Origin of the sequence: Micromonospora sp. U56, from assembly GCF_018070095.1 — a bacterium.
Lineage (GTDB): Bacteria > Actinomycetota > Actinomycetes > Mycobacteriales > Micromonosporaceae > Micromonospora > Micromonospora purpureochromogenes.
This window is the reverse complement of record NZ_JAGPYL010000001.1, coordinates 1-112442: the sequence shown is the minus strand read 5'-3', so window position 1 is coordinate 112442 and position 112442 is coordinate 1. Positions and strand designations below refer to the sequence as shown.

At 73.8% G+C, this 112442-nt stretch carries 106 protein-coding genes and 3 pseudogenes; 53 read left to right on the top strand and 56 right to left on the bottom strand.

Annotated elements, in window-relative coordinates; all coding sequences use genetic code 11:
• Positions 1-260 precede the first annotated feature (260 nt).
• Both KBX37_RS00545 and KBX37_RS00540 read right to left on the bottom strand, forming a co-directional pair.
• The gene (locus KBX37_RS00545) at positions 261-1571 is read right to left on the bottom strand and encodes an MFS transporter (protein WP_210773636.1); all 1311 of its coding nucleotides are present in this window, start codon (positions 1569-1571) and stop codon (positions 261-263) included.
• A 322-nt stretch (positions 1572-1893) separates the two neighbouring features.
• A complete protein-coding gene (locus tag KBX37_RS00540) occupies positions 1894-3225 on the bottom strand; it encodes an MFS transporter (RefSeq protein WP_210773635.1) in 1332 nt (443 codons plus the stop codon).
• Between the two features lie 150 nt (positions 3226-3375).
• Between KBX37_RS00540 and KBX37_RS00535 the strand changes: the two genes are divergently transcribed.
• Positions 3376-4143 carry a phosphoglyceromutase gene (locus tag KBX37_RS00535; RefSeq protein WP_210773634.1) on the top strand — a complete coding sequence of 256 codons (768 nt, stop codon included), beginning with the start codon at positions 3376-3378 and terminating at the stop codon, positions 4141-4143.
• A gap of 57 nt (positions 4144-4200) precedes the next feature.
• Here the strand turns inward: KBX37_RS00535 and phoU are convergent, their stop codons facing one another.
• On the bottom strand, positions 4201-4854 hold the full coding sequence (gene phoU / locus KBX37_RS00530; protein ID WP_210773633.1) for a phosphate signaling complex protein PhoU: 654 nt from the start codon (positions 4852-4854) through the stop codon (positions 4201-4203).
• Positions 4855-5087: 233 nt separating this feature from the next.
• Between phoU and KBX37_RS00525 the strand changes: the two genes are divergently transcribed.
• Both KBX37_RS00525 and KBX37_RS00520 read left to right on the top strand, forming a co-directional pair.
• Complete coding sequence (locus KBX37_RS00525) at positions 5088-6359, top strand: cell wall metabolism sensor histidine kinase WalK (protein ID WP_210773752.1); 1272 nt, start codon at positions 5088-5090, stop codon at positions 6357-6359.
• A gap of 20 nt (positions 6360-6379) precedes the next feature.
• Complete coding sequence (locus KBX37_RS00520; RefSeq protein WP_210773632.1) at positions 6380-7063, top strand: response regulator transcription factor; 684 nt, start codon at positions 6380-6382, stop codon at positions 7061-7063.
• A gap of 4 nt (positions 7064-7067) precedes the next feature.
• Here KBX37_RS00520 and KBX37_RS00515 read toward each other — a convergent pair whose 3' ends face one another.
• The gene (locus KBX37_RS00515; protein ID WP_170285406.1) at positions 7068-7742 is read right to left on the bottom strand and encodes a response regulator; all 675 of its coding nucleotides are present in this window, start codon (positions 7740-7742) and stop codon (positions 7068-7070) included.
• On the bottom strand, positions 7739-9433 hold the full coding sequence (locus KBX37_RS00510) for an ATP-binding protein (RefSeq protein WP_210773631.1): 1695 nt from the start codon (positions 9431-9433) through the stop codon (positions 7739-7741). The genes KBX37_RS00515 and KBX37_RS00510 overlap by 4 nt, the downstream gene beginning before the upstream one ends.
• A gap of 99 nt (positions 9434-9532) precedes the next feature.
• Here KBX37_RS00510 and KBX37_RS00505 point away from each other — a divergent pair, with 99 nt between their 5' ends.
• Genes KBX37_RS00505 through rraA form a run of 6 tightly spaced genes read left to right on the top strand, consistent with a single transcriptional unit; the run spans position 9533 to position 14939 of the window.
• Positions 9533-10540: a tripartite tricarboxylate transporter substrate binding protein gene (locus KBX37_RS00505; RefSeq protein ID WP_210773630.1), complete on the top strand. Its 1008-nt coding sequence runs from the start codon at positions 9533-9535 to the stop codon at positions 10538-10540.
• Between the two features lie 5 nt (positions 10541-10545).
• Entirely contained in the window at positions 10546-11325 is a 780-nt protein-coding gene (locus tag KBX37_RS00500; protein ID WP_247656773.1) for a tripartite tricarboxylate transporter TctB family protein, read from the top strand.
• Positions 11325-12830 (top strand): tripartite tricarboxylate transporter permease, encoded by a 1506-nt coding sequence (locus KBX37_RS00495; protein ID WP_210773629.1) that lies wholly within the window; start codon positions 11325-11327, stop codon positions 12828-12830. The genes KBX37_RS00500 and KBX37_RS00495 overlap by 1 nt, the downstream gene beginning before the upstream one ends.
• Positions 12827-13219 carry a universal stress protein gene (locus KBX37_RS00490; RefSeq protein ID WP_210773628.1) on the top strand — a complete coding sequence of 131 codons (393 nt, stop codon included), beginning with the start codon at positions 12827-12829 and terminating at the stop codon, positions 13217-13219. Before KBX37_RS00495 ends, KBX37_RS00490 begins: the two co-directional genes overlap by 4 nt.
• Positions 13220-13269: 50 nt before the next feature.
• Entirely contained in the window at positions 13270-14463 is a 1194-nt protein-coding gene (locus KBX37_RS00485) for an MFS transporter (RefSeq protein WP_210773627.1), read from the top strand.
• Positions 14457-14939, top strand: a complete 483-nt coding sequence (gene rraA / locus KBX37_RS00480) for a ribonuclease E activity regulator RraA (RefSeq protein ID WP_210773626.1) — start codon at positions 14457-14459, stop codon at positions 14937-14939. The genes KBX37_RS00485 and rraA overlap by 7 nt, the downstream gene beginning before the upstream one ends.
• 9 nt (positions 14940-14948) lie before the next feature.
• Here rraA and KBX37_RS00475 read toward each other — a convergent pair whose 3' ends face one another.
• Positions 14949-15758 (bottom strand): hypothetical protein, encoded by an 810-nt coding sequence (locus KBX37_RS00475; protein ID WP_210773625.1) that lies wholly within the window; start codon positions 15756-15758, stop codon positions 14949-14951.
• A 74-nt stretch (positions 15759-15832) separates the two neighbouring features.
• On the opposite strand from KBX37_RS00475, the gene KBX37_RS00470 reads away from it, so the two are divergent.
• Together KBX37_RS00470 and KBX37_RS00465 are read left to right on the top strand one after the other, a co-directional pair.
• The gene (locus KBX37_RS00470) at positions 15833-16777 is read left to right on the top strand and encodes a Ppx/GppA phosphatase family protein (protein ID WP_210773624.1); all 945 of its coding nucleotides are present in this window, start codon (positions 15833-15835) and stop codon (positions 16775-16777) included.
• A 76-nt stretch (positions 16778-16853) separates the two neighbouring features.
• On the top strand, positions 16854-17660 hold the full coding sequence (locus KBX37_RS00465) for a sugar phosphate isomerase/epimerase (protein WP_210773623.1): 807 nt from the start codon (positions 16854-16856) through the stop codon (positions 17658-17660).
• 119 nt (positions 17661-17779) lie between these two features.
• On the opposite strand, the gene KBX37_RS00460 is transcribed toward KBX37_RS00465, so the two are convergent.
• The 3 genes from KBX37_RS00460 to KBX37_RS00450 are packed head-to-tail and all read right to left on the bottom strand — an operon-like array spanning position 17780 to position 19821.
• Positions 17780-18358: a CGNR zinc finger domain-containing protein gene (locus tag KBX37_RS00460; protein ID WP_210773622.1), complete on the bottom strand. Its 579-nt coding sequence runs from the start codon at positions 18356-18358 to the stop codon at positions 17780-17782.
• A gap of 19 nt (positions 18359-18377) precedes the next feature.
• Positions 18378-19544, bottom strand: coding sequence for a glutathionylspermidine synthase family protein (locus KBX37_RS00455; RefSeq protein ID WP_210773621.1), 1167 nt, complete (start codon positions 19542-19544; stop codon positions 18378-18380).
• Between the two features lies 1 nt (position 19545).
• Positions 19546-19821, bottom strand: coding sequence for a hypothetical protein (locus KBX37_RS00450; protein ID WP_280839426.1), 276 nt, complete (start codon positions 19819-19821; stop codon positions 19546-19548).
• 141 nt (positions 19822-19962) lie between these two features.
• On the opposite strand from KBX37_RS00450, the gene KBX37_RS00445 reads away from it, so the two are divergent.
• Complete coding sequence (locus KBX37_RS00445; protein ID WP_210773620.1) at positions 19963-20883, top strand: proline dehydrogenase family protein; 921 nt, start codon at positions 19963-19965, stop codon at positions 20881-20883.
• Between the two features lies 1 nt (position 20884).
• Here KBX37_RS00445 and KBX37_RS00440 read toward each other — a convergent pair whose 3' ends face one another.
• On the bottom strand, positions 20885-21280 hold the full coding sequence (locus tag KBX37_RS00440; RefSeq protein ID WP_210773749.1) for a VOC family protein: 396 nt from the start codon (positions 21278-21280) through the stop codon (positions 20885-20887).
• 90 nt (positions 21281-21370) lie between these two features.
• Here KBX37_RS00440 and KBX37_RS00435 point away from each other — a divergent pair, with 90 nt between their 5' ends.
• From KBX37_RS00435 to KBX37_RS00385, 11 genes and pseudogenes are all read left to right on the top strand, one after another.
• On the top strand, positions 21371-22237 hold the full coding sequence (locus KBX37_RS00435; RefSeq protein WP_247656772.1) for an alpha/beta hydrolase: 867 nt from the start codon (positions 21371-21373) through the stop codon (positions 22235-22237).
• Positions 22156-22722 (top strand): TetR/AcrR family transcriptional regulator, encoded by a 567-nt coding sequence (locus KBX37_RS00430; RefSeq protein WP_210773619.1) that lies wholly within the window; start codon positions 22156-22158, stop codon positions 22720-22722. Before KBX37_RS00435 ends, KBX37_RS00430 begins: the two co-directional genes overlap by 82 nt.
• Positions 22722-23057: a YrdB family protein gene (locus KBX37_RS00425; protein ID WP_210773618.1), complete on the top strand. Its 336-nt coding sequence runs from the start codon at positions 22722-22724 to the stop codon at positions 23055-23057. Before KBX37_RS00430 ends, KBX37_RS00425 begins: the two co-directional genes overlap by 1 nt.
• 585 nt (positions 23058-23642) lie before the next feature.
• Positions 23643-24983 (top strand): hypothetical protein, encoded by a 1341-nt coding sequence (locus KBX37_RS00420; protein WP_210773617.1) that lies wholly within the window; start codon positions 23643-23645, stop codon positions 24981-24983.
• 93 nt (positions 24984-25076) lie between these two features.
• Positions 25077-26456 (top strand): efflux RND transporter periplasmic adaptor subunit, encoded by a 1380-nt coding sequence (locus KBX37_RS00415; protein WP_210773616.1) that lies wholly within the window; start codon positions 25077-25079, stop codon positions 26454-26456.
• Positions 26457-26546: 90 nt separating this feature from the next.
• Positions 26547-27383 (top strand): annotated as a pseudogene (locus KBX37_RS00410) (ABC transporter ATP-binding protein); the annotation flags it as partial.
• A 203-nt stretch (positions 27384-27586) separates the two neighbouring features.
• On the top strand, positions 27587-28771 hold the full coding sequence (locus tag KBX37_RS00405) for an ABC transporter permease (protein WP_154941702.1): 1185 nt from the start codon (positions 27587-27589) through the stop codon (positions 28769-28771).
• A 257-nt stretch (positions 28772-29028) separates the two neighbouring features.
• Positions 29029-29238 (top strand): helix-turn-helix domain-containing protein, encoded by a 210-nt coding sequence (locus tag KBX37_RS00400; RefSeq protein ID WP_088960133.1) that lies wholly within the window; start codon positions 29029-29031, stop codon positions 29236-29238.
• Positions 29239-29457: 219 nt separating this feature from the next.
• Positions 29458-29559, top strand: a complete 102-nt coding sequence (locus KBX37_RS00395; protein WP_007465623.1) for a 30S ribosomal protein bS22 — start codon at positions 29458-29460, stop codon at positions 29557-29559.
• A 120-nt stretch (positions 29560-29679) separates the two neighbouring features.
• Positions 29680-30753 carry an NAD-dependent epimerase/dehydratase family protein gene (locus KBX37_RS00390; protein ID WP_179801989.1) on the top strand — a complete coding sequence of 358 codons (1074 nt, stop codon included), beginning with the start codon at positions 29680-29682 and terminating at the stop codon, positions 30751-30753.
• A gap of 305 nt (positions 30754-31058) precedes the next feature.
• Entirely contained in the window at positions 31059-31946 is an 888-nt protein-coding gene (locus tag KBX37_RS00385) for a lysophospholipid acyltransferase family protein (protein ID WP_210773748.1), read from the top strand.
• A 112-nt stretch (positions 31947-32058) separates the two neighbouring features.
• Here KBX37_RS00385 and KBX37_RS00380 read toward each other — a convergent pair whose 3' ends face one another.
• The 3 genes from KBX37_RS00380 to KBX37_RS00370 form a co-directional block, all read right to left on the bottom strand.
• Positions 32059-32934: an HAD family phosphatase gene (locus KBX37_RS00380; RefSeq protein ID WP_210773615.1), complete on the bottom strand. Its 876-nt coding sequence runs from the start codon at positions 32932-32934 to the stop codon at positions 32059-32061.
• 104 nt (positions 32935-33038) lie between these two features.
• Entirely contained in the window at positions 33039-33911 is an 873-nt protein-coding gene (locus KBX37_RS00375) for a DUF5667 domain-containing protein (RefSeq protein WP_210773614.1), read from the bottom strand.
• Between the two features lie 232 nt (positions 33912-34143).
• Complete coding sequence (locus tag KBX37_RS00370; protein ID WP_210773613.1) at positions 34144-35076, bottom strand: ECF subfamily RNA polymerase sigma factor, BldN family; 933 nt, start codon at positions 35074-35076, stop codon at positions 34144-34146.
• Positions 35077-35545: 469 nt separating this feature from the next.
• Between KBX37_RS00370 and KBX37_RS00365 the strand changes: the two genes are divergently transcribed.
• From KBX37_RS00365 to KBX37_RS00355, 3 genes are read left to right on the top strand one after another with little or no spacing between them, the layout of a single operon-like run.
• Positions 35546-37159: an AMP-binding protein gene (locus KBX37_RS00365; RefSeq protein WP_210773612.1), complete on the top strand. Its 1614-nt coding sequence runs from the start codon at positions 35546-35548 to the stop codon at positions 37157-37159.
• Positions 37149-37403, top strand: a complete 255-nt coding sequence (locus KBX37_RS00360; protein WP_154941713.1) for a glutaredoxin family protein — start codon at positions 37149-37151, stop codon at positions 37401-37403. Before KBX37_RS00365 ends, KBX37_RS00360 begins: the two co-directional genes overlap by 11 nt.
• Before the next feature lie 21 nt (positions 37404-37424).
• A complete protein-coding gene (locus KBX37_RS00355; protein ID WP_210773611.1) occupies positions 37425-38075 on the top strand; it encodes an HAD family hydrolase in 651 nt (216 codons plus the stop codon).
• 24 nt (positions 38076-38099) lie between these two features.
• Here KBX37_RS00355 and KBX37_RS00350 read toward each other — a convergent pair whose 3' ends face one another.
• Both KBX37_RS00350 and KBX37_RS00345 read right to left on the bottom strand, forming a co-directional pair.
• Positions 38100-38753, bottom strand: a complete 654-nt coding sequence (locus KBX37_RS00350) for a response regulator transcription factor (RefSeq protein WP_088960141.1) — start codon at positions 38751-38753, stop codon at positions 38100-38102.
• A gap of 34 nt (positions 38754-38787) precedes the next feature.
• Entirely contained in the window at positions 38788-40074 is a 1287-nt protein-coding gene (locus KBX37_RS00345; protein ID WP_210773610.1) for a sensor histidine kinase, read from the bottom strand.
• Positions 40075-40507: 433 nt separating this feature from the next.
• Between KBX37_RS00345 and KBX37_RS00340 the strand changes: the two genes are divergently transcribed.
• Genes KBX37_RS00340 through hemB form a run of 5 tightly spaced genes read left to right on the top strand, consistent with a single transcriptional unit; the run spans position 40508 to position 46183 of the window.
• Positions 40508-41278 (top strand): redox-sensing transcriptional repressor Rex, encoded by a 771-nt coding sequence (locus KBX37_RS00340; RefSeq protein ID WP_210773609.1) that lies wholly within the window; start codon positions 40508-40510, stop codon positions 41276-41278.
• Positions 41275-42645 carry a glutamyl-tRNA reductase gene (locus KBX37_RS00335; RefSeq protein ID WP_210773608.1) on the top strand — a complete coding sequence of 457 codons (1371 nt, stop codon included), beginning with the start codon at positions 41275-41277 and terminating at the stop codon, positions 42643-42645. The genes KBX37_RS00340 and KBX37_RS00335 overlap by 4 nt, the downstream gene beginning before the upstream one ends.
• Complete coding sequence (hemC, locus tag KBX37_RS00330; protein ID WP_210773607.1) at positions 42642-43610, top strand: hydroxymethylbilane synthase; 969 nt, start codon at positions 42642-42644, stop codon at positions 43608-43610. The genes KBX37_RS00335 and hemC overlap by 4 nt, the downstream gene beginning before the upstream one ends.
• Positions 43607-45187, top strand: coding sequence for a uroporphyrinogen-III synthase (locus tag KBX37_RS00325; protein WP_210773606.1), 1581 nt, complete (start codon positions 43607-43609; stop codon positions 45185-45187). The genes hemC and KBX37_RS00325 overlap by 4 nt, the downstream gene beginning before the upstream one ends.
• Before the next feature lie 12 nt (positions 45188-45199).
• Positions 45200-46183 carry a porphobilinogen synthase gene (hemB, locus tag KBX37_RS00320; protein WP_210773605.1) on the top strand — a complete coding sequence of 328 codons (984 nt, stop codon included), beginning with the start codon at positions 45200-45202 and terminating at the stop codon, positions 46181-46183.
• Here hemB and KBX37_RS00315 read toward each other — a convergent pair.
• The 5 genes from KBX37_RS00315 to KBX37_RS00295 all read right to left on the bottom strand — a co-directional run bounded on the left by KBX37_RS00315 (position 46177) and on the right by KBX37_RS00295 (position 53891).
• Positions 46177-47301 carry a hypothetical protein gene (locus tag KBX37_RS00315; protein ID WP_210773604.1) on the bottom strand — a complete coding sequence of 375 codons (1125 nt, stop codon included), beginning with the start codon at positions 47299-47301 and terminating at the stop codon, positions 46177-46179. The genes hemB and KBX37_RS00315 overlap by 7 nt on opposite strands.
• 2 nt (positions 47302-47303) lie before the next feature.
• Positions 47304-47843 (bottom strand): RNA polymerase sigma factor, encoded by a 540-nt coding sequence (locus KBX37_RS00310; RefSeq protein WP_210773603.1) that lies wholly within the window; start codon positions 47841-47843, stop codon positions 47304-47306.
• Between the two features lie 77 nt (positions 47844-47920).
• Positions 47921-51193, bottom strand: a complete 3273-nt coding sequence (locus tag KBX37_RS00305; protein WP_210773602.1) for a lamin tail domain-containing protein — start codon at positions 51191-51193, stop codon at positions 47921-47923.
• A 97-nt stretch (positions 51194-51290) separates the two neighbouring features.
• The gene (locus KBX37_RS00300; RefSeq protein ID WP_210773747.1) at positions 51291-52307 is read right to left on the bottom strand and encodes an N-acetyltransferase; all 1017 of its coding nucleotides are present in this window, start codon (positions 52305-52307) and stop codon (positions 51291-51293) included.
• A 72-nt stretch (positions 52308-52379) separates the two neighbouring features.
• Complete coding sequence (locus KBX37_RS00295; protein WP_307848897.1) at positions 52380-53891, bottom strand: lytic murein transglycosylase; 1512 nt, start codon at positions 53889-53891, stop codon at positions 52380-52382.
• Between the two features lie 56 nt (positions 53892-53947).
• Between KBX37_RS00295 and KBX37_RS00290 the strand changes: the two genes are divergently transcribed.
• Positions 53948-54169 carry a zinc ribbon domain-containing protein gene (locus tag KBX37_RS00290; protein ID WP_154941724.1) on the top strand — a complete coding sequence of 74 codons (222 nt, stop codon included), beginning with the start codon at positions 53948-53950 and terminating at the stop codon, positions 54167-54169.
• A 153-nt stretch (positions 54170-54322) separates the two neighbouring features.
• A complete protein-coding gene (locus tag KBX37_RS00285; RefSeq protein WP_210773600.1) occupies positions 54323-57154 on the top strand; it encodes an adenylate/guanylate cyclase domain-containing protein in 2832 nt (943 codons plus the stop codon).
• 52 nt (positions 57155-57206) lie between these two features.
• Here KBX37_RS00285 and KBX37_RS00280 read toward each other — a convergent pair whose 3' ends face one another.
• Positions 57207-57746: a phospholipase gene (locus tag KBX37_RS00280; protein ID WP_210773599.1), complete on the bottom strand. Its 540-nt coding sequence runs from the start codon at positions 57744-57746 to the stop codon at positions 57207-57209.
• 173 nt (positions 57747-57919) lie between these two features.
• Positions 57920-59584: a glycoside hydrolase family 10 protein gene (locus KBX37_RS00275; protein ID WP_210773598.1), complete on the bottom strand. Its 1665-nt coding sequence runs from the start codon at positions 59582-59584 to the stop codon at positions 57920-57922.
• A gap of 95 nt (positions 59585-59679) precedes the next feature.
• On the opposite strand from KBX37_RS00275, the pseudogene KBX37_RS35160 reads away from it, so the two are divergent.
• Positions 59680-59916: pseudogene (locus KBX37_RS35160) on the top strand (amino acid permease C-terminal domain-containing protein); the annotation flags it as partial.
• Between the two features lie 139 nt (positions 59917-60055).
• On the opposite strand, the gene KBX37_RS00265 reads toward KBX37_RS35160, so the two are convergent.
• Positions 60056-61534 (bottom strand): glutamate--cysteine ligase, encoded by a 1479-nt coding sequence (locus KBX37_RS00265; protein WP_210773597.1) that lies wholly within the window; start codon positions 61532-61534, stop codon positions 60056-60058.
• 244 nt (positions 61535-61778) lie between these two features.
• Positions 61779-62357, bottom strand: coding sequence for a YceI family protein (locus KBX37_RS00260; RefSeq protein WP_210773596.1), 579 nt, complete (start codon positions 62355-62357; stop codon positions 61779-61781).
• Between the two features lie 102 nt (positions 62358-62459).
• Here KBX37_RS00260 and KBX37_RS00255 point away from each other — a divergent pair, with 102 nt between their 5' ends.
• Positions 62460-62960, top strand: coding sequence for a MarR family winged helix-turn-helix transcriptional regulator (locus KBX37_RS00255; protein WP_210773595.1), 501 nt, complete (start codon positions 62460-62462; stop codon positions 62958-62960).
• A 282-nt stretch (positions 62961-63242) separates the two neighbouring features.
• Here KBX37_RS00255 and KBX37_RS00250 read toward each other — a convergent pair whose 3' ends face one another.
• Positions 63243-63473: an SgcJ/EcaC family oxidoreductase gene (locus tag KBX37_RS00250; RefSeq protein WP_210773594.1), complete on the bottom strand. Its 231-nt coding sequence runs from the start codon at positions 63471-63473 to the stop codon at positions 63243-63245.
• Here KBX37_RS00250 and KBX37_RS00245 point away from each other — a divergent pair.
• Positions 63472-63927, top strand: a complete 456-nt coding sequence (locus KBX37_RS00245; RefSeq protein ID WP_210773593.1) for a MarR family winged helix-turn-helix transcriptional regulator — start codon at positions 63472-63474, stop codon at positions 63925-63927. The genes KBX37_RS00250 and KBX37_RS00245 overlap by 2 nt on opposite strands.
• Positions 63928-64089: 162 nt before the next feature.
• Here KBX37_RS00245 and KBX37_RS00235 read toward each other — a convergent pair.
• The 8 genes and pseudogenes from KBX37_RS00235 to KBX37_RS00200 form a co-directional block, all read right to left on the bottom strand.
• Positions 64090-66798 (bottom strand): annotated as a pseudogene (locus tag KBX37_RS00235) (helix-turn-helix domain-containing protein); the annotation flags it as partial.
• A gap of 116 nt (positions 66799-66914) precedes the next feature.
• Positions 66915-68069 (bottom strand): acyl-CoA dehydrogenase family protein, encoded by a 1155-nt coding sequence (locus KBX37_RS00230; protein WP_210773592.1) that lies wholly within the window; start codon positions 68067-68069, stop codon positions 66915-66917.
• 79 nt (positions 68070-68148) lie between these two features.
• Positions 68149-69681, bottom strand: a complete 1533-nt coding sequence (locus tag KBX37_RS00225; RefSeq protein ID WP_210773591.1) for an acyl-CoA carboxylase subunit beta — start codon at positions 69679-69681, stop codon at positions 68149-68151.
• 251 nt (positions 69682-69932) lie between these two features.
• Positions 69933-70856: a hydroxymethylglutaryl-CoA lyase gene (locus tag KBX37_RS00220; protein WP_210773590.1), complete on the bottom strand. Its 924-nt coding sequence runs from the start codon at positions 70854-70856 to the stop codon at positions 69933-69935.
• Between the two features lie 155 nt (positions 70857-71011).
• Positions 71012-72349: an acetyl/propionyl/methylcrotonyl-CoA carboxylase subunit alpha gene (locus tag KBX37_RS00215; RefSeq protein WP_210773589.1), complete on the bottom strand. Its 1338-nt coding sequence runs from the start codon at positions 72347-72349 to the stop codon at positions 71012-71014.
• 203 nt (positions 72350-72552) lie between these two features.
• Positions 72553-73179, bottom strand: a complete 627-nt coding sequence (locus KBX37_RS00210; RefSeq protein ID WP_210773588.1) for a TetR/AcrR family transcriptional regulator — start codon at positions 73177-73179, stop codon at positions 72553-72555.
• A 203-nt stretch (positions 73180-73382) separates the two neighbouring features.
• Positions 73383-76220, bottom strand: coding sequence for a hypothetical protein (locus tag KBX37_RS00205; protein WP_210773587.1), 2838 nt, complete (start codon positions 76218-76220; stop codon positions 73383-73385).
• 7 nt (positions 76221-76227) lie between these two features.
• On the bottom strand, positions 76228-78015 hold the full coding sequence (locus tag KBX37_RS00200) for an HSP90 family protein (RefSeq protein ID WP_210773586.1): 1788 nt from the start codon (positions 78013-78015) through the stop codon (positions 76228-76230).
• A 113-nt stretch (positions 78016-78128) separates the two neighbouring features.
• On the opposite strand from KBX37_RS00200, the gene KBX37_RS00195 reads away from it, so the two are divergent.
• A complete protein-coding gene (locus KBX37_RS00195; protein WP_210773585.1) occupies positions 78129-79493 on the top strand; it encodes an MFS transporter in 1365 nt (454 codons plus the stop codon).
• 46 nt (positions 79494-79539) lie between these two features.
• Here the strand turns inward: KBX37_RS00195 and KBX37_RS00190 are convergent, their stop codons facing one another.
• Positions 79540-80694: an FAD-dependent oxidoreductase gene (locus KBX37_RS00190; protein WP_210773584.1), complete on the bottom strand. Its 1155-nt coding sequence runs from the start codon at positions 80692-80694 to the stop codon at positions 79540-79542.
• Positions 80695-80794: 100 nt separating this feature from the next.
• Between KBX37_RS00190 and KBX37_RS00185 the strand changes: the two genes are divergently transcribed.
• Positions 80795-81379, top strand: coding sequence for a TetR family transcriptional regulator (locus KBX37_RS00185; RefSeq protein WP_210773583.1), 585 nt, complete (start codon positions 80795-80797; stop codon positions 81377-81379).
• Positions 81380-81435: 56 nt separating this feature from the next.
• Here the strand turns inward: KBX37_RS00185 and KBX37_RS00180 are convergent, their stop codons facing one another.
• Positions 81436-82338, bottom strand: a complete 903-nt coding sequence (locus KBX37_RS00180; RefSeq protein WP_210773582.1) for a sulfurtransferase — start codon at positions 82336-82338, stop codon at positions 81436-81438.
• A 114-nt stretch (positions 82339-82452) separates the two neighbouring features.
• On the opposite strand from KBX37_RS00180, the gene KBX37_RS00175 reads away from it, so the two are divergent.
• Together KBX37_RS00175 and KBX37_RS00170 are read left to right on the top strand one after the other, a co-directional pair.
• Positions 82453-82980 carry an RNA polymerase sigma factor gene (locus KBX37_RS00175; RefSeq protein ID WP_210773581.1) on the top strand — a complete coding sequence of 176 codons (528 nt, stop codon included), beginning with the start codon at positions 82453-82455 and terminating at the stop codon, positions 82978-82980.
• Positions 82973-84175: a hypothetical protein gene (locus KBX37_RS00170; protein WP_210773580.1), complete on the top strand. Its 1203-nt coding sequence runs from the start codon at positions 82973-82975 to the stop codon at positions 84173-84175. Before KBX37_RS00175 ends, KBX37_RS00170 begins: the two co-directional genes overlap by 8 nt.
• Before the next feature lie 89 nt (positions 84176-84264).
• On the opposite strand, the gene KBX37_RS00165 is transcribed toward KBX37_RS00170, so the two are convergent.
• The 4 genes from KBX37_RS00165 to KBX37_RS00150 all read right to left on the bottom strand — a co-directional run bounded on the left by KBX37_RS00165 (position 84265) and on the right by KBX37_RS00150 (position 86466).
• On the bottom strand, positions 84265-84711 hold the full coding sequence (locus KBX37_RS00165) for a hypothetical protein (RefSeq protein WP_210773579.1): 447 nt from the start codon (positions 84709-84711) through the stop codon (positions 84265-84267).
• 2 nt (positions 84712-84713) lie between these two features.
• Positions 84714-85481 carry an SGNH/GDSL hydrolase family protein gene (locus KBX37_RS00160; RefSeq protein WP_210773578.1) on the bottom strand — a complete coding sequence of 256 codons (768 nt, stop codon included), beginning with the start codon at positions 85479-85481 and terminating at the stop codon, positions 84714-84716.
• 120 nt (positions 85482-85601) lie between these two features.
• Complete coding sequence (locus KBX37_RS00155; RefSeq protein WP_210773577.1) at positions 85602-86063, bottom strand: HIT family protein; 462 nt, start codon at positions 86061-86063, stop codon at positions 85602-85604.
• Positions 86064-86094: 31 nt separating this feature from the next.
• Positions 86095-86466 (bottom strand): hypothetical protein, encoded by a 372-nt coding sequence (locus KBX37_RS00150; protein ID WP_307848896.1) that lies wholly within the window; start codon positions 86464-86466, stop codon positions 86095-86097.
• A gap of 240 nt (positions 86467-86706) precedes the next feature.
• On the opposite strand from KBX37_RS00150, the gene KBX37_RS00145 reads away from it, so the two are divergent.
• Entirely contained in the window at positions 86707-87510 is an 804-nt protein-coding gene (locus tag KBX37_RS00145) for a helix-turn-helix transcriptional regulator (RefSeq protein ID WP_210773576.1), read from the top strand.
• Positions 87501-87683 (top strand): DUF397 domain-containing protein, encoded by a 183-nt coding sequence (locus tag KBX37_RS00140; RefSeq protein WP_210773575.1) that lies wholly within the window; start codon positions 87501-87503, stop codon positions 87681-87683. Before KBX37_RS00145 ends, KBX37_RS00140 begins: the two co-directional genes overlap by 10 nt.
• 18 nt (positions 87684-87701) lie before the next feature.
• Here KBX37_RS00140 and KBX37_RS00135 read toward each other — a convergent pair whose 3' ends face one another.
• Positions 87702-88061: a hypothetical protein gene (locus tag KBX37_RS00135; protein ID WP_210773574.1), complete on the bottom strand. Its 360-nt coding sequence runs from the start codon at positions 88059-88061 to the stop codon at positions 87702-87704.
• Between the two features lie 80 nt (positions 88062-88141).
• Here KBX37_RS00135 and KBX37_RS00130 point away from each other — a divergent pair, with 80 nt between their 5' ends.
• Positions 88142-88381: a hypothetical protein gene (locus KBX37_RS00130; RefSeq protein ID WP_210773573.1), complete on the top strand. Its 240-nt coding sequence runs from the start codon at positions 88142-88144 to the stop codon at positions 88379-88381.
• A gap of 85 nt (positions 88382-88466) precedes the next feature.
• Here the strand turns inward: KBX37_RS00130 and KBX37_RS00125 are convergent, their stop codons facing one another.
• A complete protein-coding gene (locus tag KBX37_RS00125) occupies positions 88467-89636 on the bottom strand; it encodes a hypothetical protein (protein ID WP_210773572.1) in 1170 nt (389 codons plus the stop codon).
• Positions 89633-90163: a SigE family RNA polymerase sigma factor gene (locus KBX37_RS00120; protein WP_210773571.1), complete on the bottom strand. Its 531-nt coding sequence runs from the start codon at positions 90161-90163 to the stop codon at positions 89633-89635. Before KBX37_RS00120 ends, KBX37_RS00125 begins: the two co-directional genes overlap by 4 nt.
• Positions 90164-90317: 154 nt before the next feature.
• Here KBX37_RS00120 and KBX37_RS00115 point away from each other — a divergent pair, with 154 nt between their 5' ends.
• The 4 genes from KBX37_RS00115 (at position 90318) to KBX37_RS00100 (ending at position 93788) form a co-directional block, all read left to right on the top strand.
• Positions 90318-92087 (top strand): proline--tRNA ligase, encoded by a 1770-nt coding sequence (locus KBX37_RS00115; RefSeq protein ID WP_210773570.1) that lies wholly within the window; start codon positions 90318-90320, stop codon positions 92085-92087.
• Positions 92088-92144: 57 nt separating this feature from the next.
• Positions 92145-92564, top strand: coding sequence for a CBS domain-containing protein (locus tag KBX37_RS00110; RefSeq protein WP_210773569.1), 420 nt, complete (start codon positions 92145-92147; stop codon positions 92562-92564).
• 145 nt (positions 92565-92709) lie between these two features.
• Positions 92710-93135 carry a SufE family protein gene (locus tag KBX37_RS00105; protein ID WP_210773568.1) on the top strand — a complete coding sequence of 142 codons (426 nt, stop codon included), beginning with the start codon at positions 92710-92712 and terminating at the stop codon, positions 93133-93135.
• Between the two features lie 20 nt (positions 93136-93155).
• The gene (locus KBX37_RS00100) at positions 93156-93788 is read left to right on the top strand and encodes a DsbA family protein (protein ID WP_210773745.1); all 633 of its coding nucleotides are present in this window, start codon (positions 93156-93158) and stop codon (positions 93786-93788) included.
• Between the two features lie 83 nt (positions 93789-93871).
• Here KBX37_RS00100 and KBX37_RS00095 read toward each other — a convergent pair whose 3' ends face one another.
• From KBX37_RS00095 to KBX37_RS00070, 6 genes are all read right to left on the bottom strand, one after another.
• Positions 93872-94420 (bottom strand): YbaK/EbsC family protein, encoded by a 549-nt coding sequence (locus KBX37_RS00095; protein ID WP_210773744.1) that lies wholly within the window; start codon positions 94418-94420, stop codon positions 93872-93874.
• Positions 94421-94571: 151 nt separating this feature from the next.
• Positions 94572-94766: a hypothetical protein gene (locus KBX37_RS00090; protein ID WP_210773567.1), complete on the bottom strand. Its 195-nt coding sequence runs from the start codon at positions 94764-94766 to the stop codon at positions 94572-94574.
• A gap of 37 nt (positions 94767-94803) precedes the next feature.
• A complete protein-coding gene (locus KBX37_RS00085; RefSeq protein WP_210773566.1) occupies positions 94804-95586 on the bottom strand; it encodes an SDR family oxidoreductase in 783 nt (260 codons plus the stop codon).
• Between the two features lie 53 nt (positions 95587-95639).
• Complete coding sequence (locus tag KBX37_RS00080) at positions 95640-96284, bottom strand: GAP family protein (RefSeq protein ID WP_210773565.1); 645 nt, start codon at positions 96282-96284, stop codon at positions 95640-95642.
• Positions 96285-96364: 80 nt separating this feature from the next.
• Positions 96365-97741, bottom strand: a complete 1377-nt coding sequence (locus tag KBX37_RS00075; protein ID WP_307848895.1) for an MFS transporter — start codon at positions 97739-97741, stop codon at positions 96365-96367.
• Positions 97742-97830: 89 nt separating this feature from the next.
• The gene (locus KBX37_RS00070) at positions 97831-98091 is read right to left on the bottom strand and encodes a hypothetical protein (protein WP_210773564.1); all 261 of its coding nucleotides are present in this window, start codon (positions 98089-98091) and stop codon (positions 97831-97833) included.
• Positions 98092-98312: 221 nt separating this feature from the next.
• Here KBX37_RS00070 and KBX37_RS00065 point away from each other — a divergent pair, with 221 nt between their 5' ends.
• Positions 98313-102866, top strand: a complete 4554-nt coding sequence (locus KBX37_RS00065; RefSeq protein ID WP_210773563.1) for a cation-translocating P-type ATPase — start codon at positions 98313-98315, stop codon at positions 102864-102866.
• A gap of 58 nt (positions 102867-102924) precedes the next feature.
• Complete coding sequence (locus tag KBX37_RS00060; RefSeq protein WP_307848894.1) at positions 102925-103722, top strand: MBL fold metallo-hydrolase; 798 nt, start codon at positions 102925-102927, stop codon at positions 103720-103722.
• A gap of 73 nt (positions 103723-103795) precedes the next feature.
• On the opposite strand, the gene KBX37_RS00055 is transcribed toward KBX37_RS00060, so the two are convergent.
• The 3 genes from KBX37_RS00055 to KBX37_RS00045 all read right to left on the bottom strand — a co-directional run bounded on the left by KBX37_RS00055 (position 103796) and on the right by KBX37_RS00045 (position 106096).
• Positions 103796-104215, bottom strand: a complete 420-nt coding sequence (locus KBX37_RS00055) for a CBS domain-containing protein (protein ID WP_210773561.1) — start codon at positions 104213-104215, stop codon at positions 103796-103798.
• Between the two features lie 71 nt (positions 104216-104286).
• A complete protein-coding gene (locus KBX37_RS00050) occupies positions 104287-105249 on the bottom strand; it encodes an L-threonylcarbamoyladenylate synthase (RefSeq protein WP_210773742.1) in 963 nt (320 codons plus the stop codon).
• 388 nt (positions 105250-105637) lie between these two features.
• Entirely contained in the window at positions 105638-106096 is a 459-nt protein-coding gene (locus KBX37_RS00045; protein ID WP_210773560.1) for an ArsI/CadI family heavy metal resistance metalloenzyme, read from the bottom strand.
• A 134-nt stretch (positions 106097-106230) separates the two neighbouring features.
• On the opposite strand from KBX37_RS00045, the gene KBX37_RS00040 reads away from it, so the two are divergent.
• Positions 106231-106605 (top strand): metalloregulator ArsR/SmtB family transcription factor, encoded by a 375-nt coding sequence (locus KBX37_RS00040; RefSeq protein ID WP_210773559.1) that lies wholly within the window; start codon positions 106231-106233, stop codon positions 106603-106605.
• Positions 106606-106689: 84 nt separating this feature from the next.
• Positions 106690-107397 (top strand): VOC family protein, encoded by a 708-nt coding sequence (locus tag KBX37_RS00035; protein WP_210773558.1) that lies wholly within the window; start codon positions 106690-106692, stop codon positions 107395-107397.
• Between the two features lie 113 nt (positions 107398-107510).
• Here the strand turns inward: KBX37_RS00035 and KBX37_RS00030 are convergent, their stop codons facing one another.
• The 4 genes from KBX37_RS00030 to KBX37_RS35790 are packed head-to-tail and all read right to left on the bottom strand — an operon-like array spanning position 107511 to position 109460.
• Complete coding sequence (locus KBX37_RS00030) at positions 107511-107819, bottom strand: hypothetical protein (RefSeq protein ID WP_210773557.1); 309 nt, start codon at positions 107817-107819, stop codon at positions 107511-107513.
• Positions 107820-107868: 49 nt separating this feature from the next.
• Positions 107869-108657, bottom strand: coding sequence for an inositol monophosphatase family protein (locus KBX37_RS00025; protein WP_210773556.1), 789 nt, complete (start codon positions 108655-108657; stop codon positions 107869-107871).
• 46 nt (positions 108658-108703) lie between these two features.
• Positions 108704-109342, bottom strand: coding sequence for a DUF1028 domain-containing protein (locus KBX37_RS00020; RefSeq protein ID WP_210773555.1), 639 nt, complete (start codon positions 109340-109342; stop codon positions 108704-108706).
• Positions 109230-109460, bottom strand: coding sequence for a DUF1028 domain-containing protein (locus KBX37_RS35790; protein WP_374103613.1), 231 nt, complete (start codon positions 109458-109460; stop codon positions 109230-109232). The genes KBX37_RS00020 and KBX37_RS35790 overlap by 113 nt, the downstream gene beginning before the upstream one ends.
• A gap of 259 nt (positions 109461-109719) precedes the next feature.
• On the opposite strand from KBX37_RS35790, the gene KBX37_RS00015 reads away from it, so the two are divergent.
• Together KBX37_RS00015 and KBX37_RS35785 are read left to right on the top strand one after the other, a co-directional pair.
• Complete coding sequence (locus KBX37_RS00015) at positions 109720-110742, top strand: zinc-dependent alcohol dehydrogenase family protein (protein ID WP_210773554.1); 1023 nt, start codon at positions 109720-109722, stop codon at positions 110740-110742.
• A 153-nt stretch (positions 110743-110895) separates the two neighbouring features.
• Positions 110896-111201: a helix-turn-helix domain-containing protein gene (locus KBX37_RS35785; RefSeq protein ID WP_210773553.1), complete on the top strand. Its 306-nt coding sequence runs from the start codon at positions 110896-110898 to the stop codon at positions 111199-111201.
• A 453-nt stretch (positions 111202-111654) separates the two neighbouring features.
• On the opposite strand, the gene KBX37_RS00005 is transcribed toward KBX37_RS35785, so the two are convergent.
• Positions 111655-112056: a hypothetical protein gene (locus KBX37_RS00005; protein ID WP_210773552.1), complete on the bottom strand. Its 402-nt coding sequence runs from the start codon at positions 112054-112056 to the stop codon at positions 111655-111657.
• Between the last annotated feature and the right edge of the window lie 386 nt (positions 112057-112442).

The window sequence follows — 112442 nt, the reverse complement described above, 5'->3', positions numbered from 1 at the left end:
GGTTGAATCCGGAATCCGGGCGAACTAACTTTATTGCACCGCGCCACGCTCGGAACCGTTCGGGGGAGCGGTGGATCGATCAGATCCGAGCACCGAGTGAGGCGCAAAGAAACGGGTGGAGCACATCGTTGGGGGACGGTGCCACCCGTGGAACCGGCGGCGCGAGCGGGCGACGCTTACGGGGGTGAGTGTCGCCCGCCGCCGCCGGGCAAGCGGTGCGGATGCCCATCACGACCACGGTCGTGGTGGGCGTTCTGCCGTCAGCCCACCGGCTGCGAGGCCCGCGCCGGTGCGGCCACCCGCCGCGCCGCCACCCGGCGCTCCCGGCTCGGCCCGGCCAGCAGGTGCCCGCCCGCGGCGAGCAGGCCCAGGGCCGCCACCACCAGCCAGTGCCGCTCCCCGAGATACTGCAGGCTCACCCCGCCCAGCGTCGGCGCGACGAAGGACGCGGCCGGGAAGGTCAGGTAGAACACCGACTGGTAGCGCGCCCGCAGCTCCGGCGGAGCCAGGTCGGCGTTGATCTGCGCGTTCGGCGGCGCGGCAAGCATCGAGCCGACCGTCCAGACCACCGCGGCGGCCAGGTAGACCCAGAGCTGGTCGGCGACCGCCAGCGCACCGAACCCCACCGCGAGCAGGCCGGTGGAGAGGGCCAGCACCCGGTGCGCCCGACGCCGGTCGATCAGCCCGGGTACGAAGAGCTGCCCCACCACGATCAGCGCGCCGCCCAGCGCCACCACCGTGCCGTACGCCGACGGGCTCAGGCCGTCCGCGCGCATCGCCAGCGGCATGATCGTCGAGGTCTGCATGGTGAGTACGGCCAGCACGAAGGTGAGCCCGACGAAGACCAGGAAGGTCCGGTCGGTCAGCGCGGTGTGCAGCCCCGGCGGCCGGGACCGCCCGGCGCCTCCGGCCACCGGCTCGCCGGCAGTCCGCCCGGCCCCGGCCTGGTCCGGGCGGCTCCTCGTCGATCCGGTGCGGCGGCCGGGCAGGGTCTCCGGGACCTTCCAGGCGATCAGCACGGCGGCGGCCAGGGTGGCGGCGGCGTCGACCAGGAAGAGCGCGAGGAAGCTCGCCTCGGCCAGCAGCCCGGCCAGCAGTGAGGCCACCGCCATGCCGAGGTTGAACGCCCAGAACTGGAGGTTGAACGCGCGGGAGCGGCGGTGTTCGGGGACCACGTCCACGATGGCCGCGACGAAGGCCGGGCTCGGCATCGAGTGCGCGATCCCGACCAGCGCGGCCAGCGCCGCGATCACGGCGAGGTGCCGGCTGAACGCCAGCCCCACCATCAGCCCCGCCGCCGCCAGGTGCGCGGCGACCAGGGTGGCCCGCCGGCCCCAGCGGTCCGCCAGCACCCCGCCGAGCAGCACCCCGACCGCCCCGCCCGCTCCGTACGCACCGACCACGGCGCCGGCCAGCGACTCACTGGCCCCGCGCGCCGCGGTGAGGTAGAGCGACAGGAAGAGCACCGCGAAGGCCCCGGCCCGGTTGACCAGCAGCCCCGCCCAGAGGTACCAGAAGGTGGCGGGTAGACCGCCGGCAGTTCCGTCCCACCAGCGCCGCAACCCGCGCACCCGTCCTCCAGAAACCTTGTTAACCGATCCGTCCTCGACCGTATGCAGCCCCGCCCGACCGCGCCACCGTGTCGGTGATCACCGGGGCGGACCCGTCGGCGGCGCAACGGGTTACGGCACGGCGGGTTCGGGCGGGCCGGAGGCGGACGGTGGTCGGAGGTCCTGTCGAGCTGATGTCGTCAACGATTCGGGCTCCGGGTCCGAGGGGCTTGATTCGTTCACGTCATCAGCTCGAAAGGGCCCGCGGGGCACCCTGCCTCGTCCGAGCCCGGCAGGCCCCCGGGCGGGCGGCATTCAGGAAGGGTGCCGGCGGTCGGCGTACTCAGGAAGGGGTGTGGGCCGCGACCGGCTCGGCCGGCGCGGTGGCAGCGGCCTCGGCCGCCTGGGGGGCCGGCTGCCGGACGGCGGTGACCGGCGTGACCGGCTGCGTCGCCGGCCGGAGCTGGGCGGCCCGCCGCTCCCGGGCCGGCCCGGAGACCAGGTGGGCCACCGCCATCAGCGCGCCGACGGCGGCGCAGCCGAGCCAGAGTTCGGTGTTGCCGGCGCGTTCCCGGACCAGGCCGCCGAGGATCGGCGCGACCGCCCCGGCGATCTGCCAGGACAGCGAGAAGACGCCCTGGTAGCGGCCGCGCAGCCGGTCGGGGGAGAGCTCGGCGATGAGGGTGGCGTTGGACGGCGAGTTGAGCATCTCGCCGAGGGTCCAGATCAGCACGGTGAGGCCGTAGAACCAGGCGGCGTCGGCGAACGCGGTCAGGCCGAAGCCGACGCCCATCACCAGCGAGGCCAGGGCGAGCACGTGCGACCGGCTGCGCCCCCTGATCAGCCGGGGCACGAAGAGCTGCCCGACGACGATCAGCACACCGTTGAGCGCGATCACCGAGCCGTAGGTGGCGGGGCTGAGGCCCGAGTCGCCCATCGCGATCGGCAGCATCGAGATGTGCTGGAGGAAGACCAGCGCGGCGAACAGGTTCAGCGCCACGAAGCCCAGGAAGACCCGGTCGGTGGCGATGGTGCGCAGCGCGCCGAGCGGGGCGGCGCCACCGGGGCGGGCCGGGGCGGCCGAGACCCGGCGGGTCTCCTTCACCCGGGTGAAGATGATCAGTGCGGTGACCACGGTGGTGGCCGCGTCGACCACGAAGAGCAGCAGGTAGCCTGCCTGGGCGGCGAACCCGGCGAGCACCGCGGCGCAGGCGAAGCCGAGGTTGATCGCCCAGTAGTTCAGCGAGAAGGCGCGCAACCGGTCCTTCTCCGGCACCACGTCGATCATCATGGCGCCGAACGCCGGTCGGGCCGCCTCGGCGAACATGCCGAGCAGCAGCGCGCCCGTGGCCACCGCCCAGAGCGGCCGGGCGAAGCCGAGCGCGAGCATCATGGTGGCCGCGCCGAGGTGCGCGGTGAGCAGCGTGGGCCGCCGTCCCCAGCGGTCGGTGAGCGTGCCACCGACGGTGGTGCCGACCGCGCCGCCGACGCCCCACAGGCCCAGCACCAGGCCGGCCTGGGTGGGGGAGAAGCCGCGTTCCTGGGTGAGGTAGATGGCGAGGAAGACCAGGACGAACGAACCGAGCCGGTTGATCAGGGTGCCGGTCCAGAGGTACCAGAAGGTCCTCGGCAGCCCTCCGGTGGTGTCCCGGAACCAACTTCGCACCGTCCGCACGCCCGCGCCCCCGCTCGGTAATGACCGCTAAGTTCTAAGCGCCTTACAACCTAGTGCCGGCCCGGAACGTGGGTCATCGGTTTTTACACGTGGTGGTCGTCACGGCCACCACCCGCGTGTCCACCGGCGGGGTACGGCAGGATGATCGGCATGACTGCGAGCGAGGGGCCCACCGTCGGGACGCTGGTCCTGCTGCGGCACGGCGAGAGTGACTGGAACGCCAAGAACCTCTTCACCGGCTGGGTGGACGTCGACCTGACCGAGAAGGGCGAGAACGAGGCGCGGCGCGGCGGCGAACTGCTGCGCGAGCACGCCCTGCTGCCCGACGTGGTGCACACCAGCGTGCTGCGCCGCGCGACCCGCACCGCCGAGCTGGCGCTCAACGCCGCCGACCGGCACTGGATCGCGGTGCGCCGGTCGTGGCGGCTCAACGAGCGGCACTACGGCGCCCTCCAGGGCAAGAACAAGAAGCAGACCCTGGAGGAGTACGGCGAGGAGCAGTTCATGCTCTGGCGCCGCTCGTACGACACGCCGCCGCCGCCGATCGCCGACGACGACGAGTTCTCGCAGGTCGGCGACCCGCGCTACGCGCTGCTGCCGACTGAGCTGATGCCGCGCACCGAGTGCCTCAAGGACGTCGTCGAGCGGATGCTGCCGTACTGGTACGACTCCATCGTGCCGGACATCCTGGCCGGCCGTACGGTGCTGGTGGCCGCGCACGGCAACTCGCTGCGCGCCCTGGTCAAGCACCTCGACCAGATCAGCGACGAGGCGATCGCCAAGCTGAACATCCCCACCGGCATCCCGCTGCGCTACGACCTCGACGCCCAGCTGCGCCCGCACACCCTGGGCGGCACCTACCTCGACCCGGCCGCCGCCAAGGCCGCCGCCGCCGCGGTGGCCAACCAGGGCCGCTGACGTACCCGCGAAAGGCCCCCGGTCCGCACGGACCGGGGGCCTTCGTCGTCGCCCGGGTCAGCTCGCCGAGGGCGTGGACTGGCCGGTGATCAGGTAGACCACGTGCTCGCCGGCGTTGACCGCGTGGTCGGCGAAGCGCTCGTAGAAGCGGCCGAGCAGAGTGGCGTCGATCGCCGTCTCCACCCCGTACGGCCAGTCGTCGCCGAGCAGCACGCCGAACAGGCTCTTGTGCAGGTCGTCCATGGCGTCGTCGTCGCGGTCCAGCTCGGCGGCGAGGTCGGCGTCGGGCTTGGCCAGCACCGTGCCGATCTTCTCCGCCATCCGGTCGGCGATGGCGGCCATGTCGGTGAAGACCGGCCGCAGCTCGGCCGGCACCGCCGGCGACGGGTGCCGGCGCAGCGCCGTCTTGGCCACGTGGTCGGCCAGGTCGCCCATCCGCTCCAGGTCCGCCGCGACGTGCAGTGCGGTGATCATGGCCCGCAGGTCGGAGGCGACCGGCGCCTGCCGGGCGAGCAGGTCGCAGACCCGCTCCTCGACGTGCCGGTAGAGGTCGTCGATCTCGGCGTCCCGCGCGATCACCGCCTCGGACGCCTCGCGGTCGGCGGTGAGCAGGCCGCGGGTGGCCTGGCGCATCGCGGCGCGGACCCCTTCCGCCATGTCCACCAGCAGCTGGCTGACAATCTGCAGGTCGGCCCGGAACTCGTCGCGCATCGTCACTTCCTGGGGTCGGTGCCGCCGGCCCCTGGGCAGGGGCGTCCGGCATACGGGTCGAGCGGGTGCGCGCCAACCGTAGGCGGGGGGAACGGACCGGAGGTGAACTCCGGTGAACGACGCGGGACCCGCGAGTGAACTTCTGCGGAAGTGAGGATGATTCGTCCCGTTATGGGCGATAGCCAGGTTAACAATGACCCTACGATCGCCGGGTGGAATGGGTGGTGGCGGTCGTGGTGGCCGTGGCGCTGGCGACCGGCCTGGTTGCCGGTCTGCTGCTGTCCGGGCCCGTCCGCGAGTGGCGGCGCCGGGCGGCGTCGCCGGGGAGCGGTGGCTCCCGCTGGAGCTCAGGGAGGCTCGTGATTCCCGACGACCAGCAGGGCCGCCTCACCGGGCTCGGCCGCAAGACGATCGACTCACTGCGCGCCGGCGTGGTCGTGCTCGACCCGGACGACGTGCCGGTGCTGGTCAACCCGGCCGCCCGGGCGATGGGCCTGCTCCGCACCGGCGCCACGCCCGGCTCCATCGCCGCCCACCCGCTGATCCGTACCCTCGCCGGGCAGGTGCGCCGCACCGGCGTGCGGCGCGAGATCGAGCTGGACCTGCCGCGCGGCCGCGACAACCCCGGCGTCAATCCGCTCGGGGTGCACCTGCGGGCGATGGGGCTCGGCGCCGGCTACATCTCGATCGAGGCCGCCGACGTCACCGAGTCGCACCGGCTGGCCCGGGTCCGCCGGGACTTCGTCGCCAACGTCAGCCACGAGCTGAAGACCCCCATCGGGGCGCTGCAACTGCTCGCCGAGGCGCTGCTCGACGCCACCGAACCCGCCGGCGCGGCCGCGCCGGACCTCTCCGAGGACCTGGTCGCCGCCCGCCGCTTCGCCGAGCGGATCCAGCACGAGTCGACCCGGCTGGGCCGGCTGGTGCAGGAGTTGCTGGAGCTGACCCGGCTGCAGGGCGCGGAGCCGCAACCCGCGCCGGAGCCGGTCGCGGTCGACTGGGTGGTCGCCGAGGTGCTCGACCGGACCCGGACCACGGCCGCCGCCCGGCAGATCCAGGTGGTGACGGAGGGCCAGAAGGGGCTGACCGTGTACGGCAGCGACGCCCAGATCGCCACCGCCGTGGCCAACCTGGTGGAGAACGCGATCAACTACTCGGGCGAGGGCACCACCGTCCGGGTCGCCACCCGCGCCGACGAGGAACACGTCGAGATCGCCGTTACCGACCAGGGCATCGGCATCGCCCCCAACGAGGTGGACCGGATCTTCGAACGGTTCTACCGGGCCGACCAGGCCCGCTCCCGCTCCACCGGCGGCACCGGCCTCGGCCTGGCCATCGTCAAACACATCGCCAGCAACCATGGCGGCCGGGTGCTGGTGGCGAGCACTCTTGGAGGGGGCTCGACGTTCACTCTCCGGTTACCGGCCAGCCCCCCGGCCGACCTGGAGACGATACTGCCGTCGGCTGGGATCGAGGCCGGCCCGGCCGAGCTTCGCCAGGTCTGACCGCACGAGAGGAAGCACCGTTGAGCCGCGTTCTGGTGGTCGAGGACGAGGAGTCGTTCTCCGACGCCCTGTCGTACATGCTCCGCAAGGAGGGCTTCGAGGTGTCCGTCGCCGCGACGGGACCCTCCGCCCTCACCGAGTTCGACCGGACCGGCGCGGACATCGTCCTGCTCGACCTGATGCTCCCCGAGATGTCCGGGACGGAGGTCTGCCGGCAGCTGCGCCAGCGTTCACACGTGCCGATCATCATGGTCACCGCCCGGGACAGTGAGATCGACAAGGTGGTCGGCCTGGAGCTCGGGGCCGACGACTACGTCACCAAGCCGTACTCGCCACGGGAGCTGGTGGCCCGGATCCGGGCGGTGCTGCGCCGGCAGAGCCCCGAGGTGACCGAGTCGGGCGCGCCGACGCTGGCCGCCGGCCCGGTCCGGATGGACATCGAGCGGCACGTGGTGACCGTCGACGGCGCCGCGGTCCAGCTGCCGCTGAAGGAGTTCGAGCTGCTGGAGCTGCTGCTGCGCAACGCCGGCCGGGTGCTCACCCGGGGGCAGCTCATCGACCGGGTCTGGGGCGCCGACTACGTCGGCGACACCAAGACGCTGGACGTGCACGTCAAGCGGCTGCGCTCGAAGGTCGAGCCGGAGCCGTCCGCGCCGCGGTTCATCGTCACCGTGCGCGGCCTCGGCTACAAGTTCGAGCCGTAGGCCGTCAGGAGACCCAGCCGTAGCGACGCTCCGGGCGGCCGGCCGAGCCGTACCGGAGGTTGACCTCCGCCCGCCCGGTGTCGGCGAAGTGCTCCAGGTAACGGCGGGCGCTGACCCGGGAGATGCCGACCGCGTTGGCGCACTCGGCGGCGGAGAACGTCCCCGAGTGTCCCCGCAGGGTGCGTTCGACCAGCTCGGCGGTCTCCGCGCTGAGCCCCCGGGGCAGCTTCGAGGTGGCGATGTGCGCGCCGCTGCGGGACAGCACCCGGTCCACGTCGGCCTGGTCGCTCACCACCGTGGCGCGCAGCGCGTTGCGCCGGGCGGCGTACTGCTCCAGCCGGGTCCGCAGCTCGTCGAAACCGAACGGCTTGAGCAGGTAGTTGACCGCGCCGTAGCGAACCGCCCGACGTACCGCCTCGGCCTCCCGGGCCGCGCTGATCACCAGCACGTCGCAGTCGTGCCGGGCGGCCCGCAGCCGGGTCACCACGTCCAGGCCGAACATGTCCGGCAGGTAGAGGTCGAGCAGCACCAGGTCGGGACGGAGCTCGTCGACGGCGGCGATCGCCTGTTCGCCGGTGCTGGCCGTACCCACCACCCGGAAGCCGTCGATCCGCTCGACGAAGCCCCGGTGGATCCGGGCCACCATGAAGTCGTCGTCGACCACCAGTACGTCGATCACCGGACCCCCTCCAGAGTGCCGGTCACCGACATCCGGGCCGTGAACATCGCGCCCTCCTCGGTGTTCGTCACCGCCACCTCGCCGCCGCGACGGTGACAGACCAGCCGGGTGAGTGCCAACCCGATGCCCCGCTCGCCGCCCCGGGCCGCCTTCGTGGTGAAGCCGTGGGTGAAGACCTCCTGGGCCAGCTGCGGGGCGATCCCCGGGCCGGAGTCGCGGACCACGATCTCCACCGAGGAGGCGTCCCGACGCAGCTCGACCTCCACCCAGGCCGGCCGGTCCGGCACGTCGCCACCGCCCGGCCCGGCGTCGTCCGAAGCGCCGGACGCCGACGGCGTCGGACCCTCCCGGCCGCCGGCCACCGCCTCGACGGCGTTGTCGACCAGGTTGCCCAGCACCGTCGCGACGTCCGCGGCGACCGCCGGCTCCAGCCGGTCCAGGCCGGTCCGCTCGGAGATCCGCAGCTCCACCCGGCGCTCGGCGGCCAGCGCCGACTTCGCCATCAGCAGCGCCGCCACCGCCGTGTCGTGGATCCGGCTGGTGACGGTGAGGTCGAGCGAGGCCCGGTGCCGGCTCAGCGCGTCGACGTACCGGACCACCTCGTCGTGCTCACCGATCTGGATCAGCCCCGAGATGGTGTGCAGCTGGTTGGCGAACTCGTGGGTCTGGGCGCGCAGCAGCTCGGTGGTGCTGCGGAACGAGCCGATCTCCTGCTCCAGGCGGGCCAGCTCGGTGCGGTCGCGCAGGGTGGTCACCGAGCCGAGCCGGCGGCCGTCCTTGGTCACCGTCATCCGGTTCATCACCAGCACCCGGCCGCCGCGCACGACCACCTCGTCCCGGGCCTCCGGGTCGCTGTCGGCGCCGGCCAGCACGTCCCGCAACCGGCCGGAGATCCGCAGGTCCGCGAGGCTTCGGCCCAGGCAGTCCTCGGGCAGGTCGAGCAGCCGCCGGCCGACCGCGTTGACCAGGGTGATCCGCAGCTGCGGGTCCAGGGCGACCACCCCCTCGGCGAGGCCGTGCAGCAGTGCCTCCCGGTGCTCGGCCAGGCCGGCGATCTCCCGTGGCTCCAGGCCCAGGGTCTGCCGCTTGATCCGCCGGGCCAGCAGCCAGGAGCCGGCCACCCCCAGCAGGCTGGCGATGCCCAGGTAGGTGAAGAGGTACGACGAGGCGCCGACCAGCCGCTCCGACCAGGTCGGTGCGGCCTCGCCGATCATCACCACGCCGAGGTGTCGCCCGAGGTTGTACTCACGAGCCCCGAGCACCGGCACCTGGGCCACCAGCTCCCGGGAGCCGCCGACCTCCAGCTCGCCGGACCAGGCCCGGCCCCGCGCCACGTCGGGGTCGCCGAGCACGAGCGGGCTCCCCACCAACGTCGGGTCGGTGGAGCTGACCACCCGCCCCCGGGCGTCGGCCACGGTCACCGAGGTCACCCCGGACCGGGTCAGCGCGTTCTGCACCAGCGGGGCGACCAGCTCCGCCGGCGCCGGCTGGTTGAGCCGGTCGCGCAGCAACGGGCTGCCGGCGAGCTCCTCGCCGAGGGCGGCCACCCGCCGCCCCTCCACCCGGTTGAACGTCGCCGCGGACTGGGCCAGCGAGACGGCGGCCACCGCCACCAGCACGACCACGATGATCGCGAGCTGGAGCACGAGCAACTGCCCGGCCAAGGTACGGCGGGGCGTGACCGCGACCACAAAGACCTCAATTTCCGCTGGTGACACAAGGCAGACGCGGGATCTGCCCGGGGGTCATCATCTTGCCGCCGGACTCCTTCGAAACGGAAGAGAAACAAGATGGCAACTCGGAGAAACCTGCTGGTCATGGGCGTCGCCGCCGCCACGGCGCTGGCGCTGGGCGCCTGCGGCGCCACCGCGGACAAGAACGAGGGCGGGTCCGGCGACGACGGCAAACCGGCCACCGGACTTCGGATCATGGTGCCGAACACCCCCGGCGGCGGGTACGACACCACCGCCCGCACCGCGGCCAAGGTGATGGAGGACGCCAAGATCGCCACCGGCGTGCAGGTCTTCAACCTGCCCGGCGCGGGCGGCACCGTCGGCCTGCAACGCACGGTGAACGAGAAGGGCAACGGCAAGCTCGCCATGCAGATGGGGCTGGGCGTGGTCGGTGCCTCGTACACCTCCAAGTCGTCGGCGACGCTCACCCAGACCACCCCGCTGGCGAAGCTGATCGAGGAGGCCGGCGCCATCGTGGTGCCGAAGGACTCGCCGTACAGGACGATCGGCGATCTCGTCGCGGCCTGGAAGGCCAACCCCAAGGGCATCGCGGTCGGCGGTGGCTCGTCCCCCGGTGGCCCGGACCACCTGCTGCCGATGCAGCTCGCCAAGACCGTCGGTATCGACCCGCGCCAGGTCAACTTCGTCTCGTACGACGGCGGCGGCGAGCTGCTGCCGGCGGTGCTCGGTGGCAAGGTGGCCTTCGGCGCCAGCGGCTTCGGCGAGTTCCTCGACCAGGTCGAGGCCGGCCAGATCCGGGTCCTCGCGGTGACCAGCGAGGCCCCGATCGACGCCCTCAAGGACGTGCCGACGCTCAAGTCCGCCGGCATCGACCTGGTCTTCACCAACTGGCGGGGCATCGTCGCGCCGCCCGGCATCAGCGACGCCGACAAGAAGGTCTGGATCGACGCGCTGACGAAGATGCACGAGTCCGACCAGTGGAAGGCCGAGCTGGCCAAGCGGGGCTGGACCGACGCCTTCGTCACCGGAGACCAGTTCGCCACCTTCCTCACCGAGCAGGACAAGTCCGTGGCCGACCTGCTCAAGCAGCTCGGGCTGGCATGACCGGCATGGCGACCCGACCGGACCGGGGCGGCGACCCGCCGCCCCGCCCGGCGGCGGGTGGGGAGAGCGTCCCCGCCATACCGCCGATCCCGGCGCAGCCGACCGCGGGGGCCGCCGACCCGGCGACCCCCGCGGCGGGGGCCGAGGCGGTCCCGCCGGCCGCGGAGCGTACGCCGGACCTGCCGGCGGTGGCGCGGCCCGCCGCGGCCGACGACGCTCCCGCCGCCGCGAACCCGGCCGACGGTGCGGCGCTGACCGCGCCCGCGGCCGCGAACCCGACCGGCGGTGCGGCCCGGACCGGGAAGCCGGACCGGGCGCAGTACGCCGTGTGCGCGTTCCTGGCGCTGGTCGGCGGGTTGGTCATCGTCGACGCGGCCCGCACCGGGCAGGCGATCAGCACCGCCGATCCGATCGGCCCGAAGCCGGTGCCGATCCTGCTCGGTGTGCTGCTGCTGATCGTCGCCGCGATCTACGCGGTGGACGTCGCCCGCGGCGGCCGCGGTGAGCCGGAGGCCGGTGAGGACGTCGATCTGACCACCCCGATCGACTGGCGGACGGTACTGCTGCTGATCGGCGCCTTCGTCGTCAACGCGGTGCTCATCGACCGGCTCGGTTGGGTGATCAGCGGGACGTTGCTCTTCTGGGGCTCGGCCTTCGCGCTGGGCAACCGGCACCACGTGCGCAACCTGCTGATCGCCGTCGCGCTGTCGTTGATCACCTTCTACACGTTCGCCATCGGGCTCGGCGTGAACCTGCCCGCGGGCGTGCTGCAAGGGATCCTGTGATGGACAACCTCGGAAACCTGCTCGACGGGTTCGCCAACGTGGTGACCCCGATGAACCTGCTGATCGCGCTGCTCGGCGTCACCATCGGCACCGCCGTCGGCGTGCTGCCCGGCATCGGGCCGGCGATGACCGTGGCGCTGCTGCTGCCGGTCACCTACGGGATGGAGCCCACCCAGGCGTTCATCATGTTCGCCGGCATCTTCTACGGCGGCATGTACGGCGGCTCGACCACCTCGATCCTGCTGAACACCCCCGGCGAGTCGTCCTCGGTGGTGACCGCGATCGAGGGCAACAAGATGGCGAAGGCGGGACGCGCGGCGCAGGCGCTGGCCACCGCCGCGATCGGCTCGTTCGTCGCCGGCACCATCGCCACCCTGCTGCTGGTGGTGGTGACCCCGCCGGTGGTGCAGTTCGCGATCAGCCTCGGCGCGCCGGACTACTTCGCGCTGATGCTGCTGTCGTTCGTGGCGGTCACCGCGGTGCTCGGGGCGTCCCGGGTCCGCGGCTTCGCCTCGCTGCTGATCGGCCTGGTCATCGGCACCATCGGGATCGACGCGGTGAGCGGCCAGCAGCGGCTCACCCTGGGCATCCCGCAACTCGCCGACGGCATCGACGTGGTGGTCGTGGCGGTCGGCATCTTCGCCGTCGGCGAGGCGCTCTGGATCGCCGCGCACCTGCGCCGCCGCGCCGCCGAGGTGATCCCGGTCGGCCGGCCCTGGATGGGGCGGCAGGACTGGAAGCGGTCCTGGAAGCCGTGGCTGCGCGGCACCGCGTACGGGTTCCCGTTCGGGGCGCTGCCGGCGGGCGGTGCGGAGATCCCGACGTTCCTCTCGTACGCCACCGAGAAGAAGCTGACGAAGCACCCGGAGGAGTTCGGCCGGGGCGCGATCGAGGGCGTCGCCGGCCCGGAGGCGGCCAACAACGCCTCCGCCGCCGGCACGCTGGTGCCGATGCTGGCCATCGGCCTGCCCACCAACGCCACCGCCGCGGTGATGCTGGCCGCCTTCCAGCAGTACGGCATCCAGCCCGGCCCACTGCTCTTCGAGCGGGAGTCCGGTCTGGTCTGGACGCTGATCGCCAGCCTCTTCGTGGGCAACCTGCTGCTGCTGGTGCTGAACCTGCCGCTCGCGCCCGCCTGGGCGCGGCTGCTGCGGATTCCCCGCCCGTACCTCTACGCCGGGATCCTCTTCTTCGCCTCGATGGGCGCGTACGCGGTCAACGCCTCGCCGTTCGACCTGTTCCTGCTGCTCACCCTCGGCCTGCTCGGGTTCGGCATGCGGCGCTTCGGGCTGCCGATCCTGCCGCTGATCGTCGGGGTGATCCTCGGCCCGCGCGCCGAGCTCCAGGGCCGGCGGGCGTTGCAGCTCTCCGGCGGCGAGCTGCATGGCCTGCTCGGCGGTTGGGTGTCCTGGACGATCTACGCCGTGGTCCTGGTGGTGCTGCTCTGGCCGGTGCTCGGCCGTTTCGTCGTCCGAGGAGTTCGGGAAAGGCTGGTGACCCGATGACCGTGCTGGTGGGGTACGTCCCCTCGGCCCTGGGTGAGGCGGCCCTGCGGGCCGCCGTGGAGCAGGCCCGGTTCCGCGACGAGCCGGTGCTGGTGGTGAACACCTCGCGCGGCGACGCCTACGTCGACCCGCGCTTCGCCCAGGAGGGTGACCTGGCCCGGGTGGTCCGCGAGCTGACCGCGGACGGGGTGCCGCACACCGTCCGGCAGCTGGTGCGGGGCCGGGACGCGGCCGAGGAGATCGCCGAGATCGCCGAGGCGGAGGAGATCTCGCTGGTGGTGATCGGCATCCGGCACCGCACTCCGGTGGGCAAGCTGATCATGGGGTCGACAGCGCAGGAGATCCTGCTCCGGGTGCCCTGCCCGGTGCTCGCCGTGAAGGCCGACTGAGTGGGGTGTCGCGCGTCGGGCACGGGGATCCCGGGCTGACCGGGGTCCCCGTGCGTACCCAGACGGGCCTGCTGCTCGCGCACACCGTCGTGGTGCAGGCGGCCACCTTCATGCTGCGCCCGGCGTCGGCGTACCGGGCGCTGGACCTGGACGTGCCGGCGGCCTGGCTCGGCGTGCTCGGGGCCAGCTTCGCCGTCGCGCCGCTGGTGCTGGCGGTCCCCTCCGGCCACGCGGTCGACCGGTTCGGCGAACGCCGCATCGTGCTGGCCGGGTCGGGCCTGCTCGCCGCCGCCGGCGCCTGCTTCGTGCTCTTCGCCGACTCGGTCGCCGGCCTGGTCGTGGCCAGCATGGTGCTCGGCACCGGCCACCTCTGCGCGGTGGTGGGCCAGCAGGCGCTGGTCGCCAACCGCACCGCGGCGGACCGGTACGACGCGGCCTTCGGCTACTACACCTTCGCCGCCTCGCTCGGCCAGGCGTTGGGACCCGGCCTGATCGTGGTCTTCGGCGGGGACCGCCCGATCCCGGACACCGGGGCGATCTTCCTCGGCGCCACCGCGCTCACCCTGCCACTGCTGGTCGCCGCCGCGTTCCTCCGCCCGTCGGCGCACCACCGGCCGGCGGCGGGTCCGGCCGCCGGCGGGCTGGCCGGCCTGCTCCGCCAGCCCGGACTGGTGCGCGCCCTCGCGGTCAGTTGCGTCGTCCTGGCGGCGGTCGACATCACCCTGGTCTACCTGCCCGCCCTCGGTGCCGAGCGGGGCATCGCCGCCGGCTCCATCGGCGTACTGCTGGGGTTGCGGGCGGTCGCGTCGATGGCCTCGCGGCTGCTGCTGGGCCGGCTGGTCGCCGCCGTCGGCCGGCGCCGGCTGCTGGTCGGCACCGTCGCCCTCTCCGCCGCCGGTGTCGGGCTGCTGCTGCCGCCCCTGCCGCTCTGGGCGATGGCGGTGGTGGTCACGGTCTCCGGGCTGGGCCTGGGTGCCGGGCAACCGCTGACCATGTCGTTCCTGGCCGAGTCCGCCCCGCCCGGGTTGCGCGGCCGGGCGATGTCCCTGCGCCTCACCGGCAACCGGCTCGGCCAGGTCGTCATCCCGAGCGCCGCCGGCGCGCTCGCCGCCGGCGCCGGGGCGGCGGGCGTGCTCGCCTGCACCGCCGCCGGCCTGGCCGGCGTGGCCGTCGCCGCGACCGGACTGCACCAGGGCCCACCCGCCGATCCGACACCCCGACCAGAGAGGGAAGAACCATGCTGACTCCGACCGCCGACCTCTACGACCGGTACGGCGACGTGCTCGGCTCGTGCGACACCCAGCTACGCCAGTTCGGCGCCGCCCGCGCCTTCGCCGGGCCGGCCGTCACGGTGCGCTGCTTCGAGGACAACGCCCTGCTCAAGTCGATCGTCGCCGAGCCGGGGGAGGGCCGGGTGCTGGTGGTGGACGGCGGCGGGTCGGTGCACACCGCCCTGATGGGCGACCTGATCGCCGGCGCCGCGGCGGCGAACGGCTGGACGGGGGTGGTGATCAACGGCGCGGTCCGGGACGTCACCGCGCTGGCCGCCCTGCCGATCGGCATCAAGGCGCTCGGCGCCAACCCGCGCAAGAGCGCGAAGGCGGGAGCCGGCGAGCGGGACGTGCCGGTGTCGTTCGGCAACTGCGTCTTCACGCCGGGAGCCGAGGTGCACAGCGACGACGACGGCGTGGTCGTGCTGCCGGCCGGCGCGCGGGAGTAGCTCCGGCGGTCAGCCCTCGCTGGCCGGGTGCGGGGCGACCTGGCCCTGGCGCAGCCGCGCCCCGCACAGCTCGGCCAGCTTCGCGTACGCGGGCGCGCCGATCAGCGCGGTCAGCTCCGGGCCGTACGAGACGTACATCGGCTCGGTGCCGACGTGCGCGTCGGTGGACGAGGTGCACCACCAGTCCAGGTCGTGCCCGCCCGCGCCCCAGCCCCGCCGGTCGAACTCGGTCAGCGTGGAGACCAGCACCTTGGTGTTGTCCGGTCGCTTGGTCCAGTCCTGCTCGCGGCGGATCGGCAGCTGCCAGCAGACGTCCGGCTTGTATTCCAGCGGGTGCACCCCGTCGCGCAGCGCCTGACCGTGCAGGGCGCAGCCGCCACCGCCGGGGAAGTCGGCGTCGTTGAGGAACACGCACGGCGCGTCCACGTCCCGGGTGGCGGTGCGGCGGGCCGGGTTCTTGCCGTCGATCGTGTCGTCCGCGGTCCAGTTCTTGACGCCCCGGCGGAAGTGCTGCCAGGTCTGCGGGGTGAGTCGCTTGACCGCCGCCCGGACCCGCTTCTCGTCGTCGCCGTCGGTGAAGAACGCGCCGTGCGAGCAGCAGCCGTCGGTGGCCCGGCCGGCGATGATGCCGTGGCAGCCCTTGCCGAAGACGCACGTCCAGCGGGACAACAGCCAGGTCAGGTCGGCGCGGACGAGGTGCCGCTCGTCGGCCGGGTCGACGAACTCGATCCACTCGCGGGGGAAGTCCAGCTCCACCTCACGGCTGCGCGGGTCGCTCGGGTCGTCCACCAGTACGTGCAGTTCCACCTGGCTCGTCACCCGGACCAGCGTACGCGGGGTGACCGGGGCCGGCCGGCGAGCCGCGGAAACGTGTTGGCCCTAGGGTCGACAGCATGCGACTGGGTGTCCTCGACGTCGGTTCCAACACGGTGCACCTGCTGGTGGTCGACGCCCACCACGGGGCGCACCCCTGGCCGGCCCACTCGGAGAAGGTGGTGCTCCGGCTGGCCGAGCAGATCGGCCCGGACGGGGCGTTGACCGAGGAGGGCGCCGACGGGCTGGTCAAGGCGGTCGGCATGGCGCGTACCGCCGCCGCCGGGCTGGCCGCCGACGACCTGCTCGCCTTCGCCACCTCCGCGGTGCGCGACGCCACCAACGCGGCCGAGGTGCTGGCCCGGGTCCGCGACGAGACCGGCGTACGGCTGGAGGTGCTCTCCGGCGCCGACGAGGCGCGGATGACCTTCCTGGCGGTGCGCCGGTGGTTCGGCTGGTCGGCGGGGCGGCTGCTGGTCATGGACATCGGCGGCGGCTCGCTGGAACTGGCGGCCGGCATCGACGAGGACCCGGACGTCGCGGTCTCCCTGCCGCTCGGGGCCGGGCGGTTGAGCCGCGAGCGGCTGCGGGTGGACCCGGCCGGGCAGGCGCCGCCCTCCGCCGAGGCCGTGGAGGAGCTGCGGGAATACGTCGACGCGCTGCTCGACCCGGTGGTGGAGAAGCTCGCCGGGGTGGGCTGGGAGCGCCCCGTCGCCACCTCCAAGACCTTCCGGATGCTGGCCCGGCTGGCCGGCGCGGCGCCGTCCGCGGCCGGGCTCTGGGCCCGGCGCAGCCTCACCCGCACCGGGCTGCAGCAGGTTCTCGGCTTCATCCGGCACATCCCGCCGGCCCAACTGGCCGAGCTGGAGGGGGTCAGCACGGGGCGGGCGCACCAACTGCTCGGCGGGGCGGTGGTGGCCGAGGCGGTGATGCGCCGCCTGGACGTCCCGGCGCTGGACATCTGCCCGTGGGCGCTGCGGGAGGGCGTCATCCTCCGCCGGTTGGATCAGCTCGAGCCGATGTGATCCACGCCGGTCGTTCTGCGCCATTTGACGCCGCTCGTCCTGAAGCGTGGCGACCGGTCGGGCTACCCTGAGGGGTGTGACTTTCCGCGTCCCCGTGCTCCTGTCCAGTTCCTCGGTCTTCCCTGAACGGACCGCGGCGGCGTTCCAGCTTGCCGCGGCGCTCGGCTACGACGGCGTCGAGGTGATGGTCTGGACCGACGCCGTGAGCCAGGACACCGGCGCGCTGCGCGGCCTCTCCGAGCACTACGGCGTGCCGGTCCTGTCGGTGCACGCGCCGTGCCTGCTGGTGACCCAGCGGGTGTGGAGCCCCGACCCCTGGGAGCGGCTGCGCCGCTCGGCCGAGCTGGCCGCCACCCTGGGCGCGCCGGTCGTGGTGGTGCACCCGCCGTTCACCTGGCAGCGGGACTACGCCCGCAACTTCGCCGAAGGGCTCGAGGCGATCGCCGGCGAGTACCCGGACCTGCGCTTCCCGGTGGAGAACATGTACCCGGTGCGGATGGCCGGCCGGCAGTTCGTGCCGTACGTGCCCGGCTGGGACCCGACCGAGGCCGGGTACGCCTCGTACACCCTCGACCTGTCGCACTGCGCCGCCTCGCACACCGACTCGCTGGCGATGGCCGACCGGATGGGCGACCGGCTGGCGCACGTGCACCTCGGCGACGGCACCGGCGAGGGGCGCGACGAGCATCTGGTGCCCGGGCGCGGCAGCCAGCCCTGCGCCGAGCTGCTGCGCTCACTGGCCGGCCGGGGCTTCACCGGCTCGGTGGCTGTCGAGGTCACCACCCGGGGCGCGAAGAGCCGCGCCGACCGCGAGGCCGACCTCCGCGAGGCCCTCGCCTTCGCCCGCGCCCACCTCACCGCCCCCTCCCCGGTAGACGCCTGACCCACCGGGGTCCCTCTCCCCGTCGATCATGAAGTTGTTGCCCTCCGCCTCGGCGTGTCGGGGCAACAACTCCATGATCGACCGCCCGACCGCCCGCGCGAGCGCCGCGGTCGGGTGGGTCAGGGGACGGGGGTGAGGGAATCGGTCTGGGTGGGGACGGGGAGCTGCTGCTCGCCGACCGCCGCGCGCTTGCGGGCCCGGTGGGCGGCCACGTGGGAGCGGGTGGCGCAGCGCTCCGAGCAGAACCGGCGGCAGCAGTTGGACGAGGTGTCCAGGTAGACGTTGCCGCAGCGCTCGTCCGCGCAGACCCCGAACCGGGCGCTGCCGTACTCGCAGAGCCAGACCGACAGGCCCCAGACCGCGCCGGCCAGGTATTCCGCGCTGACCGACGCGCCCCGGCTGGTCACGTGCATGTGCCAGTCGCTGGAGTCGTGCCCGGAGATCCGCGGCTGCACGGGGAACGCCTCCAGCAGGGCGTTCAGCTCGGCCACCGCCTGGACGTCCCGCCCGGAGGTGCCGAACTCGAACACGTCGCGCAGGCGCTTCTGCGCCCGCCGGAAGATCACCAGGTCCCGTTCGGCGACCTCGTCGCGCATCCACGCGTTGTCGTCTGGGAAGAGGGCCCGCAGGTCGTCGAGGTCGTCCAGGCGGGCGTTGACGAGGTCAACGCCGGTCCGGGCGTACGCGTCGAAGTTCACGACCCCAACGGTAGACGACTCACGGGGCGCGCGGCGCGTCGATGTAGTGCGGCAGGAACCGCGCGTAACCGTCGGTGATGAGACTCTCGCTCTCCCGTAGGCCGACGCCGGCCGACTCGCCGTCGACGATCCAGCTCCCCAGCACCGTACGGTTGCCGGCGAAGTCCGGCAGCGCCCGGAACTCCTGGTAGCAGAAGCCCTCGTCGCCGTAGTCGCCCGGATTGGTGATCTCGGTGTCGCCGGTGACGATCCGCACCGCGGCGCCTTCCCGGCCGAGCAGCGGCTTCGCCACGTACTCCGGCATCCCGCGCGGCGAGTCCAGGTACGCCGGCAGCAGGTACTCGTGCCCCGGGTACAGCTCCCAGAGCACGGCGAGCAGCGCCTTGTTGGACAGCAGCAGCTTCCAGGCCGGCTCGATCCAGGTGGTCGGGGTGCCCGGCTCCAGCGCCGCCGGCCCGTACGGCTCGGCCAGCATCCACTCCCATGGGTAGAGCTTGAAGCAGGTCGTCAGCGGTCGGTCGTCGGCGTCGACGAAGCGCCGGCCGTCCCAGCCGACGTGCTGGATCGGCAGCAGCGTCACGTCCAGCCCGGCCTGGCGGGCGGTCTCGGCCAGGTACCCGGCGGTGATCTGGTCCTCGCCCGATTCCTCCTCGTTCGACCAGGCCACGTGCACCCGCCGGTCGTGCAGGCCGGCGCCGATCTTGGCCCAGGCGCCCACCAGCCGCTCGTGCAGGCTGTTCCACTGGTCGGCGTCCGGGTGCGTCTGCTCCAGCCAGTACCACTGGATGATGCTCGCCTCGACCAGCGCGGTGGGGGTGTCGGCGTTGTACTCCAGCAGCTTCGGCGGCCAGCTGCCGTCGTAGGCGAGGTCGAAGCGGCCGTAGAGGGTCGGCGGCTTCTCGCGCAGCGACCGGGCGACCGCCTCGGCGGCCCAGGCCGGGATGCCGAACTCGGCGTACCGGCCGCGGGCGACGACGTGCTCGGCCGCGGCCACCGACATCCGGTGCAGCTCCTCGGTGGCCTCCTCCAGCCGCAGCACCTCGGCCAGGTCGAAGGCGTACGCCGCCGTCTCGTCCCAGTACGACATGGTCCCGCCGTCGGGCAGTTCGGTGTCGACGTACACCAGGCCCTGCTCGCGGATGGTGGCGTCCCAGTCCGGGCGGGGGGTGGCCGCCTCGCGTCGCACCTCAGCCCCCGCAGGAGGCGAGGTGGGTGCCGAAACCGCCCCGCTCGGGCAGGGCCGCGGCGACCGGCCGGGGCTCGGCGCCGGCGGTGCCGGTGGTGACCGCCGGTACCCGCATCGCCAGCGCGACCGTGTCCCCGCCGCCGGCCGGACCCAGGGCGCAGTCGTCATCGTCGTCGTCGGAGGTCATGTTGCAGCCGGAGAGGGCGAGCGCCAGGGCGGTGAGCGCGCCGAGCTGCACGGAGGCCGACCGGAGCCGGCGGCGGGGGTGTCCATCCACGGCATCGTTGTAGCTGATCGACGCCACTTCCGTCGCCCCCCGGGCGATGCTCGTGATGCCATTGGGACGCCTGCCACGAGACGTCGCGGCGGCTCCACCGCCCCCCGGCGCAGCGCCGTGCACGGGCGTTACGCTCGGCTCATGCTCCGTTCCGTCATCCTCGCCGCCTCCCGGGCATCCCAGGTCGAGCGGCTCATCGCGACGGCCCCGTTCACCCGGGACGTCGTCCGCCGGTTCGTCGCCGGCGCCGGCACCGACGACGCGTTGCGCGCGACCCGCGAACTCGTCGCCGACGGCCTCGCGGTCACCATCGACAACCTCGGCGAGGACACCGTCACTCCCGAGCAGGCCAACGCCACCCGCGACGAGTACCTCAAGCTGCTGAAGCTGCTCTCCAGCGCCGGGCTCACCCCGCCCGCCGAGGTCAGCGTGAAGCTCTCCGCCCTCGGCCAGAAGTTCGACGAGCAGCTCTCCTACGACAACGCGCGGGCCATCTGCCTGGCGGCCGACGAGGCGGGCACCACGGTCACCCTCGACATGGAGGACCACACCACCACCGACTCGACGCTGAGCGTCCTGGCCCGGCTGCGCAAGGACTTCCCGGCCACCGGCGCGGTGCTCCAGGCGTACCTGCGGCGGACCGAGTCGGACTGCCGCGAGCTGGCCGGCGCCGGGTCCCGGGTACGGCTCTGCAAGGGCGCGTACAAGGAGCCGGAGTCGGTGGCGTACCAGTCGGCCCGCGAGGTGGACAAGTCGTACGTCCGCTGCCTGAACGTGCTCATGTCCGGGGACGGCTACCCGATGCTGGCCACCCACGACCCGCGCCTGATCGCGATCGGCGAGGACCGGGCCCGCTGGTTCGACCGCGGCCCGGAGCGCTTCGAGTTCCAGATGCTGTACGGCATCCGGCCGGAGGAGCAGGCCCGGCTGGTCGGCGAGGGCTACACCGTGCGGACCTACCTGCCCTACGGCGAGGACTGGTACGGCTACCTGATGCGCCGGCTCGCCGAGCGCCCCGCGAACCTGATGTTCTTCGGCCGGGCCATGGTCTCCAAGAAGTGACTCAGGCGTTCGACCAGCCCCGGGTGCTCAGCACCAGCCGGTAGCCGTCCGGATCGGCCACCGTCACCCCCCAGCGGTCCCAGTACGGGCCGGCGGAGACTCTCGTCCCGCCGGCCCCTTCCAGTCTTGTGATCAGGTCCGCCTCGACCGGGCCGTCCAGGTAGAGCACGAACAGGTCCTCCTCCGTCGGGCGGGGCTCGACCGCCAGGTGCTCCCCGCCGACCAGCTCCAGGTGCCAGGCCGCGTCCGGCCAGCCCAGCATGAGCAGGTCGTGCTCACCGAGCCCGGCGGCCTCGCCCCGGTACAGCACCCTCAGGCCGAGCCCGGCTACCCAGAAGCGCTCGGCGGCCCCGAGGTTGCGGCTCGGCCGGGCGATGCGGAGGTGTGGGCTTCCCATCGACGTCATGCGGTGATCATCGGAGCTGCACCGGACTTCAGGTCAAGTCCGGCGTTGACAGATTTGGCTAATGTGCTTAGCTTCGAGGCTATGAGGACTAGCCAGGTGGAGCGGGACGGCGGCACCATCGCGTACGAGGTGCACGGCGAGGGGCCGCTGGTGGTCCTCGCGCACGGCATGGGGGAGAACCGGCGATCCTTCCGCCACCTGATCCCGCTCCTGGTCGAGGCTGGCTACCGGGTGGCCTCGGTGGACGTCCGGGGGCACGGCGACTCCAGCGCCCACTGGCCGTCGTACGCCCCGGCCGAGGTCGGCTCGGACCTGCTGGCCGTGGTGCGTACCCTCGGCGGCCCGGCCACCCTGGTCGGCAGCTCGTCCAGCGCGGCGGCCGTCGTCTTCGCCGCCGGGGACGCGCCCGAGCTGGTCAACGGCATCGTGCAGATCGGCGCACTCGTCGCCCAGCCCAGGCCCAACCCGGCGATGCGGCTCGCCCAGGCGGCCGTGCTGCGCAGTCCCCGGCTGTTCGGCTTGTTCCACCGGACGCTCTTCCCCGGTGGCCGGCCCGCCGACGACGCCGCGTACCGCAAGGAGCTGGTCGCCGGCCTGCGCGGCCGGATGGCGGCGGTCCGCGGCGTGATCGCGCCGGTCGCCCCGCACTGGACGGCCCGGGCGGCCGACGTGCGGCAGCCGGTGCTGGTGCTGATGGGCGCGAAGGACCCCGACTTCGCCGACCCGGGGGGGCGAGGCTCGGGCCGCCCGCCGCCTCTTCGTCACCGCCGAAGCCCGCATGATCGCCGACTCCGGCCACTACCCGCACGCCGACCAGCCGGCGGCCACCGCTGCCCAGCTCGTCGAGTTCCTGGCGGTGACCACGCGTGGCTAGGGCCGGGCTCACCCCGTCGACGGTGGTCCGCGAGGCGGCCCGCCTCGCCGACGAGGTCGGTTACGAGCGGCTGACCCTGGCCGCGCTCGCCGGCCGGCTCGGCGTCGCGCTGCCCAGCCTCTACAAGCACGTCAAGGGCGTCGACGCGTTGAGCCAGAAGCTCGCCGCCCTGGCCGTCGACGAACTCGCCGACGCGATGACCTCGGCCGCCGCCGGGCGCGCCGGGGCGGACGCGCTGCGGGCGGTCGCCATCGCCTGGCGCGACTACGCCCGCCGGCACCCCGGCCGCTACCCGGCGGCGCAGCGGGTGCCCGACCCGGCCGACCCCGAGCACGTCGCCGCCGGCCGGCGGGCCCTCGACACCGTCTACGCGATCCTGCGCGGGTACGGCCTGACCGGTGACGCCGCGGTCGACGCCGCGCGCCTGTTCCGCAGCGCCGTGCACGGCTTCATCACCCTGGAGGCGGCCGGTGGCTTCGGCCTGCCCCGAGGCATCGACCGGTCGTTCGACCAGCTGGTGGCCTCGTTGGACACCGCGTACCGGGACTGGCGGTCCTGATGAGGGCCGCGCTGCTGGCGATCGCCTTCCTGGTGGAGGTGGCGATGCTCGTCGCCGCGGGCTGGTGGGGCTTCACCCTCGACGCGGGCCTCGCCGTCCGGCTGCTCGCCGGGCTCGGCGCACCGCTGCTGATCGCGCTGGTCTGGGGCATCTTCTGCTCGCCCCGGGCCCGGGTCCGGCTCGCCCCGCCGGCCAAGTACGCCGTCCAGGCGGCCTGCTTCCTCGCCGCCGGCGTGTTGCTCGCCCTCGCCGGGCACCCGTTGCTCGCGGCGGGTCTGGTCGCCCTGTGGGCCGTGGACCGGGCGCTGCTCAGCCGCGGCGGTCACCCGGCCTGACCGGCCCCGGCGCTTGTCGGTGGCTCATGGTCCCGCCTCCTGTGGTGGCTGCCGGCGGGCCGATCCCGGCGCTTGTCGGTGGCTCATGGTCCCGCCTCCTGTGGTGGCTGCCGGCGGGCCGATCCCGGCGCTTGTCGGTGGCTCATGGTCCCGCCTCCTGTCGTGGCTGCTGGCGGGCCGATCCCGGCGCCTGTCGGGGGGACCCGCTGACGGCGGCCGCTGGTGGTGGCTCCCGTGAGCGCCCGTCCACGGCACCCCACCTGCGGTGGTCGCGCCCTTTCGATCTGATGTCGTGAACGATTCAGGCCACCCCGACGCGTGGCTGTCGTCCGGGTAACGGCCCGTCTCTGCGGACGGCAGAGACGGGCTCCGTCGCATCGCCACCGGGTCCGGCCTTCCGTGAGTCGTTCACGTCATCAGCTCGATAGGCGAGTAGTCACCCCCTTCCGACGCCGCCCCGGTCACCGTCCGTGCAGGCCACCGTCCTGCGGCAGAAGGTTGTACCGCGTGTGCAGGCCCGCCGGCATGCTGCCGACGCGCGGGCGGCTCTGGCCGGATCGCCCCGATTGGTCGTACCCTTCGCCGGTGACCGACGGGCATGACGAGCCGCGCCTCACCGACGGCTTGGACGAGTCGCGCCCGACCGACGGGGTGGGCGAGCCACGCTCACGCCGCCGCTGGCCGCTCTGGGCCGCGTTCGCGGTGGTGCTGGCGATGGTGGGCTGCGGGGTGCCGGCGGCGCTGCTGGCCGGCCTGGTCGACCGCACCGCCGAGCGCGCCACGGTGGACCGCCCCGCCGCCCGCACGCCCGATCCGGCCACGGCGACCGCCCGCCGGGTGGGCGACCAGCTCTCCGCCCAGCTCGCCCGGCAGGCCGACGCCCTGCTCGGCGGCGATCGGCGCGGCTTCCTCGCCGTCGCGGACCCCGCCGCCCGCGCCGATCTGGGCCGCCGCTTCGCCGCACTGCGCGCGCTCCGGGTGACGGTGTGGCGGGCCGAGCCGTCCGGGCTGCCCACCCCCGTCGCGGGACAGGCGGGGCAGTGGCGGCAACTGGTGACCTTCCGGTACTGCTTCCTCGTGCCGGACTGCGCGCCCAGCCCGGTCCTGATCGGCACCCGCTGGCGGGAGACCGGCGGCGCACCGCTGCTGGTCGCCGTCGAGGAGTCCCGCTCCGCGCAGGCCGGGGTCCGACCCTGGGAGGTCAGCGACCTGGTCGTCGCCGTCGGCCCGCGCACCATGGTGGCCACCACCCCGGCGCTGCGCGGGAAGCTGCCCGGCCTGCTCGCCGAGGCCGAGTCCGCGGCGACGGTCGCCGACCGGTACGCGATCGCCGGCCCACCGCCGGACCGCTACCGGATCTTCTACGCCGGCGGCCCCGAGTGGCGACGCTGGTACGGCGGCGGCCGACCGAAGTGGACGGCCGGGTACGCGGTCACCGTCGGCGGCGGCCACCACGAGGTGGTGCTCAACGCCGACGGGCTGACCGCCACCGCCACCGGTGAGCTGCTGCGGCACGAGCTGACCCACGCCGCCTCGCTGCCCGCGCGGGGCTACCCGGGCAAGCAGACCTGGTGGCTGGTGGAAGGGCTGGCCGAGTACGCCGGGGCCGACGGGGCCCCGGTGAGCCGCTACGAGGGGCTGGACGAGGCCGGGCAGCTCGTCGCCGGCGGGTGGAACGGCCGGCTGGACGCCCTGACCCCGGCCGACGCCGCCCCGGCCGACCGGGTCGGCGGCAGTTACGGCGTCGGCTACCTGGCCGTCCGCCACCTCGTCGACCGGTACGGCGAGCAGCAGGTGCTCGACTTCTTCCGGGCCGTGGTGCACGACCGGCGGTCGCTGGACGACGCGTCCGAGCAGGTGCTCGACGACCAGTGGACGGCCCTGCACGACGAGTGCGTCGCCTACGTCCGGGCGACCGTCCGATGACAGCGGACCGACTCGTCGCCGGGTGGACGCGGTCCGCCCGGTAGTCCGATCGCGCCGCTCGGCGTCGTATCGACGCCGGGCTAAGGTTGGCCGGTGCGCCGCCCCGATTCGCCGCGGCCCCCCGTAGCCACGCGGCCCCGCCTGCTCACCGCCCTGCTCGCCGTCGTCGTCCTCACCGGCACCACCGCCGCCTCCTGCGGGGACGACGAGTCCACCGTCGCGCTGGCCCCGGCCGGCCGGGCCGCCGTCGCCGAGGTGATCGACGCTCCGGCCACCGTGACCGCCCGCGCCGCGGCCACCCTCACCGCACCCGCCGACGGCACCGTCAGCAGCCTGCGCGTCCAGCCCGGCCAGCGGGTCAGGCGCGGTCAGGTGCTCGCCGTGATCAGTTCCCCGTCCGCCCAGGAGCGCCTCCGGCAGGCCCGCGACGCCCTCCGGGCCGCCGAACGGGCCGGCCGGGGCGTCGGCGTGGGCGACCTGGGCACCCGCCGTCGCGGCACTGACAAGGCCGCCGACGAGGCGTTCGACGCCGCCCGGGACGCCGCCGGGAAGATCGCCGACCAGAAGGTACGGGACGCGCTGCTCGCCCAGGTGACCTCCGCGCAGCAGCAGTACGCCGCCGCGGCGCGTACCGCCGACCAGGCCGTCCGCTCGGTGCAGCGGGGGCTGGCCGGTCTCAACTCGGCGGTCGGCGCGCTGTCGGCCGCGCAACGGCTCCAGGCCCGGCAGGCGTACGACCTGGCGAAGGCGACCGTCGACGCGCTGACCCTGCGCGCCCCGATCGGGGGAGTCGTGCAGCCCGGCGGCACCCCCGCAGGCGGCGGCACCGACCTGTCCGCCCTGCTCGGCGGCGGGCAGGTGCCCGCCGGGATCGATCCGACGGCGCTCACCCCGTCCCGCGCCGGGCCGCCGCCGGGCGTGGACGACGCGGTGGTCGCCGGCGGCCGGGTCACCGCCGGCACGCCCGTGCTGACCATCGTGGACACCGGCGCGCTCGGCCTGCTCGCCGAGGTCGACGAGACCGACGTGCTGCTGGTCCGCCCCGGCCTGGTCGCCGACGTCGAACTGGACGCGGTCACCGGCGCCAGCTACGCCGCCACGGTCCGCTCGGTCGACGTGCTGCCCACCAGCTCCGCCCGGGGTGGGGTCACCTACCGGGTGCGGCTCTCGCTCGGCGCGGGCCGGCTCGGCGAGGGCGAGGTCGCACCGGCGCCCCGCCCCGGCATGAACGCCGTGGTGCACCTGCGGGTACGCGAGGCCGCCGACGCGGTCACCGTCCCCGCCTCGGCGGTCTTCTCCGCCGACGGCCGGGACGCCGTCTGGCTGGTCCGCGACGGCCGGGCGGACCGGGCGCAGGTGACGGTGGGCGTCCAGGGGCAGGACCTGGTGCAGATCCTCGACGGGGTGCAGGCCGGCGACCGCGTCGTGGTGCGCGGCACCGACCGGGTCCAGGACGGCCAGGAAGTCCGGTGAGCGCGAGGAGTGAGCCGGTCCTGCGAGCCCCGCAGTCGCGAACGAAGGCGACCCGGTGAGCGCGAGGAGTGGGCCAACGGGGGAACGGCCGTGAGCGGTCCGGCGGCGATCGAGGCGGTGGACGTCTCCCGGACGTACCAGCTCGACGGTGTCTCCGTGCCGGCGCTGCGCGGCGTCTCGCTGACCGTGGCGCCGGGGGACTACGTGGCCGTGGTCGGGCCGTCCGGCTCCGGCAAGTCGACCCTGATGCACCTGCTCGGCGGGCTGGACCAGCCCACCGGCGGTCGGCTGGTGATCGGCGGTCGGGAGGTCGGCGCCCTCTCCGCGCCGGAGCTGGCGAGGCTGCGCAACGAGACCATCGGCTTCGTCTTCCAGGCGTTCCACCTGCTGCCGCGGACGTCGGCGGTGGACAACGTGGCGCTGCCGCTGGTCTACCGCGGCGTCGGGGCCCGGCAGCGGCGCGAGCGGGCGGCCGCGATGCTCGGCCGGGTCGGCCTGGGGCACCGGCTGGACCACCGCCCCAACCAGCTCTCCGGTGGCGAGCAGCAGCGGGTGGCGATCGCCCGGGCGTTGGTCACCGACCCGACGGTGCTGCTCGCCGACGAGCCGACCGGCAACCTGGACACGGTGACCGGCCAGGCGGTGCTGGCCCTGCTGGAGCAGCTCAACGCCGAGTCCGGGGTGGCGCTGGTGATGGTGACCCACGACAACGAGGTGGCGGCCCGGGCCCGGCGGCGGATCGCGATGCGCGACGGGGTGGTGGTGTCGGACAGCCCCTCGACCGTTCATGATCGACCGGCGTCCGGGCCCGTGACGGCACCTGACACACTGGTGGCCGCTCCCAGCGCGGAGCCCCGGTCCGCGTCCGGAAGCGGCCCGGGGCGCCCGTCCGGTGGCTCCGGTGGCGCCGCCGGAGCCACCGGACGCCTTCCGCGCGATCCGGCGGCCGATCGGCGTACCCCCGAGTTGGCCGGACCGGGATCCGAGGTGGACGCCGCCGACCGGCCAGGACCGGACGCGGACCCTGCGGCCGGACCGCGACCCGGCGCGGACGCAGCGACCCGGGGCACCTCCCAGGTGGACGCGGCCGGGACGGACCGGGCGGGCGACGAGCGGGCCGGCGGGGCGTCGTGAGGCTCGCCGAGGCGTGGCGGGTGGCGCTGGACGCGCTGCGGGCCAACCGGATGCGCAGCGCGCTGACCATGCTCGGCGTGATCATCGGCGTGGCGTCCGTGGTGTTGCTGGTCGCCATCGGCACCGGTACGAAGCAGAAGGTCGAACAGCAGGTCGAAGGGCTCGGCTCCAACCTGCTGCTGGTGGTACCCGGCCGGATCGACGTGGGCACCGCGCCGGTGGTCTCCCCGCTGACCCTCGCCGACGTCGACGCGGTCTCCCGGGTGGTCGGCGATCCCAGCCGGGTCGCGGTCACCATCGCCTCCGGCGCGACGGCCCGGGCCGGCAACCGCTCCGACTTCACGACCGTGCAGGGAGTGCTGGAGACCACCCCCACGGTCTTCACCCGCTCGCTCGCCCGGGGCCGCTACCTCACCGGCGCCGACGTGGACACCAGCCGCCGGGTGGCGGTGCTCGGCGACTCGGTGGCCCGCGCGCTCTTTCCCGACCGGGATCCGCTCGGCCAGCAGGTCGCGCTCGCCGGCGTCCGGTTCCGGGTGATCGGGGTGTTCGCGCCGCTCGGGCAGAGCCTCGGCGTCGACCGGGACGACGAGGTGCACGTGCCGGTCACCGCGGCCCAGCGACTCTGGGGCACCCAGCGGGTGGACGGCATCGCGGTAAAGGCCCCGGACCGGGAGCGGATCGGCGAGCTGGGCGACCGGATCGTCGCCGAGCTGTCCCGCCGGCACCCGGACACCGAGTTCAGCGCGGTCACCCAGCAGCAGATTCTCGGCGTGCTCGGCGACATCCTCGGGGTGCTCACCGGCGTGCTCGCCGCCATCGCCGGCATCTCGCTGCTCGTCGGCGGGGTGGGTGTCTCCAACATCATGCTGGTCTCGGTGCGCGAACGGACCCGGGAGATCGGCCTGCGCAAGGCCGTCGGCGCCCGCCCCCGCGACATCGGGGTGCAGTTCCTGCTTGAGGCGGTGCTGCTCACCGCGATCGGCGGGCTGACCGGGATGGCGCTCGGCGTGGGCACCGCGCTGCTGGTGGATGCCTTGTCGCCGATCCCGGCCGCGATCACCTGGTGGTCGCTGGCGCTGGCGTTCGGGGTGTCGGCGGCGGTGGGCATCGTCTTCGGCGTGGTGCCGGCGCAGCGGGCCGGCCGGCTCGACCCGGTGGTCGCGCTGCGCGCCGAGTGAGCCCGCCCGGGTCGCCGGCGCGGGCCTCGCGGGACCGGTGCCCGACACCGGTCCCGGGAACGGGACGCTGAGCGCAGGCGGGGGCGAAACGGCAGGTCACGGTCGGGTGAACAGCGACCCGGGCATGATCAGTTGTACGAAGGGATCGCGCCGGTCACAGCGGCCCCGCTACCGTACTGGTAACACGCGCGTTGCCGGCCCGGACGGAAGCTCCGGTCGCTCGGCACGCGCCGGGCATGGGATGGGTCGGGTGAGCCATGGCCGGGTCGCAGTCCGACGGTCGGCTGTCGGATGTCAAGTTCCTCACCGTCGCCGAGGTGGCGTCGGTCATGCGGGTGTCCAAGATGACGGTCTACCGCCTGGTGCACAGCGGTGAACTCACCGCGGTCCGGGTCGGCCGGTCGTTCCGGGTGCCGGAGCACGCGGTGCACGACTATCTCCGGGGCGCGTTTCAGGAGACCGCCTGACCCGTCGCCGGGCGGTGCGCCGACTGCGACGTAACGGGCATCGACGGGGGCGCGTTGGTCCTGCTGACGCACTCCGGCTACCCTGGAGCCGATCGTGACCCTCGCCGGTGAGCCCCGACGCCACCAGGCTGGTCCGGTCCGTTGTCCGCAAGCGGTCACCGGCGCCACCGACGTGGCGCCGCTCGTCCGCCCCGCACGTTTGCATTGAAAGGCTGTCGTATGGGCTCGGTGGTCAAGAAGCGCCGCAAGCGCATGGCTAAGAAGAAGCACCGCAAGCTGCTGCGCAAGACCCGCGTCCAGCGTCGCCGTCTCGGTAAGTGACCGGGGCCGGGCCACGGCCCGGCTTCCGGCACCACTTGCCAACTGTCGACCCTCGGAGGCTCAGGTGATCAGGCCGCGGACGTCCCGGCTCGGTCCCGTCTGCCGGTCAGGGCGTACGAGATGACCCCCGGTGGCACCTCAGGTGCTCCGGGGGTCGTCGTCGTGACCGGGGTCGGCCGCTATCTCGGCGCGCACGTCGCCGCCCGGCTCGCCGCCGACCCGCGCATCGAGCGGGTGATCGGCGTCGACCCGGCCACCCCGGGCCCCGAGTTCACCGACCTGCTCGACCGGGTCGAGCGGGTCCGGCTCGACCTCGGCTCGCTCGGCGGGCTCCTCGTCGACCTGGACGTCGACGCCGTGGTGCACCTCGCCCTGGTCAGCTCGCCCGACCCCCAGCACGGCGGCCGGGCGGCGATGAAGGAGCAGAACGTCATCGGCACCATGCAGCTGCTCGCCGCCTGCCAGCGGGCGCCGCGGCTGCGCAAGCTGGTGGTCCGTTCCTCCACGGCCGCGTACGGCGCGTCCTTCCGCGACCCGGCGGTCTTCACCGAGGAGACCGAGCCGCGCGAGGTGCCGCGCGGCGGTTTCGGCCGCGACATCCTCGACATCGAGGGGTACGTCCGCGGCTTCCGCCGCCGCCGTCCCGACGTGACCGCGACCGTGCTGCGCTTCGCGCCGTTCATCGGCTCCACCGCCGACACCACGCTCACCCGTTACTTCTCCCAGCCGGTGGTGCCCACCGTCTTCGGGCGCGACCCGCGGTTGCAGTTCGTGCACTTCGACGACGCCCTGGAGGTGCTGCACCGGTCCATCGCCGAGGAGCACCCGGGCACCTACAACGTCGCCGGGCCGGGGGTGCTCTCGCTCTCCCAGGCGATCCGCCGGGCCGGCCGGGTCGCCGTGCCGGTGCTGGAGCCGGGCCTGTCCGGGGCCGCCGCGCTCGCCCGCAACCTCGGCTTCGGCCGCTACGGCCTCGACCAGGTCGACCTCTTCGTGCACGGCCGGGTGGTCGACACCAGCCGGCTGGAGCGGGAGTACGGCTTCACCCCGCGCTCCACCGCCGCCGCGTTCGACGACTTCATCCGGGCCCACCACGGCGGCGTGGTGCTCACCCGGGACAGCCTGGCCACTGCCGAACAACTGGTGCTGGAGAGCATCCGCCAGGTCCGGTCGGCCGTCCGGGAGCGCTCGTGAGCCGGTCCGAGGAGCGGCCCGACGGCCGGTACGACCTACCGCTGACCGTGGCCGGGCCGGACGTTCAGCCGGCGCGAAGCAACGGGCACCGGCGCACCACGGCCGCCGCCGCCGCCCGGGAGCCGGCGGCCCTGGCCGAGCCGGACACCTCCGCCACCGACGAGCCAATCCCGTCCGCCCGGGCGGGCGCGACCCCGTCCACCGGCAACGAGCCGGACGCCGGGACCGACGAGCTGAACACCGGGGCCCACGAGTCGGAGACCGGGGCGCGGGACCTTTCCACCCAGGGCGACGAGTCCGGGCGGATGCCGGCGGACCCGCCGGCCGGGGCGGCGGTGCCGGACCGGCCGGGGGACCACTGGGACCGTAAGGTCGCCGCCGGCCTGGCCTTCCTGCGCCGACGGCTCTCCGGCGAGTACGAGGTCGACGAGTTCGGCTTCGACCCGGACCTGACCGACTCGGTCTTCCACCCGCTGGTGCGCCTGCTCTACCGGGACTGGTTCCGCACCGAGGTCACCGGCCTGGAGAACGTGCCCGTCGACGGGGCGGGCCTGGTCGTCGGCAACCACTCCGGCACGGTGGCCCTGGACGCGCTGATCCTCGCCACCGCCCTGCACGACCAGCACCCGGCGCGCCGCTACCTGCGGCTGCTCGGCGCCGACCTGGTGTTCCGGATGCCGGTGGTCTCCGAGATCGCCCGCAAGACCGGCGGTACGGTCGCCTGCAACCCGGACGCGGAGCGGCTGCTCGGCAACGGTGAACTGGTCGGCGTCTTCCCCGAGGGCTTCAAGGGCATCGGCAAGCTCTACTCCGACCGTTACAAGCTGCAACGCTTCGGTCGGGGCGGTTTCGTCTCGGCGGCGCTGCGCACCGGCACCCCGATCGTGCCGGTCGCCATCGTCGGCGGCGAGGAGATCTACCCGATGCTCGCCGACATCAAGCCGCTCGCCCGGCTGCTGAAGCTCCCGTACTTCCCGGTCACGCCGACCTTCCCGTGGCTCGGGCCGCTGGGCATGGTGCCGCTGCCCAGCAAGTGGCTGATCGAGTTCTGCCCGCCGATCCCGACGGCGCACCTCACCGACTCCGCCGACGACCCGCTGGTCGTGTTCAACCTCGCCGACCAGGTCCGCGAAACGATCCAGCACACCCTGCACAAGCTCCTGGAACGCCGCCCCGACCCCTTCGGCCCCTGACCCCCCGGGGCCCTCGCGCCCCCTGCCGAGACGCAGTTACCGAGAAAGCGTGGCTATTCCTCCGCGAATAGCCACGCTTTCTCGGTAAGAGTGGGCGCTTCGTGGTGGGGGATCAGGGGGTGCGGCGGCGGCGGTGCAGGGCCAGGCCGGCGCTGACCGCGCCGGCGAGCAGGCCGGCGGCGGCGGTCGACGGTACGGCGATCTTGACCGCCCGCCGCCCGGTGCGGAAGTCCCGCACCTCCCAGCCCCGCTCGCGGGCCTGCCGCAGCAGCGTCCCGTCCGGGTTGATCGCGACCGCCCGCCCGACGGCGGTGAGCATCGGCAGGTCGTTGGCGGAGTCGCTGTAGGCGGCGCAGCGCGGCAGGTCCAGCCCCTCCACCGCGGCGAGCTGGGCGACCGCCTCCGCCTTGGCCGGCCCGTGCATCAGGTCGCCGACCAGCCGCCCCGTGTACGCGCCGTCGACCACCTCGGCCACCGTGCCGACCGCACCGGTCAGGCCGAGCCGGGTGGCGATCACCCGGCCGATCTCCACCGGGGCGGCACTGACCAGCCACACCCGCTCGCCGGCGTCGAGGTGCCGCTGCGCGAGCCGGCGGGTACCGGCCCAGATGCGCGGGGCCATCAGCTCGTCGAAGATCTCCTCGGCGAGGCGCTCGATCTCGTCCACCCGCCAGCCCTCGATGAAGGCCAGGGCGGCCTCCTTGGCCTGCGACATGTCCACGGCGTTCTCGGTGGCCAGCAGCCGGAACCGGGCCTGCTGCCAGGCGAACCGGGCCAGGTCCCCGGTGGTGAAGTACTTGCGGGCGGCCAGCCCGCGGGCGAACCAGTAGATCGACGCGCCCTGCATCATCGTGTTGTCCACGTCGAAGAAGGCCGCGGCGGTGGGGTCCGGCTCAGCGGGGACGGGCCGGTCGAGCTCGGCGTCGGCCCAGCCGGCGGTGTGCCCGTGGACGTCGGTGCTGACCGTGACCTTGCGGGTGCGGGCCATCCGACCTCCCTCCGTACGACGACCGCTGCACCCCTGAGCGTAGTCGGGGGTCGGTTACCGGCGGGCGTCCGAAGGTGCAACTGTGGCGTGAACGGCTCTGCCGCTCAGCGGTCGCTCGGGCAGGTCGCCGGGGCGGGGCCGAGCGCGTCGCTGCCGGCCGGCGCGGGCAGGCCGCAGGCGATGGCGGCGCGCAGCGCGTCGGAGCGCTTGCGGATCGCGTCCAGCAGGGCCAGCGAACGGCGGGTCCGGTCCCGCTCGGCGCGGCTGGCCCCGTCGAGCAGTCCACCGACCGCCTTGCGCTGCCCGGTCACGAAGGTGTTCACCGCATCCAGCCCGGCCGGGTCGGAGCGCTGGGCGGCGGTGGTGGTGAGCAGCCGTACGCCCTGGCGGGTGTCGGCGTCCATGTCGTCCAGCACCGCGCTGAACCCGGCCAGGTCGCCGCGGAGCATGCCGGCTTCGTCCAGCCGGGTACGGGCGAAGTCGAGGAAGAGCTGGCCCCGGCTGAGGTCGGAGCTGGTCAGGGCGAGCTGGGCGCGTTCGGTGGAGCGCTTCATGCCGTACAGCGCGTCGCCGGGGACCGCGTCCTCGCTGGCGGCGGAGATGCCCGACACGGCGACGGCGCCGGCGGCGATGCCGACCAGGATGGCGCCCCGGGCGCGGATCTGGCGGGCGGTCACCGCGCCCAGCAGCGAGCCACGCGAAGCCGCCTCGGTCGTGCGGGCGGGCGTGGTCGCGGTCGCCGCGCCCATGCCCTCCCGCTCCACGGTCGCCACCAGCATGGCCCGGAGCCCGGTGCGGAACTCGGCGTCCACCTCGGCGTCCGGCCGCGCGGCGACGAGTCGCTGACCGACCGCCACCAGGGCGGTGAGCCGGTCGTCGGCACGGGACCGGACATGGTGACGCCGGCCGCCGTTCGCCTCGTCGAGAAGCTGGGCGAAACGTGCGGCCCGACGACGGGAGAAGAGGTCACTGTCCACCGCAGGCACCCCCTCTCGCTGGTCACGGCCGCCTCGGCCGCGGTGGTTCCCAGCGACCGGCGGCGGCGTACACCGACGGACGAAGGTGTTGGCCGGCCGCGCTGCTCCGGACCGGGTGGTCCGGGGGCGCCGGGGCAACCACCGGTCGCACCCGGAGAAACGGTCCGCGACGGGCACGGGTTACGGGCCGGCCGCTGCCGAAATCACGAAGAGTGATCGTCGTCGCAGGGGCTCAGGGCTGGAAACCGTCCGGGAGCAGGCGGGCCAGGGCGCGGACGGCGCGATATTGCAGTGCCTTGATCGCGCCCTCGTTCTTGCCCATCGCGCGGGCCGTCTCGGCAACTGAGAAACCCTGGAGGAAGCGGAGCACGATGCACTCCTGCTGCTCCGGGTTGAGCTGCTTGACGGCGGTGAGCAGCGCGACGTTGGTGATGTGCTCGACCACCGCCGCCTCGGGGCTGCCCTCCGGGCCCCGGTCCTCCCGGTCGGCGTCGAGCACGTCGCCGGTGGTGACCTCCAACCGGTAGCGGCCGGACTTGAAGTGGTCCGCCACCAGGTTGCGGGCGATGGTGACCAGCCAGGCGCCGAGGTCGCGGCCCTGCCAGGTGAAGCTGCCGATCCGCTTGAGGGCCCGCAGGAAGGTGTCCGAGGTGAGGTCCTCGGCCAGTTGGCGGTTGCCGACCCGGAAGTAGACGAAGCGGAAGACGGTGTCGACGTACCGGTCGTAGATCAGGCCGAACGCCTCGGCCTCGCCGGCCTGCGCGCGCTCCACCAGCGCCCAGACCTCGGTGGCCGGGTCGGACGGGTCGGGCCGGCTGGGGAACCCGGTCGCCGGTGTCGTGGCCGCCGGCACGGCGGGCAGCACGGCGGTGTCGGCGGCGGGCACCGCCGGCAGCACGGCGGTCTCGGCGCCGGACGGGTCGGCCACCGCCGGCGGCTCGCCGACCCGCCGGCTCTGCGCCGGCATGGTCGGCCGGGCCGGCGACGCGACCCGGCCGCCGGCCGATTTCGCGTTCCCACCGGGTACGGCAGGCCGGGCCGGGGCCTCGTTGTGCCGGTTGCGCCGATCGGAGCCGTGCCCCGGATCCAGCCGCTCGTTGGGCGACGTCCGGGGTGTCGGGCCGGTCAGGCCGGCGGGTCGCTCCGCGTAGCCGAAGGTGGTCACCGCGCCTCCCCGGTCCGCGCGCCGGCCGGCCGGGCGGTGCGGCGACGGGTCGCCGCAGCGTCCGGTCCGCCCCGGGCGGGCAGGGTCGCACAGGGGTGTGCCGACGTGCGGCAGATCCCCCTGAGGTGCTGGTCCAATGCGCTCACAGGCACGGGGGCCTCCTCGGGCTGAGGGGTGTCGACTCACGGCAAATGGGGTGAGCCGACCCGAGTGATGATAGGGCCAACGTCACCCGCGCGTGGCAAGTCCGTTACACAGGGCCAAAGTATTTCCCGCCCCGTCGCACAGATGGCGGACCGGTTGTCCGTCGTGTGCGGTTGACTTTCACGTCGTGCCTTGATCCCGAGTGAAAAGTCCAGGTCGGAGCGGAAGTGAACCGCCTTCGGCGTGTCGGCGTGTCGCCGGAAGGGCGGCGTGCCCCCGGCGCAAGCATGGTCCCTCCGGGACTGCTGTGCCAGACTCAGCGACCGTGCAGGACGCCGCCGACAGCTCCGCGCCCGAACTCGCCGACCGGCTCCGCCGGGCGGCCGCCGACCACGGCGACCGACCCGCGCTGCACTGGCGCGAGCAGACCCTGACCTGGTCCGAACTGGACGCCCGGGTGAGCGCCGTGGCCCGGGCCCTGGCCGCCGCCGGGCCGGCCGCGCCGACCGACCCGCCGGCCCGGGTGGCGATCGCGTTGCCGAACACGCCGGACTTCGTGGTCGCCTACCTCGCCACGCTGCGCGCCGGGCTGGTCGCGGTGCCGGTCAACCCCGGCCTCACCGCCCGCGAGCTGCGGCACGTGCTCGCCGACTCCGGCGCGACGCTGCTCTGCGGCACCGAGGCCGTCCGGGACCGGGTGGCCGGTCTCGAGCTGCCGGCGCTCACCGCCGTGCACACCACCCTGCCCGAGGAGGCCGGGGAGCCGCCGGCGCGAGCCGGCGGCGACCTCGCGGTGCTGCTCTACACCTCGGGCACCGAGGGGCAGCCCAAGGGCGCGATGCTGCCGCACCGGGCGCTGGCCGCCAATCAGGACCAGGTGGGCCGGATCTCCCCGCCGGTGGTCGGGCCCGGGGACACCGTGCTGCTCGCGTTGCCGCTGTTCCACGCGTACGGGTTGAACACGGGGCTGGGCGCGGTGATCCACCACGGCGCTACCGGGGTGCTGGTCGACGAGCTCGGCCCCGGCTGCGCGCTCGACGAGATCGCCCGGCACCGGGTCAGCGTGCTGGTCGGCGTAGCGTCGATGTTCCTGGCCTGGTCCACGGCGGACGCCGACGCGGTCGTCGCGGCGATGGCGTCGGTGCGGGTCGCGGTCTGCGGCGCGGCGCCGCTGGACCCGGCCGCCGCGGCGCGCTTCACCGAGGTCACCGGGCATCCGGTGCACGTCGGGTACGGCCTGACCGAGACCGCGCCGGTGCTCACCACCACCCTGGTCGGCGGCGAGCCGAAGCCCGGCTCGATCGGCCGGCCGCTGCCCGGCGTCGAGCTGCGCCTGGTCGGCGGCGACGGGACCGACCTGTGGCGCGACGGCGTCGCCGAGCCGGACGACGACCCCGACGACGACCCGTGGCTCGCCGACTCCTCGCCCGGCACCGACCCCGGCCAGATCGTGGTCCGCGGGGCGAACCTGTTCGCCGGCTACTGGCCGGACGGCCGGGGCGGCCCGGACGCGGACGGCTGGTGGGCCACCGGCGACGTCGCCGACGCCGACGACGACGGCGACCTCTTCCTGGTCGACCGGCTGGGCGAGCTGATCCTGGTCAACGGCTTCAACGTCTACCCGCGCGAGGTCGAGCTGGTGCTCGAGGCGCACCCGGGGGTGGCCGGCTCGGCCGTCCTGGGTGTGCCGCACCCGCGTACGGGTGAGACTGTGCGGGCGTACGTGGTGCCGGCGCCGGGGCGTCCGGTCACCGGCGAGGAGCTGCTCGCCCACTGCGCGCGTAACCTGGCCCGGTTCAAGTGCCCGACCGCCGTCGAGTTCGTCGACGAACTGCCGTACTCGGTGATCGGGAAGGTACGCAAGACCCAGCTGCGGTCGGCGCCGTCCCCGGCGACGCCGCCCCGGCCCCGACGCACGGAGGTCCCCGATGTCCAGTGACGCCCGGCTCACCCTGATCACCCGGCCCGGCTGCCACCTCTGCGAGGACGCCAAGGCCGCGCTGGACCGGGTGGTGGCGGTCACCGGCGACAAGTGGGTGGAGAAGGACGTCACCGGCGACGTCGAGGCGGAGCGGGACTACGGGGACCGGCTGCCGGTCGTGCTGCTCGACGGCAAGGAGCACGGCTACTGGCGGGTCGAGGAGGATCGGCTGCTGCGGGACCTGACCACGCCGCAGCTCTGAGGAGACCCTTAGGCTGCTGCGATGATCCCTGCGCGCGACCACCTGGTGTGGGACTGGAACGGCACCCTGCTCGACGACCTCAGCCTGGTGGTGCAGGCCACCAACGTGGCCTTCGCCAGCGCCGGCGGCCCGTCGGTGACCGCGGACGAGCACCGGGTGCGGTTCCGCCGGCCGATCGTCGACTACTACGCCGAGATGCTGGGCCGGGCGATCGACGCGGAGGCGTTCGGCGCGCTCGACCGGATCTTCCACGACGCGTACCGGGCCGGGCTGACCAGCTGCGCGCTGGCCGACGACGCGCTGGCGGCCATCGCCGCCTGGCCGGGCAGCCAGTCACTGTTGTCGATGTGGTTCCACGACGAGCTGGTGCCGACCGTGCACACCTACGGCCTGACCCCGCACTTCGCCCGGGTGGACGGGCTGCGCGCCACGGTCGGCGGCGGCCACAAGGCGGAGTGGCTGGAGAAGCACCTGGCCGAGCTGGGGCTGGCCGGCGAGTCGGTGGTGCTGATCGGCGATTCGGTCGACGACGCGCACGCCGCCGAGAGCGTCGGCGCCCGCTGCGTCCTCTACACCGGTGGCCTCTCCGACCCCGCCGCCCTGCGCGCCACCCCCCACCCCACCGCGGACACCCTCACCGAGGCGGTGACCCTGGCCACCCGCCTTCCCTGACCCTGGCCCCCGCCGCCGGGCGGGTCAGGCGCGGAGGTGGGCGAGGACGGCCAGGACCCGGCGGTGGTGGTCGGTGTCCGGCGGCAGGTGGAGCTTGGTGAAGATGTTGCGTACGTGCTTCTCCACCGCGCCGTCCGTGACCACCAGGGATTTCGCGATGGCGGCGTTGGAGCGGCCCTCGGCCATCAGCGCCAGCACCTCCCGCTCGCGCGGGGTCAGCTCGCCCAGCGGGTCGTCCCGGCGGCGCCGGACCAGCAGTTGGCCGACGACCTCCGGGTCGAGCACGGTGCCGCCGGCGGCCACCCGGGCCAGCGCGTCGAGGAACTCGTCGATCGCGGCCACCCGCTCCTTGAGCAGGTAGCCGATCCCGCCGCCGCCCCCGCCCGCGGTGGACAGCAGGTCGTCGGCGTACGACACCTCGACGTACTGGGAGAGCACCAGGATCGGCGTACGCGGGACCAGCTCGCGGGCCCGGACGGCCGCGCGCAGCCCCTCGTCGGTGTGGGTGGGTGGCATCCGCACGTCGACGATCGAGACGTCCGGCCGGTGCGCCACCACCGCCTCCACCAGCGCCTCACCGTCCCCGACGGCGGCCACCACCTCGTGTCCCTGCTCGGTGAGCAGCCGGACCAGGCCCTCCCGGAGCAGTACGGCGTCGTCGGCGATCAGTACTCGCATGCCGGTGTCTACCACGTTCGGACGGTTGCCGGGGTCACAGCGGCAGCACGGCCCGCACGATGGTCGGCCCACCGACCGGGCTGTCCACCCGGAGCACGCCGCCGGCGGCGCGTACCCGGTCGGCGATGCCGGCGAGGCCGTGCCCCTTCGCCACGTGCGCACCACCGGCCCCGTCGTCACTGACGGTGACGTCGAGCTGGTCGTCGCGGCGCTGCACGGTCACCGCGCAGCCGGTCGCGCCGCTGTGCTTGGCCACGTTGGTCAGCGCCTCGGCGACCACGAAGTAGGCGGTGCTCTCCACCAGCGGGTCGAGCCGGCCCTTGGGGTTGCCCAGCCGGTCGTCGAGGGTCAGGTCGACCGGCACCAGGCTGCGGCCGGCCAGGGCGGCCACCGCGCTGGGCAGGCCCCGGTCGACCAGCACCGGCGGCGCGATGCCCCGGGAGAGCGCCCGCAGCTCGGCCAGGGTGTCCCGGGTCTGGGCGATCGCCTCGTCCAGGGTCCGGGCGGCGGCCTGCGGGTCGGTGGCGAGCTGCTGCCGGGCCCGGCTCAGGTCCATCGCCAGCCGGACCAGTCGCTGCTGGGGGCCGTCGTGGATGTCCCGCTCCAGCCGGCGCAGGGCCGCCGCCTCGGCCGACACCGCCGCCCGCTTCTGCTCCTCCAGCACGGTGATCCGGTCGCGCATCTCGGCCACGCCGGTGAGCAGGCCGCGCGCGAAGCCGGCCTGGAGCAGCGCGCAGCCGCGGACCACGATCGGCAGGGTGAGCAGGAAGATCAGGCCGATCGCGGTGTTCAGGCCGATCCGGGCCACCGGCCCGTCGCCGAGACCGAGCAGGTCGGCGAGGCTGCGGTCGTCCGGGCCGTAGGGGAGGGCCCAGTCGTACGCGGGGTAGAGGGTGCCGGCGAGCGCGACGACCCACCAGGCGACGGTGATGGCGAACGTGACGACCGCCACCACCGACCGGGCGATGCCGTGGGCCAGGTCGAGCCAGGACTGCCCGTCCCGGATCGGGGTGAAGATCCGCCGCCAGGCGCCGGCCGCCGGTGGCGGGGTCAGGTAGCGGGGCCGGATCCGGGGCATCCGGAGCACCGTGGGCAGCCGCAGCCGCTCCACGTCGGCCAGGCCGCGCGCGGTGTAGAGCGTGCCGGTCATGATCGGCAGGCCCACCACCAGCACCGCCAGCCCGACGCCGAGAGCGAGGCCGGCCGTCAGCACCACCAGGCCGAACAGCGCCAGGGGGAGGCCGAGCAGGACGTACCCGGTGTCGCGCATCAGCTGGCGGCTCACGCTCGGTACCGGCGTGACCGCGGTGGCGGTGGTCATGCTCCGAGGCTAGGGACGCCGGGCCCGGAATGCCCAGCCGGCGGGCTGCCCCGTTCGAGGTCGGGTTGGCCCTACCGCCGGCCGGCACCGCACGCCGGGCCCGGCGTGCGGTGCCGGGTGGAACCGGCTCCGGCGCTGGTGAGGGGTACGCCACGCGCCCGCCCGGCCTTGTGTGATTGGTCAGAGAAGTCGGGATTGAGCAATAATCGCCGTGCGGCGCCGGCCAAGGCCGCCGGATCGATCTTGCGGAATGGAGGGCCTGGTGGCGGGGCGTCGCGAGTCAGCAAGATCGCGATTTGTGCACGTCTTCACAAGCGCCTACTCTGTAGTTCCGACGCGCCCCGCTAGCACGGCCGGCACTCTCGGTCGCGAGCGGGGGTCCCGAAATGGCCGGGCACCGGAGTTGGCCGAGGATCGCACCGCACGGAGTCTCATGAGTCAGCACCGTCACCCTGGCGCGCCCGGCCGCGCCGGTGCCGTACCGGCGCTCCCGGATCTTCCGGAGGCGACCGTCGCGCGGCTCCCCGAGTACCTCCGCGCGCTGCACAACCTCGCCGAGAGCGGTCACGAGACCGTCTCCAGCGAGGGGCTGGCCAGCGCCGCCGGGGTCAACTCGGCCAAGCTCCGCAAGGACCTCTCCCACCTCGGCTCGTACGGCACCCGGGGCGTCGGCTACGACCTCACGCTGCTGATCGAGCAGATCGAGTACGTGCTCGGGCTCACCCAGTGCCGGGCCGTCGCCCTGGTCGGAGTGGGTAATCTCGGTCACGCCCTGGCCGGCTACGACGGCTTCGCCAGCCGGGGCTTCCGGATCGCCGCGCTCTTCGACGCGGATCCGTCCCGGGTCGGCGAGGTGATCAACGGCCTGGTCGTGCAGCACGTCGACGACCTCGCCCGGGTGGCCGCCGAGGAGTTGATCTCGATCGGCGTGATCGCCACCCCGGCCTCGGCCGCCCAGCCGGTCGCCGACCAACTCGTCGCCGTCGGCGTGACGAGCATCCTGAACTTCGCGCCGTGCGTACTCTCGGTGCCGGAGGGGGTCGACGTGCGCAAGGTCGACCTCGCCATCGAGCTGCAGATCCTGTCCTTCCACGAGCACCGCAAGGCGTCGCTGACCGCGCTCCCCGCCACCGGCGGGTCCGCCCTCACCGCTCTGCCCGGCGGGCTCGCGGCCACCGACACCCAGGAGGCGATCGGCACGTGAAACTGCTCGTCGTCGGCGCGTCCTACCGCACCGCCCCCGTTGCCACCCTGGAACAGCTGGCGGTCGCCCCCGCTGAGCTCACCCGCACGCTGGACCGCCTGGTCGCCCAGCCGTACGTCGCCGAGGCGGTGCTGGTCTCCACCTGCAACCGGGTGGAGGTCTACGCCGCCGTGTCCGGTTTCCACGGCGGCCTCGGCGACATCTGCGCCGTCCTCGCCGAGCAGGCCGGCGCCCCGCCGGCGGCGCTGGCCAACCACCTCTACGTGCACTACGACGCCGCCGCGGTCGACCACGTCTTCCGGGTCGCCGCCGGGCTGGACTCGATGGTGGTCGGCGAGGCGCAGATCCTCGGCCAGCTGCGCGACGCGTACCACTGGGCCACCGGGGCCGACTCGGCCGGGCGGCTGCTGCACGAGCTGATGCAGCAGGCGCTGCGGGTGGGCAAGCGGGCGCACGCCGAGACGAACATCGACCGCGCCGGGCAGAGCGTGGTCACCGCCGCGCTGGACCTGGCGGCCGATCACCTCGACGGTGACCTCGCCGGCCGCCCCGCCATGGTGGTCGGCGCGGGGGCGATGGGCGCGCTGGGCGTGGCGACGCTGTCCCGGCTGGGCGCCGGGCCGGTCACCGTCACCAACCGGGGGGCCGACCGGGCGGTACGCCTGGCCGAGTCGTACGCGGCGAACGCCGTGCCGATGGCCGAGCTCGTCGACGCGCTCTCCACAGTGGACATCGTAGTGGCCGCCACCGCGGCCACGGAGCCGGTCCTCACCCTCGACCGGGTCACCCGGGCGCTGGCCGGCCGCGACGCCGAGCGGGGCCCGCTGGTCCTGCTCGACCTGGCCGTGCCGCGCGACGTCGAGCCCGGGGTGGCCGAGCTGCCCGGCGTCGAGGTGATCGACATCGACCGGATGGCCGGGTTGCTCGCCGACGGTCCGGCCGCCGCCGACGCCGCCGAGGTCGCCCGGATCGTCGCGGGCGAGGTCGAGTCGTTCCTGAGCTGGCTGCGCGGGGCCGACGTGGCGCCCACCGTGGCCGCGCTGCGGGGCCGCGCCGACGACGTGGTCACCGCCGAGCTGCGCCGGCTCGCCCAGCGCCGCCCCGACCTCGACGACGACCAGCGCGCCGAGGTCGCCCGGACGGTGCACCGGGTGGTGCAGCGGCTGCTGCACCAGCCCACCGTGCGGGTCCGCCAGCTCGCCGCCGAGCCCGGCGGCGACCAGTACGCCGCCCTGCTGCGGGAGCTGTTCGACCTCCAGGTGCCGCAGACCTCGCCGGTCGACACCGTTCCCGACGTCGTCGAGAACGCCGACGGCCGGCCCTGGATCGACGTCGTCGACGTCCCGCCCACCGGAGGTGAGCGATGAGCACGCCCCTGCGCCTCGGTACCCGGGGCAGCGCCCTGGCGATGGCCCAGTCCGGCCACGTCGCCGAGGCCCTGACCGCGGCCACCGGCCGCGAGGTCGAGCTGGTCGAGGTGGTCACCGCCGGTGACCGCTCGGCGGCCCCGGTGCACCGGCTCGGCGTCGGCGTCTTCGTCTCCGCCCTGCGCGACGCGCTGACCGCCGGCGTCATCGACCTCGCGGTGCACTCGTACAAGGATCTGCCCACCGCCGCGGCGGCCGGGCTGCACATCGCGGCGGTGCCGCCCCGGCAGGACCCGCGCGACGCGCTGGTCGCCACGGGCGGTCGTACCCTCGCCGAGCTGCCGCCGGGCGCCGTGGTCGGCACCGGCGCGCTGCGCCGGATCGCCCAGCTGCACGCCCTAGGGCTGCAGCTGGAGGTCACCCCGATCCGGGGCAACGTGGACAGCCGCCTGCGGCGGGTGCTCGGCCCGGAGGCCGACCTCGACGCCGTCGTCCTGGCCCGGGCCGGCCTGGCCCGGCTGGGCCGGACCGACGTGATCACCGAAACGCTCGACCCGATGCTGATGCTGCCCGCGCCCGCCCAGGGCGCGCTGGCGGTGGAGTGCCGGGCCGACGACCATGACCTGGTCGAGCTGCTCGCGGTGCTCGACCACGCACCGTCCCGGGCCGCGGTCACCGCGGAACGGGCGTTCCTGGCCACCCTGGAGGCCGGCTGCTCCGCCCCGGTCGCCGCCTACGCCGAACTCGCCGAGGGCGACGCCGGTGAAGAGATCTACCTGCGCGGGGCGGTGATCAGCCCGGACGGCACCCGAGACCTCCGGCTGTCCCGCACCGGTACGCCCGCCGACGCGGCGGAGATCGGCAAGGCACTCGCCGCCGAACTCCTCGAACTCGGCGCCGACTCGATCCTCGGCCACGAAGGACACACCGGCCCGGGGACCCAGCAATTTGGGAGCACAGAATGACCCGCACCCGTAAGCCCGTAGGCCGGATCGCGTTCGTCGGGGCCGGCCCCGGCGACCCGGGCCTGCTGACCCGCCGGGCGCACGACGCCCTGGTCGACGCCGACCAGGTGGTGTACGACCGGGGGGTCCCCGAGTCGCTGCTCGACGCCGTCCGCGCCCAGGCCAGGTCCGACGCCCAGTTCACGCCCGCCGAGGGGGCGCCGGGCGACGTGGCCAAGGTGCTCATCTCCGCCGCCCGGTCCGGGCTGAACGCGGTGCACCTGGTCGCCGGTGACCCGTTCGGCCACGACTCGGTGGTCAAGGAGGTGCAGGCGGTGGCGCGTACCGCCGCGCACTTCGAGGTGGTCCCGGGGGTCGGCCAGGCCGAGGGTGTCGCCACGTACGCCGGTGTTCCGCTGCCGGGCGTGCGCACCGCCGCCGACGTCGAGGACGTCAGCACGCTGGACTTCGACGCGCTGGCCGCGGCCGTCGGCCGGGGCTCGCTGGCCCTCGCGGTCGACGCGGGTGACCTCGCCGCCATCCGGGACGGCCTGCTGGCCGCCGGGGTGGACGGCACCACCGGCGTCGGGGTGACCGGCGACGGCACCGGCGAGACGCAGTACACCACCACGTCGACCGTGGACTCCTTCGTCGCGGCGGCGCTCGGCTTCACCGGCCGGGTGGTGCTGACCGTCGGCGAGGGCGTCGCCCAGCGCGACAAGCTGAGCTGGTGGGAGAACCGCCCGCTGTACGGCTGGAAGGTGCTGGTGCCCCGCACCAAGGAGCAGGCCGGTGTGATGAGCGCCCGGCTGCGCGCGTACGGGGCGATCCCGTGCGAGGTGCCGACCATCGCGGTCGAGCCGCCGCGCACCCCGGCCCAGATGGAGCGGGCGGTCAAGGGCCTGGTCGACGGCCGGTACGCCTGGGTGATCTTCACCTCGGTCAACGCCGTCCGGGCGGTCTGGGAGAAGTTCGCCGAGCACGGCCTGGACGCCCGCCACTTCGGCGGCGTCAAGATCGCCTGCATCGGCGAGGCAACCGCCGACGCGGTGCGCGCCTTCGGCATCCAGCCGGAGCTGGTCCCGTCCGGCGAGCAGTCCTCCGAGGGGCTGCTGGCCGAGTTCTCGCCGCACGACGAGATCCTCGACCCGGTGGGCCGGGTGCTGCTGCCGCGCGCCGACATCGCCACCGAGACGCTCGCCGCCGGGCTCACCGAGCGCGGCTGGGAGGTCGACGACGTGACCGCGTACCGGACCGTCCGGGCCGCCCCGCCGCCCGCCGAGATCCGGGACGCGATCAAGTCGGGCGGGTTCGACGCGGTGCTCTTCACCTCGTCCTCCACCGTCCGGAACCTGGTCGGTATCGCCGGGAAGCCGCACGCGCGTACCGTTGTTGCAGTTATCGGGCCCAAGACGGCGGAGACGGCGACGGAGTTCGGCCTGCGGGTCGACGTGCAGCCTGCGCACGCCTCGGTGCCCGACCTGGTGGAGGCGCTCGCCGCCTACGCCGTCGAGTTGCGCGAGAAGCTGGCCGCCATGCCGGCCAAGCAGCGCCGCGGCTCGAAGGTGCAGGGGCCGACCGCCCTGAGGTTCCGCTGACAGGAGGCTCCCGTGCCGTACCCCGAGATCCGGCCCCGCCGGCTGCGCCGTAACGCGGCCGTGCGGCGGCTGGTCTCCGAGACCCGCGTCGACCCGGCCGAGCTGGTCGTGCCGATGTTCGTCAAGGAGGGGCTGACCGAGCCGCGGGCCATCGCGTCGCTCCCGGGGGTGCTCCAGCACTCCCGGGACTCGCTGCGCAAGGCCGCCGTCGAGGCGGTCCAGGCCGGCGTGGGCGGGATCATGCTCTTCGGGGTGCCGGCCTCGAGGGACGCGACCGGCTCCGGCGGCATCGACCCGGACGGCATCCTCAACGTCGCCATCCGAGACGTCGTCTCCGAGGTGGGCGACGCCACCGTGGTGATGAGCGACCTCTGTCTGGACGAGTTCACCTCGCACGGGCACTGCGGGCTGCTCACCCCGGACGGCGGCGTCGACAACGACGCCACCCTGGCCGCGTACGCCGAGATGGCGGTGGCCCAGGCCGCCGCCGGGGTCGGCGTGGTCGGGCCGTCCGGGATGATGGACGGCCAGGTCGGCGTGGTCCGCCGGGCGCTCGACGCCGCCGGTCACCAGGACATCGCGGTGCTGGCGTACGCGGTGAAGTACGCCTCGGCCTTCTACGGTCCGTTCCGCGACGCCGTCGAGTCGGCGCTGGAGGGCGACCGCCGCACCTACCAGCAGGACCCGGCCAACCTGCGGGAGTCGCTGCGCGAGGTCGAGCTGGACGTCGCCGAGGGCGCCGACATGGTGATGGTCAAGCCGGCGCTGCCCTACCTCGACGTGGTCGCGGCGGTCCGGGCCGCGGTGGACGTCCCGGTCGCCGCCTACCAGGTCTCCGGCGAGTACGCGATGGTCGAGGCGGCCGCCGCGAACGGCTGGATCGACCGGGAGCGGGTGATCCTGGAGACGCTCACCTCGATCCGCCGGGCGGGCGCGCAGATCATCCTCACCTACTGGGCGGTCGAGGCCGCCCAGCTGCTCCGCCAGCGCTACTGAGCGGTGGCGGAGACGATCCGCATCACCTCGGGCACCTGGTAGACCCGGTCGGCGCCGGGCGGCAGCTGCACCCACACGGCGCGCGCCGTCCGGTCGTCGTCCCAGGCTAGGCCGTACACCGTACCCGCGGTCGCCGGGTTCCGGGTGACCGTGCCGACCGGCACGTCGGCGAGCTGCTTTCCGGTGGCGACGTCCCAGATCCCGAGTCTCTGCTCCCGGATGTCGGCAGACGTCCGGTGGACGGCGGCGAGGCTCCTGCCGTCCGGGGAGAGCACGAACTGGCAGCCCGGTCCGGTCTCCACCCGGCCACGCCGCTCCCGGCCGGCCAGGTCGTACACGTCGATCAGGCAGACCGTCCGGGTGGCCTCGCTACGGACCGCCACCCGGCCGCCCGTCAACCGGGCGTCCGGGCCGAGCAGGTCCGACCCGATCACCGAGGAGCGGAGCACCACCTTCTCCACGCCGGTCGACAGGTCGCGGGCCACCAGCCCGGCCGGCCGCACCAGGTAGACCGTCCGGTCATCCGCGCCGACGACCCCGACGCGCTCCCGGGGAGCCTGGAGGTGCCACCGGCGTTCCCTGCCGCCCGGCTCCACCAGCACCAGGTCGATGGCGACCTTGTCGGTGTTCGCGCCGGCCGACCGCGGCCTGGCGACGCCCCGGCGCACCAGGCCGACCAGCCGGCCGTCCGGTAGCGCCGCGCCGAGTTCGAACCCCTCCGGTACCCGGTACGGCACCACCGACCCGTCCGGGCGCACCTCGGCCGCCGGGACCGCGGCCACGCCGACCCCCGGTCGGTCCGTACCGTCCGGGACGAACCACTCGGGCCCGTCGATCACGAGCCGCTGTGCCACCCGGTCCGGCGCCGGCGCGGGGGAGGAGGCGCCGGCCACGGGGGGCGGTCCGTCCGCCGGGGCGCCCGCCCGGCCGTGCAGCAGGGGCACCGCACCGCCGGTCAGCGCCACCAATGCCACGAGCCCGCCGGTCAGCACGGCCCGCCGACGGCGCCGCCGGGCCTGCCAGCGCCTGCGCACCGTGGCCAGGTCACCCGGGTACGCGGGCGTGGTGGCGGCGGCGCGGTGCACCAGCTCCGCCAGGGGCTCGGGTACGACGTCCATCGTCACTCCTTCTCGGCCAGCGCGGCTCGCAGTTCGGCCAGCCCCCGCGACAGCCGGCTCTTGACCGTCCCCTCGCTGAGGTCGAGCACCGTCGCCGTCTCGGCGGTGGAGAGATCCAGCAGAACCCGGCAGACGATGACGGTCCGCTGTGTGGTGGGCAGCCGGTCCAGCGCCGTACGGGCGGCCAGCGCGGCCGGGTCCGGGGCCGCGACGGCGGGATGGCGCTCGTCGGCCAGCGGGGGCCGTTCCCGGCGTACCTTGCGCCACCACGAGGTGGCCCAGTTCAGTCCCACCCGGAAGACCCATCCGGGTGGGTTGTCCAGCCGGCTGACCCGGTCCCAGCGGGCGTACGCCCGGACCATGGCTTCATCGGTGGCCTCCCGGGCCAGCCCGGGGTCGCCCAGCGCCATGGCGAGCGCCCGGTGGACCCGGTCGACGTGCCCGGCGTAGAACCGGTCGAACGGCAGCCCGGGCGGCTCGTCGGTCGGGTCTGCGACCACCTGGCCGGGTGCGCCGAGGGTCACGGTCGGAGGGTCTGCCATGTCAGGTACACGCCGTGCCCTCCCGTTCGGTTCCCCCGGATCCCTCCCAGATACGGCGACGGCCCGTGCGTCGAACGTCAGTCGTCGTTCGTGATGGTGCCCACCGCCAGCGGGTCGGCCAGCCGCAGGTTCAGCGGGCCGGCGACCGCGAAGGCGATCTTCTCGTCCGCCTCGACCTTCCGGTCACCCCGGACGGTCACCGGGAAGGCCAGCGAGGTCTGCCCGGCGGGCAGGACCCGGCAGCCGACGTACGGGTCGAAGTCCGAACCGGCCGAGGCGGTCAGGCCGACCGCGGCGGCGCAGAGCGTCGTCGGCGCAGACAGCGGGCGGGAGACGGTGACCTGGAAGGTCAGGATGCTGTCACCCTTGTCGCCCTCGGTCACCGACGCGTCGGCCACCCGCAGCGACGGCTGCGCGCGGAACCGGGCGACCGACGGGTCGTGGTCGCTCGCGCCACGTGACCCGTCGCCGCTGACGTCGGACGGCCAGTCGGCGTTGACGTGCGCCGTCCGCACCTGCACCAGGTCGGCGTGGAGCGCGTCGTTGACGAAGATGCTGTCCAGCGTCTGCGCCTGCCCGCTGAAGTTGTACGAGTACGCCGCCGCCGGCACGTCCGCGACCAGGTCGTCCCAGAGGTTGTGCAGGCCGGCCTCGTAGAGCGGGGCGAGCTGGTCCGACGGGGTCGGGTTCGCCGCGGTGGCGATCGGGTCGTCCGGGCGGGGGAAGACATTCATGTCGCCGCCGTAGACCACCCGGGCATGCGGGTCCGACTCCTCGATCGCGGTGACGATCGCGGCACCGTACGTCGCCTGCTCGGTCCGCTGCCCGACCCTGGTGTCCGGGCCGGACGAGTAGTGGTTGCTCAGCGCGTACAGCAGGTAGGACTCCGAGCCGTCCGGCGTCGCCCTCACCACGAACTTGCCCAGCTGGGGCGCGCGGGTGAAGACGTTGTCGCCGTCCTTGCCCGTCGAGGTGTCCGTGTCGGCGGGCAGCTGCGCGTTGAGCGCCTTCGGGTTCTGCACATCCGCGTTGGACGGCAGCCCCGTCGACCGGTACTCCACCGTCGGCGTGGCGCCGAGCAGCGGATCGGCGGCGGTCGCCTCGGCCAGCGCGAGCCGGTCGGTGCGGTAGAGGAACGCGGAGGTGATGCCCCGGGCGTCCGCGCCGGTCCGGTCGTACGCGGCGGCGTAGGCCGGGCCACCGGCGGCCGCGATCGTCAGCGCCAGGTCCTGGAGGGTGTCCGGAGCGCCGTCGGCGTCGTTGGTGTCGCCGCAGACCAACTCGGTGCCGGAGACCGTGCAGATGTCCTGGTCCTCGGCCTCCTGCACCAGGATCAGGTCCGGGGAGTGCAGGTCGGTGCGGATCTGGTCGGCGAGCGCGGCCAGGTGCTCCCGGTAGTCGGCCTCGTCGGCCGGCACGTAGTCGAACGGCGGCCGGACCCCGGTGCAGCCGGGGTTGCCGGTGAAGTCGCAGCCGTCGAACGGGTCGTCCCGGAAGTCGTACAGGTTCTCCACGTTGTAGGTCGAGACGGCGACCTCACGGTTGCGGTCGGCCGGCTGCGGCGGGTTGTTCGCCGACGGGTCGGCGCCCGCGGTGAGGGAGAGCGACTCCGGCTGCACGGTGAACTTGCTGAAGCCGTAGGAGACCGCGCCGAACGCGTCCGTGGCGAGGGTGTCGAAGGTGCGGGCCGGCGGCAGCAGCGCGGCCGAGTCGCCGGCCGTCGCCTTGACCCCGCCCGCGCCCAGCAGGACGCGCTGGTTGTTGCCGTTGTCGAAGAGGGTGCCCGGGATGTCGTCCAGCGGGTGGGCGTCCCGGAACACCCGGCGGGCGTACGGGTCGGTCCGCTTCATGATCGGGTCCTCGCGGTCCACCACGTAGATCTCCGAGTCCGCGGTGGAGGCGAAGATGTGCCGCGGGGCGGACACCCCGCTGCCCGAGCGGACCCGCATCCGGGTGCCCTCGTGCCGCTCCCAGAACCGGTTCGCGTCGGCCGCCTCGGCCGGCGGGACCGCGTCGTCCACCGCGACGGCGGTGTTCACGTCCAGGCCGGAGTCCAGCTTGCGCACCAGCGAGGCGCCGGAGAGCTGGGTCTGGTTGAAGAACTCCGACACCCGGCCGCGCAGCACCACCTCGTCGCCGACGGTCGGCGCGTAGCCGCCGATCAGCGTGGTGAACGAGCCCGTGAAGACGAAGAGGCCGTCGGAGGTGAGCGGGTCGCCGTCCTCGGCGCCCGTACGGCTCTGCAGGTAGAAGCCGTACTGGTCGGCGCCGGCCGAGGTGCGGGTGAGCGACTTCTGGGTGATCACGCCGCGCACGTCGTACAGCGTGGAGCTGGTGCCGTTACCGCTGGCCGGGGCGAGCGGGGAGCGGTCCGTGTGGCCGTTCTCGTCCTCCCGGGTCGGGCCCTGCACCTCGCCGACCGAGAGCACGGTGGTGACCTGGACGGTCAGCGTGCAGGTGGCGGTGCCGCCCTCGGCGTCGGTGGCGGTCAGCGTCACCGCGTACGCCCCGCCGGGCAGGCCGGTCGCGGTGACCGTGGCGGTGGCGGTCCCGCCGGCGGCGGTGGCCGGGGTGAAGGCCGTCCGGCTGATCGAGCCGGTGGCCGGCGTCGGGTTGACCGAGGTGACGGTGAGGTCGGTGACCGTGTCGTCCGCGTCGGTGGCGGTGACCTGGCGGGTGGCGGTCGCGCCCGCCTCGAGGGTCAGCGCGCCGCCGCAGCTGAGCGTGGCCGGCTGGTCGACCGGGCCGCCGCCGTCCACGGTGTGCGCGCCCAGACCGTCGAAGGTGTCGGTCGGCAGGCCCGTCCACTGGGCGGCCGGGTCGAACGCGTCGGACGGGTCGGTGTCCCCGATGGAGACCGACGGCAGCCGCCGCAGCGTGTTGTCGGCGGTGCTGGTCAGCCCGCTGCCCCACTCGGTACCGGGATCAACGCCGACCTGGCCGATCGAGTCGAGCACCGCGCCGGCCTTGCGCAGCACGATCGCGTCGTCCCCGTTGAACAGCGACGCGCCGGTGGTCTGGTCGGCCTGGGCGAGCACCGCCGGGGCGGCCGAGGAGGCGGCGAAGACGAAGGCGTCACCGGCGGCGACGGTGCCGCTCAGGGCGACGTTCGTCGGCGTGGTCGAGCCGTTGAAGTAGAGCTGGAGCTGGTAGCCGCCGGCGGTGAGGTCGACCGGGGAGCCGGTGCCGTTGAACAGCTCGATCGCCTTGTTGTTCGACGAGCCTTCGACGTACTCGGAGATGAACAGGTCGGTGGGCGCGGCGATGGCCGCGGTGGGTGCGACGCCGATGACCGGAAGGGTGACGGCGGCGGCGGTTGCGAGCGCGGCGTATCTGCGGCGCGGGCGCATAAGGCCTCCACGATGGGTGGACGGGAACTAACGCACGTTAAGTGTCGTTGCTGGCCGCCGTCCATCCCCCGCTGGGAGCGGTGTGGTGAACTCGCGGTCAGCGGGCGGCGTCGAGTCGGTGCACCAGCTCGGCGACGTCCACGCTGTATTCGCACCACTCCCGGTCGGGGCGGTAGCCCAGCTCGGCGTTCACCTTGAGCATCGCCTCGTTGGCCTGGGCGTTCCAGGTCTGCACCTCGGCCAGCGTCGGCTCGGCCGAGCGCAGCTCCAGCAGCATCCGGGCCTTGATCGCCCGGTCGATGCCGTAGCCGCGGTGGTCCTGCACCACGATCGTGTCGTACTGGTCGGCCCGGGTGGGGTGCTGCGCCGGCACCACCACCTCGGTCAGCCCGGCGACCTCGCCGCTGTGCTCGTGCAGGGCCAGCACGATGTACGGCTTCATGCCCCGTCGGTGCAGCGTGTCCAGGCTGTCCCGCAGCCGCTGCGGGTCGTACGAGCTGGGGCGCAGCTCGCCGTCGTCGACGTCGCGCACCTCGGCCTTGGCCCGCGCGTACGCCTCGATCAGGTCGTCCGGCGGGCCGCCCGGGCAGAACTCCAGGTGGTAGCCGGCGCCGATGCCGGTGGCCATCTCGGCCAGCGCCGGCCAGTCCACCGCGCCGAGGTCGAGCACGCTGCGGGTCTCCACGTACTCCCGGGCGAAGCCGAGCGACTCGTAGAAGGCGATCGCCGGCGTGTCACCGACCACCTCGACGCCGATCGACTGGAAGCCCTCCTGGTAGACCCGGCGGGCGGCGAGCAGGACCAGCTCACGACCCAGCCCGGTACGCCGGACGTCGGGGTGCACCAGCACCTCCAGGACGCCGATGTCGCCGAGCAGCAGCACGTGCACGTGGCCGAGGATCGGGCCGGGCAGGCCGTCCGGCCCGGGCGCCGCCTGGGCGACCCAGGAGATCCGCCGCTCGCCCGGCATCACCTCGGAGAGGTATTCCCGCAGGGAACTCTTCCGCCAGGGCGGGTCCTGCGGGAGGTCCGCCGCCAGGACCGCGTTCAGCGTGTCCAGCACGGACGCGACCTCGTCGGACGACGCGGTCCGGGGATCCCACTCGCGCACCATCACCCGTCTAGCTTGCCGTCATCGGCTGCCGGGGGGAAGTGTCTGGTCCGGCAATGTATGCGAACGATCACGTCACGTACGGCTGGCCACCCCGTACTGGTTGGCCTTGTCGAAGACATCCTGGGCGTACCGGCGCACATCGTTGTAGGACAGGATGGCGCCCCACCAGTCGCCGGGGATGGTCATGTTCCGGCCGCCCTTGCAGAGGTACCGGGCGGCGGCGAGCGCCGCGTCGTCCAGGTCGTGCGGGTCCTTGCGGCCATCGTTGTCGGCGTCGACGCCGATCTCCTGCCAGGTGGTGGGGATGAACTGCATCGGCCCGATGGCCCGGTCGTAGACGGTGTCCCGGTCGAAGAGCCCCCGGTCGGTGTCGGTGATCCGGGACCGGCCGCCCTGCCCGTCGAGCGGGTCACCGATGATCTCCGGTTCGGCCCGGCCGGTCGACTGGAGGCTGGCGCCGTTGGCCTGCCCGTGCCGCGACTCGACGTACCCGATCGCGGCGAGCGTGGTCCAGCTCAGCTGGCAGCCGCGGTTGGTCTCGGCGAGCACCAGCTCGGCGTAGCCGTACGCCTGCATGGCCACCGGCGAGATGCTGACCCGCGCGCCGGTGGTCTGGGCCCAGGCGGCCAGGGCGTCGGCCGGGCGGCCGGTGGCGGGCGGGGCGACCGGCCCGGTCGGCGGCACGCCGCCGGGCAGCGCGGTCGCGGGCGGCAGCCCGGGCAGCGCCGTCCCGCCCGGCAGCACCGGCACGGCGGTCGCGCCGGGCAGCGCACCCTGCGCGGGTACGACCACGGCGCCGTCGGTCCCGTCCACCGCGACCGGCTTCGGCGACCGGACGGCCGACGGGACCACCACGGCGCCCACCACCGCGGTGGCGGCGACCAGCGCGACGAGGAACACCCCGGGCAGGGTCAGCCGGCCGCTCGGGCGCCGGGACCAGGCCCGGGTGGCCCGGGCCGCGCCGACGACCGCCTGCCGGGGCGGGAGGAGCCGCACGGCGTGCGCGAACGGCACCCGGCGACGCCGTCCCGGCTCGCCGCCGGCCTTGGCGTCGTCCTTCGCCGGCTCCGCGCCGTCCTTTGTCGGCTCCTTTGCCGGGCCGTCGGTGGGCGTGGCGCCGGCCTCCGCGCCGGCCCTGCTCCCGTCGCCGGCCCTGCTCCCGTCGCCGGCCCTGCTCCCGTCGCCGGCCCTGCTCCCGTCGCCGGCCTCCGCGCTGGTCTTGTCCGCGCCGGCCCTGCTCGCGCCGGCCTTCTCCGCGTCGCCCGTCTCGGCGTCGGCGGCCTTCACGCCGGCCTCCGCCGCGCCGGCCTCCGCCACGTCGGTCGTCCCGGCGTCGGCCTTCGCCGTGCCCCGCGTCCCCGGCCCGGCCTGCGCCGCGTCGCCGGGGGTCTGCTCCACGGTGGTCGGCACGCCGCCGGCGGTGGCCGCGGTCGACGGTTCGGCCGTGGACCGGTCGAGGAAGGGGCGGCGGGGACGGGGGACCGGGGTCGGGTCCGGCGCGGCGCCGGAGCTGCCGAGCGGCCCGTCGGGCGGCGTCGCCGGTCGCAGGGGTCGCACCGTCGATGGTTCCTCGCCGCTCGCCACCCGTCGAGTATCACCCATCCGGGTGTGACCGTCAGGCCCGGTCGTACGCTGGGAGCATGCCCCGGTACGAGTTCCGCTGCCGCGCCTGCGGCGACACCTTCGAGGTCAACCGCCCGATGGCCCGGGCCGGTGATCCGGCGTCCTGCCCGCAGGGACACGCCGACACGGTCAAGCTGCTCTCCACCGTCGCGGTGACCGGCCGGGGCGGTGGTGGACCGGTGGGCGGCGCTCCGCCGGCGCCGGCCGGTGGCTGCTGCGGCGGTGGCGGCTGCTGCTGAGCCGCCACGACCGGCCCGTTCGGCGACGCAGACCTTGCCGCTGACCGGCGGCAATGGCACCTTGGGGCGGACGCCGCCCGGCCGTTCTCACGATGCGTGACGGCCCGACCATAGGGCAGCATGAAGCCGACGTCACGGGCGGAGGTTCCACGCATGTCGCCACGGATCCACCTCCCGAGCGGGTGGGTGACCTTCGTGTTCACCGACATCGAGGGTTCGACCCGGCTGGCCCAGCTGCTCGGGTCGGGCTACCGCCCCGTGCTGTGGGAGCATCGCCGGCTGCTCCGGGACACCCTCGCCGGCACCGACGGCGCGGAGCTGCTGACCGAGGGCGACTCGTTCTTCCTCGCCTTTCCCGACGCGGCGGCGGCGCTGACCGCCTGCCTGACCGCCCAACGCGCGCTGTCCACCCACGACTGGCCCACCCCGGAGGCCACCCCCAGGGTGCGGATGGGGCTGCACACCGGCTACGCGGAGCCGCGCGACGGCGAGTACGCCAGCCCCGAGGTGCACCGGGCCGCCCGGGTGGCCGCCGCCGCCCACGGCGGGCAGGTGCTCTGCTCGGCGGCGACCGCCCGGCACGCCGAACCGCTGCCGTCCGGCGCGTCCCTGCTCGACCTCGGCCTGCACCGGCTGCGCGGCTTCGACGACCGGGAGCGGCTCTTCCAGCTCGTCGCGCCCGGCCTGGAACGGCAGTTCCCCCGGCCGCGCACCGCCGACGCGGTGCCGCACAACCTGCCCACCCAGGTCACCTCCTTCATCGGCCGGGAGACCGAGCGTGCGGAGCTCGACCTGCTGGTACGCCGGCACCGGCTGGTCACCGTGCTCGGGGCCGGCGGCGCCGGCAAGACCCGGATGGCCGTCGAGCTGGCCGGCGGGATGGTCGAGGCGTACCCGGACGGCGTGTGGTTCGTCGACATCGCCACGGTCACCGACCCGGGGCTGGTGGCGTTCGCGGTCGCCGCGGTGCTCGGGCTGCGCCCCGAGCCGGGCCGCCCGATGCTGGACACCCTGGTCGAGTACGCCGCCGCCCGGCAGATGCTGGTGGTGCTGGACACCTGCGACGCCCAGCCCGCGGCCTGCGCCGAGGTGATCTCCCGGCTGCTCGCCGGCGGGAGCGGGGTGCGGGTGCTGGCCACCAGCCGGGAGTCCTTCGGCCTGCCCGGCGAGGTGGTCTGGCGCATCCCGCCGCTCTCGGTGGACCCGCAGCCGGGGCGTACCGAGAGCGACGCGGTGGCGCTGCTGCTGGACCGGACGGCGGCGGCCCGGGGCGGCCGGCCGCCGGACTGGGCGGAGGCCGGTGACCTGCGCCGGGTGGTGCGGCGGCTGGACGGCCTCCCGTTGGCGATCGAGCTGGCCGCCGCCCGGCTCCGGGTGCTCTCCGCCGGGCAGCTCGCCGCCCGCCTCGACGACGTGCTCGGCACCCTGGACGCCGGGCGGGTCGTGCCGGAGCCGCCGGCGGACCGGGGCTGGACGGGCAACCAGCAGGACACCGTGGACCTGGCCGCCGCGGCGGCCGGGGCCGTGCCCCCGTCGGCCGCGCACCGGGCGGTGCAGCGTTCCGCCACCGAGCGGCACCTCACCATGCAGGCGACGGTCACCTGGTCGTACCGGACGTTGGGGCCGCGCGCGTCGCGGCTGCTGCGCTGGCTGGCGGTCTTCGCCGGCCCGGTGGAGCTGTCCACCGTGGAGTTGCTGCTCGACGACGACCCGCTCGACCCGCTGTCGGTGCTGGTGGACAAGTCGATGCTGCTGGCCGAGCCGCACGCGTCGGGCAGCACCTACCGGATGCTCGACCCGATCCGGGCGTACGCGGCCCGCCGGCTGGTGGAGGCCGGCGAGGAGCAGGCCGCGCGGGACCGGCACGTCGCCTGGTCGGCGCACGCGCTGGAGCGCGCCCACCTGGGCCCGGACGGCCAGCCGGTGACCCTCTCGCTGTACGCGCTCGACCCGCTGGCCAGTGAGCTGCGGGCCGCCCTGCGCTGGTGCGCCACCGGGGGCAGCGCCCGGGCCGGGTTGCGGCTGGCCGGCGGGCTGGACCAGTGGTGGCGGGAGCGGGGGCTGTCCCGGGAGGCGCGGCTCTGGCTGTTCCGGCTCTACGGGCGGATCGCCGAGACCGGCGAGGCGATCCCGGAGGCGGAGCTGGCGGCGGCGTACCACCTGCACTCGCTGCACGCCGGCGCGGACGGTGAGTTCGCCGAGGAGCTGCGCTACTCGCAGCGGGCGGAGGCGGCGGCCCGGCAGGCCGGCGACGCCGGGCTGCTCGCCCGGGTGCTGGCCGGGCGGGCGGCGCCCCTGATCGACATGGGGCAGTTCGCCGAGGCGGAGCGGGTCTGCCGCGAGGTGATCGACTGGGCGCACGAGCAGCAGGTGACCGGCGACGCGCTCTTCGCCGTCTACAACCTGGCCGAGCTGCTGTGGCGGCGGGGCGCGCTGAACGAGGCGGCGGAGCTGCTCGGCGCGGCCCGCCCGGTGGAGGCGGCGCGGCCGGTCGAGCGGGGCCGGCGGTCGGTGGACATGCTGCTCGGCATGGTCGCCCTGGCCCGGGGCGACCTGGTCGCCGCGCACGAGCACCTGCTGGTGGCGCTCCGGTCCCGGATGAGCCACGGCTACCACGGCCGGGCCTGCGACACGGTCAACGCGGTGGCGGTCCGCTGCGCCGCCGGTGGTGAGCTGGGCACGGCCGCCCGGCTCTTCGGCGCGGCGCAGGCGACCCGGGCGCAACTGCGGGCCACCCCGGCCATCTACGGCAGCTACTGGCTGGAGCGCCAGGCCGAGCTGCGCCGGGTGCTCGGCGACGCCGCCTTCGACGCCGCGTACGGCGAGGGGGGCGAACTGGGCCTGGAGGAGGCGGCGGCGCTGGCCTTGGCGGTGGAGCACCCCGACCTGGGGGCGGACTCGATCCGGTTCCGCACCGCCGGGGCGGCCGCGCCCCGGCAGGGTGGCCCGGGCCGGCAGGAGCTGGACCGCCGGGAGCGGGCCTGACGCCGCCGGGCGCCCCGGTCTGGGACGCCCGGCGGAGTCGACGGCGGCGGGGTCAGCCGCGCAGGGCGGCGCGGCGCTCCGCGTCGGCCTTCATCCGGGCGGCCCGGTCGATGTCGGACTGCTGGACGGCGGCGACGGAGCCGAAGATGCTGACCGCCTCGTAGTACGTCCAGGCCAGGCTGTAGCAGGCCGGCCGGACGACGATGTTGTACGTGGCGCAGACGCGCTTCAGGTCCGCGTAGAAGGCGCTGTCGAGGCGGGACTTGTTCGCCGAGAACTGGCCCATGGCCTTGTAGTTGCGATAGCCGAAGTCGTGCCGGTAGCAGGAGAGGCTGAAGTTGAACCCGAGCGGGTTGTCCGGGCTGGACGAGCAGTAGTCGGTGGACCAGTCGAAGGCGTAGTCGGCCCAGGCGGCCTTGTTCAGCCGGCCGGAGTTCCAGGCGTTGTAGCTGGTGGCGCTGGTCTGTGTCCAGCTGGAGAGCACCGAGAGCTTCTGCTCGGGCGTCACCGCGAACGCGGGCGAGCTCACGCCGAGCATGGCGAGCAGTGCGAACGCGCCGGCGGCGAAGAGGGTGGCGAGTCGTCTGGACATTCGGGTACCTCCGCGGGGGTGGCCTACGACCGGTGACCGGTGGATCACCGTTGGTCGCATCAGTTTCGATCAATCCCCATACCTGGAGGTGTTACCGGCCGGTACTATTGATGACAGACGATGAAACAGACGAATGCCCCGGGCGCTGGGCGCCCGGGGCATTCGCGGCTGGGTCAGCGCACCACCCGCGCCGGGCTGGGCAGGCTCTCGTTCCAGAGCCGGTCCAGCGCGGTCACGTGGTACGTGTACGTCCGCCCCGGCTCCGCCGTGGCGTCCAGGTAGGACTGCACCGCGGTGGCGTCGTCGGCGCGCAGGGTGCCGACCAGGTGGGAGGCGTCGGTGAAGCCGCAGGCGTTCACCCGCTCGCCCGAGTCGAAGCGGTAGATCGCGTACGAGGTGGCGTCGCCGAGCGGACCCTGGCCGTCGGCCGGCTGCCGCCAGCTCAGCCGCACCCCGTCGTCGGACCGCTCCGCCCCGGTGACCAGCGGGGGCAGCAGCGGCTTGGCGGGCAGGTGCGGCATCGCCGGCACCAGCGCCGGGCGGGAGTAGTGCTCGGCGGCGTAGATGTCGGTGGCGCCGAGCCGGTTGGCCCGCACCTGCACGGCGGAGAAGTGCACGTTGCCGAGCACCTCCGGGTACGACCGGTTGAGCGTCAGGTGGTCGGACAGCTCGCGCGGGTTCTGCCAGAACGGCCCGTACACCGGTTCGCCGCTCTTGTAGTCGGCCTGGCCGATGTAGAGCTGCACCCGGGTGCCGCGCACCGTCTCGGCCCACCACGGCACCAGCCGGGCGTAGTCGGCGGCTGGGTACTGGCCGATGTACCAGTAGAGCTGCGGCACCACGTAGTCGATCCACTCCTGCTTGACCCACTTGCGGGTGTCGGCGGAGATGCTGTCGTACGACTGGCTGCCGGTGGTGTCCGAGCCCAGCGGGTCGGCCGACTTGTTACGCCAGATGCCGAACGGGCTGACGCCGAACTTGACCCACGGCTTCACTGCCTTGATCTTGGCGTTCATCTCCTGGATCAGCAGGTTGATGTTGTCCCGCCGCCAGTCCGCCCGGTCGGTGAAGCCCCGGTTGTGGGCGGCGAAGGTGGCGTCGTCCGGCACCTGGTGGGTGCCGCTCGGGTACGGGTAGAAGTAGTCGTCGAAGTGCACACCGTCGACGTCGTACCGGTTGACCGCGTCCATCATCGCGGTCTGGACGAACTCGCGGACCTCGGGGAGGCCGGGGTTGTAGTAAAGCCGGCTGCCGGCCACGCCGGCCGGCGGGTAGGCGAACGTCCACTCCGGGTGCTGCCGCGCCGGGTGGTTCGGCGCGAGCTTGGTGAGGTCCGCGCCGGCGCCACCCGGGGCCGGCATGGAGACCCGGTACGGGTTGAACCAGGCGTGGAACTCCAGGTTCCGCTTGTGCGACTCGGTGACGAGGAACTGCAGCGGGTCCCAGCCCGGGTCCTGGCCGCGCACCCCGGTGAGGTACTCCGACCACGGCTCGTACGGCGAGGGCCAGAACGCGTCGGCGGTCGGCCGGACCTGGACGACGACGGCGTTGTGGTTGAGCTTCTGCGCCAGGTCGAGCCAGGCCAGGTACTCGGCCTGCTGCTTGGCGACCTGGTCGGGGGCGGTCTGAGAGGCCCTGCTGGGCCAGTCGATGTTGGTGACCGACGCGATCCACATGGCCCGGAACTGGCGCTTCGGGGTGGCCGGGTCGGTGATGCAGTCGGTGGTGGCGGGTTCGGTGGCCGCCGTGTCCGGTGCGGCGCTCGCGGGCGAGCCGGCGACCAGCGCGCCGAGCAGTGCCACGGCCAGCCCGGCGGCTCGGAGCCGAGTTGCCTTCATGCGGTGTGTCCCTTCGTCGGGCTCCCGGTTGTCGCGGCGTCCGTGGCAAGATTCGCCAGCAGCTATCTACCGCTGGTAGGAAATTTTCACACCTGATGGGCTTCGCGCAAGGGTCCGACCCGGATGTCCGGATACCGGCAAACTCGCCGGGGGCGGCCGAGCCGGCCACCGCGCGAACAGTGACGGTCTCCATACGCGCGGTCAAGGTGCCGTTCTCCCCGGTGCTGCCGATCCTCTCGGGGCTGGCCTGCCTCTACCTGATGCTCAACCTGTCGGTGGAGACCTGGATCCGGTTCGGGATCTGGATGCTGCTCGGCGCGGCCATCCACTTCGGCCACGGCCACCGCCCACCCCACCCCACCCCCACCCCCCGAGGGGCCTCCTTCGCGGAAAGAGTGGCTATCCGAGGCGGGATAGCCACTCTTTCCGTGAAAGTGCAGCGCCAGGGAGGTCCGGTGAGAAGGAGGAGGGTCAGTCGACGGGCCAGGTGTGGACGGGTTCGTTGCTGCGCTGGAGTTCGGCGTAGCGGCGGGCCATCTGGTGCAGCGCCGCCTCGCGGTTCATGCCCCGGTGCCGCTCGGCCGCCCAGACTGCCTCGGTCTGCCAGACCGCGCCGTTGCGGCCGGTACGGCAGCGCTGCTCGATGATGCCGAGCAGCCGGTCCCGCTCGGCCGGGTCGACGCCGAACCGGTCCAGCCCGGTCGCCGCCGTCGGCAGCAGCGTGTCGAGGACCAGCTTGGCCACCGGCACATCACCGAGGCGGGGCCAGTGCAGGACGGCGTCCATGCCGCGCCGGGCGGCGGCGTGGAAGTTCTCCTCCGCGGAGCTGAAGGTGAGCTGACTCCAGATCGGACGGTCCGACTCGGCCAGCCCGCGAGCCAGCCCGAAGTAGAAGGCGGCGTTGGCCAGCATGTCCACCACGGTCGGGCCGGCCGGCAGCACCCGGTTCTCCACCCGCAGGTGGGGACGACCGTCCATGATGTCGTAGACCGGCCGGTTCCAGCGGTAGACCGTGCCGTTGTGCAGCCGCAGCTCCGAGAGCTGGGGCACCCCGCCGGCGTGCAGCACCTCCACCGGGTCCTCGTCCTCGCAGATCGGCAGCAGCGGCGGGAAGTACCGGACGTTCTCCTCGAACAGGTCGAAGATCGAGGTGATCCAGCGCTCGCCGAACCACACCCGGGGTCGTACGCCCTGGGCCTTGAGTTCGTCGGGGCGGGTGTCGGTGGCCTGCTCGAAGAGGGCGATCCGGGTCTCGGCCCAGAGCTGCCGCCCGTAGAGGAAGGGGGAGTTCGCGCCGATCGCGACCTGGACGCCGGCGATCGCCTGGGAGGCGTTCCAGTAGTCGGCGAAGCTGTCCGGCGCGACCTGGAGGTGGAACTGGAGGCTGGTGCAGGCCGCCTCGGGGGCGATCGAGTCGGTGTGCGTCTGGAGCCGTTCCACGCCCCGGATGTCCAGCTCGATGTCCTCGCCCCGGGCGCCGACGATCTGGTCGTTGAGCACCCGGTAGCGCTCGTTGGTGGAGAGGTTGTCCACCACCAGGTGCCGCTCGGTGAGCGTGGGCAGGATGCCGACCAGGACGATCCGGGCGTCGGACTTCGCCGCCCGCTCGTCGGCGCGGGTCAGGCTGCTGCGCAGGTCGGCCTCGTACTCGGCGAACCCGCTGCCCTCGATCAGCCGGGGCGCGGCGTTCAGTTCGAGGTTGAACTGGCCGAGTTCGGTCTGGAAGAGCGGGTCGGCGATGGCGGCCAGGATCTCCTCGTTGCGCATCGCCGGCTCGCCCGCCGGGTCCATCAGGTTGAGTTCGATCTCCAGGCCGGTCATCGGCCGGTCCGCGTCGAAGCCGAAGTCGTCCAGCATCAACGCGAAGACGTCCAGGCTGCGCCGAACCTTCTGCCGGTAGCGGAACCGGTCTTCCCGGGAGAAGGCGCCCTGCTCGACGTCCCTACCCATGTGCCCTCCCGGCGCGAGGCGCGCGGGACCGTGTCGTCCCGCCCGCGTTGTGAACAACCACGGTAAGAGCGCCACCTCGCCAGGGCCAGTGGCCCAACGAATACGCGCTGTGGCCCTCTCTACCCAGCGGCCACCGCGGGCACCCGGCGCGGCTGACGAATAATTCGTGACAATTTGCACCCGGAGACGGGGCGAGGCCCCTGCTCAGGAGAGCAGGGGCCTCGCCGGGTGGGGTCCGCAGGGATCAGGCCTGGCGGACGGCCTCACCCTCGATCTCGATCTTGATCTTCTTGCCGACCAGCACGCCGCCGGTCTCCAGCGCCACGTTCCAGGTCAGACCGAAGTCCTCCCGGTCGATCTCGGTGCTCGCGGAGAAGCCGAAGATGTCCTGGCCGAACGGGCTGCGGCCGACGCCCTCGAACTCGACGTCCAGCTCCACCGGCCGGGTGACGCCCTTGATGGTGAGCTCGCCGAGCAGCACGAACTCGTTGCCGTCCCGGGACTTCACACCGGTGCTGCGGTACTCCAGCGTCGGGAAGGCCTCGGCGTCCAGGAACTCCGGGCTGCGCACGTGGGCGTCCCGGTCGGCCTGGGCGGTGTTGATGCTGGCGGCCTGGATGGTGGCGGTGACCGAGGACTGCATGGGGTCCTCGGCGATGGTGATGGTGGCCGAGGCGTCGGCGAACTCACCGCGTACCTTGCTGACCATCATGTGCCGGGCGACGAACCCGACCCGCTTGTGAGCCGCATCCAGCAGGTAGGTGCCGGCGGTAGGGACGGTGAGGCCCTCCCAGTCGCGGGTAACCGACTCGGTGCTGGTCATGGTGCGTCCTCCAGGGAAGAGATTGTTTAGAAGCCCAACGACTGACCAAGCAACTATAACCGCAGCAATATTTCCCGTGTCAAGCACTGTTAGGATGGCCAGGTGGATCAGAACGTGTTCGACGACCCCCGGATCACCGCCGTCGGCCTCCTCGTCGAGGCGTACGCCGGGCTGTCGGCCCGGTTCGCCGACCAGTACGAGGAGCACGGCCTCTCCGCCGTCGAGTTCGAGGTGCTGATGCGGCTCGCCCGGTCCCCCGGGCACCAGCTGCGGATGACCGACCTGGCGGCGCAGACCTCCCTGTCGACCAGCGGGGTGACCCGCGTGGTGGACCGGATGGAACGCGACGGCCTGCTGTGCCGTAGCGCCTGCCCGTCCGACCGGCGCAGCTCGTACGCCGTGGTCACCCCGTCGGGTCTGAAGCGCCTCGACGAGACCCTTCCCGGTCACCTGCGGATCATCGAGCAGTGGTTCACCGGCCAGCTCGAACCCGCGGCGCTGGCGGCGATGCTCGACGGCCTGCGCCGGGTGCGGGACGCCGTCCACCCGGGGGCGACCGCCGGCAGCACCGAGCCGGCCCCGGCCAACGAACCGGCGGCCTGACGCCGGCACCCCGCCTCGCGCTACCGGCAGAACCACCGGCAGAACTGGCCACGCTGGCCCGGACAACCCAGTGAAGTCCCGCAAAGCGGACGCCAGGGGTGGCTAGCCTTCGTCGAGCGCGGGGGGAGCACCTGGGGGGGTGCCGGCGCGAGCGATTGAGCGAGGGGAATCACCAGGGGGCTTCTTCGCTCGCGCCTCCCCGCCCCCGCTGTTGCGCCCCAGGTAGCGATCGATTCGCCAGTCAGGCGTACCCGGCGTTCGCCGTGAGGACCAGCGCGGTGGTCAGCGCCGGTCGGTGGGAACGAGGCCGGGGGCGGTACGGAACGAGATCGCCTCCATGAGCGGCTTGCGCTTGGTGTTGTGGAACGCCGCGATGCGCCAGCGCCCGTCCGCCTGCCGCACCAGGACGTAGGTCTGGACCTTGCTCAGCCGTTTCGGCCGGCTGCCCTTGTAGGTGTCGCCGCGGCCGGTCACCAGGGCCGTGTCCGGGCCGGGGAACCGGACGTCGAGCATGGCAAGTCCGCAGGAGCGGCACGTGATCTTCCGGCGCTACCTGGACGCCGTCGGGCTGCACGGCATGGCGGGCGCCGAGGCCGCCGGCCTGCACGCGACCGAGTGGTACGCGCTGAGCCTGATCAGCCTCGACGGCGCGCTGACCTCAGGCGAACTGGCCACCCGGACCGGCCTGACCACCGGCGCCACGACGCGCCTGATCGACCGGCTCGAACGCGCCGGCTACGTACGCCGGACCGCGGACCCGTCCGACCGCCGGAAGGTCGTGGTCCAACCGGTCCCCGACGCGCTCACGCGCATCGACCAGGTCGTCGCACCCGGACGCCGCAAGATCGCCGACGTCCTCGCCCGCTACACGCCCGAGCAACTCGACCTGCTCTTCGACTACTTCACCCACGCCGCACCCGCCTACCGCGAGGCCACCGAGGAGATCCGCAAACACACCCGCGGCTAGTGCGTCGACCACTCGCGTTCGCCGGGTGGTCATGCCAACCCTCGCTCGCCAGCCGTGCCGGGGCCGGGTCGCGTGGACGACGCCCGGGTCTCAGCCGGCCGGGCGGAGCCCGCGGAGCAGATCCTGCTCGTACAACAGCAGGCGGATCCCGCTCTCCCCGCAGGCCCGGTCGAGACGGTCCAGCACGGCCGGGTCGCCCGTGCTCGCCGCCAATCCCACCAACGCCTCGACCACGTCCCGCCGGTACTGACCGTCGACACCGGCCTCCACCGCCGCCCCGAACCACTCCGCGGCCAACTCCCGGTCGCCCCGGTGCAGCGCCACCGTCCCCTCGATCAGGGCGACGATCCCCTCCTCCGGCTGCGGGGTCGCCACCGCCGTGCTCGCGCGCCCCTGCCCCACCGGCCACCCGAGCCGGCCGGGATTGGATGGCGACGGCACCACGGCTGCCGGCGACACCGGCCCGGAGCGGGCCGCGACGACACCGTTCGGCAGCGCGGCTCCGGACGAGACCGCGTCGCGGCGCGGCACGGAGGCGGCCGCCGGCGGCCCGTCGGCCGGGACCGCCGGACCCGGGAGCGGCACCGGGCGCGCCTCCGCCCGCAGCTCGGCCAGCACGTCGACGGCCTCGTCCAGCCGACCGTCCCCGGCCAGCGCCAGGCCGACCGTGCCGAGCACCCGGCGACGGTGTCCCGGGTCGCCCAGGTCCGCCAGCGCACCGGCGACCCGGCGGCCCTGCTCCACCGCCTCGGCGTACCGGCCCTGGAGGCGGGCCACGTCGGCCAGGTTGGCCCGGGCCAGCAGCCGCAGCCGCCGTTCGTCGCACTGGGCGGCCAGTCGGTCGACGATGGCCAGCCGCCGCCGGGCGCCGGTCAGGTCGCCGAGGCGGATCTCGTGCCAGGTGAGGTTGTTCTGGGCGACCGCCATGTCGCGGATCCGGCCGTGCCGGGTGGCCAGCGCCAGCACCGCCTGCGCCTGCTCGCGCCCCTCGTCGTGCTCGCCGGTGGCGACGAGCAGCGCGCAGAGCACCGTCCGGGCTTCCAGTTCACCGGTGACCTCGCCGTGTGCGGCGAAGACGTCGAGCGCGGCGCGGGCCGCCGGCAGCTCCTGCGCCCCCGCGCCGTGCTCGGCGGCGAGCCGGGCCACCCCGAGCAGCGCCCAGGCCCGCAGCACCGGGTCGGCGTCGGCGGTACGCGGGTCGGCCAGCAGCCGGCGCAGCCACTGCCGCCCGGAGACGTCCCGGCCCCGCAGTCGCCACCAGCGGGTCAGCGCCGCCGCCAGCCGCAGTGCGGTGAGCGGGTCGTCGGTGGCGGCGTGCGCCAGGGCGGCGCTGATGTCGCTGGTCGCCTCGTCGAGCTGGCGTACGGCGGCGGGCAGTTTCGCCCCGACCAGGTCCGGTGCCGTCCGGGTGACCAGTCGGGCCACGACGACGGCGTGCCGGCGGCGGATCGCGGTCAGCTCGCCCAGGCCGGCGGCCCGCTCGACGGCGAAGTCCCGGACCGCGTCGAGCAGCCGGAACCGGAACGGACCGGCCCCCCGGATGCTGACCAGCCCCAGCTCCACCAGCCGATCCAGCAGCGGGACCGGGTCGACGACGACCGCGCCGTCCCGGTCGGCCTCGTCGGCCAGCAGTTCCTCGGCCAGCTCCACCGACCAGCGGTTGGCGAACGCGGAGAGTCGGCGCACGGCCGCGCGCTCCGAGGCGGCGAGCAGCCGGTAGCTGGTGGCCACCGCCTCGCGCAGGGTCACCGCCACCGCCGCCCGCGCGCCGCCCGACCCCGCCGGCTCGGCGGCCTCCCAGCCGCGTCGGCCCAGGTCGGGGCTGGCCAGGTCGAGGACCCGGTCGCCGTACCGGTCGAGCAGTTCGTCGAGGTCGAGGATCCGGCCCCGGGCCGCCATCAGCTCGATCGCGAGCGGCAGCCCGCCGAGCCGGCGCACCAGCGCGGCCAGGGCGGGCAGCTCCCGCGGGTCGGGCGGCTCGGGGCGGACCCGGGCGAGTCGCGCGGCGAAGAGCGCCGCCGCCGGGTAGCGGGCCAGGTCGGCGGCGTCCACCACGTCGGCCGGGGGCACGTCCAGCGGCGCCACCGGGCGGACCAGTTCCCCGGGTACGCCCACCGGGTGCCGCCCGGTCACCAGCACCCGCAGGCTCGGCACCGCGTCGGTGAGCTGCCGCAGCGCCTCGGCCAGCGGGTCCGGGGCCCGCTCGGCCGCGTCCACCAGCAGCAACGCCGGCCGGTTGCGCAACCGGGCGGCCAGGTCGGGCAGGCGGGCCGCGCCGAGCACGGTGCTCATCGCGGCCAGCACGTCGGCGGCGTCGGAGCCCTCGCCGACGAGCACACCGGCCACTCCGCCGGAATACGCGGTGACGACCTCGTGCGCCACCGCCAGGGCCAGCGCCGTCTTGCCCACGCCAGCCAGCCCGACCAGGGTCACCACCCGCGGCCAGTGGCCCGTGGTGAGCAGCGCGGCGAGGTCGGCCAGGTCCCGCTCCCGCCCGATCAACTCGACCGGGGGCGGAAGCGCGATCGGCGTACCCGCGGGGTGGGGTTCACCGGGCGCGGACCCGGCGGCCGGCGCGCGGCCCGGGTCCCCGGCGACGGCCGGGACGGTGACCCGCCCACGCGCGGTGGTGAGGAAGGCGGCGCGCGGCCCGTCGGTGAGGCCGAGCGCGTCGGCGAGCAGCTCCACGGTGGTGCGCTGCGGCCGGCTGGACCGGCCGCGCTCCAGGTCACGGACGGTCCGCACGCCGACCCCGGCCCGCTGGGCCAGCTCGGCCTGGGTGAGACCGGCCCGGAGCCGATGCCCCCGCAACAGCTCCGCCAGCGGGGTACGACCACCCGGCGCCAACTGGTGATCATGAGCCGGTGTCATGGCCACGAAGGGTACGGACCGGATACGACGGTCGACACGGGTGCGTCGTCCAGCCGACGCGCCGGAATCCGACAGGCCCCTGCCGTGCGGCGGCGCGACAGGGGCCGGGGGCCGGATCAGACGCCCAGGTCGCGGGCGATGATCATGCGCTGCACCTCGGAGGTGCCCTCGCCGATCTCCAGGATCTTGGAGTCCCGCCAGAACCGGGCGACCGGGTACTCGTTCATGAAGCCGTAGCCGCCGTGGATCTGGGTGGCCTCGCGGGCGTTGTCCACCGCGATCGTGCTGGCGTGCAGCTTGGCGATCGCCGCCTGCCGCTTGAACGGCTCACCGGCCAGCATCCGCGCGGCCGCGTCGTAGTACGCCAGCCGGGCGGTGTGCGCCTTCAGCTCCATGTCGGCGATCTTGAACTGGATCGCCTGGTAGTTGCCGATCGGCTGACCGAAGGCGTGCCGCTCCTTCGCGTACTTGATCGACTCGTCGACGCAGCCCTGGGCGAGGCCGACGGCGAGCGCGGCGATGGCGATCCGACCCTCGTCGAGGATGCGCAGGAACTGCGCGAAGCCCCGGCCCCGCTCACCGAGCAGGTTCGCCGCCGGCACCCGGCAGTCGTCGAAGGTCAGCTCGTGGGTGTCCGAGGCGGTCCAGCCCACCTTGGAGTAGCCCGGCGCCACCGTGAAGCCCGGCGTCCCCGTGGGCACGATGATGGTCGACAGCTCCTTCGAGCCGTCCGGCTTCGTGCCGGTGACCGCGGTGACCGTGACCAGCGCGGTGATGTCGGTCCCCGAGTTGGTGATGAACGCCTTCGAGCCGTTGATCACCCACTCGTTCGTCGCCTCGTCCAGCACCGCGCGGGTCTGGGTGCCACCGGCGTCGGAGCCGGTGCCCGGCTCGGTGAGTCCGAAGGCGGCCAGCGCCTCGCCGCTGAGCAGCTTCGGCAGCCAGGTCGCCTGCTGCTCCTCCGTGCCGAACCGGTAGATCGGCATCGCGCCGAGGGAAACCGCCGCCTCCAGGGTGATCGCCACGCTGGAGTCGACCCGGGCCAGTTCCTCCAGGGCGAGGCAGAGCGCGAAGTAGTCGCCGCCCATGCCGCCGTGCTCCTCACCGAAGGGCAGGCCGAACAGGCCCATCTTGCCCATCTGGCGGATCACCTCGTACGGGAAGGTGTGCTTCTCGTAGTGCTCGGCGATGACCGGGGCGACCGCCTCACGCGCGAAGTCCCGCACGCTGGACCGCAGCGCCTCTTGTTCCTCGGTGAGCCGGAAGTCCATCTGATCCTCCTGGTGGGACGCCTTTGTGGACGGGCCGTCGGGCGCTCGTGGCGCCGGTCGGGTGGTGCGGGTCGGGGGGTCAGACCGGGGTGACGCCGTGCCGGCGCCGGGAGAAGTGCCGGTCCTTGGTACGCGCGGCGGCGAACCGGCGGACCAGCTCGACGCGCAGCTCGTGCGGCTCGACGATGGCGTCGACCACCAGTTCGCTGGCGAGCCGGACGATGTCGATGTCCCGCTCGTACTCCTCGCGCTTCGCGGCGACGAAGGCGGCCCGCTCGGTCTCGTCGGCGATCGCGGCAATCTTGTTGGCGTAGACGGCGTTCACCGCGGCCTCCGCCCCCATCACCGCGATCTTCGCGGTGGGCAGCGCGATGGTCGCGTCCGGCTCGAAGCCCGGCCCGGCCATCGCGTAGAGGCCCGCGCCGTACGCCTTGCGGACCACCACGCAGATCTTCGGCACGGTCGCCTCGGAGATCGCGGTGATCATCTTGGCGCCGTGCCGGATGATGCCCTGCTTCTCCACCGCGCTGCCGACCATGAAGCCGGGCACGTCGCTCAGGAAGAGCAGCGGCACGTTGAAGGCGTCGCAGAGCTGCACGAACCGGGTCGCCTTGTCGGCCGAGTCGACGAAGAGCACCCCGCCCTTGAACATCGAGTTGTTGCCGACCACGCCGACGACCTCGCCGTTCAGTCGGCCGAAGCCGATCGTCAGCTCCTTGGCCCAGAGCGCCTGGATCTCGAAGAACGAGCCGTCGTCGAGCAGGCCCTTGACGTACCGGCGCATGTCGAACGCCTGCCGCTCGCTGGCCGGCACGAGCGCGGCCAGGTCGACCTTGTCGGACGCCTGCTTGGCGGGCGCGGCGGGCGGCTGCTGGGTCCAGTTCGCCGGCAGGTACGACAGGTAGGTCCGCACCACGTCGAGCGCGTCGGCCTCGGTCTTGCAGAGGAAGTGCCCGACGCCGGACTCGGCGCAGTGCACCTTGGCCCCGCCCATCGCCTCCAGCGTCGTCTTCTCACCGGTGACCATCTCGACCATCCGGTCCGAGCCGAGGTACATGCTGGCGTTGCCGTCCACCATGGCCACCACGTCGCAGAACGCCGGGATGTACGCCCCGCCGGCCGCGCTCGGCCCGAACAGCGCGCAGACCTGCGGGATCGAACCCGAGGCGCGGACCTGGTTCCAGAAGATCTTGCCGGCGCCGCGTCGACCGGGGAAGAGGTCGACCTGGTCGGTGATCCGGGCGCCGGCCGAGTCGACCAGGTAGACCATCGGCACGCCGGTCGAGTACGCCCGCTCGATGATCCGGATGATCTTCTCGACCGTCCGGGCTCCCCAGCTGCCGGCCTTGACGGTGGAGTCGTTGGCCATCAGGCAGACCTGGCGGCCGTCGATGGTGGCGGTACCGGTGACCACGCCGTCGGCGGGCAGCCCGTCGGCCATCGAGTTGGCGTAGAGGCCGTCCTCGACGAAGGAGCCCTCGTCGACCAGGAGCGCCACCCGCTCGCGGGCGAAGAGCTTGCCCTTGGCGGCGTTCGCCGCGTGGTACTTGTCCGCACCGCCGGCCCGGGCGCGCTTGCGCAGCTGCTCCAGTGCCTCACCGTCGAGCGTCACGCCGACTCCCTCGCCGCCTGGGCCGGGCCACCTCGTGAGCGAACCGACCGACCTGAACGATCGTTAGGCTAGCGCATCGCTCTCCGCTTCGGCGACCCATGGGGGCCGGTCACCACCCCCGCCCGGCGCCCGCCCGGCGCCGCCCGGTACCGATCGACAGCGGTGATCAAGAAGTTTGCGCCAGGAATTCGCGTGGATCTGACGCAAACCTCTTGATCACCGCGAGCGGGGCGTGGGGGGTGGGGGGTGGGTCAGGAGGCGGGCAGCGGTGTGAGGCGGGTGCGGGGGCCGGCGCGCAGGACGCCGGAGGGGAGCTTCTTGCCGACCAGCTCCTCGGCCAGCTCGGCCGCCTCGATCAGCGCGTCCAGGTCGATGCCGGTGTCGATGCCCATGTCGTGCAGCATGTGCACCGCCTCCTCGGTGGCCAGGTTGCCGCTGGCGCCGGGGGCGTACGGGCAGCCGCCGAGGCCGCCGACGCTGGCGTCGAACTCGGTGACGCCCAGCTCCAGCGCGGTCAGCAGGTTGGCCAGGGCGGTGCCCCGGGTGTTGTGGAAGTGCAGCAGCACCGGGATGTGCGCGTTGCGGTCCCGGACGGCGGTGACCAGCTCGCGGACCCGCCGGGGCGTACCCATGCCGGTGGTGTCGCCGAATGCGATCCGGTCGGCGCCGTCGCGGACGACGCGGTCGACGATGCCGGCCACCCGCTGCGGGTCGATGTCGCCCTCGTAGGGGCAGCCGAAGCTGGTCGCCACGATCACCTCGGCCCGGGCGCCGGCGCCGTGCAGCAGGTCGATCAGCTCGGCGATGTCGTCCAGCGACTCCTCGGTCGAGCGGTTCACGTTGCGCCGGTTGTGCGTGTCGCTGGCCGAGACGACCACCTCGATCTCGGTGAACCCGGCCGCGAGGGCCCGCTGCGCACCCCGGGTGTTGGGCACCAGGGCCGAGTAGCGCACCCCGTCGGCGCGGGTGGCGCGCTGCCACACCTCGTCGGCGTCGGCCATCTGCGGGATCGCCTTCGGGTGCACGAACGACACCGCCTCGATCCGCTGGACGCCGGTGCCAGAGAGCGCGTCGAGCAGCCGCACCTTGGCGTCGGTGGGGATCGGCTCCTCGTTCTGGAGCCCGTCCCGCGGCCCGACCTCACGGATGGAGACGAAGTCCGGCAGTTCCGCCATAAGGGGTCACCTCACTGTGACGTAGTGCTGAGCTGGTTCCCCCACCCTCCCACTCCGCACCGCCCATCTGCACCCGACCCTGTCGATCATGAAGTTATTGCCCTCCCCCTCGGCGTGTCGGGGCAAGAACTTCATGATCAACGGGGGTCGAGGGGTCAGCGCATGCGGGAGACGATGCCGGTGTCGTAGTCGCCGGAGAGGAACTCCTCGTTCCCCAGGAGTTCGGCGAAGAAGGGGAGGTTGTTCTTCGGGCCGGTCAGGTCGAAGGCGGCGACGGCGGCCTTGGCGCGCTCGATGGCCTCGGCGCGGGTGGTGCCGCTGACGATGAGCTTGGCCATCAGGCTGTCGTAGAACGGGGTGACCGTGTTGCCCTCGATGTAGCCGGAGTCGACGCGGACGCCCTCCCCCGTGGGCTCGACCCAGGTCTTGATCGCGCCGGGTCCGGGCAGGAAGCGCTTCGGGTCCTCCGCGTTGATCCGCAGCTCGATGGCGTGCCCGCGCGGGGCGAGCGCCTCCGGGTCGAACGTCGGCGCCAGGCCGGCCGCCACCCGCAGCTGCTCCTCCACCAGGTCCACGCCGTAGACCAACTCGGTCACCGGGTGCTCGACCTGAAGGCGGGTGTTCATCTCCAGGAAGAAGAACTCGTTCGTGGCGGGGTCGAGCAGGCACTCCACCGTGCCGGCGTTGCGGTAGCCGACCGCCTCGCCGGCCCGTACCGCCGCCGCCAGGAACCGCTCGCGCAGCTCCGGGGAGACCGCCGGCGACGGGGACTCCTCGACCAGCTTCTGGTTGCGCCGCTGCACCGAGCACTCCCGCTCGCCCAGCGCCACCACCCGGCCGTCGGCCAGGCCGAGGATCTGCACCTCGACGTGGCGTACCCGGGGGAAGTACCGCTCGATCAGCACTGAGCCGTCGCCGAACATCCGCTCGGCGAACGAGCGCACCTTGTCGTACTCGGTGCGCAGCGCGGTCTCGTCGGTAGCCACGCCCATGCCCATGCCGCCACCGCCGGCCGCGGCCTTGACCATCACCGGGTAGCCGATCTCCGCGGCGGCCGCGACCGCCGCGTCCAGGTCGGCCGCCGGGTCGGTGGTGCCGGGCGCGACCGGAACACCGGCCGCCGCCATCAGGTTCCGGGCATTGATCTTGTCACCCATCGCGGTGATCGCGTCCGCGCGGGGCCCGACCCAGATCAGGCCGCTGGCCTCGACGGTACGGGCGAAGTCCGCGTTCTCCGACAGGAAGCCGTAGCCGGGGTGGATCGCCTGCGCGCCGGTCGACTTGGCGGCGGCGAGGATCGCCTCGACGTTGCGGTAGCTCTGCGCCGGGTTGGCCGGGCCGACGCAGACCGCCTCGTCGGCCTCGGTGACGAACGGCAGGCCGGCGTCGGCCTCCGAGTGCACCGCGATCGCGCGGATACCGAGCCGCTTGGCGGTACGGATGATCCGGCGGGCGATCTCGCCCCGGTTGGCGACCAGCAGCGACTCGATCATGTTTCCTCCCGACGTCCAGGGGTGGGGACGGGTGCCAGGTAACCACGCGCCGCCGGTTACTCACGAGTCGCCCGGCCCCCGCCGACGTGGTGATCAAGAAGTTTGCGTCGGCTTGAGCCGGATTCCCGACCCAAACTTCTTGATCAACCGAAGCGGGCGGGCCGGGAGGGCCGGCGGGGGGCGCGGCGGGCCCGCGGGGGGGGTCAGGCGGGGTCGGTGGGGGCGAGGAGGGCGGCGAGGCTGGCGGCGCGGAGCAGTTCGGCGCGGCGGCGGCGGTCGACCTCGCCGCCGAGGAACGGCGTGGAGTTCATCAGGCCGAACGCGGCGTGGGCCAGCACTCGGGCCTCGCCGTCGGGCAGCCCCGGGTGCAGCGCGGTCAGCACGGTCACCCACTCCTCGACGTAGAGCCGCTGGAGCCGGCGGATCTTGCGACGCGGCTCGTCGGGGAGCCGGTCCAGCTCGTGCAGGTGCAGCGCGATCACCGCCGGGTTGGCCAGCGCGAAGTCGACGTGGAAGTCGATCAGCGACTCCAGCGCGCCGCGCGGGTCGTCCGGGTGCCCGGCGGCCCGGTCCCGGCCGCCGGCGAGCAGCCCCTCGCTGACCGGGATCAGCGCGGCGACCAGCATCGCCTCCTTGCCGGCGAAGTGGTGGTACAGCGCCGGCCCGGTCACGCCCGCGGCGGCGCCGATGTCGTCCATCGACACGCCGTGGTAGCCGCGCGCGGCGAAGAGGCCGACCGCGATGTCCAGGATCTCGTCTCGACGGGACCGGCGTCGGCCCGCGCCCGTCGCGCCGTTCGTCCCGCCCCGCGCCTGCTGCTCCACCGCCACCGGGCAAGCCTAGACCGCGCGCCGGCCGTCGTGGAGGCTCGGTTACCGGTCGGTCAGTTCACCGCCCCGCCGCCGGCCCACCGCGTGCTCCCCGGCCGGCCACCCTGGCCGAGTCGGCACGGCCCGACCGGGCCGGGTCAGCCGGGCCGGACCGGCCGGGACTGAGGCAGCGCGGACACCGCCGCCCGGGGCGGCGACCGCCGTCAGTTCTCCTCGATCCCGTGCTCGGCGCGCAGCTTCGCCGCCTCGGCGGACCGGCCCAGGTCGTCCAGGGCCCGGGCGAGCAGCCAGGCCGCCTGGCTGGCCGGCCGGGAGCCGGGCGGCAGCCCGCCCAGCACCTCGCGGAGCAGGCGCTCCGCGTCGGCCGGCCGGTCACCGCGCAGCAGCAGGTCACCGGTGAGCAGTTCGACCTGCGCCGCCTCGCCGAACGCCTCGATCGACCGCAGCCGGTCGGCCACGCCGTCCAGCCGGTCCAGCGCCGCGACCGTGCGGTCCTCGGCGGTCAGCACCCGGGCCACCGCCTCGGCCGCCAGGGCCCGCTCGTACGTCACGACGGGCGGCTCCTCGGGCAGCCCGGTGAGGGCCGCTGCGGCCTCGTCCACCACGTCGACGAGCGCCGAGGCGGCCGGCAGGTCACCGGACCAGAAGAGCGCCAGCAACTGCCGCCGCCGGGCCCGCAGCTCGTCCAGCGGCAGCTCGGCCAGCCGGTACGCCGATGCCGACGCGGCGAACCGCTGCGCGGCCAGCGCGTCCCGGTCGGCGTCGTAGAGGATGCCGCCGGCCTCCTCCAGCACCTGCGCCCGGTGCGGGAGGTTGTCCGGGCTGTCCAGGTTCTCCGCGAGCTGTTCCAGCAGGGCGAGCGCCGGGTCGATCTCACCCAGTCCCTCATAGACGCCGGCCAGCAGGTGCCGGCACCGGTCCGCCTCGGCCTGGGCGCCGAGCCGGTCCAGCCCGAGCACCGCCTCCTCGGCCACCTCGGCGGCCTCGCTCAGCCGGCCGGCCACCCGGTAGGCGTTGGCCAGCTCCCACCGCAGGAAGGCGTCGCCCTCGGCGTCCTGCTCGACGCACAGGGTCACCGCCTCGGCCAGGTCGTCCACCGCGTCGGCGGCCCGGTCGGCGGCGAGCAGCGCCCGGCCCCGGGCCACCCGGACCGCCAGCCGGGCCTCCGCCGGGGCCACCCGCAGCGCCTCGTCACAGGCGGCGACGGCCTCGGCCGGGTCGTCGGCCCAGCGGGCGTACGCCAGGCAGGCGGCGACGAGCATGCCGGCCGAGCCCACCTCGCGGCTGAGCCGGCGGGCCCGCTCGGCGGCCTCGCCCATCTCCTCGCCCCGGTCCAGCTCCTCCAGGACGTGCGCGCGGTGCAGCGCCACCCGGGCCGCCAGCCACGGGTCGACGTCCGCCTCGGCGGCGGCCCGGTCGATCTCGTCGAGCGCGTCGGCCCAGCGCTGCCGGTGCACGTACGCCAGGGCCAGCCGGTCGTGCGCGGCGGCCCGCTCCCGCTGGTCGCCGTGCCGGTCGAGCTGCTCCGCCGACTCGCGGGCCAGCGCCAGCCCCTCCTCGGCGCTCTCGTCGGTCATGCAGAGCAGCGCGCCGAGGCGCCCGGCCACCACCTGTGCGCGCACCGGGTCGGGCACCGCCCGCCAGGCGGCCAGCGCGACCCGGTTGGCCTCGATGGAGGCCGCCGGGTCACCGTCGTCGTTCAGCTCGCCCGCGCGCAGCTCCAGCCGCCGCGCCACGGTGGCCGCCGGCAGCTCGGCGGCGCCGAACCGCTCGTCGTACGCCTTGAGGACGGTGGCGCAGTCGTCGGTACGGTGGGTGCGCCAGCACTCGTCGGCGAGGGCGAGCAGTTCCTCGGCGCTCGCCCCGGCCGGCACCTGCACCGGCTCCGCCCCGGCCACGTCGTTCGGCGCCGGCTCGGGGGTGCGGGTCGGGCGACGACGCAGGCTGGCCGAGAGCGGCAGGTGCTCCCCGACGGGCTGCGCGGCGAGCCGCCGGGCGACCACCTCCGACTGGTACGCCGTGCCGTTGCGCGCGTCGAACCGGGCGGCCAGCGCGGTCGCCGCGTCGGTCAGCTCGGCGGCGAGGCTGGCCACCGGCACCTCCCCGGCCGGCCGGTCGCCGAACGCCCGGCGGTGCACGGTCAACTCGCCCGGCACCTGCCGCAGCGCCGCCGCGGCGGTGGCGGCGAAGTGCATGGCGGCGGCCGGGGTGGGCGCCCGGTCCAGCCAGTCCAGGTGCCGCTCGACGAGTTCCAGGGCGCGGGCGTCGTTCCCGGTCAGGGTGCAGAACTCGACGTGGTCGGCGATCTCCCACAGGTCGGAGAGGTTCGACCGCAGCCGCCGGTACGCCTCCCGGTGAGCGTTCCGCGCGGCCTCCGACCGGCCGGTACGCAGGTACGCCGGCAGCAGCGCGGTGAGGATCGCCTGCGGCTGCTCGGTGCAGCTGAGCCGGCCGGCGAGCACCGGCTCGGCCAGCGCCACCGCCTCGTCGTGCCGGCCCACCTCACACAGGTGGTGCACCTGCGTGGTCGGGTCGCAGCCGGCGCAGTCGGAGAGGGCGTCGCGGGGGGTGGTCATCCACCGGCGGTACCAGTCGGCCGCCTCGTCGTGCGCCCCGAGGTGCGACGCCACCAGGTAGCGGTGCTTGTACACGGCCTGGAGCGAGTGCCCGGTGTCCCGGTAGCGCCGCTCCATGTCGTCCAGCACCGCGTAGGTGCGGTCCAGCGGCAGCTCGGGGAACTTCAGCATGGCGCTGACCATGTACTTGAAGTGCCAGAGCAGCTGGTGGGCGAAGCGCTGGTGGTAGGGCTGCGGGTCCCGGTCGAACTCGGCGAGGCACCAGGAGAAGGTCACGAAGGACTTCGCCGGCTCGCCGCCGTAGACGTACCCGGTGGTGGCCTGCATCCGGGCGGCGAAGGCGAGGTGCCGGTCGTCGCCGGCGTCGGCCCGCCGGATCAGCTGCTCCAGCGCGGCGGTCTGCCCCGCCCCGTACGGCATGTTGTGCGCCTCGTGCAGCAGCCGCCACAGGTCGTCGTCGTTCACGGTCGGTTCACTCCCGTCCCGGTACGGCCCGGCCGAGCAGGCCGAGGAAGGAACTGTTCAGCAGGGCGGCGTCGGCCGCGCGGATGGGGTGGTGCCCGAGCAGCAGCGCCTGCCCGTAGAGCGCCTCGACGGCGAGCCCGACCAGCTCCGGGTCGGTCAGCGTGGTGACCCGGCGGACCAGCGGGTTGCGGTGGTTGAGCACCAGCTGCGGGCGGTCCGGCGGGGCGGAGGCGGCCAGCGCGTCCAGCACGCCGCCCCACAGCTCGTCGGCTTTCTCGCGGCTGGCGGCGAGCTGGTCGTTGAACGCCGCTGACCGGCTGACCAGGTAGAGCGCCGGCAGCGAGACCGGGTCGTACGCCCGGACCACCACCTCGCAGCCGAGCCGTTCCAGGGCCCGCTGGGCGCCGGTCAGGAACGGCCGCAGGGCCAGCTCGACGTGCGGTTCGAGCGCGTCGAAGCGGGTGGTCAGATCGCTCGGCTCCAGCCGTTCGATCAGCACCGACCGGTCCACCGCGGGCAGCCGCTCGATCAGCTCGGTGTCGTACGTGTAGCCGCCGTTGACCACGGCCAGGTCCTGCGCCGCCGCGACGGCGGCGAGCTGGCGGAACTCGTCGAGGCTGGCGGCGTACCGGAGCAGGCCGTGGCGCTGCCGGAACTCGGCGAGGGTGAGCGTGCCGACGTTGGTCTCCATCGGCCACCACTGGTCGACCAGGCGCAGCATCTCGTCGTCGTGCAGGGCCAGCGCCTTGACCCCGAGGTGGTGCACCTGGAGGAACTCGGCGAGCCGGCGCGGGTCGTGCTTGGCCAGCCGGACCAGCCAGCCGCGCACCTGGTCGCCGAGGGCGTCCCGGGTGCCGGTGAGCAGGGTGTCCTCGTAGAGCGCCTCGCGGCTGGCGGTGGGCCGCAGCTCGCTGGCGTCCACCACGCAGTGGGCGAAGAAGGCCCAGTCCGGCAGCAGCCCGTCGGCGTGCTCGGTGAGCAGCATCCGCTTGAGGTAGACCCGGTGCCCGGCCCGCGCCGCCGGGTTCACCGGGGTGGGCAGGATGAAGGCCACCCCGGTCAGCCCGGCCTCCGGCACCGCCAGCGGCACCACGTCGAACGGGACGAAGCCGAGGGTCTCCTGCGCGTACCGGACCAGGGCCGCCCGGTCCAGCGGCGCGCCGGGGGCGGTCGGCCAGGGCGGCGGCCCGGCGGTGGTCGGGGTGTCGCCGACCCGCACGTCGACCGGCAGCAGGCTGCCGTAGAGGCGGGCCAGCTCCGTCACCGTCGGCACGCCGAGCCACTGGTCGGCGTCGCGGCGGGGCACCAGTGTGACGGTGGTGCCGGGCTCCGGCCGGGCCTGCTCGGGCGGGGCGGGCCGGACGGCGTACCGGCCGTCGGACCAGCCCGTCCAGAGCACGGTCGGCTGGTCGGCGTGCCGGGTGACCACCCGGATCTCGTCGGCGACCAGGAAACAGGAGAGCAGGCCGATGCCGAACTGGCCGAGGAACTCGTGCCGGGAGAAGCCCAGCTCGTCGCGCTTGGAGCTGCGGCCGATGGTGGCCAGCAGCTCGTGCACCTGCGCCTCGGTGAGGCCGACGCCGGTGTCGTGCACCCGCAGGGTGCCGTCGCCGGTCAGCTCCGGCGGCTCGATCCGGACCCGGGCGGGGGCGTCCGGTTCGGTGGCGCGGCGGGCGGTGATCGCGTCGACGGCGTTCTGGAGCAGTTCCCGGACGTACACCCGTGGGCTGCCGTAGAGGTGATGACTGAGCAGGTCGACCACGCCACGGAGGTCGACCTGGAAGGTGCGGTCCACACGCTCTCCCCGGTCGGATTCGGCGCTCACCGTACCGGTGATCACCGACCCTGTCCGACCCCTTTCCGGTCGCCTTGACCCTCGACCCGGTCGAGGCGGCAGGGTCCGTCGGCATGACCGCCACCCCACTCGGCCGGGACTACCGGCTGCTCTGGTCCGCCGCCGTCTCCTCCCGGTTCGGCGACGCCCTGCGTACGCCGGCGTTGGCCCTGCTGGCCGCGACGCTGACCCGCGACCCCCGGGCGGTGGCCGTGGTGACCGTCGCGGGGCAGCTCCCGCCGCTGCTGCTCGGCCTGCTCGGCGGCGTGTACGCCGACCGCTGGGACCGCCGCCGGACGATGGCGCTGGTGGACGCCCTGCGGGCGGCCGTGGTCGCGGCGCTGGCCGTCGCGGTGGCGGTGGACCGGGCCGGGGTGCCGGCGCTGGTGGCGACGGCGTTCCTGCTCGCCGCGCTCGGCGTCCTCTTCGACGCCGCCTCGTTCGCGCTGCTTCCCGCGCTGGTGCCCGCGTCGGCCCTGCCCGCCGCCAACGGCCGTCTCCAGGCCGGCACCGCGCTGGCCGGCGCCCTGCTCGGCGCCCCGCTGGCCGGCGTGCTCTTCGCGGTCGCGCCGAGCGTCCCGCTCACCGTGGACGCGGCCACCTTCGCCCTCGCCGCCCTGCTCACCCTCGCCCTGTCCCGGTCCGCCGCCGGCCCCGGTCGGCGTCGCGGCGCCCGGCCTGGCAGCGCCCAGTCGGCACCCGGTCCCGGTCGACCGGGCACCGCCGCCGGCCCGAACGGGCGCGAGGGCCGCCGCGAGCGCGGCAGCGCGGGGCGCTCGGTGTGGCGGGAGGCCGCCGACGGGGTGCGGTGGCTGCGGGGTGAGCCGACGATGTGGCGGATCACCCTGCTCAGCGCGGGGACGAACCTGGCGATCAGCGCGCTGATGGCGGTGCTGGTCCTCTACGCGCTGGACGTGCTGCGGGTGCCGCCGGCCGGGTACGGGCTGTTCATGGCGACGGTCGCGCTCGGCGGGCTGGCCGGGGCGCTCGGGGCGGGGCGGCTGGCCGCCCGGCTCGGCACCACCTCCGCGCTGCGCGCGGTGCTCGCCACGCAGACCGTCGCCCTGGCCGCCTTCGCGCTGGCCCGGCACTCGGTGGTGGCCGGGCTCGCGCTGGCCGTCTTCGCCGCCGGCGGCACGGTGTGGAACAGCCTCTGGGTGGCGTACGGGCAGGGCCGGGTGCCGGCCGCGCTGCTGGGTCGGGTGGGTGCCACCCAGCGGATAGCGGCAGTGCTCACCGCACCGGTCGGCGCGACGCTCGCCGGGCTGGCCGGGGCGGCGTACGGGGTGGGTCCGGTGGTCGGGGCGGCGGCGGTGGTCTTCGCGCTGGTCACGCTCGCGGCGTGGCGGGCACTGCGGCCGGCCGCGCCGGCACCGGACGGCGCCCCGCCCACCAGCGCCGGGACAGCAGCCCGGCCAGGGCCGCTCCGGTCGCGTTGAGCAGCACGTCGCCCCGGTCCCGCCACACCTGCCCCATCGGGGCAGCCTAGCCGGGGCGCTGGGCCAGTCCGGAGAGGCGCAGCGCCAGCCGCCGACGGACGGTCGGGGCGCCGGCGACGACGCGGAGCACCAGGTCGCGCAGCGGGCGGACGACCGGCGGAACGGTGGCGAGCCGGGTCAGCCGGTCGGCGAAGCCGGCGACCTCCTCGGCCAGCGGTCGGCGCGCGGCCGAGTAGTCGTCGAGCAGGGTGTCGGTTCCGCCGGCGATCACGTCGGCGAGGGTGTCGCCGAGGGCGACCGCGTCGCAGATGCCGAGGTTCATCCCCTGCCCGCCGGCCGGGCTGTGCACGTGCGCGGCGTCGCCGGCCAGCAGCACCGGGCCGGCGCGGTAGGTGTCGGCGACCCGGTGGTGGATCCGGAACCGGGAACTCCAGATCACGTTGGTGACCCGGTCCGGCCGCCGGGCCGGCCCCCGCTCGTCGAGCAATGCCTGGAAGTACGCGGCGTCCGGCGCGCGCGGGGCCTGGGCGACCGAGGCGACCACCCGGACCACCCCGTCCGGCAGCGGCGCCCAGACCAGCGGCCCCGGCCGGGCCAGGAAGAGCGCGATCTCGTCGCGGGGCAGCACGCTGCGCACCCGCACGTCGGCGAGGACGAACGACTCGCCGCGGCCGGCCGGTCCGCCGAAGCCGATCCCGGCCAGCTCGCGCACGGTGCTGTGCATGCCGTCCGCGCCGATCACCCACCGGGCGTGGACACGGCCGCCGTCGGCGAACCCGACCACCGCGCCGGCGTCGTCGCGGTCCAGGCTGCTCACCTCGTACGGCCGGTGGACCCGGCCGCCCAGCGCGGTGAGCCGGTCGGTCAGCACGGCCTCGGTGACCGCCTGGGAGACGAGCAGCGCGTACGGGTAGCGGCTCGGCAGGTCGGCGAAGCCGACGCCGAACAGCACCCGGTCGCGGTCGCGGACGGTGAACCGGTGCGACGCCGCTCCCCGGGCCACCAGCAGGGCGGCGGCACCGATCCGATCCAGCACCTCCAGGGTGTACGCGTGCACGACGGCGGCCCGGGAGGTGACCGGCGATTGCGCGGCGCGGTCGACCACGGTCACCTCCACCCCCCGCCGGGCGAGGCTGGCGGCGACGGTCAGGCCGGTCGGCCCGGCCCCCACCACCAGGACGTCGGTGCGCTCGGGCAACATGGCCCACCTCCTATGTCAACAAGTGTTTGCCAACGCTTGTAGGCAAGGTTAGGCCGGGTCGGAGCGCCGTGTCAACGCTTGTTGGCATAGAGTCGGAGGCATGACCGCCGCAACTCCGGCCCGCCGCTCGGACGCCACCCGCGCCGCGATCCTGCGCGCCGCCCGGGAACGGTTCGCCGCCGACGGATACGAGCGCGCCACCATCCGGGCCATCGCCGCCGACGCCCGGATCGACCCGTCGATGGTGATGCGCTACTACGGCAACAAGGAGGGGCTGTTCGCCGCGGCGGCCGAGTTCGACCTGCGGCTGCCCGACCTGGCCGACGTGCCGACCGGGCAGCTCGGCGAGGTGCTGATCCGGCACTTCCTGGACCGCTGGGAGGGCGACGAGACGCTCGCCGCCCTGCTCCGGGCGGCCAGCACCAACCAGCGTGCCGCCGAGCGGATCCGCGGCATCTTCGCCGACCAACTCACCGCCGTCGTGGCCCGGTTCGGCACCGACCCGGCGACCACCGCCCGCCGCGCCGGCCTGGTGGCCAGCCAGACCCTCGGCCTGGCCTTCACCCGCTACATCGTCGGCCTGCCGCCCATGGTGGACGCGGCGCCGGCCGAGCTGGTCGCCTGGGTCGGCCCCACCCTCCAGCGCTACCTGACCGGGACGGCCCCGGACGGGCGTACCGCGTGACGATGACGGCCGTGGTCACCCAGCGGTGACCACGGCCGTCGGTGCCGCGGGACGGATCAGCCGGCGATGCCGCCCGGCTGGTCACCCTTGGCGACGGGTGCCCGGACCAGGTTGCCCCACTCGGTCCACGAACCGTCGTAGTTGCGCACCTGCGGGTAGCCGAGCAGGTGCCGCAGCACGAACCAGGTGTGGCTGGACCGCTCACCGATCCGGCAGTACGCCACCACGTCGTCCGACGGGCTCAGCCCGAGCTGATCGGCGTAGATGGCGCGCAGCTCGTCCGCGGACTTGAAGGTGCCGTCCTCGTTGGCGGCGGACTTCCACGGCTTGCTGACCGCGCCGGGGATGTGCCCGCCGCGCAGCGCGCCCTCCTGCGGGTAGTCCGGCATGTGCAGCATCTCGCCGGTGTACTCGCCGGGCGAGCGGACGTCCACCAGCGGGCGGCCGGCGGCCACGTGCGCCATCACCTGCTCGCGGTACGCCCGGATCGGCGTGTCGTCGCGCTGCGGCACCGGGTACTCGGCGCGGGGACGGGTCACCTTCTCCCGGGTCAGCTCCCGCCCCTCGGCGATCCACTTCTGCCGGCCGCCGTCGAGCAGCCGCACGTCGGGGTGGCCGAAGAGCGAGAAGACCCAGAGCGCGTACGCGGCCCACCAGTTGAAGTTGTCGCCGTAGAAAACCACCGTGTCGCCCCGGCCGATGCCCTTGGCGGCGCACAGCTCGGCGAAGCTCTTCGCGTCGAGGTAGTCCCGGGTCACCTGGTCGTTCAGCTCCGTGTGCCAGTCGACCTTGACGGCGCCCGGGAGGTGACCGGTGTCGTAGAGCAGCACGTCCTCGTCGGACTCCACCACGACGAGCCCCTCGTCGCCCAGGTGCTCGGCCAGCCACTCGGTGGTGACCAGGCGCTGCGGATCGGCGTACGACTGGAGGCGGGGATTCGGATCGCTCGGCACAGGCATGATCCCCAAGGTACGCCGGATCGCGGCACGGCGGCCGGCCATCGGAAATCGGGTGCAGCGGATGTGACCGCCGGCACGTGACAGGGACGAACCCGCCGACCACAGAGGATCGACATGACCGTACGGCCGGACACCGGGCCGCCCCGGGCCGTCACGCCACCCGTGGACTTCACCGACCTCTACGAGGGCCACTTCCACCGGATCGCGGTGCAGTTGCACGCGTACCTGGGGGACCCGGCGGAGGCGCAGGACCTCACCCAGGAGGCGTTCTGCCGACTGCTCGAACGCTGGGACCGGGTCAGCGGGTACGACGACCCGTCCGCCTGGGTTCGCCGGGTCGCCTGGAACCTGGCAACCAGCCGGCTGCGCCGGGTGCGTACCGCCGTCCGGCACCTGGCCCGGCAGCGCGAGGAGTACGCGCCCGGGCCGGAACCCGACCGGGTGGCGCTGACCCGAGCGCTGGCCACCCTGCCCGCTACGCAGCGGCGGGCGATCGTGCTGCACCACCTGGCGCAGCTGAGCGTCCGGGAGATCGCCGAGCAGATCGGTGCGGCGGAGGGCACTGTCCGCTCCTGGCTCTCCCGGGGACGGGCCGCGCTGGCCACCCACCTCACCGAGCGGCAGGAGGCCCACGATGCGTGAGACCGCCCTGGACGAGATGTTCGCCGAGTTCGAGGCGGACGCGCTGACCATCTTCCGGCCCCCGGGCGTCGCGGCGGCCCAACGCCGGGTACGCGCCCGCCGGCGTCGGCGGCGTGGCCTGCTGGCCGGGCTCGTCGCCCTGCTCGTGGGCGCTCCGACGGGCGCACTCGCCGTCGCCGGGCGCGACGACCGGCCGCCCACGCCACCAACGCCCACCCCGGGCCGGCTCACCGAGCGGAAGGTGGTGGTGCCGGGAGCGGCCGGCGCACTGGTCGACCTGCGGTTCGTCGACGCGCGGCACGGTTGGGCTCTCTTCGACACCTGCACCCGGGAGGCGCCGACCGACTGCCGGCGGACGCTCGGGCGGACCACCGACGGCGGGGCGACCTGGCAGGGCGCAGCGCTGCCGGTGGGCGACGGCGGAGCCCAGTTGATGCCGGTGGACGAGCGGACGCTCGCCGTCGCGACGGGCGGCAGATTCCTGGTGACCACGGACGGCGGTAAGACCTTCACCAGCCGTCCGGGCGGGCCACCGTACCGGGACGCCTGGTCGGTTGCGGAGACGCGAAGCGGCTTCCGGCTGGCCTGCCCGGCTGAGCAGGAGGCGCGCGGCGAGGACTGCGACCGGTTCCACCTCGCCCGACTCGGCCGCGTACCGGCCCGGACGCAGCCGCCGCTGGCCCTCGACACGAACACCCGGGTCGATCTGGTCGAGGGCGGCGACGGCCGGCTCTGGTTGGCCAGCCTCAGGGACGGGCAGGCGACTGTCGTGGTCTCCGCCGACGGGGCGGCGACCTGGCGGAAGCTGCCTCCCCTCACCGCCTCGGCGACCCTCACCGTGTCACCCGACGGGGGTGACGCCTGGCTCGTGGACGATCGGCGGGGTGCCGTCTGGCGGTTGGTCGGTGACCAGTGGCAGCCGCGACCGGGGATGCCACATGCCCCCGTCGACGGCGGGTTCGCCGCTGCCGGCGACGGTGCCATCTTCGCCAACAGCCACGGGCGGGTCGGCTTCTGGGTGGACGGCGGCTATGTAGACCAGCCGGCGCTGCGGGACGCCCTCGCCCACAGCGGCAGCAGCGTGGTGCAGGTGGGGAGGCTGACCGACGGCACGCTCGTGCTCCAGGGCGACGGCGTCTGGCGGATCGTCGGCGTCGGCTCGGGCGTCGACCGCACCTGGACCTGGTTCTCCTGACCCGGCCCCGGCTCGGTCGACAACCGTCGACCCGTCGGCACCGACGCCTGGTCCTGGCGCCCGGAGCAGTCCACGCTCCGGCGCGCCGGTCAGGCCCGGCGGTGCACCAGGCGGCCGGCAACCACCGTGGCGAGGCAGGTGCCGTCGTCGGTGAAGACGGCCAGGTCGGCGCGGCCGGCCGGCACCAGCGCCGGCGGGCGTACCCGGTCGAGCACCGCGACGTCGTTGCGGGCGGCGGCGGCCCGCAGCTCCGGCTCGGTGACGTGCGCGGCGAGCACCGCGGCGACGCCGAGCCGGAACAGCGCGTGCACCCGCTCGCGCGGGCTCGGTGCCAGCGGCAGGGGCCCGTCGTGCACCAGCGCCGGCCCGAGGGTGCCGGCCCACCGCCGCACCCGCACCTGCGGGTACGCCTCCGTCAGCTCGTCGAGCGGCGCGACCGCCTCGATCCGGTTGCCGGTGACGAGCACCGCGCGGCCGGCGACCGGCTCGTCGTCCGGCGTCGACCGCAGCAGCGTGGCGGCGTGGATGGTCCGCACCGTCAGTCGCTGACCGGCCCGAGCAGCGGGCGCTTGGCGGTGACGGTGTCGCCCGAGGACCGCCCGGTGAGCCGCCGCTTGATCCACGGGGCCAGGTGCTGGCCGGCCCAGCGCAGGTCGGCGGCGCGAGCGGCCAGCCAGGGCGTGGGAGCCGGCTGCTCCGGGACCAGCAGCCACTCCTCGTCGCAGCCCACCCCGAGCGCCGTCAGCACCTGGGCGGCGACCCGCCGGTGCCCGGCGGCCGACAGGTGCAGCCGGTCGGTGCTCCACAGCATCGGGTTGAGGAAGGTGTCGTCGGCGTACAGGTCGACCATGATCGCGCCGTGCCGCTCGGCGGTCTCGCCGACCGCCCGGTTCATCAGCTCCATCCGGGGAGCGACCAGGCGCTGGCCGGGCAACCGCGCCATCACGTCGGCGAACCGGAACAGGATCACGTCGGCGCCGCCGGAGCGGAGCTGCCGCACCACGTCGTCGAAGCGGGTGACCAGGGTGTCCGGGTCGAAGTTGCGGCGCAGCGCATCGTTGCCGCCGGCCGCGAAGCTGATCAGATCCGGCTTCATCGCCAGCGCGGCGGGCACCTGCTCGGCCACCACACTGGGGAAGAGCCGGCCCCGGATCGCCAGGTTGGCGTACCCGAAGTCCGGCCCGGCCTCGGCAGCCAGTCGGGTCGCCACCAGGTCCGCCCACCCGCGATAGGTGCCGTCCGGGTACGCGTCGTCCATGCCCTCGGTGAAGCTGTCCCCCACCGCGACGAAGCTGCGCCAGCGCACACCGCCTCCCTCACGTCTTCGTTGCCTGCGGCGACCAGTCTGTCACCGGGTCGGCTGCCGGCGCTGCCACCCGTCGGGCGAACGTGGCGGAGGTCATCGATCCGGTTCCACCAGGGGCCGCTAATCGGTCAGGTACCGGATGATGACGGCCCGCAGCTCGTCGTGCTGCTCGCTCAGCGCCGAGCCCGGGTCTCGCCACTTCGACGCCGGGTACAGCCAGACCGGCTTGCCGACGATCTCCGGCGGCTCCCACTCGTACCTCGGCCAGACATGAGCGTGCAGGTAAGGGTCCGTGTTGCCGAGGATCTCCAGGTTCACCCGCCGGAAAGCCGGGTCGGCCTCGGCGCAGGCCCGCTCGACCGCCTCGCCCAGCCGGTCCATGCTCTCCAGGTACGCGAGCCGCTTCGCCCTGGGCAGGTCGGTGAGCCGCTGTACGGCCGGGTCGTCCGCGAGCAGTACGCAGTAGCCCGGGAGCCACTGCACATCTCCGATCACGGCGAACCCGCCGGAGAGCCGGGCCAGGACGGTGGGGTTCTCCCCGCGCAGCGCCGAACCGATCCGGTCGAGCCGCCAATCGATCATCATCGGATCATGCCGCATCGGTCGGCTCAGCTCACCAATCGTCGTCCGGGGCCTCGACCATCGGCCGGCGGTACGGCCCCCACGCGACGAACCGGGCGAACAGTTCCCGTGGAGTGGGCCCGTCGTGCGGGTTCAGCCGGAACAGGTCGTGGGTGGCCTCGTGATAGAGGCCGGAGAGGTAGATGGCCAGGTCGACCGGCTGATCGGCGTACTCGATCTTGAGCAGCAGTCGGGCCTCGGCGCAGGGCCACGGCAGGCCGCAGGCCCGGCACACCCAGAGTGGGCGGATCGGCAGGTGCGGTGGGCGGCCCGGCGGATACGCGCGCGGCCGATCGGCGTGCGGGCCGAGGCGGGGTACGGGGAGCTGGCTGAAGATCACCGGCTGCTCCCGTTCGCCCGGCACCGCACCCAGTGGAACGGTTGGCGCATCTCGACCTCCTCGGAACGTGGGGCGGGGCCGCCCCTGCACGGGGGGTCACGGGCGGCCCCGGAGCGGGCGGACGGCAGGCGACCCGCTACGTGACAGTCTGGTGAGGACGCGACTACCGTCGGAAGGCATCGACGCCGGCCGGGGCGAGGCCCGGTCAGCTCCTCCGGCCACGGGGACGGGCCGTGGAGACGCCGAGGGAATCGTGGAGGAAGTGTGGAAGGCGAGCCGACCGCCGAGCTGATCCGGGCCCAACTCCGCCGGCTGCGGGTGAACGCCGAGCTGAGCCAGGAGGAGTTCGGGAAACTCGTCCACTTCTCGGGCTCCCAGGTGTCCGCCGTCGAGCTGGGCCAGCGCCCGCTCGACCGGTTCTTCCTCAAGCGGGCGGACGAGGTGCTCGGCACGGGTGGGCTGTTGACGTCCCTGCTGAAGCTCGCCGAGCGGGACGGGCAGCCGAGCTGGTTCCGGCCGTGGCTGGAGGCGGAGCGGCAGGCCCAGCAGTTGAGGTGTTACCAGCCCACCTTGATTCCGGGGCTCTTGCAGACGGACAACTACGCGCGAGCCGTCATCCGCACCAATGGCACGCTCAGCGACGAGGAAGTCGACAAGCGGGTGGCCGTGCGGATCGATCGGCAGGCCATCTTCTCGAGGCCGACGCCGCCCGAGTTCGTGGCGGTGATCGAAGAGGCTGTACTTCGCCGGGTGGACGAGGACTTCCGGGGAGTAATGGCGCAGCAGATCACCTGGCTGATCGAACGGGCAGGTCTGCCGAACATCAGCGTGCATCTCATCCCGACCGAAGTCAGCATGCACGTCGGGCTGACCGGGCCGTTCACTCTCGCGCGCGGCGTGGACGGCGGGTGGATCGGGCATCTCGAGAACCATCTGGGTGGCGTTGTCATCGACAGTGATGACGAAATGGCTATCCTGCTGTCGCGGTGGGAGGGCGTTCGGAACGAGGCGCTGTCTCGCCGGCAGTCCATCGAGCTGATGAAGGAAGCGGTGACGTCATGGACCTGACCGGCGCTACCTGGCGTAAGTCCACCCGCAGCGGCCAGGGCGAGTGCATCGAGGTGGCCGACAACCTGCCCGGCGTCATCGGCGTCCGCGACAGCAAGGACCCAGCCGGGCCGGTGCTCACCTTCGCCCCGCAGACCTGGCGCGCCTTCGTCACCTTCGCCAAGCGGCACTGACACTCGGGGCCTGCCCACCTACTGACCGAACGTGAATCGCAGGTTCGCGTTGATCAGCTGGTTGAGTCGCTTACGCATGTGCCCCAGCAGCGCCGGCTCCGGCAGCGGCTCGGCCATGAACAGGGTCCAGCGCAGGTCTGTCCCGCCTCCGCCGTCGGGCAGGAGGTCGAACCGTACCCTCGCGTCCGGCCGCTTCCGCCAGATCGAAGACCACACGACGAGGTGCGGTTGATCTGCGCTCAGCGGCCGCGGTCGATCCTCGTCATCCAGGAGCAGCAACCAGGGGCGAGCCGGATCGCGATCCGGCTCCGTCAGCGCCTCGAAGATCACGTGGGGCGGTGCGGGCTGATTGCGCTTGCGGGAGCCACCTTCGAGCATGCCCAAGGCTAGACAGCCGCCTGCACTGCTAAGCGGCTTCAGACTGCCAAGTTGTACCACGCTTCGTGCATAGTGATCGCATGGTTGCTCTCCGGATTCGTGACGTGCCGGAAGAGGTACGGGACGCTCTTGCCGCCCACGCCAAGGGCCGAGGCCAATCACTCCAGGCGTACCTGCTGGAACTGGTGGAGACACAGGCCCGTCGCCTGCGCAACACCTCGCTCGTCAACCATGTCGGCGGCAGATCGTGCGGATCGCGCTCGCTGCCGGGTGGAAGCGCAGCGGAGTTGGCCGACCAGCGTGAACAGCACGGACCCTGAGGGGATGCGACGCGTCCGTCCTCGCGCTGCCCTGGTCGAGGGCGGGCCGCCCCGGAGGACGGCCCGCCCTGTCGTACCCGATGGGTCAGTCCACGGCGGCGATGATCTGCATCGACGCCAGGCTGCTCGACTCGGCCTTCTCCGCGACCTTCTTCCCGGCCTTGTCGACGAGAATCAGGGTGTACCGGCTGCCGCTGCGCACCCGGGCCACCACCGAGCCGTCCGCCTGGAAGTAGGCCTGCCGCAGTTCGCGGCCGCCCAGCGGCAGGGTCATCACATTGCCGGTCCGGGTGTCGAGCACGGCGTTGGCCGACAGACTGCGAGCCGCGTCGCCATAGGTGCCGTCGCGGTCGATCCGGAACAGCGCGATCCGCCGCCCGTCCGGGGAGATGCTGGCGACGTCGAAGCAGACGTACCGGCTGCCCTTGCTGCCGAGGCCCGGGATGGTGCGCCGCCCGGCGCCGGTCCGGTCGGTGACGACGACGGCGCCGTTCGAGCCGTCGGCGAAGGCCACCGTGCCGTTGGCGGCCCAGACCGGGTGGCAGCCGTCGAAGCCGGCCACCTCGGTGAAGGCGCCCGACGACACGTCCAGCAGGCCGGCTTTGGAGAAGCTGCCGTCCGCCGCGCCCAGCCGCACGGTGAGCTGCCGGGAGTTCGGCGACCAGGTGGGCGACCAGCACATGTTGTCGACCAGGTCGTGGAGCTTGCGCTTGCCGGAGCCGTCCAGGGCGGAGGTCCACAGCGCGCCGCCGTCCTCGACCCAGGCCACCCGGCGGCCGTCCGGCGAGACGGCGGCGTTGAGCTGCGCCGGGTTTACCGGCAGGGCGAGCCGCCGGACGGGGGTGTCACCCGGCTTCCACGAGTAGAGGTGGGCGGTGTCGGCCCCGCCCGGAGTGAACGGGCCGTAGTGGAGCCGGCCGAAGGTGGCGGTGCTGGCGGGCTGGCTGCTGGTCGACGTGGCCGGCGGGGCGATCGACGGGCTGCCGGAGGGCGACGGGGTCGGGGACGCGGTGGGCGACGGGCTGGCGGTGACCGACGGCGTGGTGCCGGGGACCGGGTCGGCGCCCCGGTTCGGCAGGATCGCGAACGCGGTGCCGGTGGCCGCGCCGAACAGCACCACCGCCGCGGCCGAGGTGGCGATCGCGCGCTGGATGCCGATCCGGCGGGACGTCCGCAGGGCGCGGTCCCGCAGGTCGACCGGGGTGACCTCCTCGGCCAGGTCGGCGAGGTCGAGCCGGAGACGCTGGTCGTTCATCGGGCGTTTCCTTCCAGGACGTACAGCTCGGCGAGCTCGGGTGCGACGCTGCGCAACTTGGCCAGCGCCTTGGAGGTCTGGCTCTTGACGGTGCCGACGGTGACGCCGAGCAGTTCGGCGGCCTCGGCCTCGGTGCGGTCCTCGAAGAAGCGCAGCACCAGCACGGCCCGCTGCTTCGGGGAGAGCTTGGCCAGGGCGGCCCGCAGGGTCAGCCGCAGGGTGGTCTGGTGGGCGTGGTCGGGGCCCGAGTCGCCTCCGCGTGGTTCGGGCAGCTCGCCCGTCATCGACTCGGACACCCGGCGGCGTCGCCACCAGGAGACCTGCAGGTGATACATGATCTTGCGGGTGTACGCCTCGGCGTTGCCGCTGTCGTGCAGCCGGCCCCACGACCGGTGGGTACGGGCCAGTGCCGACTGGACGAGATCCTCGGCGAGGTGCTGGTCACCGGTCAGCAGGTAAGCCGAGCGCAGCAGCGCCGGCGTCCGGGTACGGACGAACGAGTCGAACTCACTCAGGAGAGGGTCCACACGAGCCGATCCTTGGGGTAGTCGTTGATGCCTCTCCAGACGCCACCCCGGGATCGCCGGGTTGCCGTGCGGCGGCCGATGTGCGCGACAAGTTTCGGCACCGACCCGCGTAATCGCGTCGCCGGCCCCGCCGCGCCGGTCGTACGCTGCGCGGATGCTGCTACGTACGTCGACCCTGCTGCTGCGGACCCTGCGCGAGGATCCGGCGGACGCGGAGGTGCCGAGCCACCGGCTCCTGCTGCGCGCCGGTTACATCCGTCGCGCCGCGCCGGGCGGCTACACCTGGCTGCCGCTGGGCAAGCTCGTGCTGGACCGGGTCACCGAGATCGTCCGGTCGGAGATGACCGCCATCGGCGACCAGGAGGTGCACTTCCCGGCGCTACTGCCGGCCGAGCCCTACCGGACCAGCGGCCGGTGGACGGAGTACGGCGACGACATCTTCACCCTGGCCGACAGCAAGGGCGCCGAGCACCTGCTCGCCCCGACGCACGAGGAGATGGCCACGCTGCTGGTGAAGGACCTCTTCACCTCGTACCGGGACTTCCCGGTGACGCTGTTCCAGATCCAGACGAAGTTCCGCGACGAGGCCCGACCCCGGGCCGGCCTGCTACGCGGGCGCGAGTTCCTGATGAAGGACGCCTACTCGTTCGACCTCGACGAGGCCGGCCTTCAGGAGTCGTACGAGCGGCACCGGGCGGCGTACCGGCGGGTCTTCGACCGGCTGGGGCTCGACTACACGGTGGTGCACGCGACGTCCGGGGCGATGGGCGGCTCGGCGTCGGAGGAGTTCCTGGCCGCGACGCCGGTCGGCGAGGACACCTTCGTCGGCTGCACGGAATGCGACTACGCGGCGAACACCGAGGCGGTGACCACCCCCGCCCCGGCCGCGACCGACCCGGACGCGCAGCGTGCCACCGAGGTGCACGACACCCCGGAGACACCCACCATCGCCTCGCTGGTCGAGCTGGCGAACAGCCGCCGGCTGGCCGACCGGGACGACTGGACCGCCGCCGACACCCTGAAGAACGTCGTGCTGAGCGTGCGCCGGCCGGGCGCGGAGTCGTCCGACCTGCTGGTCATCGGGCTGCCCGGCGATCGGGAGGTGGACCTGAAGCGGGTCGAGGCGGCCCTCGCCCCGGCCACCGTGGCCGTCTTCGACGACTGGGCCGCCCACCCCGAGCTGGTCCGCGGCTACATCGGACCGCAGATCATGGCGAAGCTCGGCATCCGCTACCTGGTCGACCCGCGGGTGGTCACCGGCACCGCCTGGCTGACCGGCGCCAACGAGCCGGGCCGGCACGCGACCGACGTGGTCGCCGGCCGCGACTTCACCCCGGACGGCACCATCGAGGCGGCCGAGGTGCGCCCCGGCGACCCCTGCCCGGCCTGCGGCACCGGTGAGCTGACCATGCGTCGGGGCATCGAGATCGGGCACATCTTCCAGCTCGGCCGCCGCTACACCGACGCCTTCGCGCTCGATGTGCTGGGCTCGGCCGGCAAGCCGGTCCGGCCGACCATGGGCTGCTACGGCATCGGGGTCTCCCGGGCGGTCGCCGCCATCGCCGAACAGCACCACGACGAGCGGGGACTGGTCTGGCCGGCGGCGATCGCGCCGGTCGACGTACACCTGATCGCCGCCGGCAAGGGGCCGCAGCTCGACGCGGCGCTCGACCTCGGCGGGCGGCTCTCCGCCGCCGGCCTGCGGGTGCTGGTCGACGACCGGGTGAACGTCTCCGCCGGGGTGAAGTTCACCGACGCGGAGCTGATCGGCATCCCGCGCGCCGTCGTGGTCGGCCGCCGGCTCGCCGACGGGTACGTCGAGCTGCGCGACCGGGCCGGCGGCGAGCGGGTGGAGCTGCCGGTGGACGGGCTGGTCGAACGGCTGGTCGACGAGGTGGGCCGAACCCTCGGCAACCGGGTGTAGCGGGCGCGCCACCGGGTACCGCTGCGGGATCGACCAAGGGTGTTTTCGGAGGCTCTCATGTACCGGGTCAGTGACGTGATGACGAAGCAGGTGGTCTACCTGTCGGCGGAGACCACCCTGGACGAGGCGGCCAGGGTGATGAAGGAGGCGGACATCGGCGACGTGGTGGTCACCGACGGCGCCACCCTCGCCGGCGTGCTGACCGACCGCGACATCGTGGTGCGGGCGGTGGCCGAGCGCAGCGACCCGTCGGCCACCACCATCGGCTCGATCACCACCCGGGAGGTGGTGATGATCGAGCAGCACTCCACCGCCTCGGAGGCGGCGTCGCTGATGCGCGAGCGCAACATCCGGCGGGTGCTGGTCTGCGACAACGAGCGCAAGCTGGTGGGCATCGTCTCCCTGGGCGACCTGGCCATGCAGCTCGACCCGACCTCCGCGCTGGCCGACATCAGCGAGGCAGCGCCGAACGCCTGACCCGTGATCGACCCGGTGCCCCTCGCTCTCGTGGGCGTGGCGGTGCCGGGTCGATGGCGGCCGGGCCGCGACCTTCGTCACCGGAAGCCCGGCCGCCGATCGCCGACCGCCGGGCGTCCCGGGCGGTCGGCGGTAGCCTGGCGGGATGCCCGAGATGCCGACGAAGCTGGCCGAGATCGTCGAGGAGTTCGCCGCCGCACCCCGCGACGTGGTGCTGGAGATGCTGCTCGAATACGCCGACGTCATCCCGCCCCTGCCGCCGGGCGTGGACCGGGAGGGCATGGAGCAGGTGCCCGAGTGCCAGACCTCGTTCTTCCTCCGCGCCGAGGTCAGCCCGGACCGGACGGTGAGCACGATCTTCGACTGCCCGCCGGAGGCGCCGACCACCCGCGCCTTCGCCGGCATCCTCGCCGAGGGCCTGGACGGGGCGAGCGCGGAGCAGGTGCTGGCCGTGCCGGACGACCTCTACCAGCGGATGGGGTTGGCCCAGGCGATCAGCCCGCTGCGGGTGCGCGGCGGCACCGCCATCCTGGCCCGGCTCAAGCGCCAGGTCCGGGAACAAGCGGGCTGAGCTGGGTGTTCACCCCCGTTATGGAGATCGAGATCTACGCCGACGTGGTCTGCCCCTGGTGCTGGATCGGCAAGCGCCGGCTGGAGCAGGCGTTGGCGTCGTACGGCGGTGACGTGACGGTCCGCTACCGCCCCTTCCAGCTCGATCCCACACCTGTGACGGAGCCGAAGCCGCTGGTCGAGGCGATGGCCGCGAAGTTCGGTGGCCGGGAGCGGGCGGAGGCAATGTTCGCCCAGGTCACCGAGGTCGCGGCCGGGGTGGGGCTGGACCTGCGCTTCGACCGCGCGGTGCAGGCCAACACCTTCGAGGCGCACCGGCTGATCCGGTACGCCACCGAGCGCGGCCTGGCCGAGGAGATGGTCGAGGCCCTCTACGCGGCGCACTTCACCGACGGGGTGGATCTCGGCTCGCGGGACGCGTTGGTCGAGCTGGCCGGCAAGGTCGGCCTGGACGAGACCGAGGTCCGCGACCACCTCGACTCCCCGGTCGGGCGCCGCGAGGTGGCCGCCGACCTGACCGCCGCCCAGCAGCTCGGGGTGAGCAGCGTGCCCACCTTCGTGCTGGCCGGCAAGTACGCGGTCACCGGCGCGCAGGAGCCGGAGACGCTGCTGGCGGCCCTGTCCGAGGTGGAGCGCCGCGAGTCGGGCGCCTGACCGGGCATCGACCCCCGTGATGTTTCACGTGCAACCACATCGACCGGCGTGACGAGCTGGGCCGGCTGAGCCGACCCGATGAGCTAGGCCGGGCGGGCCAGTCCTTCGACCACCCGGGCGCCGGGCAGTGCGCCGAGCGCCGGGCCGGGCAGTGCGATCTTGCTGTGCCGCACCCCGGATCCGATGATCACGTGCGGGGTCGCGATCACCCGGGAGTCGACCAGGATCGGCCAGCTCTCCGGCAGGCCGATCGGGGTGATCCCGCCGTACTCCATGCCGGTCAGCTCGACCGCGTCGGCCATCGGGGCGAAGCTCGCCTTGCGCACGTCGAGCGCCCGCCGGACCACCCCGTTGACGTCCGCGCGGGTGGTGGCGAGCACGACGCAGGCGGCGTAGCGGATCTCCCCCTCCCGCTTGCCGGCGACCACGACGCAGTTCGCCGACACGTCCAGCCCCACCTCGTACGCCGCGCAGAAGGCGGCGGTGTCGGCGAGCGTCGCGTCGATCGGGGCGACCAGCACGTCGTCGACGTCCACCGGAGCCTCGACCGGCCACTGCGCCAACGCGGCGGCGACCGGCGACGCCAGCAGGTCGGTTCGGGTGCGGGCAGGTTCGGTCTTCAACGTCCCCATCACGGTTGCGATCTTCGCACCCCCCGCACTGATCCGCCCGTCGGCCGGCGGGGTTGACCGACCCCGCTTGCGGCGTGTCGCGGTGTCCCACGCTGCCGAAGCCGCGACACGCCGCAAACGGGGTCGATCACGCCGGCCCGGAACGGCGGGCTCAGCTGCCGCTGAGGAAGGCGTTCTCGCGCATGAAGGCGCGGTCGTCGGCGGAGGCCGTCTGGGCGACCCGGTGCACCTGCGGCCGGCGGGCCTCCAGGTCCTCCATGCCGTGCCGGACGGCGAGCCGGATCACGCCGTAGAGGAAGACGAACCCGAAGACGTAGAGGATGACGGTGGCGATGAGGGTGAACATGGCGCCACCGTAAGGCGAACGTGAACGGGATGAGGTTTCATCTCCGGCCGGTTCCCCCGTACGTGTCAGCCAGGTGATCCGCCCAGGTCCGCCGGCCCGTCGGGGTGGCGGTGGTGGTCAGCCCGCCCGCGCGCAGCGCGCTGCCCAGCCGGCCGGGAATCCGCACCGGCAGCACCGGCCGGCGCGAGCCCCGGGCCGCCCGCCAGGCGCGCACCGCCTCGTCGAAGCGGAGCACCTGCGGACCGCCGTACTCCTCGATGCCGCCCAGCGGGCCGGCGGTGAGCCGTTCGCTGAGCCGGCCGGCGACCTCATGCTGGTCGACCGGCTGGGCGAGCACCGCCGGGTCGCCGATCACCGGGCCGAGCCGGCTCGCCGTGCGCAGCAGCGCGTCCAGGAACGGCGGGAACTGGGTGGCCCGCAGCACCGTCCAGGGCACCGGGCCGGCGGCCACCACCCGCTCGGCCGCCAGCTTGTGCCGGTAGTAGGCGTAGGGCACCCGGTCGACGCCGACGATCGAGACGTAGACCAGGTGGGCGACGCCGGCCGCCCCGGCGGCGACGGCCAGCTCGCGGGTGCCGACCACGTCCACCCGGTGGGTACGCCGGCTGTTCGGCAGCGACGCCAGGTGCAGCACCGCGTCCACGCCCTGCACCGCCTCGGCCAGCCCGACCCCGGTCTCCACGTCGGCGACCACCCACTCCGCCGACGGGTCGTGCCGGGGCCGCCGGCTCATCGCCCGCACGTCGAACCCGTCCGCCCGCAGCCGGGGCAGCACCGCCCGCCCGAGCATGCCAGCGGCACCGGTGACCAGCACCTTCATTCCCGACTCCTTCCGGTCGACAGCTCGACGGGGCTGGCCGGCCGATCGTGACGTCACCTGAGCAGGTCGACCCCGGTCATCAGGATGAAGAAGGCGACGACGATCTCGCTGACGATCCAGGAGTTGTGGTCGGCCCAGTCCCGCATCCTCGGCAGCGCGCGCTCGGCCCGCCGGCCCAGCAGCAGCAGCGCCAGCAACGGCAGAGCGAGCAGCAGCAGGGTGAGCAGGAGGAACGGCACCAGGTGCCACCACGGCAGGTCGTACCGGACGACGTTCGCCCCCACGGTGGCCATGGTGAGGTCGTCGACGGGCATCGCCACCATGATCAGCAGACCGAGCCGGAACGCGTACCCGGGACCCGCGTGCTGCAGCCGGCTCATCCAGGCCGGCTGACCTTTCGAGTGCCGGCGCAGGAACACCACCGCGGCCAGCGCCACGAGCAGCGCCAGCACCACCTGGCCGATGGCGGTCCTGATCCCCTCGGCGGGGCCCGCCCCGACGTCCTCGGCGAGCCCGGTCACGCGCCGGGTGACCAGCCAGGCGGTCGTCGTGCCGGCCACCACCACGACCGCCGCGCCGGCCAGGAAACCCAGCGAGGCCTGCCGCGGCCGGTCGCCGGAGGCGAGGAAAACCGCCGCGACCAACTGCGTGCCGGCCACCATGACCACGGCCAACGGCAGGACGGTCAGGAAGCTCATCGCCTGCCCATCCTCCCGGCCCACCCCACCGGCCTGGGCCGATTCGCCGCATCACCCGATTGCCGGCGGAGCGCGGCGGGTCAGCGGGGTACGGCGGGCACCACCCGCCCGACGAGCAGCAGTCCGAGCAGGCCGCAGCCCGCCGCGACCGCCAGCATCCCCGCGTAGTCGACCGGACCGGGCGCCACCCCGGCGGCCAGCACGGTGCCGGTGAGCGCCAGCACCGTGGCGGCGAAGAGCGAGTCGCCCAGTTGCAGCGACGAGCTGTTGCGCCCCTGCTCACCGGGGGCGGACAGGTCCAGGGTGAGCACCGACAGGGACGGGAAGAGCAGGCCCATCCCGGTGCCGGCCACCGCCCAGCCCGCCACTGCGACCGCCACCGGCACGGCCGGGGCGACCGCCAGCGCGACCGTCGCGGTCCCCACCGTGATGCAGGCCAGCCCGGCCCGGGGGAACGCCGCCGAGGAGCGGGGCGCCGGCAGCCGCCCCTGCAACCAGGAGCCGGCCGACCAGGAGACCGCCCCGACGCTGAGCACCAGACCCGCGGCGGTCGGCGTGAAGCCACGCTCGCGGGAGAGCATCAGCGGGATCACCACCTCGGCGCCGGTGAACGCCGCCGAGGCCAGGCCGCGCAGGCCGATCACGGTGGGCAGCCCACGCGCCGCACGCAGGAACCCCGCCGGCAGCAGCCGGGGCGCGCAGCAGGCCAGGCCGACCAGCGCCAGCACCACCAGCGGTACGGCGAGCGGGCCGCGCTGCTGCCCCCCGTGGTGCAGCAGTGCGGCGCTCACCCCCGCCCCGGCCGCCCAGCCGATCCTCGCCAGCGCCCCGGCGGGGGCCCGACCGCCGACCGGCGCGGACAGGGTGCGCAGGCCGGAGTGGACCAGCAGCGCCGCCGGGACCGCCACCGCCGGCACCACGAGGAAGACCCAGCGCCACCCCAGGTGCTCCACGATCAGCCCGGCCACCGCCGGCCCGACCAACGACGGTACGACCCAGGCGGCGGCGAACGCCGCGAACACCCGCCGGCGCAGCTCCTCCGGGTACGCCTGCCCGACCACCACGTACAACGCGACCGAGAGCAGCCCGGAGCCGAAGCCCTGCACGGCCCGGCCGACGACGAGCTGCCCCATGGCGGTGGCGGTGCCGGCCAGCAGCAGCCCGGCCACGAAGAGCCCGACCCCGCTCCACATCGGCACCCGGGGACCCCGGGCGTCGCACCAGATGCCGGAGAGCACCATCGCGAGCACCCCGGCGGCGAACGTGCCGCCGAAGGCGAGCGCGTACAGGGCGAGACCGTCCAGCGCGCGGGCGACCGTGGGCATCGCGGTGCCGACCGCCAGCGCCTCGAACGCCAGCAGGGAGACCAGGGCGACGCTGCCCACCGTCATCGCCCGCAGGCGCGGGTCGTACAGGCGGGCGGCCGGGGCGACCGGCGGCGTGGCGGTGGCCGTCACCGGCCCGACCCGGCCCGGCGAGATGTGATCGACATGGGCTCAGCCTGCGACCTCAACCCGGGTTGAGGTCAACCGTGAGCCCGGTCTCGTCAGGCCGACTGCAGCGCCTCGCCGAGCCCCTTGACGAGGCCGGACATGTGCTGGTCGGCGAGGACGTGACCGGCGGTCACCACCAGCGCCAGGGGCCACTCGATCACCTGGAGGGCGGCCAGCACCCCCAGCCCCGCGTAGTAGGCGAGCTTGTCCGGCGGCGGCACCGCCATCTCGCCCATCATCGGGACCTGCACCCGGCGGGTGTACGCGCGGACCATCTCCTGGCCACCGCTGAGTTGTCGCGTGATGGTGCTCATTGCGGCCTCCCCCTGATCCGACTCCTCCGACGCCCACCCGGATTCCACGTCCACCCCGCCTCCATGCACCCCCACCGGCGCAAACTTCCCTCCTTCCGACGGCATAACGGGCGGCTCGCCGGGAAGCCAGGCCGCCTGACGAGCGCGGGAGGCGAGATGGCGTACGGCAGCAGCGGCGGGCACGGCGGGGAGCGGGGCCGGCGGCTCGGCCGTACTGCTCGATGACGGCGCTGGGCCGGGTCGCCGACCGCGTGCTCCCGCCGGTGCCACCGCTGGTCGCCGACGCGTCCCGTACCGTCGGCTCGGCCGCGTCGCGGCTGGTCCGCGCGGTCGGTCTGACCCGGCGCCGGGTCTGGTCGCGCGGTGGACGGCACCACATCGAGGTGCACGGCGTCTGCCAGGACGGCGGCGACCGGCTGGCCCGGCAGGTCGAGACGGCGCTGGAACGGATGCCCGGGGTGAGCTGGGCCCGGGTCAACGCGCCGTCCGGCCGGGTGGTGGTGGCCGTCGAGGAGCCGAAGCCCCGGCTGCGCGACCTGATCGCCACGGTGGCTCGCGCCGAACGGGTCTGCCCGCACGAGCCGGATCCGGAGATCCCGCCCCCGCACCCGCCCGAGGAGGGGCCGCGGACGCCCCGGACGCTCGGCGCGCTCGCCTCCGACGCGTTCGGCCTGACCATCTCGGCGGCCACCCGGATCCTGCCCTTCACCCCGGTCCCCGGTGAGGTGGCCGGCCTGCTGGGCGCGATCGACCTGCACCCGAAGCTGCACGCGCTGGCCGACCGGGGGCTGCGCGCCGACCCGCGCGCCGAGGTGCTGTTCCCGCTGGCCGAGGCGGTCGTCCAGGGGCTCACCGGCGGCTGGGCCGGCATCGCCCTGGACGGCGTGCAGCGGATCGTGCAGTGGGGTGAGGCGCGGGCGCAGCTCGCCGCCTGGAACAAGGCCGAACCGCGGCTGACCGGCGACCCGGAGCGAGCCGTCGCCCGCTCCCCCGCCACCGAGCGGGGCCAGCCGAAGGCCGACGGCCCGGTCGAGCGGTACAAGAGCTGGGTGCTGGCCGCCGGAGCGGCGGCCGGGGCCGCCGCGGTGCCGGTCGTCGGCGGCAAGCGCGCCGCCGCGCTCGCCCTGTCCTCGCTGCCGAAGGCCCCGGGCAGCGGCCGCGAGGGGTACGCCGCACAGCTCGGCCAGATGCTCGCCCGGCGCGGCGTGATCGCGATGGACCGCAGCGTGCTGCGCGAACTGGACCGGATCGACACGGTGGTGCTGGACGCGGCCGTGCTCGGCTCGGCCCGGGGCGTGCTCGCCGACCTGGCCCCGCTGGGCGACGCAGCAACCGGCGAGGTGGCCGCCCGCGCGTTCGCGCTCTTCGACCCGGCCGACCCGGACGGCTCGCGGGAGGCGGACGGCTGGCGGCTCGGCCCGCTCGACGGGCTCGACGTCACCGATCCCGGGGACACCCCGGAGAGCAGCCGGCTGCGCGAGGGCGGTGGCCAGCTCCTGGGCCTCGCCCACCACGACTCCCTCGCCGCCGTCATCCGGGTCGACCCGGAGCCGGCGCCGGGCGTCGACGCGCTGCCCACCGCCGCCCGGCAGGCCGGCCTACGGCTGGTCGTGGCCGGCGACGACCCGCAGCGGTACGCCTTCGCCGACGCCGTCCTGCCCGGCGGTGACCGCCTCGCCGAGTCGGTGCGCACCCTGCAACGCGAGGGCGCGGTGGTGCTGGTGGTGTCCGGTGACCGGGCGGCGCTCGCCGCGTCCGACTGCGGCCTCGGCGTCGCCGACGCGGAGGCGCTGCCACCCTGGGGCGCCCACCTGCTGGTCGGCACCGACCTGCGGATCCCGGCCCTGGTCATCGAGGCGGCGGGGGTGGCCCACCGGATGACCCGGCAGAACATCCGGCTCGCCATGGCCGGCGCCGGACTCGGCGCGCTGGGCGCCCTCACCGCCGACCGGCGGGAGCTGCCCGGCCGCAGCCTGGCAGCGGTGAACGGGGCGGCCGCGCTGGCCTTCGCCCACGGCGTCTGGCGGGCGCACCGGCTGCCCCACCCGGACGGCGCGCCCACCCCGGCCACCACCGCCTGGCACCTGATGCCGGAAGACACCGTGCTGCGGCAGCTCGACACCACTCCCGGCGGGCTGGCCGAGGCCGAGGCGCGCCGCCGGCGCGCCGCCGGCACGGGCGCGCGGCCCGGCATGGGCGGCGGCCTGCTACGCGCCTTCGTCGACGAACTGTCCAACCCGCTCACCCCGGTGCTGGTCGCCGGGGCGGTGCTCTCCACCGCGTTCGGCTCGCTGGTCGACGCCGCCCTGGTCGGCGGGGTGGTGGGCGGATCCGCGCTGATCGGGGCGGTGCACCAGCGCAACACCGAACGGTCCCTGGCCGAGCTGCTGTCCCGTACGGAGGTGACCGCCCGGGTCCTGCGCGACGGGGCCGAGCGGGTGCTCCCCGCCGAGGAACTGGTGCCCGGCGACGTGGTCACGCTCGGGCCGGGCGACGCGGTGCCGGCCGACTGCCGGGTGCTCACCGCCGACGGGCTGGAGGCGGACGAGTCGTCCCTGACCGGGGAGTCGCTGCCGGTGGGCAAGACCGTCGAGCCGGTGGTCGCCGCCGCCGTGGCGGACCGCCACTCGATGCTCTACGAGGGCACCACCGTGGCCGCGGGGCACGGCACCGCCGTGGTGGTGGCGACCGGCGCCGAGACCGAGTCCGGCCGCAGTCTCGCGCTGGCCGGGCAGGCACCGCCGGTCAGCGGGGTGGAGGCCCGGCTCGGCAAGCTGACCAGCGCGGCGCTCCCGCTGGCGGCCGGATCGGCGATCGCGGTGGCCGGGGCGGGGCTGCTGCGGGGCGTACCCCTGGCGGAGACGGCGGCGACCGCCGCGAACCTGGCCGTGGCCTCGGTGCCGGAGGGGCTGCCGTTCCTGGTCAGCGCCGCGCAGCTGGCCGCGGCCCGGCGGCTGGCCGAGCACGGGGCGCTGGTCCGCAACCCGCGCACCATCGAGGCGCTGGGCCGGGTCGACGTGCTCTGCTTCGACAAGACCGGCACCCTCACCGAGGGGAGCCTGCGGCTGGCCGGCGTCGGCGACGACGGCCGGTACGCCCCGGTGAACCGGCTCGACGACGGGCTGCGACGGACCCTCGCCGCCGCGCTGCGGGCCACCCCCGCCGCCGACGACCCGGACGATTTGCCGCAGCACACCGATCGGGCGGTCCGGCGCGGCGCCCGCGACGCCGGGGTGGTGGAGCAGGTCGGCGCGGACGGCTGGGAGGCGGTCGGCGGGCTGCCCTTCGAGCCGTCCCGCGGCTACCACGCCACCGTCGGCCGGACCGGTGACCGGCTGCTGCTCAGCGTGAAGGGGGCGCCGGAGACGGTGCTCCCTCGTTGCAGCGCCTGGCGTACGCCGGGTGGCCGGGACGAGCACCTGGACGACGACGGACGGGCCGGGCTGCACGCGATGCTCGCCGACCGGGCTCGGGCCGGGCACCGCATTCTCGCCGTCGGCGAGTGCCGGGTGGGCGCCGAGACGGTCACCGACGAGCAGGTGGCCGACCTGGTCTTCGTCGGCTTTCTCGCTCTCGCCGACGGGGTGCGCGAGAGCGCCGCCCCGGCCGTGCGCCGGATCCGGCAGGCCGGCGTGCACACCATCATGATCACCGGTGACCATCCGGCCACCGCCGAGGCGATCGCCTCGATCATCAGCGACGGCCACGACGCGCAGCGGGTGGTGACCGCGACCGAGCTGGACCAGCTCGACGACGACGCGCTGGGCGAGCGGCTGGCCCGCACCGACGTGGTCGCCCGCTGCACCCCCACCCACAAGGTGCGGATCATCCAGGCGTTGCAGAAGTGCGGCCGTACCGTGGCGATGACCGGCGACGGCGCCAACGACGCGCCGGCGATCCGGCTGGCCGACGTGGGCATCGCCCTCGGCCAGCGGGGCACCCCCGCCGCGCGGGCCGCCGCCGACCTGGTGGTCACCGACGACCGGCTGGAGACCATCATCGCCACCCTGGTCGAGGGGCGGGCGATGTGGTCCTCGGTACGCCACGCGCTGAGCATCCTGGTCGGCGGCAACCTCGGCGAGATCGCGTTCAGCGTGCTGACCGCCGCCGCGACCGGCCGGTCCGCGTTGACCGGGCGGCAACTGCTCCTGGTCAACCTGCTCACCGACCTGGCGCCGGCGCTGGCCATCGCGGTCCGGCCACCCGGCGCCGACCACGCCAACGGGCTGCTGCGAGAGGGTCCGGACACCTCCCTCGGCGAGACGATGACCCGGGAGATCGGCCTGCGCGCGGCGGCCACCACCCTCGGCGCGACCGCCGGCTGGACGGTCGCCCGGTACACCGGACGGCGCAAACGGGCCGGCACGGTGGCGCTGGTGTCGCTGGTCGGCACCCAGCTCGGGCAGACGGTGCTGGCCGGCGGCACCAGCCCGATGGTGCTCGCCTCCACCGCCGTGTCCCTCGGGGTGCTGGGCGCGGTGGTGCAGACCCCCGGGGTGAGCCAGTTCTTCGGCTGCACCCCGCTGGGGCCGGTCGGGTGGGGCATCGCCGCCGGCTCGGCGCTCGGCGCCACCTTCGCCAACGGCGCGCTGACCCGACTGGTCGAGCGGTTCCCGCCGACCGGCGACGGACCGACCGGGTCGACCGGCGACGGACCGACCGGGTCGACCGGCGACGGACCGACCGGGTCGACCGCCGACGAATCGACCGGGGACGGGCCGGCCGAGGAGAGCCCCGGCGACGGGTCCGCCGCGGCGGAGCCGTCCGCTCGGTAGGGCGCCGGTCCGCATGGCCGCGCCCGTCCCGGGTACGGGCCGGATGGAGGTGGGACGCGTGGAGACGGATCAGCCAAACGTGACGTTCATCGGCACCGCGACGACGGTGCTCCGGATCGGGGGCTTCACCCTGTTGACCGATCCGAACTTCCTGCACCGGGGCCAGCGGGCGTACCTGGGCAAGGGTCTGTGGTCCCGCCGCAGCACCGAGCCGGCGCTGACCATCCCCGAACTGCCCGCCCTGGACGCGGTGGTCCTGTCCCACCTGCACGGCGACCACTTCGACCGGGTGGCCCGCAAGGGGCTCGACCGCGAGCTGCCGATCATCACCACCCGGGCGGCCGAGCGGAAGCTGCGCAAGTGGGGATTCCGGGCGGCCGAAGGGTTGCCCACCTGGCGGTCCCGGGAGCTGAGCCGGGGGTCCAGCACCCTGCGGCTGACCTCGTTGCCCGGTCAGCACGGCCCGGGGGCGCTGGACCGGCTGCTGCCCGACGTGATGGGCACGATGATCGACCTGGACCGGGACGGGACGCGCCGATTCCGCCTCTACGTCACCGGGGACACCCTGCGCCGCCCGCAGCTCGCCGAGATCCCGCAGCGTTTCCCGGACATCGACGCGATGCTGATCCACCTGGGCGGCACCCGGATCGCCGGCATCCTGCTCACCATGGACGCGAAGCAGGGCGCCGACCTGGTCGAGCTGATCCGGCCGAAGCTGACCGTGCCGATCCACTACGACGACTACCCGGTGTTCCGGTCGCCGCTGCGGCACTTCCTCGAGGAGGCGAAGCGGCGCGGGCTGGTGTCGGGGGTGCGCACCATCCTGCGTGGCGAGACCGTGGCGCTGACCGGCTGAGCCGGGGTCCCCGTACACCGATCGCCGCCGTCCGGCGTGGAGCCGGAGGGCGGCGATCGATGATGGGACGGGATCAGGAGCGCTCGGAGATGGCCTCGATCAGGTCGCCCACCGGGCGCTCGGGCAGCGACCGGGCCACGTCGGCCACCGCCACGATCCCGACGAGCTCGTGCCCGTCGATCACCGGCAGCCGGCGCACCTTGTACTGGCCCATCGTGCGCAGGATCTCCGCGGCGTCGTCGTCGGCGCCGATGGTCACCGCCTCGCCCTGGGCCAGCTCGCCGGCCGTCACGTTGGCCGGGTCCTTGCCCTGCGCGAGAACCTTCACCACGATGTCGCGGTCGGTGAGCATGCCCTTCAGCTTGTTGTCGTCGCCGCAGATCGGCAGCGAGCCGACGCCCAGCTCGGCCATCCGCTTGGCGGCGGCCCGCAGGTCGTCCTGCTCACGGACGCAGGTCACGTCGTTGGTCATGATGTCGCGTGCGGTCGGCATGGGACACCTCGCTTTCCGGGGGTTGGTAACTGAATCGGTACCCCCGGTCCGCGGGACCATGCATCCGAGCGTCAGCCGGCCGGGTCCCAGGTGGCGGCGGCGCGGCGCAACCGGTCGTTGATCGCGCGGCCCACCCCGGTGTCAGGCGCCGCCTCGGCCAGTATCTCGGTCACCCCGGCCGCGTCCAGCCGGTGCAGGGCGTCGAAGAGCCGGGCGGCGGCCTCGGTCACGTCCCCGGCGGGCGAGAGCACCTCGACCGCCGCGTATCCGTCGGCCGGCCGCTCCCGGAAGGCCAGGAAACCGCGCCGGCCGCCGGCGGCCGGCGCCGGCTGCGTCCCCCCCACCACCCGCAACGGGGTACGCGGCGCGTAGTGCGCGGCCAGCGTCCCCGGCGCCACCGGCTGCCCGGAACTGCCCGGCCGTACGCTCACCGGCCCGACCGCCTCGACCAGCTCCTCCAGGGCGAGCGCACCGAGGCGCAGCACCACCGGCTGCGCGCCGCGCGCGTCGACGATGGTCGACTCGATCCCGCACCGGGTCGGCCCGCCGTCGAGCACCACCTCCACCGCGGCGCCGAGCCCCTTGACCACGTGCTCCGCCCGGGTCGGGCTGAGCTGCCCGAAGCGGTTCGCGCTCGGCGCCGCCACCGGCACCCCGGCGGCCCGGATCAAAGCCCGTGCGGAGGGCTCGTCCGGCACCCGGACGGCCATGGTGTCCAGCCCCGAGGTGACGATCGGCGGAATCTCGGCCGGCCGGTCCACGATCAGCGTGAGCGGCCCCGGCCAGAACCGCTCGGCCAGCGCGGCCACCGCCGGCCGCACCGGCCCGACGAGCTTCTCCAGGTCGGCGGTGTCGGCCAGGTGGGTGATCAGCGGGTCGAAGCTGGGCCGGGCCTTGGCCTCGAAGATCCGGGCGGCGGCCCGGGCGTCCAGGGCGTTCGCGCCGAGGCCGTAGACGGTCTCGGTCGGGAAGGCCACCAGCCCGCCGTCGCGCAGGACGGCGGCGGCCTCGGCGATGCCGCTGTCGGCGGGCAGGACGCGTGGGGATCCGGTGCTCACGCCCCGACGCTAGCCTGCCGACGTACCGGTCCTCCGGTCGGCCGCGCGATCATCCGCCGACACCTGCACCCGGCAGTACAGCTGGAGGACCTGCGGCGTGGGGTCGCTCATCGACTGTTGCGTGAGCGACGGACCGCCCAGACCCCGCCCACGATCGCCGCCGCGGTCGGCAGGAGCACACAGATGATCAGAACCAGCAGATGCCACAGCTTGAGAGCGACCATGGCGCAGAGGATAGGTAGCGCCTGCCACCGCCCGCTGTCCCGGCCGACGAAGGCCGACTGGCTTGGCTGTACGGATGCCCGTACAGCCAAGCCTCGTCGTTCCTGCCGCACGGGTTTGCTGGGGCAGACGGCCGCGACGGTCAGCAGCAGCTTGCGGCAGCTCCGCTGGTGGCGGGCTCCTTCTCGGCGGCCGGCGTGCAGCAGGCGCTCGCGGTCGCCTTCTCCAACTGCGGGGAGTCGGCCTTGACGGTGTAGACCTCCCACGGCTCGTTGCCGGGTCCGCGTACCCAGACCTTGTCCTGGAGGGCGTAGCAGCACTCCGTGCTGTTCTCCTCCAGCGTGACGAGGCCGGCGTCGGTGAGGCGCCTGGTCGCCGCGCTGACCTCGTCGGTGCTGAACACCTCCACCCCGAGGTGGTCCATGACGGTGGGCTGGTCGGGCTCGCCTTCGAGCAGAACGAGCTTCAGCGGCGGGTTCTCGACGGCGAAGTTGGCGTAGCCGGGTCGACGCTTCGCCGGCTCGACGCCGAACAGCTTGGAGTAGAAGGCGACGGAGCCTTCGAGGTCGGAAACGCGCAGGGCGAGCTGGACGCGGGACATGGTTCTCCTCCTGGGACGGGTCAGCGGATGTGCTGGCGGGGTCAGTGCGGTGGTGCGGGTGCGCTTGTCTAGACGATTTTCGAAGCAGAGACCCCACTGTTGCACCTTGTTTTGAAGTCTGTCAACCTAGAGGCATGTCGAAACAAGCGCTGCCGGTGGTGGACCTGCAAGCGATGGCCTGCTGTCCTCCGATCGCCGCGAGTCCGCTGGACCCCGCGCAGGCGGAGGTCGTCGCGCCGATGTTCAAGGCCCTGGGTGACCCGGTCCGGTTGCGACTGATGTCGATGATCGCCTCGGTGCCGGAAATCTGCGTCTGCGACCTGACCCCCGCGTTCGACCTGTCCGGGCCGACCATCTCCCACCATTTGAAGGTGCTGCGCGAGGCGGGCCTGGTCGACTCGGAGCGGCGCGGCACGTGGGTCTGGTACCGGGTCAAGGCGGAGGCGTTCCGCCAGCTCGGCCTGCTCCTGGACATCCCCGCCCGGCCCGCCGTCGAGGCCGGTGCCTGAACCTCGCCGATGTCCCGCCGCTCTCGCACGGACCTCTCCGAAACCGCCTTGTTTGTCCTGCTGGCCCATGTCTACCGTGCAGTGATGCTCTCCAGAATGCTGACGGTGACCTTCGATGCACACGACCCGGCCCGCCTGGCGCAGTTCTGGGCCGGCCTGCTCGGCCGGGAGGTCGTCGAGGACGCCGGTGGTGCGCTCCTGCCTGGTGAGGACACCCAGCTCAGCCTCCGGTTCGTCCGGAGCGGCGCGGAGGAGGTGGGGCCGAGCCGCCGCCTGCACCTTCACCTGACCAGCGCCAGCCACGCCGACCAGCAGCACACGGTGGCGACGGCGCTGGGGCTCGGCGCCGGCCACCTCGACGTCGGGCAGCGCCCCGAGGAGGGGCACATCGTCCTGGCCGACCCCGAAGGCAACGAGTTCTGCGTGATCGAGCCGGACAATGCCTTCCTCGCCGGGTGTGGCCTGCTCGGGGAGGTCGCCTGCGACGGCACCCGGGAGGTCGGCCTCTTCTGGAGCGAGGCACTGGGCTGGCCGCTGGTGTGGGACCAGGACCAGGAGACCGCGATCCAGTCACCGCACGGCGGCACGAAGGTCGCGTGGGGAGGCCCACCCTTGGCCCCGAAAGGGGTGCGGAACCGGCAGCGTTTCGACCTCGCCCCGGCCGGTGGCGACCAGCAGGCGGAGGTCGACCGGCTGGTCTCCCTCGGGGCCACTCGGCTCGAGGTCGGTGAGGACGGCGCCGTCGTGCTGGCCGATCCCGACGGCAACGAGTTCTGCGTGAGAGGGAACTGACCACAGCGCGGCCGGTTGCCAGTGGGTCAGGGCGGCCAGCCGCCGGACCGCCTCCCTCTCGCGACGGGACCTGGGTGACAGATCGGTGTCAGGACCTGCGTGACGTCGACGGGCTACTGGCGTACCCGGCCCGGCGAGGCGCCACCGAGCACGGAGTTCAGCTGGTCGGCCCAGTCATCATCGGCGAGCCCCGCCGCAACCAGAACATCGCGCCAATCCTGCTGCGCCAGGGCCACAGCATCAAGGAACCGCCGGCTGTCTCCATCGGACAGGAAGACCACCGCAGCTTGGATGCGCTCGGCGCTTTCGGCGGTGCCACCGGGGGCCAACGGCACGAGGTCGGTCAGGAGGTCCAGGACAGTTTCCACCTCGGACGGTCCGAAGCGTGCCCGCACCCATGCCTGCAATCGATCGCTCACCATGCAGCCGAGTATGCCAACCGACAGGTACCCATCGCTGGCAGTAGATCATCTAGCCGATCATCGACATCAGCAGCCCGTGGGTCTCGGCGTCGCCGGCCACCACAAGCCCGCGGCCGGCGCGCCCGATCGGGGCGCCGTCAATTCCGGTGACGACGCAGCCGGCGGCCCGGCACAACGCGATGCCGGCGGCGAAATGCACGTTCTCGGCCAGGTCACCGCCATCGGTGACGTACGCGGCGCGCTTGCCGGCCGCGACCCAGGCCAAGGCCAGCGTGGTGGACACGACCCGCGGCCGGAACCGTTCGACGAACCCAGGGTGGGCCAGCAGGTCCACGGCCCGGAATCCGGGCGCGCTCGGAAACGGCGGATCCAGGTTGACGTCCACCAGCTGGGTGGCGGGCGTGGGCATCAGCTGCGCATCGACACCGTCATGCCGCACCCAGGCGTTCGCACCGTCAGTGAAGAAGACCTCGCCACTGAACGGGTCGGCCACCGCCGCTGCCCCATCGCGCAGCGCCACGTTGACGGCCACCAGCATGTTGCCGACGGCGTAGTTCAGCGTGCCGCACAGGGGATCCACCAACCACTGGCGCACGACGTCGGCCGCGCCCCGCTGCCCGCCTTCCTCGCCGAGCACCGCGTCATCGGGCCGAGCTGCCCGGATGACGTCGAGAATCGCCTGCTCAGCCTCCACATCGGCGGCGGTGGCGAAATCCCCGGCGCCTTTGTCGATGCGGGTGAGCCGCTGGCCGTACATGTTGCGCACCACGTCCGCGCCGGCACGTGCCGCAGCTACCGCAATCCCGGCATCGTCAAGACTCGGGTACGAGTTGATCATGCAGTGCACCATATCGGGGCGAACCCAAACCGCCACCGACGCCTGCTCAAAGGGCCTCGCGGCCTGCCATCGTTGCTGGCTGGTCGACGACGTTCGACGGTGTCTGGTGTTCCATCTGTGCCCCGAGCGCCTGCCGGGCGGCCTCGCCCATGGGGTCGTCGCGGGTGGGCAGCCGCTGGATGGTCGGCAGCACCTTCTCCTGGAAGACGCCGTGCAGCCGGCGCAGTTCCCACGCCGGATGCTCGGCGTCGTCGACCCGCACGTCCCAGAGCGGGTACGGCTGATCGCCGATCACCGTCACGGTCGCCGACCGTGCGCCGTGCCGGTCACCGCCGGTCTCCTCGCCGGCCCCGATGGCCAGCACGAGCTGCTCCGCCAGGTCGAGTTCCCGGCTGTCCTCGAACACCCGGACGATCTCCGCGAGGGTCTCCGGGCCCACCAGGCGGTTGCCCTGCACCGCGTACCCCGGCCCGGTGCGATGCCCCGCCCAGTCACCTGTACGGGAGCCGGTGAAGGCGTGCGAGCGACCCTGGCGGTCGACCATGCCGACCTGCCGCACCTCCCGACCCGGGTCACGGGCCAGCAGCTCGGTCAGGACGTCCTCCGGCGAGCGGCCCTTGCGGTGGCGACCCAGGCCACCCCCAACCCGTTCCTGGCCTACGACGGCCTGCCGCTGCTCGGGCACCGCCCGAGTGGACGTGTGCGACGAGCTTGCCGACCGCGGGTCTGGCCGTCAGGGCTCCCACCCCGAGCTGGCCGGTACGTGGACACCGTGCGGCGATCGAGAAGGTCACGATCGGCACGTACCCGGACGAACGCCCGGCATGCCAGAGCCCGCGTCGGTTGCTGTCACCCTTGCTGTCGCCAGGACCTGCGCATCACGAGTCGCCCGATGGCAGGAGTTTCGGGCGGGGCAGCGCAGGAAGACGCCTGAGGGGGCCTGTCACCACCCTCCCAGCGGGGCCGGCGCAGAAGTTTCACGGGTCAGGAAGACGGGGATGCGGCGGCTTCCAAGACTCGGCTCGGCGCCGCAGGCACCAACAGAGCAAGGAGAAACACCCGATGCGTGGAGTAGTCATGCACGCCGCCGGCGACGTCCGCGTCGAGGAGCGTGAAGACCCGAAGATCATCGAGCCCACCGACGCCATCATCCGCGTGACCGCGAGCTGTATCTGCGGTTCGGATCTGTGGCCGTACCGGGGCATCGAGCCCGTCAAGGATCAGATCATGGGTCACGAGTACGTGGGCGTCGTCGAGGAGATCGGCCCCGAGGTGAAGAACGTCAAGGTCGGCGACTTCGTCGTCGGCTCGTTCGTCATCTCCGACAACACGTGCGAGATCTGCCAGTCCGGCTACCAGTCCCGCTGCGTGCACGGCGAATTCGTGTCGGCGACGGTTGGGACCCAGTCCGAGAAGGCCCGTATTCCCCTGGCGGATGGCACCCTGGTTGCCACGCCGGGCCAGCCGGACCCGGGGCTGATCCCGTCGCTGCTGGCCGCGTCCGACGTGCTCGGCACCGGCTGGTTCGCTGCCGTCGCCGCCGAGGCCGGCCCTGGCAAGACGGTCGCGGTCGTCGGTGACGGCGCTGTTGGCCTGATGGGCGTCCTCGCCGCCAAGCAGCTGGGCGCAGGGCGGATCATCGCGATGTCCCGCAACCCTCAGCGACAGGAGCTGGCGCGGTTCTACGGCGCGACCGACATCGTGCAGGAGCGCGGCGACGAGGGCGTGGCGAAGATCAAAGAGCTCACGAAGGGACTGGGTGCGCACAGCGTGATCGAGGCGGTCGGCACCCAGGAGTCGATGATGCAGGCCATCCGGTCCACCCGGCCCGGCGGGCACGTCGGCTTCGTCGGCGTCGCCCACGATGTCGAGCTGCCCGGCCTGGAGCTGTTCTTCGCCGACATTCACCTGCACGGCGGCCCTGCCCCGGTGCGCCGGTTCCTGCCCGACCTGATCCAGCTGATCTGGGACCGCAAGATCGACCCCGGCAAGGTTTTCGATCTGACGCTGCCGCTGGAGGAGGCCGCGGAGGGCTACCAGGCGATGGACGAGCGGCGCGCCATCAAGGTGCTCCTCACCGCCTGACGCGACCCGCACGCACTCCCCGCCCGCCTCGCATCGTCACAGCGGGGCGGGCGGACGCGTTCTCACGAATCCGGCAGGAACCAGCCGCTTGAGGCGTCGGGGGTACTGACGGGCCCCCTCAAGCGACTACCAAGCGTGGCTACCGTAGAAGTCATGAGCACCAAGGACGAGGTCAGAGAATTTCTGGTCTCCCGTCGCGCGCACGTGACCCCCGAGCAAGCGGGCCTTCCCGACTACGGCGGAGAGCGACGCGTGCCGGGCTTGCGGCGCGAAGAGGTCGCCATGCTCGCCGGGGTCAGCCTCGACTACTACACCCGTCTCGAGCGTGGCAATATCCGTGGCGCTTCCGAAACGGGCCTGTCCATCGCCACCTACAGCGTCGATGAGGGCTCCGAGTCCGCCGACAAGTTCGCACTGCTCGCAAGCTGGGCAACCTCCTGGGGCGCTCATCTGTACTGAGCTTGTACTACTTGATCAAGCGAATCCCCGGCTACCGTCCTGCTGTGCGGAAGCGGATCAGGTTCGTCCTGGCGTTGACGTCCGCAGACAGGCGCCAAGTTGAGGCGGTGCGAGCGGATCACTCCTTCCCGCTGCGCGCGATGCTTGGGCACGCCGTTCTAGACGACGGGCTCACGGCCCTGTGCGGAGCCGACGTCAGTCCTGCCGTGCCGAGGACTGACTTCTGGGATGACCTCATGGATGAGCAGTGGGGGCCAATCCGGCTGTGCGGGCCATGCAGCTGGGCCGCCTCGTCGGGTTGACGATCGAGTTCGCCGCCCCTGCCTTGCAAAGATCAAGCGCCCGGTCGGCCGGCGCCGGTCAGGGTCGCTGACCTGCACGGCTTGTCGGTTGATGCCGACCTTTCCCGCCGTTCGTCGGCGGGCTTGGCTGTACGGATGGCTGTACGGCGCGTTAGATCGCGTTGTCGTCCTGCCACGTCACCCCCGACCACCTATCCAGGCTGGCGAGGAAGTGGGTCACGATCGGCACGACGTGGCGGACCTCGACGGTGTCACGGTCGGCGTACTGATCCACCTGGCCGTTGGCCAAGACGTACTCTCCGGACCGTTCCGGCGACGCCTCCGGGTCGATGGCGTGGAAGCCGGCGTCTCCGGACTCCGCCAGCCGCAGCACCATCGCACGGTTGCCACCGATGACGATGCCGAGGATGGGGCCCTGCTGGTGCTCTAGCCAGATCTCGCCATGGCTCGCGGAGATCGCCCTCCGGACGGCGGACAGCATCTGCTCATCTACTGGGCCCTCCAGCGTGGTCCGGTCCACGTGCAGCATCCACACACCCACACCCTCAGCCACGACACACGCTAGAACAGACGTTGATGTCAGGCTTCCTCCGGGCCGGCGCACCGTCAGTTTGTCCCCGATGACTCTGTCGCGACGCCCGTGCCGTGCGTGAAAATCGGCGGTGGTCGCCCGCCGACGTCGACCTTCCTTGGAACTTCGAGTCCGTCAGTTTGTCTGGCGCTGGGAGCGTGAGCTTAGGGGGCCTGCATTGTTGCTTCGAGCGCGCGAGTCCGGCTCTGTCCCTGCCCCGTACCGTTCCCGTGGGTGGCCACCTGTCGATGTGTGGCTGAAGGGTGGTGGCCGGTGGAGGAGATGACCGAGGAGCCGGTGGAGCTGGTTACGCGGGTGTGCGCGATCGATATTGGCAAGGCGGGTCTGGTGGCGTGTGTGCGGGTGCC

What these genes read in the sequence shown, in the direction of transcription:
- KBX37_RS00535 (WP_210773634.1), top strand. Translation starts at nt 3,376, where the DNA reads ATGACTGCGAGCGAGGGGCCCACCGTCGGGACGCTGGTCCTGCTGCGG.
- phoU (WP_210773633.1), bottom strand. Translation starts at nt 4,854, where the DNA reads ATGCGCGACGAGTTCCGGGCCGACCTGCAGATTGTCAGCCAGCTGCTG.
- KBX37_RS00505 (WP_210773630.1), top strand. Translation starts at nt 9,533, where the DNA reads ATGGCAACTCGGAGAAACCTGCTGGTCATGGGCGTCGCCGCCGCCACG.
- KBX37_RS00500 (WP_247656773.1), top strand. Translation starts at nt 10,546, where the DNA reads ATGGCGACCCGACCGGACCGGGGCGGCGACCCGCCGCCCCGCCCGGCG.
- KBX37_RS00495 (WP_210773629.1), top strand. Translation starts at nt 11,325, where the DNA reads ATGGACAACCTCGGAAACCTGCTCGACGGGTTCGCCAACGTGGTGACC.
- KBX37_RS00490 (WP_210773628.1), top strand. Translation starts at nt 12,827, where the DNA reads ATGACCGTGCTGGTGGGGTACGTCCCCTCGGCCCTGGGTGAGGCGGCC.
- rraA (WP_210773626.1), top strand. Translation starts at nt 14,457, where the DNA reads ATGCTGACTCCGACCGCCGACCTCTACGACCGGTACGGCGACGTGCTC.
- KBX37_RS00470 (WP_210773624.1), top strand. Translation starts at nt 15,833, where the DNA reads ATGCGACTGGGTGTCCTCGACGTCGGTTCCAACACGGTGCACCTGCTG.
- KBX37_RS00445 (WP_210773620.1), top strand. Translation starts at nt 19,963, where the DNA reads ATGCTCCGTTCCGTCATCCTCGCCGCCTCCCGGGCATCCCAGGTCGAG.
- KBX37_RS00440 (WP_210773749.1), bottom strand. Translation starts at nt 21,280, where the DNA reads ATGGGAAGCCCACACCTCCGCATCGCCCGGCCGAGCCGCAACCTCGGG.
- KBX37_RS00435 (WP_247656772.1), top strand. Translation starts at nt 21,371, where the DNA reads ATGAGGACTAGCCAGGTGGAGCGGGACGGCGGCACCATCGCGTACGAG.
- KBX37_RS00425 (WP_210773618.1), top strand. Translation starts at nt 22,722, where the DNA reads ATGAGGGCCGCGCTGCTGGCGATCGCCTTCCTGGTGGAGGTGGCGATG.
- KBX37_RS00400 (WP_088960133.1), top strand. Translation starts at nt 29,029, where the DNA reads ATGGCCGGGTCGCAGTCCGACGGTCGGCTGTCGGATGTCAAGTTCCTC.
- KBX37_RS00395 (WP_007465623.1), top strand. Translation starts at nt 29,458, where the DNA reads ATGGGCTCGGTGGTCAAGAAGCGCCGCAAGCGCATGGCTAAGAAGAAG.
- KBX37_RS00390 (WP_179801989.1), top strand. Translation starts at nt 29,680, where the DNA reads ATGACCCCCGGTGGCACCTCAGGTGCTCCGGGGGTCGTCGTCGTGACC.
- KBX37_RS00385 (WP_210773748.1), top strand. Translation starts at nt 31,059, where the DNA reads ATGCCGGCGGACCCGCCGGCCGGGGCGGCGGTGCCGGACCGGCCGGGG.
- KBX37_RS00380 (WP_210773615.1), bottom strand. Translation starts at nt 32,934, where the DNA reads ATGGCCCGCACCCGCAAGGTCACGGTCAGCACCGACGTCCACGGGCAC.
- KBX37_RS00360 (WP_154941713.1), top strand. Translation starts at nt 37,149, where the DNA reads ATGTCCAGTGACGCCCGGCTCACCCTGATCACCCGGCCCGGCTGCCAC.
- KBX37_RS00355 (WP_210773611.1), top strand. Translation starts at nt 37,425, where the DNA reads ATGATCCCTGCGCGCGACCACCTGGTGTGGGACTGGAACGGCACCCTG.
- KBX37_RS00350 (WP_088960141.1), bottom strand. Translation starts at nt 38,753, where the DNA reads ATGCGAGTACTGATCGCCGACGACGCCGTACTGCTCCGGGAGGGCCTG.
- KBX37_RS00345 (WP_210773610.1), bottom strand. Translation starts at nt 40,074, where the DNA reads ATGACCACCGCCACCGCGGTCACGCCGGTACCGAGCGTGAGCCGCCAG.
- KBX37_RS00340 (WP_210773609.1), top strand. Translation starts at nt 40,508, where the DNA reads ATGAGTCAGCACCGTCACCCTGGCGCGCCCGGCCGCGCCGGTGCCGTA.
- hemC (WP_210773607.1), top strand. Translation starts at nt 42,642, where the DNA reads ATGAGCACGCCCCTGCGCCTCGGTACCCGGGGCAGCGCCCTGGCGATG.
- KBX37_RS00325 (WP_210773606.1), top strand. Translation starts at nt 43,607, where the DNA reads ATGACCCGCACCCGTAAGCCCGTAGGCCGGATCGCGTTCGTCGGGGCC.
- KBX37_RS00315 (WP_210773604.1), bottom strand. Translation starts at nt 47,301, where the DNA reads ATGGACGTCGTACCCGAGCCCCTGGCGGAGCTGGTGCACCGCGCCGCC.
- KBX37_RS00310 (WP_210773603.1), bottom strand. Translation starts at nt 47,843, where the DNA reads ATGGCAGACCCTCCGACCGTGACCCTCGGCGCACCCGGCCAGGTGGTC.
- KBX37_RS00305 (WP_210773602.1), bottom strand. Translation starts at nt 51,193, where the DNA reads ATGCGCCCGCGCCGCAGATACGCCGCGCTCGCAACCGCCGCCGCCGTC.
- KBX37_RS00300 (WP_210773747.1), bottom strand. Translation starts at nt 52,307, where the DNA reads ATGGTGCGCGAGTGGGATCCCCGGACCGCGTCGTCCGACGAGGTCGCG.
- KBX37_RS00290 (WP_154941724.1), top strand. Translation starts at nt 53,948, where the DNA reads ATGCCCCGGTACGAGTTCCGCTGCCGCGCCTGCGGCGACACCTTCGAG.
- KBX37_RS00285 (WP_210773600.1), top strand. Translation starts at nt 54,323, where the DNA reads ATGTCGCCACGGATCCACCTCCCGAGCGGGTGGGTGACCTTCGTGTTC.
- KBX37_RS00280 (WP_210773599.1), bottom strand. Translation starts at nt 57,746, where the DNA reads ATGTCCAGACGACTCGCCACCCTCTTCGCCGCCGGCGCGTTCGCACTG.
- KBX37_RS00275 (WP_210773598.1), bottom strand. Translation starts at nt 59,584, where the DNA reads ATGAAGGCAACTCGGCTCCGAGCCGCCGGGCTGGCCGTGGCACTGCTC.
- KBX37_RS00265 (WP_210773597.1), bottom strand. Translation starts at nt 61,534, where the DNA reads ATGGGTAGGGACGTCGAGCAGGGCGCCTTCTCCCGGGAAGACCGGTTC.
- KBX37_RS00260 (WP_210773596.1), bottom strand. Translation starts at nt 62,357, where the DNA reads ATGACCAGCACCGAGTCGGTTACCCGCGACTGGGAGGGCCTCACCGTC.
- KBX37_RS00245 (WP_210773593.1), top strand. Translation starts at nt 63,472, where the DNA reads ATGGCAAGTCCGCAGGAGCGGCACGTGATCTTCCGGCGCTACCTGGAC.
- KBX37_RS00250 (WP_210773594.1), bottom strand. Translation starts at nt 63,473, where the DNA reads ATGCTCGACGTCCGGTTCCCCGGCCCGGACACGGCCCTGGTGACCGGC.
- KBX37_RS00230 (WP_210773592.1), bottom strand. Translation starts at nt 68,069, where the DNA reads ATGGACTTCCGGCTCACCGAGGAACAAGAGGCGCTGCGGTCCAGCGTG.
- KBX37_RS00220 (WP_210773590.1), bottom strand. Translation starts at nt 70,856, where the DNA reads ATGGCGGAACTGCCGGACTTCGTCTCCATCCGTGAGGTCGGGCCGCGG.
- KBX37_RS00215 (WP_210773589.1), bottom strand. Translation starts at nt 72,349, where the DNA reads ATGATCGAGTCGCTGCTGGTCGCCAACCGGGGCGAGATCGCCCGCCGG.
- KBX37_RS00195 (WP_210773585.1), top strand. Translation starts at nt 78,129, where the DNA reads ATGACCGCCACCCCACTCGGCCGGGACTACCGGCTGCTCTGGTCCGCC.
- KBX37_RS00190 (WP_210773584.1), bottom strand. Translation starts at nt 80,694, where the DNA reads ATGTTGCCCGAGCGCACCGACGTCCTGGTGGTGGGGGCCGGGCCGACC.
- KBX37_RS00185 (WP_210773583.1), top strand. Translation starts at nt 80,795, where the DNA reads ATGACCGCCGCAACTCCGGCCCGCCGCTCGGACGCCACCCGCGCCGCG.
- KBX37_RS00180 (WP_210773582.1), bottom strand. Translation starts at nt 82,338, where the DNA reads ATGCCTGTGCCGAGCGATCCGAATCCCCGCCTCCAGTCGTACGCCGAT.
- KBX37_RS00175 (WP_210773581.1), top strand. Translation starts at nt 82,453, where the DNA reads ATGACCGTACGGCCGGACACCGGGCCGCCCCGGGCCGTCACGCCACCC.
- KBX37_RS00170 (WP_210773580.1), top strand. Translation starts at nt 82,973, where the DNA reads ATGCGTGAGACCGCCCTGGACGAGATGTTCGCCGAGTTCGAGGCGGAC.
- KBX37_RS00155 (WP_210773577.1), bottom strand. Translation starts at nt 86,063, where the DNA reads ATGATCGATTGGCGGCTCGACCGGATCGGTTCGGCGCTGCGCGGGGAG.
- KBX37_RS00140 (WP_210773575.1), top strand. Translation starts at nt 87,501, where the DNA reads ATGGACCTGACCGGCGCTACCTGGCGTAAGTCCACCCGCAGCGGCCAG.
- KBX37_RS00135 (WP_210773574.1), bottom strand. Translation starts at nt 88,061, where the DNA reads ATGCTCGAAGGTGGCTCCCGCAAGCGCAATCAGCCCGCACCGCCCCAC.
- KBX37_RS00130 (WP_210773573.1), top strand. Translation starts at nt 88,142, where the DNA reads ATGGTTGCTCTCCGGATTCGTGACGTGCCGGAAGAGGTACGGGACGCT.
- KBX37_RS00125 (WP_210773572.1), bottom strand. Translation starts at nt 89,636, where the DNA reads ATGAACGACCAGCGTCTCCGGCTCGACCTCGCCGACCTGGCCGAGGAG.
- KBX37_RS00115 (WP_210773570.1), top strand. Translation starts at nt 90,318, where the DNA reads ATGCTGCTACGTACGTCGACCCTGCTGCTGCGGACCCTGCGCGAGGAT.
- KBX37_RS00110 (WP_210773569.1), top strand. Translation starts at nt 92,145, where the DNA reads ATGTACCGGGTCAGTGACGTGATGACGAAGCAGGTGGTCTACCTGTCG.
- KBX37_RS00105 (WP_210773568.1), top strand. Translation starts at nt 92,710, where the DNA reads ATGCCCGAGATGCCGACGAAGCTGGCCGAGATCGTCGAGGAGTTCGCC.
- KBX37_RS00100 (WP_210773745.1), top strand. Translation starts at nt 93,156, where the DNA reads ATGGAGATCGAGATCTACGCCGACGTGGTCTGCCCCTGGTGCTGGATC.
- KBX37_RS00095 (WP_210773744.1), bottom strand. Translation starts at nt 94,420, where the DNA reads ATGGGGACGTTGAAGACCGAACCTGCCCGCACCCGAACCGACCTGCTG.
- KBX37_RS00090 (WP_210773567.1), bottom strand. Translation starts at nt 94,766, where the DNA reads ATGTTCACCCTCATCGCCACCGTCATCCTCTACGTCTTCGGGTTCGTC.
- KBX37_RS00085 (WP_210773566.1), bottom strand. Translation starts at nt 95,586, where the DNA reads ATGAAGGTGCTGGTCACCGGTGCCGCTGGCATGCTCGGGCGGGCGGTG.
- KBX37_RS00080 (WP_210773565.1), bottom strand. Translation starts at nt 96,284, where the DNA reads ATGAGCTTCCTGACCGTCCTGCCGTTGGCCGTGGTCATGGTGGCCGGC.
- KBX37_RS00070 (WP_210773564.1), bottom strand. Translation starts at nt 98,091, where the DNA reads ATGAGCACCATCACGCGACAACTCAGCGGTGGCCAGGAGATGGTCCGC.
- KBX37_RS00065 (WP_210773563.1), top strand. Translation starts at nt 98,313, where the DNA reads ATGACGGCGCTGGGCCGGGTCGCCGACCGCGTGCTCCCGCCGGTGCCA.
- KBX37_RS00055 (WP_210773561.1), bottom strand. Translation starts at nt 104,215, where the DNA reads ATGCCGACCGCACGCGACATCATGACCAACGACGTGACCTGCGTCCGT.
- KBX37_RS00045 (WP_210773560.1), bottom strand. Translation starts at nt 106,096, where the DNA reads ATGTCCCGCGTCCAGCTCGCCCTGCGCGTTTCCGACCTCGAAGGCTCC.
- KBX37_RS00040 (WP_210773559.1), top strand. Translation starts at nt 106,231, where the DNA reads ATGTCGAAACAAGCGCTGCCGGTGGTGGACCTGCAAGCGATGGCCTGC.
- KBX37_RS00035 (WP_210773558.1), top strand. Translation starts at nt 106,690, where the DNA reads ATGCTCTCCAGAATGCTGACGGTGACCTTCGATGCACACGACCCGGCC.
- KBX37_RS00030 (WP_210773557.1), bottom strand. Translation starts at nt 107,819, where the DNA reads ATGGTGAGCGATCGATTGCAGGCATGGGTGCGGGCACGCTTCGGACCG.
- KBX37_RS00025 (WP_210773556.1), bottom strand. Translation starts at nt 108,657, where the DNA reads ATGATCAACTCGTACCCGAGTCTTGACGATGCCGGGATTGCGGTAGCT.
- KBX37_RS00015 (WP_210773554.1), top strand. Translation starts at nt 109,720, where the DNA reads ATGCGTGGAGTAGTCATGCACGCCGCCGGCGACGTCCGCGTCGAGGAG.
- KBX37_RS35785 (WP_210773553.1), top strand. Translation starts at nt 110,896, where the DNA reads ATGAGCACCAAGGACGAGGTCAGAGAATTTCTGGTCTCCCGTCGCGCG.